Here is a 115,343-nt window from a genome sequence, read left to right as displayed (position 1 = left end):
GGAGCTGCCCGCGTGGAAGGCGCTCGGCCATCGCGCGGATCTTCGGGCTTCCTGGGCGATTCGTGGCGAGCGTCGTCGCCGGGGTCTTCATCGTTGGATTCACGCCGGCTGGCACGTGCCCGGCGGGGGACGAGCGCGTCGATGTCGGGCGGCAGGTCGAGAGCAGCGGAGATGTGCGGGTTGTCGTGCGCGTGGAGTCGCAGGGCTTATCGATGTCGGTGCCTTCGACAGGAACGCCAGCCAAACCGCCAGTGGTGATGCCGCGGAAGGCGCTCGCTCAACGTTCGGACGCGAACGCATCGGTATTCGAAGATGGGCGAGACCTATCGGTGCTTCTGCAGGCCAAGATGGCCTTGGAGCGAGGGGACGCCAGGGGCGCTATCGCCCTGCTGGATGAGCATGAGCGCAGGTACCCGATGTCGCCGAATGCGACGGAGAGAGGGCTTCTGCGCGCGGCGGCTGCGAGGGACTCGACCGGGAGCCGCTGAGCGACGGCAGATTCGGTTTGCCAGCATTCCAAGTTGCTGGTCACGGGAGCCGAGGGATCGGCCGGGTCGAGTTGCGCGATATCGAGCTGCGGAGGGCATTATGAGCGCTGGGCGTGGTGGGAAGCGTGCGAAAACGGGCCGCGGGCCGGTGGTGAAGCATGAGGAAAAGGGCGAGGAGGCTCCGGCGGAGCTGCCGACCGAGTTGGCGCTCGGAAGCGATGGGCGGCTCTACGTGAACGCAGAGGGGGTGGATCCCGAGAAGCTCCAGGGGCGGAAGATGTTCGTCGGGTTTGCGATGACCGAGGAGGAGGAGGCAGGAGTCGCGGTCGGGGAGATTCACCGGATTGCCTTCAACGTGACGGTGGCCGCGGTCCCGATGGGGAAGAGGCGGCTGGAAGGCTGACACGTACGAGAGCGGATCGCGATGGTGCGCAGGTGGGCCGAGAACCTCGACGGGTACTGCTCAAGTTTGAGCGCTTTCGGGGGCGATCCCGGCGAGACGCCGGGGGGGCGGGCGTGCGGCGGCGCACGATGGCGCACCCCGGGCGGGCGAGCGGGCGCCCACGGAGCGCTTCCCGCGCTTATATGGCGGGCGATCGGCGCCCACCTCCGGATCGCATCGCGGTCGCCTACATCAAAGCGAGCAAGACCGAGCAGGCCCTCTCCCCGGAGGCGCAGCGCGCCGCGGTCGAGGGCTGGGCCGCCCGCGAGGCTGTCAACGTCGTCTGGCACGTGGACCACGTCTCTCGGGCGGGAGCGATCTGGACGATCGCCCGGCCCTCGGCGCCGCGCTCGGAGAACTCCGCGTACGCGGCGCGGGCGTTCTGGTGGCCGCGCGGCCTGATCCGCTGGCGCGCCATCGCCATCGCGATCGAGCGGGCGGCGCGGGGGCGAGGGGCGCGAGCGCTGACGCCGTGGCGAACGGGGACTCCCCGGCCGACGACTTCCTCCGCCGCATCCTGGACGCCGCCGCGGAGTACGAACGCGCCCTCATCCGAGCGTGCGCCAAGCCGCCCCGACCGCCAAGCGCCGCGAACGGCAAGACGCTTGTGGAGAGAGCGAAGCGGAGCGCGCGGTGGTCAAGGACCGTGTGCGGGGTGGCGAGGGAGTACCCGAATGGGACCTCCCCGGCGCGCTCGCGCCGGGCGCAAGCAGCTTCATCCCTAAGCTTGCGGAGCTGGTCCCGTTCGGCATCTTCTCGCCCTTCCGGCGCGGCTTAGCGCGAGGATGACCCGGCTCATCTGGACGGACACGCAGGGGCCTGCTACTCCACGCTCGGCGACTGCGGGGACGCGTCCATGGAGCTGCTTGGAATCGAGAAGACACTGCAGACCTTCAAGAACGAGGGGGAACGGAACTTCTTCTCGACTTACAGCACGCTCAAGGAGCGGCTCTTCACCTACGAGTACACGCAGACGAGCGCGGAGTTCCCGGGGGGCAACGACCACGGACCGAATCACATCCGCCGCGTCCTGAAGCGGCTGGATGACATCTTGGGGCGCACGCCGCTCGAGCACGTGAACGTCTTCGAGCTGTGGCTTGCCATGATGGCGGTCCTTTACCACGACGTGGGCCTGCTCCAGACGAGGGACAAGCACCCGGAGGTCGGCGCCGACCTGATGCTGGGCGAGCAGAACCCGTACCTCTTCGACAAGCGTGAGCGCGAGCTCATCCACGCCGCGATCTTCACTCATGGCTCGAAGACCGACATCGACCAGAAGTGCAGGAAGTACCCGAAGCGGCACCAGGTGGGCGACTTCCCCGTCAACGTCAGGCTCGTCTGCGCCCTGGTCCGGCTGGCCGACGAACTCGACGAGGACTACCGCCGCGGCGACGAGGGGCTGTTCAAGAAGCGCGACATCGAAAAGCGGTACCCTGACTCGGTCCAGTACTGGCGGTTCAACCAGCGGATCCCGAGCGTCCAGATGGATTCGCCGGGATCCGAGCGGCGCGAGATCGAGATCCAGATCCAGTTCGAGGTGGAGGACGTCTCCTTCGACGCGAAGAACAAGAAGGGCGAGCCGGTGCCCTTCATTGAGTTTGCGATCGACAAGGTGCTCAAGATCAACGCCGAATGTCACTACTGTAACCGCTTCTTCCCGCCGACGCTCCGATTCTCGGACCTGCGGCTCACGGTGCTACCAGGGCAGTCCTCCACCCGGGAGACGTCGAAGGAGATTCTCATCAGCGAGCGGACCCAGCTCGCGGAGGTCATGGCGCAGCTCCCGGACGAGCTCAAGCGGCCGACGACTGCACACCGGAGCGGAAGTGCGGCGGGTCCCCGCGCCCCTTCTCTCCCCTCTACGAGCCTTCTGCCGCCGGAGGAGCCGCGGCTCGGGGCCGCGTCACCTCTGCCCGGCTGGACCTTGGTCGACGACGCGTTCCTCGCCGGCTATCGCCGTCCCCGCAGTAATGACGAGCTGCGCAAATATTTCGATGGGAGGATCCCCAACTGGGCCGACGCCACCACACCCCGCATCAGGCGCCTGCATTGGGTCGACGAGTCGACAAACCACCTGCGCGAGGCGCAGCGGGCCAACGCGGTACCGCAGATGTATCTGCTTCTCGGCGCGGGCGGCGAGGGCAAATCCACGATCGTCCGACAGGTCGCGGTCGACCTCGCCGCAGCCGACGAGAACCGGAACGTCCTCTGGCGCGAGACGGGAGCCACGCTCGACAGCGCTGCCCTTGAGGCACTCCCGCGTGGCGAGCGACGTTGGCTGCTCGTCGCCGACGACGCCGACGCCATCGTCCAGGACTTGGTGCGCGCCGTGCGCGTCCTCCAGGAGAGCGCCCGAGCCGACCTGGATCTGCTCCTCTGCGCGCGTGACACGGACTGGGAGGCGGCGGGCGGCTTTCGCCAGCAATGGGACTCGTATGTGGAGTACAAGCTCGTCCGCGTTCGCGGGTTGGCATTGAGCGACGCGAAGAGCATTGTCGAGGCGTGGACCGAGCTGGGTGATGTCGGCCTAGGCCGCCTCGCGGCCTACAGAGCGAAGGAGCGGGTCCCGCGACTGGTGGCTGCGGCCAAGGAAGAGTCGTCCCAGGAAGACGGCGTCTTCCTCGGAGCGATGCTGCGCACCCGGTACGGACAGACCGCCCGCGAGCACGTGAAGCTGGTTATGGAGCACCTGTCACGCTACTCGCTTAGCTCGGGCAAGAGCCTGTTGAACGCGTTCCTCCACGTCGCCGCGGCCCATGCGGCGAACCAGCTCTCGCTGGGCCCCGAGTTGCTCGCGGAGGCCATTGGGCTGCCCCCGGGGAACCTGTTCCGGGAGGTTATCGCCCCGCTTGGTGAAGAGGCCACGGCGGAGCATTTGGGTGAATTCCTGCGCGTCCGACACCGGGCCATCGCAGAGGCAGCCGTCGCTCAAGCCGCCGTCTTCCGGGAAGACCTGCCCCAGATTTATTCGGCGCTGATCGGGGCCGCCTCGGCGAGGAGAGAGAGACGCCTCTACGTCGCCGACTACGACAAGTTCATCTACGTCTCCATCCAGTTCGCGCGAGAGGTGGAGCGCCGCACGAAGGACCCGCGACAGCCTGGGACGTTCGGTTACCTCGACCTCGAGACGCTCGTCAAGCTCGCCCGGACCACGGCGCGTGCCGCCGTGCGCCCGGAGCCCAACGATCTCCCGGACAACCTGCGCCGGCTCATCAACCTGTGCAGCGTCCTGCGTGCGATCGGCCAGGGCGGCGAGAGCTTGCACATCCTCCGAGACGCCCTGCCCCGTATCATGTCCATGCGTGACTACCCCACGGCGGCTCGCGGCTTCTTCACCGAGTGGGCGATGGTTGCCGGTGACCACGGGGGAAGCGCCGAGCTGAGTCTCTGGCTCCTGGGGCTGGCGCTGTCCGACGACATCACCGCGCCCATCGAGGAGAAAGATGCTGCCCCCTTGCTCGCGTCCATGGGCGTGTTGCTGCAGCGGCTCCTGACCCACAGCCCCCAGCCGGCATACGCCGACGGCATGGGGGCCGTACTGGCGCTCGGACCTCGCGCCAGCCTGGGCGAATCTCATGAACGGGTCTTCAAGAACCACGAAGCGTTCGGCAAAAAGCACGGGGTCATGAAGCCCGGACCCCAAGAAGCCTTACCGAGGCTTCATAAGGCGATAGTCGCGGCGGCGAACGCGTCTTCCGGCGCGCAGGTGCCAACCTCCTTGCCGCCGGCGCCGAGCATCCGGTTCTCGCAGCTCGCGCGGCTGCTCGGCGTGAAACCCCCCCGCACCTAGCTCCCTCGCCGGGTCGAGGCTGGGGAGGTGCGGCGAGCGGCGGGGCGCGCCTCGGCTCACGTCGCCCGTTCCCTCCGAGCGGCGGGGCGCTACGCCACTCGCAAAGCTACGCGAGCGCGGCATCGTCGCGAGCATGCGCCGCCAAGTCATGACCCTCAAGGCCAAGTTTAGTCGGTGGCTACCTCGAGCGGTCTTCCCGAGGTGCAGAGCACGGCATCGGCTCGACGCTCGTACGGTCTGGCTCGAGCTCCGGTGCGAGGAAGGCGTCTGCTACTGCACGGTGCTCGATGGTGACGCGCCCGCGGGTCGAGCCAGGGCGGGGCCTGTTCGGCGTTCGGGGCCTTCGCGCTGAATCGCCGGCCGAGCACGTTGCGCGCGATCGGCATGGTGTGGTTCGAGTCCGTGGTCCACCGGAAACGGCGCTTCCTGCGCGCTTCGAGGCCCCGCTCGCGCATGAGCCGCTCGACGCGCTTGCGGCTCACGCAGAGGCCCCTAGCGCGCAGCTCCGCGTGCACCCGCGGTCTGCCGTAGGTGCCGCGGCTGCGATGGTGAACGCCGATGATCTCCGCGGCAAGCTGCGCATCAGACGCTTGCCGCTGCGGCGCGAGGCGCTTGGACCAGGCGTAGAAGCCGCTACGTGAAACGCCGAGAACCTCACAGAGCACGGTGGTCGGGCAGTGCTTCTCCACGGCGATGAACGCGAACTTCACTCGCTCTCCACGCGACGGCGCCGTGCCGGGGCCGAGGAGCGTGTCGAGCGAGCTCACCTGCGACGCTGGATTAACCCTTTCCTTCAGCTACCTCGCACAGAACGATTTTTTCTCGCCGCCAGATCCAGAGCTACTTTGCGCATTGCCGACCTCCCTTGAGTCCCGGTCGATGGCGTCGCTGAACGCGTGGGGGCCGGGAGCGGGAGCTGACGGCCGGAGGTCGGCCACTTCTTTCTTCATCGGAGGCGAAGACCGGCGCCCGGCGCGACGTGCGCTCTCGGGACGCGCCGCGATCGAGCCCGAGGCTGCGAACGGCGTGAAGGGTGCCGATGCAACGTCGTCTTGGAGGGCAGATCTGCTGGTCGCAGGCGCAGGGCGAAGTCAGCGTCAGCAGGTCGGGCCGACTCATTCCATCTCTTTTTTGTGTGACAAACCCAAAGGAGCGGAGATGCGTTAGGGGTTCTCGAGCCGCCGGCCTGACGCCCGGGTCGGGTCCTGCCTGGCTTAGTTGTCGGGCGTACTCTGAGTAATCCAACGAACGAACTTCTCTCACGTCCACGCGACCAGCTGCGCGTCGGCGCGCGGATGGACTGGACAGCCTCCAAAGGACGATCCACCTTCTACGCCTCGACGCCACACGTCGAGGAAACGCGTCGAGGCAACTCGTCGAGCTCCGCACGCTCAAGGAGGCTCGTATGCCGAACCCCAGCATGCACCCTGCGAAGTTCATCGGACCCGCGGTCCTAGCGGCTACGCTCAGCGTTCCCCGCCAACGGAAGAAGAACGGTCCGGCGTGGCAGTATCACTCGAGGAGTGATCACCACTCGAAGGTCATCTGTCTCCTAATGGCGATCGACCTCATGACTGCTTCCGACATTCTCCGGCGAGACATCCTGAACGGGAGGGTCGCGTGCGGGATCAATCACGTGATGAAGGATTACGAGAGCAAGCGCGAGAAGGCGTTCGATCTCGTGTTCCACCGGCCGGTGCACCACGAAACCGCACGGCCCGCGACCACCTTCAAGAACTTGTTGAAGGTCTACGGCGTGGTACTCACGCACGAGCAGCAGAAGGTCGTCGACGCCCTGCCGGATATCCCGGTGCGCGACGTGAAGGCACATGGCGTCTACATCGCCTTCGAGGCGAAGGCGGCGATGACGGAGTTCGGCAAGGCCAGGCCTCGCCTCTTCGATGAGCTCAACAGCAGCCACCCGACCATCCACGGCGATACGGACCGAGCCATCGCGGCGGGCTGCGTCATGATCAACGTGGCAGACACGTTCATCAGTCCGCTGCGCAACCCCGACGGGCCGCACGCGTCGACGCTAGAGATCTCGGCCCACAAGCAGCCGAAGTCGTTCGAGGACGTGGTCGACAAGATCCACGAGCTCCCGCTACGGTCGGTGCACGGCAAGCCGGGCTTCGATGCGCTCGGCATCATTGCGGTGGAATGTCGTAACGACGGAACCCCCGTTGTGTTGCGCGAGGCGCCGGACGTGCTCAAGGATTATGAATATGACGGGATGATCTCGCGAGTCGCCCACCTCTACGAATCGTACTTCTCGCACTAGCTCCCGGGCTGCACGCTGCCTATCCCGTCTTTCAGCGATCTGGCGCCGCGATCCTCCGCGTCGCGCTCCTGGCCGCTCTCGTCCGCGCTCGCGCATCAGGTACTTTGTCCGCCGGCCGTCTGCGGGCGGTCCTCGCGTCCAGTCGCCCCGGCTCCTCGAAGGCGAAGAGCGACGAGGTGCACGTTTCGTGTATCCTTGCCTCTGGACGTCGCGGACAGGAGGATTTGTGAAGGTCTACGAGGACGACGGCATGCTGCTCGATGCAACGTTCCATGTCGAGCATGACGCGGGGGCGCTCGCGCTGACGTTCGATTCGCGTGGAGGGACGAAGGGTTCGTCCAGCGCTCGAAATATTGACTATGCGCGGGGGCTTTTGCGATTACTTGAGCGGCTTCGGAAATCCGGAGCAAAGATCGCTGACGCACTGATCGACTCACGCGGTGCCCATGGCCGCCCCATCGAAGAGCGCCGTCTGCTCATTCCCGGTCGACCATACCCGCTCGAAATCGATGACCCTCAGAAGTTGCAGCGACTACTCGCCGAGGCCCAACGCAAGAGCGGGCGTCCTGGATGGGGAAACCCGACAAAGCGGATCCGTATCGTGCTGGCGTTTTCTGGCTCAGAACCATCTGTAGAAGACCTCGAACGGGACTTGGCACGACCGCCAGGCTACCGCGAGACGTTGAGCGTCGCCGCCCACGCGCTGGGCAGCGCGGTGCGCGGACAGGGCTACGAGTCCGATCCTGCAATTCGGCACGTCATCGAGCTGCACGCGATGGGTCTTGCAGAAGCGCACTACCAAAAGCTCGGCTTCGATGTGGAGAACACGGCGAGCATGCAGCCGTTCGACTTCCGATGCACACGCGATGGGCTCGAGGTGCGCGTGGAGGTGAAGGGAACACGGACCGGTGGCGAGACGGTCGACGTCACGGTTGCTGAAGTCGAGAACGCTCGCGGAACCGGCTGGCGCACCGACCTCTTCATCGTGCACCAGGTCGAGGTCGTGCGCGTCGACGGCGTGCCCGTTGCGAGTGGTGGGATGATCCGCATCATTGATGGCTGGAAGCCGCTGGACGCGCACCTCACGCCGACCCGCTTCCGGTGCGTGGTGCCGGCTGCGTGGCCTCCGACGTAGAGCGCTGGTGCCTCGGTCCGCACTGCTTCGATGACGCCCAATACCCCAAGCTCGTCAAGCGTCGGATGTCGGGCGAACCCTCGTGATGCTCGTCCGGCGTTGACGGTTGCGCCTACGTACGCCGCTTGCGGGCGCTCTTGAGCCCGGATGCGGGCGCGTCCCGCCCCGCCGTCGGAGCCTCGCCGAGCAACGCGTCGAGGGCGCTCATCGCCCAGCGCACGCCTTCCAAGTCCCAAACCGTAAGGGCAGCGTCGAGGGCCGCTTGATGACGAGCGCCGGGGCGCGCGCCACGGCGGCGGCCTCGCCCATCCCCAAGTGAGCTGCAGCGATGGAGAGCATACGGCCACGCGGCCCGCTGACGCGGCATCTGGGCATGTGTGGTACGAGAGGTCGTGCCGGTCGCGTTGCTCGATCCAGTCGTCGGCACCTCCCTCCCGACGTCTCCAGAACTGCGCCAAGCTCCTCGGGATGCGACCTTGAGGTGTGGCTCGCTGACGGTCGTTGTTCGGTTCTAGACAGACGTTGCCCATGTCTGGCATCGTCTCGTGCGATGGGTAGTACGACCCTCGGAGCGAAGCGGCAATCCGTACCGACGATCAACTCGCCGACCGCACCGTGTCTGTCTCTCTCGGCGGTGCGTGTGGCTCGTAGCGCTTAACCGGAGCCGCACCGCCATCCCCCGAAGCAGCCTCATGGATATCACCGTCATCGAGCACAGCCGGTCCTGGAGAAGCGCCTCGTACAGCACATGGAACGAGTGGCTGTTCGAGTACACGTTCAGCCGGCATCGGAGTTCAGAGCCGGTCGAATACATTCCTGCCTCGTTGGAAGACCTTTGCGTCATCGTCGGGGAGCGCCCTGCGCAAGCTCATAATGTGCTGAGCGCTTTCTCGAGCTCGATCGTCGAAGAGCTACAGAAAGAGAGCTCGAATTTCGCGACGTACTGCCTGAAGTACCGCCTGCGCAGTCGCCGATACGCAGAATACTGGAGTGTTAGCAGCTACGAAGACCCCTACTTCTTCGGCTGCCTCTGGCTCACATGCCTCGTTGCGTCCGGCTACCCCGTGCATGAGGGGAACTTCTCGGCCCGGATGGCCCTGGTTCTGGGAGTCCCTGTCAATCTGTCGAAATCCGAATCTGGCAGCTTGGATGATGTCTGGAAGGACCTGGCAGAGTGGACGCGGTACCATTGCACGAAGTATAGGGAGTTACGCCTCCCGCCTAGAGACGAGTATCGCACGAACATCGGACGGTCCTTCTATCTGGCGTTTCCCAATCTCCGCGACCGTCAACGGATGAGGGCGCTTCTCGCTCGGACGGACCTCCTGGGGAGCGAGCCCCCCATCAGCCTTGTCATCGAGGTCTTGCTTCGCGCGAAGTCGGACTTCGGTACGGACTTCCAGCAAGAGCTGAGCACGTTCGTCGACCAGTTCCTGAAGAATGGCCGCGATCCACGGGACAGCGCGTTCTGGCGCGCCGTCCGCCAAGAGGTCCTCTCACCGCGGCCGGAACCCGGGACCAAGCTGGAAGGGGTGGGCCGCGCGATACTCATGGCGGGCTTCGATCAAGACGAGTTGCTCGAGCCCTATGTTGCTTGCACCGAAGAGTACCCCACCAAGATCGGCTTTCGGCGCGAGCCTCTCGACTTCGCGGTGCCTCCGCTTCGTCACCGGCTCGAGCCCGAGTGCGCTGACTTTCGGCGGTCAGCATTCGAGTCGCTCTTGACCGGTGCGTCACGACGAGCCTACGGGCAGGGCGTGGTGCCACTCCTCGAGGTCGCGACGGGCGAATATCGTCTCGCGCAGGGGGAGGAGGTGGCGGGGTGCGTTCTGGCTCTCGTCCGTGAGGATCGGGTCGACGCATTCGTCCGGGCGTTCGGGGGGAAACCGCGCGAATCTGCGCTCGACGGCTGGAAGGAAGTTGCCCCGTGCCAGCTGCATCAGCTCGACACGCTCCCCGAAGGCCTGGAGGGGGTCACGTCGCTCCTCCCCACAACCGAGCCACAGAGACCTGTTTTGGTTGGGGGTCTCCGCACCTCGACGGGCGCGTTTTATCTGGTGCCGGGATACATGCCATGCATTCGCGCTCCGGAGGCCGAGAAGGTCGAGCTACGCGTCGGCGATACATGGGTAGCGTGCGTGCGCGCTGCCGTCGGTGAGGAGAGTGTCCGCGAGTGGCTCATACCGGAGAGTCAAGAGCTCGGGGCGCTGGACGAAATGCTCGTGGCCGCGACGTGGCGCATACGCATAGACAGCCACTCGCTCGAGCGGCGAGGCGAAACGATCGCCCCGCTCGCACGATGGAGCATCGGAATCGGTTATAGGGGGCTTCCGAGCGGGCACTTTTGGCTCGAGACGACCTCGCGTCGACTGCAAGAGATCCGGGGGCCGCTCGACGAGATTCCACTCGGCATCACGACCACGGAACGCTCCCGCGCCATGGACATGCTATTTTTCGATGCGTCGGCGCGCTGGCTGGGACCCGGTGTAGGGGAGATGTCGCTCGTGCCGCGCCAGGGTTTCCAATGGCTGGCGGTTGGCCCCAAGAAAGCTCCCAGCGCCGTCGTTTTCGTCGGTGACGTGACCCAGCCCGTGCTTCCGGACGGCGGCACTGCACCGACTTCCAAGGACCGACGCCACTGGAAACACGCCTTCTCCGGAGGGCGCGCTACGTTCGTACGCAAGGGAGTCGATTACGTGCCGCTCTCGGCAAGCCCTGAAGCGCAGGCGATCCACTCGGCCTATGTTCTCGCCGCCATACGAACGAAGGGGGCAGGAACAGGGCGCACGTGCGAGTCCACGAATTTGGACAGCGTCATCGATGACGATGAGCGCGAGGCAGGGAACTACTCGGAAACGAGCAGGGTCCTGGTGGACGCCCTGTCCGTGATCGCGCAGCACCGCAGCGGCGTGCCCCTGCGAGAAATTCATGAGCATCTGGCTAGGCTCACGGGAACGGGCGAGCAGCATTCGCTTCGGTTCCATTTGGTTCGGGCACTCGCGGAGGCGGGAGCCGTAGACCTACTGCTCCGCACGGATGGCCGGCAAACGCTGGTGGTGGTTCGCAAGCCACGGCTCGTCGTCTATCGGATCGGCCATCGCTACCGTGCAACCGTGATGGGATTACTTCCTCCCACGAACGCGGAACTGCTGGCCAGCGAAGCGAAGCGACTGCACGTGGAGGTTCGTTTCAGGAATCCGCCCAACTCCTTTCAGCCCCCCGTCCTTCAGCTCGAGGCGAGCGACGGTGGCCTGGAGCCGCTCGAAGCGGTCTCTGGTGCACAGGCATTCGCTCCACCCGAATTCTTGGACTGGCCCGACACCTCGCTCGACCCGGAACATTTCGCCATGCGTGATCGGCTCTCGGCATCCCCACCCCCGGAGATGTACGAGAGGGAAGCGACCTGGTGCTGGAAAGCAGGCGCATTCTTGCGGACCCCGGAGGACCCCGGAGACGTGAGCATCGAGCTACGCAAGCACGAAAGGCGAGCCCCGGTTTATGTCGTCGTGCAAGACGGGGCGGCGTGCGGCTGGAGCCACTCGCGCGCGTGGGCACTCCTCGATGCCGCGGAGAGGCGCGGACGCGCGCCGTTCGTTCTCGACGCGGAAGGAGTCCTTCGCACCCCCCCCAATTCGCTGATGCACCTCCCGTTACCCTTGGCCCGCCTCTGTACGGTCGTGGGCGGGGTCCCTGGCCCTCGGGTCGAGGGCGGCGGGAGCGATCTGCAGATCACCGCATATCAATATCCATTTGGAAAGAGACTCATCCCCCTCGTGGCACGAGCGGTGCCCGCGTCGTGGACCCGGAGGAAGGTGGACTGATGCAGGATCCCATTGGTAACTTCGAGCGCATCCGAGAGTTCTACATCAGCTACCTGGACACGGCGTTTCGAATTGGGGACGAGAGCGTGGCCGAGGAACGGCGCCAGTTGTTGCGTCGACCTGGTACGTTCTGCACCGAGCCGCTCATCGAGCCTGTGCCCCGGTACGAGCCGCGCCGTGTAGGAGGGGCAGAGCTGACGTTCGACGCGATTTATACGGATGGTTCGAACAACGGACCGCTGGCCGGCTTCGGCGAGCCTGCGCGCCGGGCCTTCGTCGATTTGGCCCTCTCAGGGCTCTTCCCTTCCAAACCGAGGAATGGTGGGGATCTGCCACTGAGGCGACGGGCGAAGTTTTCGCCTTACAGCCACCAGGTCGAGATGCTCGCCAAGGGCGTGCAGCCCGGAACACCTGGGATCGTAACCTCCGGCACGGGCTCGGGCAAGACCGAGTCATTCATGCTGCCGCTTCTCGCGCAGCTCGCCAGAGAGGCGGTCGGCTGGCCGGCGCCCCAGGACGGCTACCTGAAGCGCCACTGGTGGCATGATCCGAGTACGCGCCAGCCGTACTTCGAGGAGAAGAACGGGCGTCGATGCCTGAAGCTCCCAAAGGACAAGCGCCCGAATGCGAAGGCACCCTTGCAGACTGCTTTCGAGAGGCACCGCCAAGGAGAGCAACGCCCCGCTGCCGTGCGGGCTCTCGTGCTCTATCCGATGAACGCCCTGGTCGAGGATCAGCTCGTTCGGCTCCGGAAGGCCCTCGATTCCCGCGAAGCCCGCGAGGCAATGGGGATCCATTTCAACGACAACCGCATCTTCTTCGGTCGTTACATCGGAGCCACCGAAGTCACTGGACACCCGGGCTCCGAAGTCTCGCCGCGCGGCCTCGATGCCTTCCTGAGCGCGGGCAAAAAGGCAGCCGAGCAGCTGGGCACCATCCATGTTCCGGGTCACAAGCTGGCGGACGACAACGGCTACGTCGCCTACGCGGACGTATGGGATGATGAGAAGGAGCGCCGCGGGCGCCGCCTGGAGCAACTCTTCGAGCACATGGTGGGACTGGAGCGCGGGCAGATTCAGGCACGACTCCATTCGCTCGACAAGAAGGCCCAGGCCAGTCTCGAGGCCCTTCTGCGAAGTCACGAGGTCGAGCAGGGGGGCCCGCCCGACGCAGCGACTTTCCTCGATTATGCAGAGCGGCCCGAGGTGGGAAAGCGAGCGCTGCCCGGCCTCCTCGAGGACTACCGGAAGCGCTTCGGCGCTCCCGATCCTACGAGCCGCGAGCGGCTCGAGAAGCTCGAGCTGAAGGACAAGGACGCAACGGAGGCTCCATCTTCTACTGCGATGGACGACTCGCCGTTCATGTTCCCGTCGGTAGACGGTGGGGAGATGACGAATCGGTGGGACATGCAGCAAGACCCTCCGGACATTCTCATCACCAACGTCAGCATGTTGAGCGCCATGCTCAACCGAGAGGTCGAAGAGCCCATCTTCGAGAAGACGCGAACGTGGCTCCAGCGAGACGACGCGTACTTTTTTCTCGTGCTCGACGAGCTTCACCTGCAACGAGGGTCTGCTGGCACCGAGGTCGCCTTCCTCCTGCGCATGCTCCTCGAGCGGCTGGGACTGACGCAGAGCGCGAAGCAGCGAAGCAAGGTCCGTATTCTGGCGTCGAGTGCCTCGTTACCCGCGTCCCCCCTCGAGGAGGCCGAGAGGAGCGCCCAATATTTGTGGGACATGTTCGGTCCGTTCGGATTGCCTCCGGAGCCCCGAAGCGTGGAGGACTCGAAGAAGCTCTGGCTTCGAGCCATCGTGACCGGCGAGGAGAAGAAGGGCAAACACCATCCGACCACGACCCCCGAGACTGTACCACTCGACCCGGCGCCGTTTCGGAATCTGCTCCACGTGCACCGCGACCAGACGTGGCACGATCCCGATGTTCCGCTGGCGCAGCCCCTCTTCGCGAAGAAGCCCGAGGGGGTCGAGGTGCTCGAGGAGGCATGGTCACGCGTCGGCGCAGCGCTGGGCATCGTTGCAGGCCCGGACAGGCATTTATATCGTACCATTGGTGCGGCAATCGAGGAGGCAACGCATCTGCTGCTTTGGGCCTGCTGGGAGCGGGGAGAGAATCGCTCGCGTGCGCAACCGTTGAGCGACCTGGCCACAAAGCTTTTCGGCGCCAGCGATGCCGAGCACCTCGAGGCAATCCGTGGGCTTCTATTCATTCGCGGAACAGGGGACGGGCTGAGGTTGGCCGAATACATCGAGCCCCTCGATCTTCCATCCTTCCGCGTTCACACCTTCTTTCGGAGCATCGAAGGCCTTTACGCCCCGGCTCACGCGTCATTGGGCTCGCCAAAGACGACATCTTCGCGCGGCGCAGAGGTCGGTCGACTCACCATCGAACAGGCCCAGCGCATCACCATCGAGGGGCCTCAGGGCAACGAGGAACATCGGCTCTTCGAGCTCGTCTATTGCGAGTGCTGCGGCGAGCTGTTCTTCGGTGGAATGCGGGCCGACGTGCCTGCTCGCAGCAACTACCTGGCGGAACTCCTTCCCCAGGAACCGCAGCTCGAGGGACTGCCAGACGCGGCCGCGTCTCAGCGTTTCGAAGACCTGTCGTGGGAACAGTACGTGCTCTTCTGGCCGGGACCGTGGGCTCTGCAGGCCGAATCCCTCGTGGACGCCGACGAGAAGAAGGGCCAATGGCGGCACGGAGTTCTTGAGCGCGAGACTGGGGGAATTCTCAAGCCCGACAGGGTATCGGAGTTCGACGCCGCGCGGCACCTCAAAGGCTGGTATTACGACAAGACTGCCGGAGGCGCCGGTCATCATCGAACGTGGGACGCTCCGGGGACGAACGTCCCCTATGCTTGCCCGAGCTGCCACACGTCTTACTCCGGCCGACGCGACAAGCGCTTCCGCTTGTCCCCTCTGCGGAACTTCCGCGCAGGTTTCGCCAAGACGACGCAGCTGCTGGCGACGGAGCTGTTCGATGCGCAACGGATCTCGAACCCGGCGGAGCCGCCCAAGCTGGTGTCTTTTTCCGACAGCCGTCAGGACGCAGCAAGAGCGGCTCTCTTCGTTGAAAAGAATCACCACCAAGACATCCGCCGCGAGCTTCTTGTAACAACGTTGCGGCACCACATCGCGAGCGGCGTGGGCGAGATGCTCGCCCTCCAGAAGGAGTGCAGCGACCTCGAGCAGGCGCTGACCACGGCTCCGGCCACCGTCAAACCGGTGCTGCAGAAAGAGCTCGGCGCGAAGCGGAGCAGGCTTGCGAGCCTGAACGAACCGAGCGCGATGCTCTCCGAGGTCCTCGGCATCGTGGAGAGCGGCAGCCTGACGTCCGAATCGATTGTTCCCGCGCTGATCGGGGCGATGGCGCGCTGTGGAGTTCACCCGTACGATGACGTGGGCCTCGACCGTCCGGCTGGACAGGGAGGTGGTGCAGATCTCCTGCGCTTCCCGTGGAACCGGCTCCTGACCTTGGATGCAGCGACGGATGGACTCTCATGGGCGACGTCCGACGAGCCCGACGAAGAGATTGCGCTGGGCAACGCCCGCACCCATCTGGTCCGTGAAGTACACCGTGTGATGACGGATGTCATCTTCAGTAAAACGTACTTCTCGCTGGAGGAATCCGGCCTGGGGTACGTGACCGTACCTCACGCAAAGCTCCCGGGCACCGGAGAGCAGAGGCGTCGACGAGCGGAGGAGCTGAGTGCCCTCATTCGGGTCATGTCCGACGCCTATCGGTACTGGCCGAGCCCTTACGCGAGGAAGGACGAAGCCGGCAAGGATCAGATGCCGGACGGGTGGACGGAGGCCTCACAGGTAAACAAACGCGTGGAGGCGTTTGCCCGGGCGGTCTGGTCGGACGAATGGGAGGCCGAGCTGAAGGCGGCGCTGGAAGCGCTGGCCGATGCCGGGCATCGGGATGGGATCATTCGCATGGCAGCGGTCCGCATCCAGCTCGTTGCCGACGACGCCAAGTTCGTACGCTGCAAACAGTGCTCTCGCGTCCACCTCCATGAGGGGGCTCGCGTCTGTACGCGCTGCTTCTCGAAGCTCGACTGGACCGAGCTGCCGAAGGAGGACGTCCGTCGGCTACACGTACGTAGCTTCCTTGCGCGTCGAATCCATCGGGCAGAGGCCTCGGCCGAGGGGAAGGGTCACGGCGCCTTCCGTCTCCATTGCGAGGAGCTCACCGGTCAGACAGAGGCGCCCGCGGAGCGCCAGCGGAAGTTCCGAGGCATCTTCGTCCCCCGATTGGAAGAACTCAAGGGTGTACGCGCCGACGCGAACGATGCGGGTGACCTCGTGCTCGCGGAGCAGGATCTGCTCTTCGCACGCAAGAGCGAGATCGATCTACTCGCCGTGACGACGACGATGGAGGTGGGCATCGACATCGGTCCATTGCAGGTCGTCCTCCAGGCGAACATGCCTCCGCAGCGCTTCAACTATCAGCAGCGTGTCGGCCGTGCGGGACGTCGTGGTCAGGCTTTTTCGATGGCGCTGACGATATGCCGTACGAAGAGCCACGACGTTTTCTACTTCCGCGAGCCGAAAGCGATGACGGGCGACATCCCGCCGACACCCTTCCTCACGAAGCGCATGAACGACATCGGTCAGCGCTTGGTGCACAAGGGCTGGCTGTGCCGAGCCTTTCGGCGCCTGCGACAGGAGGAGCGAGTATCGGGGTTGCCCTTCCCGGCCGACCTCATGAGCCTACCCGACATTCATGGCGAGTACCTACCGACGGTTCTCTTCCAGCAGCCTGTCTGGCAGGATCGCACGCAGCGAGCCCTCACCGCGGAACTGAATTACGCGAACGACCTTGCTCGATTGATCTCGGAAGGCAGCGAGCTGTCCTTTTCGACGGACGTATCCAACCTCATGAACAAGATGAGGGATGCCGTCGAGCGGGTGCAACAGAGCGGGCTTGGACATGTGCTCGCCGAGTATGGCCTGCTGCCGATGTACGGTATGCCAACCCGCGTCCGCGAGCTCTACATGGGGCTGCGGCGCAGCGGCGGCCAGCGAGAGTGGAGTACCGTGGACCGTGATCTGGATCTCGCCATCTACGAGTTCGCTCCCGGCTCAACAGTCGTCATCGACAAGCGCGAGCACCTCGCGGTCGGCTTCACGCCCAACCTCGCTCCACCTCGTCCTCGCAAAGGGGGGGATGTCGTTCTGCCCCTGCAGAGGTCGGCATTCGGCCAGGAATTCGAACTGGTGCAATGCAAGGTGTGCCAGGCATGGACCGACCTCCAGAAGGGGCCCACCAAGTGTGAGTGTGGAGCCGCTCTAGACCTCAGCGCGACTCGGCCCTGCTGCGTCCCGAACGCGTTCCGAACCAACCTTCCCGCGTTTGCACGATCGACGGAAGAGGAGGGCGCGAGCGGCATCCGCCATCGGTCCATTCAAGCCGAAGCCGCCCGAATCCAATTCGAGAAGGCGCAGGGCTTTGGCCCCGGAGGCGGATGGCTCCTCGCATTCGGCCACGCGAATGGCCGCACGTTCCGGCTCAACCGCGGGTCGCCTCACGAATCCGCGGGGCGGTATTTCGCAGTGAGAGACGGCGTGGACACGACACCGGGACCCACCCTCGAGCACCAGGTCATTTGCACGGACGGGGGCCTGGATCAGAAAGTCAAGGGATTCGACGCGCAATCGGAGGAGCGAAAGATCTGGCTGGCCGCGCCGAAGACCACGGACTCACTATACCTAGCGTCACATGGCACACCGGATGGGATGGCACTCGGTAATCTGTACTCGCAGCTCGATGAAGGGGTCGCCCCCGATGAGGTGACGTACTGGTTGGGAGTGCGTGCTGCAGCAATATCGGCCAGCTTCATCCTGGCCAGCCGTGCCGCGTTCGAGCTGGACATCGACCCCGAGGAATTCGATGTCCTGGAGCCGCGCCGGTACATGAAAGAAGACCAGCGCCCACTCCTTCAGATTACGGATCATCTCGTCAACGGCGCAGGCTACTGCGACTGGCTCGTCCAGCAGGAAGGAGGTCACCCCCGCATCGCGAAACTCATCCGTTCGATTCTTGAGGACCCGAAGGAATATCCGTTGAAGCAGTTCCTCGATGCGCAGCACACGTGCGACTCATCCTGCTACCGTTGCCTCCGGCGCTACGGCAACCAGCCTTTCCACGGCCTCCTCGACTGGCAACTGGGATTGGCGTTCATCAGGTCCATGGTAGATCCGGATTACCGGGCAGGTTTGACGGGTGGCAAGTTCGACGCCTACGTGGAGTTGCAGCGGTGGCCGGCGCTTGCCGCGACGCTGGCCGAGCAGATGGCTAGCCGATTCGAGGGTGAGTCCCGAATCATCGAGAACGTGGCTGCGTTCCGGATGAGGATGGCGAAGGGGCGGCTCACTCCGTGGGTGCTCGTTCGACACCCACTCTGGGACTGGAGCCCGGAGAACGGTCCACCACAGGGAACCATCCTGGAGCAGGCTTACGAGAAGGCGAAGAAGGATGGGGGCCAACCACTTTGCTGGGACAGCTTCAATCTCTTGCGCCGCCAGGTGTTGGTCCGAGAGAAGATCCTCGCCGAGGCCAGGAAGCAATGACGCTGCCGCCTCGCCTCCCACCTCCGCTGGAGCGAGTGGTAATTCCCTCGTTTTTCTCGCCTTCTCGGTTCGGTGCGCTACTCAGGTGTAAGCTGTCGGTCCTTGGGGAGAGCAACGCGGCCGCTTTGTTGCCGCCAGTGCCGTTGGCTATCCTCGGAACAATCGTACACCATGTGCGGCGAGAACTCAGTGAGGGCCGCTGGGACGAGAAGCTGGAGAGGGAAGCGGCCGTAGATCTTCTTCTCCATGAGGCCACGCAGCAGGTCGATGCCCAACTCCTCCGAGACGTGAGGACTCGGGCGTTTGCACCGTTGCGACAGGCCATCGGCCGACGAGAATGGGACATTCGGGCGTCGCGGCTCCAGCGGTGGGCATCCCGGATGACGCTTCACGGCATGGGAAGGCCCTCGCTCCGGCTTGGAGGTCTTCTGGAACGTCCTGCCGATGGGGGGGCAGATGAACCCGGTCGTGTCGAGACCGGGGACGAAGCCTGGTTGGTTGCGCCATCGCTGCGACTTCGTGGACGCAGCGACCGCATTGAGGAGACGACCCCCGGTACTCTAGACATCGTGGACTTCAAATCCGGGAAACTACAAGACGATGACGGACAGCTGCTGCCCGACGCGACGCTGCAGGTTCGGCTCTACGCGATAGTCGTCGAGGAGATCGGTTCCAAGGCTGTACGCCTTTTCCTCGAAGGGGACGAGCGGCATCGAGTTCCCTGGAATGACACTGCCCGCCGTGAGACGCGCGTGCTGCTCGAGACTGTGACGGCGGCACTGCCGAGGGCCCAGTCCCTTCCGGCCCAGGGCCTTGCCGAGCCGGGGCGTCAGTGCCGTGAATGCCGGCTTCGGCCGTCATGTCCGCGCTATTCAGAATGGGCTCCCACGGCCTGGACGCGTCCTCAACCGCCGGGCGACGAACCACCACTTGACGTGTGGGGCTCGGTCGAGTCCGTCACTGATGGGCCCAACGGCCATAGGGTGGAACTGCGCGATGCGAGCGGCCGGCTCGCCATCGTCGATGGCTTGAGCGAATCGCGTGGCATGGCGGCAGTGACTCCGAGTGAAACCGTGCATTTTTTCGATTTGCAGCGAACGGAAGACCGAAAAGCTCACGGCCGGGTGACGCATCCGTTGAACTTCCACGAGCATCCGCCGGATGGTGGCAGGCGCCTGACTCGTGCTCGCGGGCTTCAAGTCTTTCGGGGGTGAATGCAAACTGAGGCTCATCCGCTTCCAAAGACACCCAGAAGGCGCGAAGCTGCGAGGAGGCCGATGCGAAGCGGTAGCGAAAGTCTTTCCGCGGCGCGGAAGGTTCGGAGGCCGGACGACTAGCTCGAACAGCCCGATCGACGTTCAACCTGAAGCATCCGCGGTCACCCTACACGGCACACGGCGCGGCGCTCATGAGCGAGCAGCGTCGCTCATGGCGGGCGAGTTAGGCGCGAAGATCGGGCATCGTGGCTCGCATCGTGCGCGCTCGGCAGGGGGCGCCTGGCCGGGGAAGGCGGTGTGTCGAACTGGGGTGACCGAGCCTGAGCTGCACCCACTCAAGCCGCCTCGACCACCAACGGCACCGGCATCCGAAACCCAGTCCCCCCAGCCCTTTCCCTGGTGGAGTACCGTCCGTGTCCCCCTGGGGACGCCGAGTTGCCAACCTTGATGCCGAAGGCCCGTCCGGTCGCGGCAACCCCATCCAGCAGCACGCCCCGACCGTCCGGCCGGGTCAGGGGCGTGGCGCGGATGCCTGTCGGGAAGAGCGCACGCATGAAGGCGCGGGCCTCGAAGGGCTCGCGTTCGATGATGGATCTGGCCTCGTCGAGGCGCTGGCGAGCATCTCTCTCCAGGCGCCGGAGCTCGAGGTCCATGGCAGCCGGGACGGTCTTGGCCGTCCGTAACCGGGTCTCCACGGCCGTGAGTTCCTTCTGCCGCTCCCCGACCTTGGCGAAGAAGACGGCGCGCGCATCCGCCGGAGCTTCGAGGGCGAGCTCGGCGAACTTGTCGACCTCGGCGCGGAGCTTCTTCGCGTGGCGCTCGAGCTGCTCGATCTCGTGCTCGTGGGTCGAGGCGCGCTCGGCTACGCGGCATCGGGCCTCCGCGATGATGGCTGCCACGTACTCCTCGGTGAGTACCATGCGGCGGACCCAGTCGCGCACCGCGCCATCTACTTCGCAGATCTCGTGTCGAAGCGTCGAAGGGCACACCGTGCCGCCACGGTCCCGACGCCGGCAACACGTGTACACCTTGATGGCGTCGTAGCTCTGCTTCCCGTTGATCACCGTCAGCGGCCCGCCGCACTCGCCGCAACGGAGCACCCCTGAGAGGAGGTACGTCGCCGGTCGCCCGCCCTTCTTCTCCGGCGCGTCCTGCGCACGCACGCGAGCTTGCACCGCCTGCCAGAGTTCATCCGAAACGATCCGCAGATGCGGCGCGTCCACCACGACGACCTCGTGCCCGTGCTTCGTCGTGCGCATCCGCGTGCCCGACTTGTAGGTCTTGTGGACGTGCCCCCACTCCATCCGCCCGATGTAGAGCGGTCTGCGGAGGATCGCGTGCAGCGCGCTCGGCACCCACGCGCCGATCCCGCGCTTCCCTGCCCTCGGCGACGCGATCCCGCGCTCCGTGAGCGCCTTCCCGATCGTCCGTAGCCCCTCGCCGGCCGCGTACCGCTCGAATACCTCGCGCACGACGGCAGCCTGTTTCTCGTCGATCTCGCGTACCCGCCCAGCCCCATCCGGGGCCGGCACGTTTCGATACCCGTACACGATGCCGCCCGCGACGAGCCCGCGGCGTGCCTTTCGCTCTGCGCTCTCCCGCGTGCGACTCGCGATCTTTCGGCGCTCGCTCTCCGACGCGAAACCACGCATCACGGCCATGAGTCGCGTGGTCTCGTTGTCGAGCACCATTTCCTCGCCGGTCGCGTAAAAGACGATCTTCACGCCGGCATCGGTCATTTCCTGCGCAAACGTCGCGACCCGCAGCATATCGCCGCCGAGCCGCGAATCGTCGCGCACGATGATGACGTCGAATTGCCCATCAATGGCTGCATCGCGGAGCGCGGCGAAACCGGGCCGCCGCCGTGGGGCGAACTCCGCTCGGCTCGCCGTGTCGGTGTACTCGTGCAGCGGGTCGAGCTTGAGGTGCTTGGAAAGGGCGAACCGCCGCCCGTTGTCGAGCTGAGTGTCGAGGCTCTCGACCTGGTGCTCGTCGGTCGAGCGGCGGGCGTAGAGGGCGGCTCGGAGCTTCATGGCTTGGACGGAGGGTAGCGCAGGAGATCCGCGACCACGAGGCGACGAGCGCCTCGAAGACGTCAGGGCCCCACAGGAGGCGGACATCGCGCTGGTTTTCGGCGGGGGCCGGCTGCCTGGCTTTCCGCATCGGGGCGCGCTTGCTGGCCGGTCCTCGGGCTCCACCACGCCAGGTTCGGGATGGCTGGGCCGGTCGCGATGTTGGAAGGCGACGCGACGACGGCGGCCTTGCCGAGTTCGATGGACGGGCCGAAGGACGGAGTCGGCCTGATGAGGAGAGCGGTCTGCTCGTGGGGGGCATCGATGGGGGGACGATCGACGTGCTCATGGAAAGACCTCCCCGGCGCTCCGCGGTGGCGGGGCGCCGCGTGCATGGGTCATCCGGTTGGCAGGAGGCGACCGCGCTCGCGTGGTCGCCGGGCCCTGCTTGGCCGTTCTGATGAATCTAGCAATGGGACACGGGCGCGCTAGCAGAATTTGCGAATGAAAACGATGGCTTGTGGGTGTTCTCGAAGTGCCGCGTTCGATGCGGGAACGTGCACGTCCCCCCTTGGTTGACTGCGGCCTCGATCCGCTCACAGCCGCTCATGGAACCGCTTTTCACCTGGTGGCGAGGTCGATGTCCACGAACCCCCTTGTTTCATCGCTCCTCGATCCGCTCACGCCCGCTCGCAGAACCGCTTTTTTGCTCGTCGTGACAAGTGGCGTGTTGAAAAGGCTGTTTCACGGCTCTGGACGCGTGTCTGAGCGGTGCACGAGCGGGAAATTGGCCGGGATTTGAAGGGCGCCGAGCAGCGCGCAGCCGCGACGCTGCGAACGTGAACGCGCCGTCCCTCAAATCGAGACGAAGCAGTGCGGATTTCCATCACGGCCCGAAGGGCGCTCAGGGCCCTGGCGGTGGCAGAAGCCATGCGGAAAGGGCTTGCTACGTAGAGGATCCCCAAACTCGACCCTTGAAAACTAGGGGGCAGGACCCGCTCATGCCCGCTCACGCAACCGCTTTTTCGTTCGCGTCCGACGTCGAGCACGCTCTTCGGAGCCCACCGGCGCGAGCTGGTTGTCCCGAACGCCCATCGAGGCACGTTTCACGGCGGTCCACTTCACCAAAGTTTGCCCGACGTGCGCCAGGGTGCCCCCGCTGTCGACGCGAAAGTGCCGAGCATGAGCGGAGAATCCGCGAGGTCACCTCTTGTTTCAAAGGGTCTCCGATGGAGATCGTCCGCAAATCGATCCGCTTTTCGCACGACGAGAGGGGGTGGCTTTCTTTGATCCACCCCAGCAACCCTGTCGAGCCCGCCTCGAGCGCCCTCCGAGCCTCCGCAAGGGGGCCTTCACCCACCGTCGAGCTCGTCGATCAGTACGACAAAGCACGAGCCGCTCCCGAGCCGGTGGCTCGAGCCGCTCGCGAGACCGGCGACCCGGTGGCTCGGAGCGGCTTGCGAGCGGCTCCGAGCGGCCTTATCCCGCAGATTTGGGTTTGTCCACCTGCAGCAATGCGCGGTTCAGCATGACTGCAACGGTGTCACGGCTTTGACCCCATCCGGATCATCCCCTTACAATGCGGACACTCTTGGCTGAGGTGTCCTCATGCAGCGATGGATCATGCAGCGGGCGAAGTGGCGGAAGGATGGGCGCCTCGTCGTCAAGATCTCCGCGTGGCTTGAAGCGGAGGTATACGAGCAGTTCCTCGGGGCTGTCCCCGAGGAGCGGATACGCAGCTTCGTGATCACCGAGGCGATCCGAAGGTTGCTCGCGGACCCGGCGTTGCTCGAGGAGGTGCTCGAGGCCGTGGCCACTCGACGAGCGCAACCTCCGAAGAACGAGCCGGCGACGAAGAAGAGCGGTGCGACGAAGAAGGGCGCCGCAACGAAGAGCAAGAGGGGCTCCACGGCGCCGAAGAGCGCCACCACGAAGGGCCCGCTATCGAAGAAGCAGGCTCCGGAGGCGAAGCCGTCATCAATCCGTCGCTCGCCGCCACCGCCCAAGGCTCCGTCGATTGCACCCCCGCCGAGCTCGCCGAAGTCCCGGAAGTCGACCTCCACGCCCACCGTCCCGCCCGGATCCATCCCGAGCACCCGACGCGGACCGCGATCGCGTCGCTGAGACAACTACACGGACTTTTGGGCGCAAGGCCTCAATCGCCAAGTCGCTGAATCTATGGCGTAATTCACTATCGCGTGGATGGATAGGCGCCCAGGCGCCTGGGCGATCCGAAAGGCGAACTGTCGATTTCTGCTTGCGCATTGGCCTCGGTGCTCTCATGCCTCAATGAGGCCCATGAAAAACAAAAACGAGCCCGGATGGCTCGAGCAGGATTCGTCTGCCGAGCAGGATCCAGGGGGACACCCTCTCTTTTCCCGTCCGGAGACCGAAACCGGTCCGGACCCTCGCCGTCTCGACATCGCCAAGGCATTCCGAGGATCCGACCTGCGGAGCTGGGAGCAGATCATCGAGCTGTTCGGCGGTGACTGCCCCTATCAGCTCGTCGCTTTCTGGGGGAAGACGTATCGGTTCCCGCCTTTCCGCACCGTAGCGATGAGCAAGACCGCAGCCAAGAGCCCGAAAAAGCAGTCCTCGAGGGCGAAGCCGTCATCAATCCGTCGCACGCCGCCACCGCCCAAGAAGTCGCCCTCCACGCCCACCGCCCCTCCCGGCTCCACCCCGAGCACCCGACGCAGATCGCGATCCCGTCGCTGAGATCATTCCACGAAGTCACAGCTCAATCGCTCTGCCGCGGCGCGATCTTGAAGGCGTCAGGGAGTTCCTGACTTTTGTGCAAGGTCATGGGCGCCAAGTGGCTAAATCCACGTTGTTATTCGCTGGTGCGTGAATCGATAGGCGCCCAGGCGCCTGGGCGACCGAAAAGCGAACGGTTGATTTCTGCTTGCGCATTGGCCTCGGCGATCTCATGACTCAATGAGGCCCATGAAAAACAAAAACGAGCCCGGAGAGCTCGAGCAGGATTCGTCTGCCGAGCAGGAGCCAGATCCAGGGGGTCACCCTCTCTTTCCTCGTCCGGAGACCGAGACCGGTCCGGACCCTCGCCGTTTCGAGATCATCCAGGTCACCCGCTGGTACGACGGGATCAAGGAGTGCTGCCCCAAGGCATTCCGAGGATCCGACCTGCGGAGCTGGGAGCAGGTCGTCGATATGTTCGGCGGTGAGTGCACCTATCAGCTCACCGCGTTCTGTGGGAAGACGCATCGGTTCCAGGCGTACTCCGAAAAGATGTACTTTGCGGGACCGGCGCGGAAGCCGTTCCACCACGAGGAACGCAAGCGACCCGCCACGGAACCGGCGCAGCAAGCGGGGCATGGCCCCATTCCGGGTGTTCCACCGGGACACCCTCCCCCCTATTACTACGCGCCGCCGCCTCCGCCCCCTCCGCCGCCTCCTCCTCCCCCGCCGCAACCGGCGCAGTCGCCTGTTTCTGATCCTGATGAAAAGCATGATCGAAAGCCAAGCGCAGGCGCAGGCGGCGAGTGCTGCGGCCGCGGCGAGCTTTCAGTCCTCGCTCCTCCAGCTCGCGGTCGATCGGCCGAAGAACGACTTCAGCATGGAGCTGTTTCGCGAGGTACTCAACGCGAAGAACAAGGGACCCGAGTATGATCGTGGTCTCGAACGTGGACTCGAGATCGCCAAGGAGATCCGCGTTGCGGGTGGGTCAGCGCCGGAGCGCGGGGATGCAGGCGAAGATGGCTTCGACATCATGGGGCTCGTCCAGAGCTTTCTGATGGCGAAGATGGCTACGCCGCCCGCGGCAGCAGCGACCGCGCCGCAGCCGCAGCCCGCTCCCCAAGCGCCGCCGCCTGAAACCCAGCCGGAGCCGGCCCCGGCGCCCCCGCCTTTCGTCCCCCCGATGCCGTATCCCTATCCGTATCCGATTCCCCCGGGCTGGGAGGCGTGGGCGTATGCGCAGGCGATGGCCATGCAGCCCCCGATGCCCGGATGGTCGCCGCCCCCGGTGGCCGCGCCGCAGGTCCCGTCGGTAGGCAATGGTTTCCCGCCTGCGCCGCCTCCCCCTGGATACCCGTATCCGTACCCGTTCCCCCATCCGCCCCCGGCTCCGGCGGCGGTGCCCGTCGCGCAGCCCGTGTATTCGCCGGCCCCGGTCGCCCAGGGCGCGCCGATCAACCCGCACCCTGTGCCCACTCCAGTGCAGCCCGTGCCGCAGCATGTCTCGCCGTTCTACGGCCACCCGAACGCGCAATCGCCCCCGTTCACGCCGTTCCCAGCTCCCGTTGCGAAGCCGCCGCAGCCCCCTTCCCCGGCTGCTTCGCTGGCCAACCCGGCGGATGATCCCGCGGGGTCCGTGATCTCGCCGTCCGAGCTAGTCCGCCTCATTGGGGAGGCTACCGAAAGCTCGTCTTCTACCGATGAGTTCATCGGCAAGCTGAAAAAGCTCGTTCCACAGTGATTAAAAATCAACCCCCAGCCGGGAGGTATGACGATGATGAACGGATCTGCCGGAATTCCCCACCCCATTGACCGACTGCTCTACGGGCAACTTCACCTCCAACCTGACCCCCTGGGTGCGTTCTTCTCATGCATCACGGACCTCGTCCACACCCCCGAAGCGAAAGAGAAGCCGCAGTTATTGCCACTCGCCATGGCCTATGCCAGCTCCCAGCTTCGCCGAGTCGGCCATCCAGACGCTGATCTTCTGTTTGGCGTTGCACTGGGGATCGCTGCCGCGATGACCGCGCGGAGCAACCCATCCACCCAGGAGCAACAGTCTACTTCGCCAACGCCTGCCGAGGGATCTATTCGGACGCCGCTGCCCAACGATCCTGCCGTCTGCGAGCCAAAACCACCACCGAAAACACGAGGAGCGTGGGTGGAGTTGTCGAACGGCGAGATGGTTCGCGTGCCGCCGGCGGAAGGCACGGAGCCGTTCCCGATGTACTTCTACGATCGATCCCGCAAGAACTGAGGACACGCTACCATGGCGGCGAACCCGACGAACGGCGCAGATTCCCCCGGACACCCGCTTTTCCCTCGAGCGGCGATCGGTACCGGACCGGATTGCCGACGCTTCGATTTTATCCTCATACAGCGCTGGCTGCCCGATGGCACGCTCGAGTGCTGTCCGCGCCTGTGGCTCGGCGCCGAGCTGCGAAGCTGGGAGCAGGTCCTCGCAATGTACGGAGGAGAGTGCATGTACCAACTCGTCGCGATGTGCGCGCAGACGGGATCGGTGCAGGCGTATTCGGAGCGAGTCGCGTTCGCGGCGCCCGCGAGGAAGTCATTTCATGCGAGCCCGACGAACGGGGGGGACACGGCCAGCCTCGTTCGGATGATCCTGGATCACGACCTCGCCATGCACGAGAAGCAGAAGGAGCTGCTCCTGCTTGCGTTCGAGTTGAATGAGCGCAGGGCGGAGAATGCGGCGAAGAGGGCGCGGCGGGGAGTGCGGGATGGGATGAAGCTCGGGCGGGCGATCTGGGGTGGCGAGGAGCAGCCTCGACCTGCAACGGCTCGACCTGCAGCGGAAGTCCAGGTCCCTGCCCCGCAGCCGGCGCCGGAGGAGCCTGCTATCCCCGTCACGCGGCCGGTCGAACCTCCCGCCATCGAGCCAGTGGCGACGCCGGCCACCGCGGCCGTGGTGCCGTCGTCGCCCCAGCTCCATCCCTACCATCGCCCGAGCACGCCCTGGCGTGGTGCCCCGAGGCGCGCCCGTACGGTGCGTTCACGTGTTCGGGCCTCGGCCTTCGAGACGCTTGGCCGCGCGTCGCACGGCCTCGGCGCGCGCCTCCATGCGCGGAGCGAGCGCGGCCCGGAGCTCGGCCGTGAGGGCGGGCTCGGCGACGCGCGGGGAGCCGGCGTTGAAGGGCGGATCGGGGTCGTACTCGATCATGAGCTGGATCCGCTCGGCGACGCGGGGCCCGGCGATCTCCGCGATGATACGCAGTGCCAAGTCGATCCCAGCCGTGACGCCTGCTCCCGTGATGACCGCGCCGTCCACGACCACCCGCTCCGCGACGGGCTCCGCGCCGAATGCGCGCAAGAACTCGAGCGACGCCCAGTGCGTGGTCGCCCGCTTGCCGCGCAAGAGCCCCGCAGCACCGAGCACCAGCGCGCCCGTGCAGACGGAGGTCACGTACCGGGCACGCGCTGCGATCCTGCGCAAGAACGCGAGCGTCTCTTCGTCGTCCAGCAATGCATTCACGCCGAACCCACCCGGCACGCAAACGAGATCGAGCGGCGGCGCGTCCGCGAATGTGGCGGTGGGAAGCATCGTCAAGCCGTGCTCGGTCTTCACCGGAGCCGCGCTCCTTGCGATGAGGTGGACCTCGGCGTCCGGTAGGCGTGCGAGCACCTCGTAAGGGGCCCGTGAGGTCGAGCTGCGTGAGGTGGGGGAAGAGAAGCAGACCGGCGTGGAAGGAGCATTGCCTCGTCATCTCGGTACCCATGCCAGGACCTGGTATTTGGCGTGGACCCCGAGCTGTTCGATGGTGAACACGGAGGAGCACCGGTAAGGTTCGCCAAGTTTCTCAGCGGCCTTTGCAGTTGTCGTTTGTAGGGACTCCTTGGTGATCCGAGCGTGGCAATAAGCCGGCGCTTCATGGACCGCATACGCGAACACGATAACAGCGCTTCGTTGTCGTCCCTGCAGTTTCACGAGGTCGCGCTGGATGCCAGTCACGCATTCGCGAGGTCCGAGTTGCCAGAGCAGCTTCCACTCGAACGCCCAGCGATTGTCGCTTCCAGCGGGGCAAACGACCATGTCGACGCGCGTCAGGCCGTCGCCAGTGGGCGCCTCGAGCCGGAGCTCGAGAGAGCCCGCGGGGGCCGCGCGCTGGAGCCCCAACGCCGCGGCGGCAACCACGGAGATCTCCGGTGCGACACGTGGCAGAAGCATGGCCAGCAGGGCTTCCTCCGCCCGCAGTCCGTTTGTGAAGGCCTCGAACCACGCGGCGGGACACGCTTCTTCCCGGACCGGGCGCGTGACTTGTCCTGCATCGCGTACAGTGGTCATGGGACGATGCTCGCGCGACTCGAGCGGCGCCACAAGATCCTTAGCTGGTCTCGGCCAAGGCGTCAGGGCTCGGTGCTCGCCCTGTTGAGCACGTCGCCATCCCTCCCGCACGGGCACGTGGAGTTCGCGGGTCGGCGCCTGGGGGCGGTAGTTTTGGAAAGGACACAACACGGGGCGGTGGGGTCAGGAGATCCGGGGTTCGTCCGAATCAGCGTCAAGCGCTAGGGGCTCCCACTATCCGTGCGATTCGAGTAGGGTTCCGAACCGATGCACACCAGGGAGCCTGATGATCTGTTGAGCAACCCCGACGAGCCGGGGGACCGGACCCGCACCGCGGACGTATCCAGGGGCAGCGCGGCGCCCCCGCCGATGCAGCAGGGCGTCTACCTGATGATCCCGCACGAAACCGGAGACAAGAACGAGCCCCTGTTGGCCGGCAAACCAGTGGTGGTAGGCCGGGACCTGCCCTCGGACGTGTGCATTCCTGATCCTGAGCTATCGCGCAGACACGCTCGGTTCACGCTTCTTGACAACAAGGTCCTCGTCGAGGACCTCGGCTCAAAGAACGGCACCTTCATTGGGGGCCGTCGGATCACCAGCGACACGATCGCTTTGAGTGGCGAAGTCATGCTGAACGCCAAGACCATCGCTCGGATCACGGCATTCGGCGTAGCCGTAGAGGCGGAAAAGCTCGCCTCCGCAGCGCACTGGTCCGGGATCATCCCCCCGGTAGACGACGATGCGCCATTCTTCGGCACAAGCCCGAAGATGCAGGCTCTGCTGCATGCCATCGACCGCATAGCCGATTCGCAGCTCACTGTGCTTCTCCATGGCGAAACTGGAACTGGCAAGGAGGAGTTTGCCAAGCTAATCCACGCCCGGGGACCGCGACACCGCAAACAACTTGTAACTGTCAACTGTGGCGGCATTCCCCCCTCTCTCATCCAGAGCACATTTTTCGGGCATGAAAGAGGCTCGTTTACCGGCGCAGAAAAGTCTCATCTCGGCTTCTTTCCAGCGGCTGATGGGGGGACTTTGTTCCTCGACGAGATCGGGGAGCTGTCGCATGAAGCGCAGGCGACACTCCTGCGGGTGCTCGAGACGCGAAGCTTCTCCCCCGTGGGCTCCCCTCGCGAGGTGACGGTCGATGTGCGGATCGTCGCAGCCACGAATCGCGACCTCGAAGCAATGGTCAGAGAAGGACGCTTCCGTGAAGATCTCCTGTCTCGCCTGGGTACACCCTTGGTTATCCCTCCTCTGCGCGAACGGAGGGACGAGATCTCGCCACTGTGCCAGCGCTTCCTTGCGCGCGCGAACAAGGACCACGGCAAGAACGTACAAGGCATCACCTCTGACGCCATGCTTCTCCTCCACGCCTATGATTGGCCAAGGAATGTACGCGAGCTGAGGCGCGCCATTGACGAGGTCGTGGTTTGGAAGGCCCCTACCCTGATCCGGCCGCAAGACCTCCCAACGCGCGTGCAGGCGGCGCTGCCTGACCCAAAGGGTGCCGACGTTGGCGGCCTCAAGGCGGAGCTAGAGCAGGTTGAGGCGCAGAAGATCGCGGATGCACTCCAGCAGGCCAACGGAAACCGAGACGATGCTGCGAAGGCGCTCCTGGTAAACCCGCGCACCCTCAGGCGCCGGATGAAGGAGCTCGGGATCGAGACCCCGAAGAAGAAGCGTTAGTCCTGGCCAGGTTTGGCCATGCGTCCAGCGGGGTCTGGCCAGGTTTGGCCAGGCCGCGCCCCATCCCTACGCTGCTCCCGCGCGTTTTTCCCTCGAAACACCGCCAAGCCAAACACTGGCACGCATCCTGCTGAACGTCGGAGCCATGGGCGCAGGCTCCGGATCCTCGACGCTGTCCCACGTGGCTCGCCAGGGGGCGAACGGCAAGGCACCTCGGTTTTTAGGGACACAATCTGTTCTACCGTCGCCCAGAGGTACGGTATCCTGCCATGCAACCATGAGCGGCACGCGGCGCGCAGACCCCCTTCCGGAAACCTTCGGCCCCTATCAAGTGCTCGAGAAGCTCGGTAGCGGCGGGATGGGGGTCGTGTACAGGGCCAGGCACCGTGAGACTGGAACCATCGTCGCCGTCAAAACGGTGAACCTGCCCCAAGCGTCCCCGGAACGCGACGCGTACCTTCTCGCCTCCATCCTCCGCGAGATCCGCGCCCTCCGCCGCGTGAAGCACCCCGGGATCGTCCCGATCGTCGATGACGGAGAGGTGCATGGCGTGCCCTGGATGGCAATGGAATTCTTGGAGGGGCGCACGCTAGCAGTGCATATCCGGGACCTGTGGCCGGCGTCTCCCCCGGTCGATCCCAGGATCGCGCACGCGACGACAAAGACGGCACCTCCGCTTGACCAGCCTTCGAACCGCATGGCTACGCCTGCGGCAAGCCCGCAGCCGAGACACGCGCTCGGCCCCATCCTTACCCTGATCCGCCGTCTCTGCGTGCCTCTTGCTCACCTGCACGGCGCGGGCCTGGTACACCGCGATCTCAAGCCCGAGAATATCGTTCTGTTGGAAGGGGATCGCCCGGTTCTCATCGATTTGGGCATCGCCGTGCCCTCTGGGGGCGCCACGGGGCGCGAAGAGCTCGACATCGAGTCGCCCTATGGCACCCCGCCCTACATGGCCCCCGAGCAACAATTAGGCAAACTGGTGGATGCGCGCGCCGATCTGTACGCGCTCGGCTGCATTCTCTATGAATGCGTGACCGGGCGGCGGCCGGTGAACGTCGGAGGCATCCCCCCCTCGGCGTTCGTCCCAGGCCTTCCTCCGGAGCTCACTGCGCTGATTCTGGGCCTGCTGGAGAGAAACCCGGAGGATCGCATCGGCTATGCTGCCGACGTGGCGCAAAGGCTCATCGCCATAGGTGCGGAGGATGAGCCGGATGAAGGCCCGCCAGCGCCACCGTACCTCTACCGTCCGAAGTTCGAGGGCCGCGCCCAGGTGCTGGCCGATCTGAGGCTGGCCGTCGCACGAACGGCGCACGAGCGGCGCGGTGGCATCCGCATCGTGCACGGCGAGAGCGGCGTGGGCAAGACGAGGCTCGCGAAAGAGATCGTCCAGGACACGATAAGACGCGGGAGTGAACTCGCGCCTCGGATCTGCGTCATCCCCGGCCAATGTATCGTCGCAAGTGAAAACAGAGCGATTGTCGCGGGCGCGCCCCCTCTCCACCCCCTGCGTCCGGTTCTCCGGGCCGCAGCCGCTCGCGCCTACTGCTCCCGCGAGGAGGCCGAGCGCCTCTTCGGCCACCGGGGCCGGATCCTGGAGCTTTACGAGCCCGCGCTGTGTAACCTGCCTGGGCGCGACACACAGCCGGCGCCCGCGCCCCTGCCACCGGGCAATGCACGGTCTCGTGTCATCGCTGCGATGCGCGACGTGTTATGGGCGCTCGCTGAAGAATCACCGCTCCTGCTGGTCCTCGATGACCTACAGTGGGCAGATGAACTCACGATGCGTTTGCTGGCAACCCTCGCCAGGGCACGGATGGAGGAACGGGGGGTGCTAGTCATAGGCACCTACCGCAGTGAGGAGAAAACTCTCGCGCTCGATTCCTTGGTCCATGAGGAGAGCGTCGAAACGCTCGGGCTCGGGCGGCTGGACGATCGGAGCGTCAAGGAGATCGTCGCGGGCATGCTCGCCCAGAAGACGCCCCCAGGCGCCGTTCTCGAGGTGCTCGCGCGCGTAGCCCAAGGCAATCCCTTCTTCGTCTCGCAGTACTTGCACGCCGCCCTGGAGGAAAAGATCCTGAAAAGGGACACGCGCAGCGGATTCTGCTTCGACGCGGATGGGGTCCTTGCTCTTACCTCCCTGCCCCTGCCGGATACACTGGTCGATCTCATTGGGCGTCGGCTCGACCGACTCGACGCCGCCGGCCAGGCGCTCGTGGCATGGGCAGCCGTACTGGGACAGGAACTCGACGACGAGTTCTTGTTGTCGCTCCCAGGCTCGACGCACGAAGAGGCCGGGGAAGCGCTGGAGGCGCTCCGGGTGCGGCGGATTTTGGAGGTGACGACAGACGGAGCACTTGCCTTCACCCACGACAAGCTGCGGGAGATCGCCTATGCGCGCATCGCCTCCTCGACGCGAGCGAGGCTGCATCTGAGGGCCAGCGAAGCACTCGAGGTGCAGTATGCAGCCATGCCGGAGAAGGCAGTGTTGATAGCGCAGCACCTTGCGGAGGCATCACGCAGGGACGAGGCAGGGAGATACTTCATTCAGGGCGGCGCGCAGCTCCGGGAGAAAGCGGGCAGGTACTTCCAAAAGGCTGCGGAGTACGCCCGGAAGGTGTACGCCAACAGCGAAGCCATCGGCTTCTACCAGGCGGCCATCGATGCCCTGCGGGGGACACGCATGGATATCGCCGGGCTTTACGAGGAAAAAGGGGATTTGCTTGCTCTCGCCGGGCGGTACGCAGATGCCCGGGAAGCGTACCGCGCCGCGCTTTCAGAAGTTCGCAGGATGTCGGTCCTGGACCGGGCTCGGCGGCTACGCAAGATAGGCAAGACCTGGGAAATGCATCACGCGCATGCGCAGGCGCTCGACCACTATGCGAAGGCGCAAGCGGCGCTCGGCAAGCCGCCCAGTAAGCCGCGGTCGAGCAGCGCCATGGCGGCGTGGTCACACGAGTGGATCCAAATACAGTTCGAACAAATTTCCGTATGTTATTGGCAAGCCGATATCGATAACATGTCGCGGCTGATCGAGAGGCTCGAGCCTGAGGTGAAGCGTCTGGGGACACCCCTCCACCAGGCACATTACCTCCACGCACTGACGCAGAGGAACATCCAGACCGAGCGTTTCGTGGCCTCTGCCGAAACGGTCGCCTGGGCTCGCGAATGCGTGGCCGCCTATGAGATCGCAGGCGAGCCGCGAACCGGACATCTAGCCCTCGGTGCGCGATGCAGCCTCGCCATTCTCCTCTGGCTGCACGGTGCCCTCGACGAGTCCGACATGGAATTGAATGCCGCGCTTCAGATCGCGGAGAAAACAGGCAACTTCGAGATTCAGGTGCGCTGCCTGAGTTACCTCGCGGTAGTCCATCGAGGGAGGCGGCTCATTGCGCAAGCCGAGGAGGTCGCAAAGCGGAGCCTGTCCTTGGCAGAAACAGAGCAGATTCGAGAATATGTGGGGGTAGCCCTGGGAAACCTGGCGTGGGTTGCGTTCTCCCGCGGCAACCTCGTGGAGACCGAACGGCTGGCAGGGGAGGCCATCGCCCGCTGGTCTCCCCCGCACGTCTTCCCGTTCCAGTGGCTTGCGAGGCTTCCCCTCTGCGCCGTGAAGTTCGCGCGTAAAGATCTCGCGGGCGCCATCAACGAGGCCCGGTCGGTCCTCGACAGCCGGCAGCAATGCCTGCCCGAGCCGATCGGGCCTCTCCTCCGAGAGGCAGTTGAAGCATACGACAAGAGGCAGAAAGTCCACGCCAGGGACACGCTATCGCGCGCCCTAGAGTCCGCAGTGCAGATCGGATACGCTTGAGTTAAAAAAGACTGAATGCCGAACAACCGACGGCGTGCAGAGGCACGACTGTGCGGCACCCGTCTGCGTGGCGCACCCGCGCAGGACGCATGAGTACCTCCGTCTGCAGCCAAACGAGACCATAAGGAGCAGCTGATGTCCGACCTGATGATCTGCATCGATGACAAGAGGGGTCTCCTCTTCACCATCAATGGTGAGTCGAATCCGGTGTATCAAGTGGAGTCGAAATCTTGGGCGCAGCCGGACAATCGCTGGAGCGAAAAGGACATTCCGCAAGCGATCCGTGACAAGATCGCCAGGCTCGAGGCGAGCGGTAAGCCCGGGGCGTTCGTGCGGTTCTTGCAAGGCGAGGACGGCGTCTATGTGATCTGTGAGAAGAACATCAAGAACCTGCCCGAGTCTGCCGACGAAGACGTCGTCCTGGATCCCCTTCAATTCTGCGGGGACGGGCGGACGCTCTCGACGTACGACCTCATCATCCACGCCAAGGGCGGCAAAGTCGAAGGGGACAACGGCGAGGCATTCGAGACCAAGGAGGGCGAGTACTACGTGATCCGTTGCCAGAGCTGGAGCCGTGTCGTCCTCGACCAGCCCATGCGCCCGCACTTCGTCGAGACTACCAAGGAATTTCTGCGCCTGCTCGAGGACTTGCACGGAAAAAACTACCTCTCGATGAGCCCCGACAAGCCTGAGGAGGTGCTCCCGCCGGACATTGCCGCGCCCACGTACGCCATCGAAGCCATCAATTGCTACGTGCTGAACCTCTCCCGATTCAGGCGCTGATCGATACGTGGACGAATCATGATTCCCCTGCTCCCCCAGGCCAGCGGCCCCCGGCCCCCGAATCAGCCAGCAGCGCCCAAGCGCTTCGTTGTCGGGACGCATCGGGTCGTCTCCCCCGAGGAGACATTGAACCAAGTGAAACCCCTCCTTCCTGTGATGGGTATCACCCGCATCGCCGACGTCACCGGCCTCGATACCATCGGCGTGCCCGTGGTCATGGTGATGCGTCCCAATTCCCGCTCCATCTCCGTCTCGCCGGGCAAAGGCCTGACATTGGCCGCTGCCCGCGCATCGGGGGTTATGGAGTCGATCGAACACTGGCACGCCGAGCGTGTCCAGCTTCCCCTCAAGCTGGGCACGGTGAACGAGCTGCGGTTCCGCCACCTGCTGGCCGATGTGCGACGTCTGCCGCGGCTCTCCGTGACAGCACTGCACGACCACCTGCGGCTATTCTGGGTGGCAGGGCTCGACCTGGCGCTCGGTGCACCGACCTGGGTTCCTTTCGAGGTAGTGCATACGGATTATTCTTTACCGCTGCTCGTCGGGAGTGGTGCGTTCGTCATGAGCTCGAACGGCCTCGCCTCGGGAAACCACCCGCTCGAGGCCATCAGCCATGCCATCTGCGAACTCGTCGAGCGCGACGCTGCCACGTTGTGGCACATCTCGGGTCCAGCCGAAAAGCGTCGCACACGGATTGACGCTGCCACGGTGGACGACCTCGACTGTCGCGCTGTGCTGGACCGCCTGGAAGCTGCCGGCGCGTTCGCCTGCCTCTGGGATATCACGTCCGACGTCGGGATCCCCGCGTTCTCTTGCACGGTCTGCGACCGTGAACCGAACCCGCAGAGGCCCATCGCGCCCATGGTCGGCTTCGGCTGCCACCCCGCCCGGGGCGTGGCGCTGCTCCGCGCGATGACCGAGGCGGTGCAGGCCCGGCTTACGGTGATCACCGGCGCGCGGGACGACGTGCGGGCGCGCGGCAACGGTCCAGAGGAGGATCTGCGCGCAGCCCAGCAATTCGTCCACGTGCACGCTGGCGAGCTCGCGGAGCGCAGCTTTCACGACGTGTCCGATCACCCAGGCCATACGCTTGACGACGACGTCGCCTGGGAGGTCGACCGGCTGCAGGCCACGGGGCTCCAGCAGATCATCGCCGTCGATCTTACCCGACCCGAGCTTCGGATCCCCGTAGTCCGCATGGTGGTCCCCGGGCTAGAGCCGCTGTGGGACATCCCTGGCTACATCCCTGGCGCTCGCGCGCAGCGGCGTCTCGCGGAGCGAAAGTCATGACGCTTTTCATTTTCACCGGCCCCACGCTCTCGATTCGGGAAGGAGAAAAGTTACTCGACGCCGTCTTCCTGCCTCCTGCGACGCAGGGGGATGTCTACCGCGCCGCTTCGCAAAAACCGGCGGCGATCGGGATCATCGACGGCTATTTCGAGCGCGTCCCGTCGGTCTCACACAAGGAGATCCTGTGGGCCATGGCCGAAGGCGTACACGTGCTCGGCGCGGCAAGCATGGGCGCCCTGCGCGCAGCGGAGCTCTCACGCTTCGGGATGCAGGGGGTGGGTGCAATCTACGAGGCGTATGCATCGGGCGAGCTCGAGGCCGATGACGAGGTGGCGGTGGCGCACGCAATGGCCGAGGAGGGGTATCGCCCGCTGAGCGAGGCGATGGTGAACATCCGGGCGACGCTCCGGGCCGCCGAGGAGGCAGGGGTGATACCAGGCGCGAGCTGCGTGCGCCTGGAAGAGATCGCCAAGCAGTTCTTCTATGCGGACCGGTGTTATCCGGTTCTGCTCCAGCGTGCGGCCCAGGAAGTGTCGTTGGTAGAGTACCTCGATCCCTTGCGGGCATTCCTGGTGTATGGCCGCGTCGATCAGAAACGTCTCGACGCGCTGGCGTTGCTGGAGACCATGAGCAAGCCGTGTTTCGCGTCCACCCCAATGAAGGTGCGTTACGCCTTCGAAAGGACGGACGCGTGGGAGCATATCCGCGAGCAGGCGGATCGACGTAGCAGAGAACCTAGCTTTAGCAGCATGGAGAAATAACTATGACAACCACGGAAAAGACGCCCCTGTCTCTCATGGCCACGTTCATCCTCGCCTGGCTCTGGAAGCACCCGGATGGGGGAACTCCGAACCAGATTATCCGTGAGTTTTCGATGGTCCCTCTAGCTCACTGGAGCGCAGCCGAACGGATCCGCACCTGCGGCGATGCCCTTGCGGTACTGGAACGAGCCGGCTGGATCGACCGGGCGAAGGGCGCGAAGAGAACGCTCACCCGAAGGACGCCTACAGAAGCAGGTAAACGCACCATCGCAGCGGATGCAAGGCTAGCGGCGTTTCCGCGCAAGGCGACGTGGAGAAGCATGAAGCCCCGCCTCATCATGATGTTTTTCATCGAGCAGATGAGCGCCGTGGCTAATCCGCCGTCCACCTTTCCCCTCATGCATGTGGACCTGCCTGAGCAGGATGATGCCTTCGCAAAGCAGGTGCTCGCGGCCGCGCGCGCGTCGAAGACGGGACGCTTCGGGAGTGGCAAGGTGTTCATCTCGCACGTGCTTCAGCAGCTCGAACACGATGGATTTCGCGTTGGTAACGAGGAGGCATTCAAGGCGCGCCTGGTCTCTGCCCACCGGCAGCAGCTCCTGTCACTCAGCCGCGCCGACCTCGTGGAGGCGATGGATCCAAAGGATGTCGACGCGTCCGAGACTGCTTACCTGAGCGCGACGTTTCATTTCGTACGCATCTGAGGACGGAATCCGAACCAGTATGGGAATTGGGTGAGTCATGACCAGGCCCGACGCCCGAGTCGAAGCGTTCCTGTCGAACAAGAAGCCAGATCTGTTTCACTCCGTGGAGCACCGCCATCAGATATGGCGGGAGGATCCTTACGACGTCGAATCCGTGCACGTAGAGGCGCGGGCGCTGTTCAAGCGCATGCTCGCGCAGGCGACGACGCCGCCGGGGCTCGAGGCGGGCCGGCTGCTGCTCCTCCTCGGTGACGCGGGGAGCGGCAAGACGCACCTTTTGCGCGCGTTCCGCAACCATGTCCACGTCAACGGACACGGCTTCGTGGGTTATTTGCAAATGATGACCGCGATCAGGAGCTACAGCCGCTATCTCGCCAGCAACCTGGTCGCTTCGCTGGACCAAGCGTACTATGAGCCGCTTGGGACTGAGTCTGGCCTGCTCAAGCTCTCCAGGGCCATCGCGGCCAAATGCGATGACAAGGAAGCTCTCCAGGCGCTTCGTGAGAATGAGAGCCTCGAACACGCAGCCGTCATCGAGCTAGTAGATCGTGCCGCGGAACGAATCATTACCCACCCCCATTGCGCGGAACTCGACCTCGATCTCCTCCGTGCTCTGCTGCTCCTGCAGCGGCAGGACCCCGTACTGAGGTCACGAACGGTGAAATATTTGCGCTGCGAGGAACTCCCGGAGCGCGACCGGCAGCTTCTAGGTGGGCTCTCGCGCAGAGACAGCGAGGAGGGCGCGCAGCGGCTCATCGAGCAGCTCGGGCGGCTGATGTGGGCTTGCCACAACCGGGTGCTTGTAATATGCGTCGATCAGTTCGAGGACGCACATTACGGCGGCGTAGATGCCGAGGCGTCGTTCCGGCGGGTCATGTCCACCCTCTGCGCCATCGCCGACCAGGTTCCCTCATCCATCGTTGTAATCGCTTGCCTGGACGAGTACTACGACCGCCTGCGCGGCAGGCTCACCCGCTCGACGCTGGACCGCATCGAAAGCGACCCTGCGTCCGTTCGCCTGGTTGCTGAGCGCAAGGCCGAGGAAGTCGAGCAGATCATCCAGCAGCGGCTCGGCTATCTCTATGAGATTTCGCGCATCACTCCGGACGAACAGGAGGATGACCCGGTCTATCCAGTGCCGCGGGACTTCGTGCAACGCCTGAGCGGGCTTCGAATCCGAGATGTGCTCGATGAATGCCGCAGTTTTCGCGAACGGTGCATGGCGGCTGGGCGCATCGTTGCCCCGTCCGGAGAGACTGCCCCGCCACCCAAAAAATCGAACCCGACCAAAGGCACCAAAGAGAAGCCGCGCAAAGCGACGATCGACCAGGCATGGAACGATTACCTTGCGCAATTCACCGACGACCCGCCCGACGCTGACGCGGCGATCGCCGAGCTTGTGGCATGGGCACTCGAGACCGCAGCCGACGAGCTGGAGAGCGGCCACCGTTTCGGCGTCGAGGTGAAGGGCTCGACCATCGAGGTCAGGATCATGGTGCCGACAGCGAGCGGTACCTATCGCGTTGGTGAGGAGATCCTCATCGTCGTCTGTAACAAGGGGCCAAGAGGTGGCGGCCTTCGCGGGCAGGCGGAGGCAGCCGTCAAACAGGCAGGGCATCGAATCCCGGTCCTGCTCCGCTGCGGCGAGTTTCCCAACAATCAGGGCACGGCTGTATCCAAGGTGCTCGCAAAGATTACGGAGAACGGCGGCCGCAAGGCCGTCCTCGAGAGCACCGACCTGCGCAAGCTCGCCGCGTTCCGACGTTTTTACGACGAGCATAGAACGCGTGAGCAATTCAAGGAGTGGCTGAAAGAGCAAACCCACCTCTCGAGCCTCCTCCCTCTGGTTCAGGCGCTGGACCTGGACCACCTCGAGCGTTTCGAGCAGGAGGGCGAGTCCCGGGCTGCTCCCCAACAGCCGCCTGCCGACGACCGGCCCTCGATGTTCGATGAGCTGCCTAAATCAGCGGGAGCGGACACACCGAAGACCGAGAGCACGCCGCCCGAGAACCCCGAAGGACCGTCCCTCGTGCGCACCGGCCCAGTGCTACTTGGGACCACCGGGGAGCTCGTCCCTGGCGACCTCACGATCGACGGTGAGACGCTGACGGCACACGCTGCTTACCTCGGGAGCACCGGCAGCGGCAAGACGACGTTGGCGCTCAACGTGATCGAGCAGCTCCTCCTGCAGAACGTCCCTGCAATTCTTGTCGATCGTAAAGGAGATCTTTGCGCGTATGCGCGGGAGGCACTCTTCCATGATCCGCACGAGGATCCCGCGCTGGATGCCAGGAGGCAGGCTCTCCGGGAGCGGATTGATGTTGCCGTGTTCACGCCAGGCCATCCGGAAGGTCGACAACTTGCGCTTTCGCTGCTGCCGCGCGGGTTCGCTGGGCTCGACGACCTCGAGCGCGATCAGGCGGCGGGCTATGCTGCCCATGCGTTGGGTGACATGCTCGGTTACAAGCATGCTCGGAAGGACAAGGCGCTCCGGGCAATACTGGTCCAGGCCTTCCGCCTCTTCGCCGTCCACGGCATTTCCGAAAAGTTCGACCTAGAGGCGCTGATCACGCTCATCGCGAATGAGGATCCAGCGCTCGTAGGAACGATCGGGCGGCTCGATACCAAGATATTCAAGGACCTGGTGCACGACCTCCAAGTGCTACAGCTGGGCACCGCCAATCTGCTGTTTTCGACTGGCGAGCAGCTCGACGCCAACTTGCTGCTCGGTCTTGGCCCTCATGCTCGCCCCGGTCGGACGAGGCTGAGCATCGTCAGCACGAAGTTCCTCGGGGACAACACGCAGATCCTGTTCTGGGTCTCGCAGCTCCTATTGACGCTCACGCGGTGGGTGACCAGGGCGCCGTCGCCGCACCTGCAGGCGGTGGTGCTCTTCGACGAAGCTGACGTCTATCTGCCCGCCGTAGGACAACCAGCCACGAAAGCGCCGATGGAGAACCTGCTCCGCCGCGCGCGCTCAGGGGGCTTGGGGCTCATGCTGGCGACGCAGAGTCCTGGGGACTTGGATTACAAATGCCGCGACAACATCCGGAGCTGGTTTCTGGGCCGGGTCACCCAGACGGTGGCGCTCGAGAAGATGAGGCCGCTGCTGAGCGAGGCGCGAGTCAACGTGACCGCGCGCATCCCGAACCAGGGTACGGGCGAATTCCACCTGCTGAAGGACGGAGCGGTCACGCCTTTCAAGGGCCATCTCTCGCTGCTCCGGACCGAGCAGGTCCCGGAAGCCGAAATCCTAAAGATCGCGGCGCGGCACAAGAAGGGCTGACTCCGTGCGCCGCGAGGTCATCGACTTCGAGGACGAGCTCGCACGACACGAGCGCCTCTTCGGGCGCGAGGATGTGCTCGAGGCACTCCTCCGCCGGCTGCAGGCGGTGCCTCGCGGGTGGGTGCTGCTTCTTGGGAGCCCCGGCGTTGGCAAGAGCGCTGTTCTCGCCCATATCCTGAACAAGCTGCCAGAGGCGACGCCGCATCATTTCATCCGACGCTGCATTGAAGGCTGGGACCGCCCCGAGGTGGTGGTGCAGAACCTCTGCGCTCAGATCGAGCGCCGCTACGGCGAGCAGATCGACCCCGATCTGCCAGAGGAAAGGCGACTTGGTGAGCTCCTCCAGCGGGTGTCGAAAAAGCACATCTTGACCGGCAAAGACCGACTGATCCTGGTGATCGACGGACTCGACGAGGCGGCTGTGGACGGCGCGGGGGAAAACCTACTGTTCCGCTTTTTCCCGCAGAGGCTGCCAGGCGGTGTGGTGGTTCTCTGCGCCTCCAGGCCGATGTACCGCCTTCCAGATTGGATGAAGCAAGGCTGCGTGGTGCCCATCGACCTCGATGATCAGCAGTGGCTAAGCTCCAACGAGTCTGCTGCCCGGGCGTTCTGGGAGTATCACGCTAGTCGGTTCGACCCGCCCCTGGATGATGCCTTCGTTGAAGAGGCGGTTCGACGTGGAGGCGGTAATTTGCTACATGCAATAAGGTGGCGCGACTGGCTGGAGGCTCAGCCGGCCTCACTGCGCACCGCGGAAAGCATCCCCGAGGGGCTTTCGGACCTCCTCGAACAAATCTGGGATCACATCGATCGGCTTCCAAGCGAGACCCGCGCGCTGGTCGTAAAGGGACTCGGGCTCTTGTGCGCCGCTCGCGAAGCACTACCGATTGCCCTGTTTCGCGAACTCTGCGGCGAGGGTGAAGCGTTCTTGCGGGCGGTTCGCCCCTTCTTGCGTTCTGAGCACGCTCACTGGGATAGGAACCAGCCTGCTTACCGGCTGTTCCACACGTCGTTTCGTGACTTCATTGTGGAGCGAATCGGCGACTTGCAGATCTGCGCACATCACGCTGGGCTCGCCGACTCGATTGCGGCCTGGCCACCGGACGAGCGGTACGAGACGCGACGCGCTTATGCCATCCGTCATGCGTTGGCGCACCGGCTCGCGGCTGGAGATCGCTTGGGTGCAAAGAGTCTTTGCTGCGACGTGAGTTATCTCGAGGCAAAATGCCGTGAGCTAGGCATTATTGCGGTCGAACGCGACATCCATGCGGTGCTTGAAGCCATTGGAAACGAGGCTGCCCTCGACCTGATACCAGTCCTTGCCGCGGTGCGCGCCGAGGTACTCCAACTCTGGCGCGGTGATCCGCCCGCGTCTCTGCCAGGGCTGCTGTACAACCGATTGCGTTGCACTGGCTGGTCGACCGCACGGATCGCGCGCACACTCCATTTCCCGAGAGGCCTGCCGCCGCTGCGCCTTTTACATGGAGTATGCTTGGGACCGACGCGGCTGCGAACGCTTCTGGGGCACGATAAGGCGATTGTCGCCTGCGTCGTGACCCCGGATGGAAACCACGTGCTCTCGGCATCCGTGGACCGCACGCTCCGCCTCTGGGCGTTGGGAACAGGCGAATGCATAGCGGAATTGAAGGGCCACGATGACGAACTCACCAGTTGTGCGATCACACCTGACGGGAAAGTGGCTATTTCTACGTCTACAGACGGAACTGCACGGCTCTGGGATCTCGAAGGTTGCCGCCCGATCGCTACGCTTGACAATGACGGACGATGGGCGACATCGTGTACGGTGAGCCCTGACGGCGAGCGGTTCGTGGTGGGATCCGACGACGGAACGATCACCATCTGGGATCGCGCCACGTGCGCGCGACGGGCCCAGCTTGCAGGGCACGAAGATTATGTAACTGCATGCGTTGTGACAGCCAGTGGTATGATCGTTTCTGCCTCGCGGGATTACACTGTACGGGTGTGGGATCCGGTCTCCTGGGAAAGTATTCACACGCTCCGGCATCCGGATGTCGGTCCGCGAAGGCAGCCTGGAGAGAAGGACGAGCGCTGGTGGCTCACCGCTCTGGTGCTATTGCCTGGGGGCCATCGAGTGCTCGCCGCGGCTGGGGACGGCTCCATCATGCTGTGGGATCTGGCTTCTGGCCGCTGCGAGCAGCACTTTGGCGCCGGATTGGGGCGCGTGGATGCATGTACCCTCGTCCATCAAGGTCAGCATTTGCTCTGCGGGATGGCGGACGGGACGATTGCGGTCTGGGATGTCGTGGCCGCGCGACGCGTCATGCGAATCGAGGCGCACGAGGGAGCCGTGGCCACGTGCACGGCAGCGCCAGATGGGCGCCGGCTGATCTCCGCCTCGAACGACCGGTCCATCAAGATCTGGGAGCTGGGGTTGCCAGAGAGCTTGGTTGCACGAAATGGTCACGAGGCACCGGTCACGGAGTGCGCGATCGCGCCGGACGGGCGAATCGCTGTGTCGGCCTCGGAAGATGGGACATTCAAGATCTGGGACATCGCCACCGGGGCGTGTTGCGCCACCCTGGAAGGTCATGCAGATCTGGTGACGGTGTGTGCCATTTCGCCCGACGGACACAGTGTGCGCTCGTTCACGAAGAATGAGCGAGTGCGGCAGTGGAATCTCCACCATGGGGCCCAATGGATCGAGTCCACAGCGATCGTTTCAATGGAAGACCTTGGGCGTTGGAGTAGCGTCTCACTTCGATCGAGGCAGGCGCTGTTCGAACGAACTCCGCGCTTCGGGAACGCGCTGACTCCAGATGGGCAGCACGTGGTGCTGGCTAGGCAGGATGGAAAGCTGGAGTTGCGCCATGCCCACAACCGAACGCTAATACGCGAGCTTCTGGGGCATTCGCAAAGGGTGCTCGACTGTACAGCGTCGGTGGACGGGACACGGGTGATCTCGGCGTCAGAGGACGCGACGGTGCGGGTGTTTGACCTGGAAACGGGCCAATGCCTGGGAGTGCTTCATGGGACGTCCTCGTTCCGTTGCGTAGCCGTGGCGAACGGGCATATTTGCGCCGGGGATCAGGAAGGAAACGTGTGGTTGATCGTTGACGAGACTCGTGCGCGTGAACTGCGAGCATCAGCTCGATCGCCTTCGACGGAGTCTGTCGTGCGCTTAGGTGAAAAGCTGGCCGGCATGTACCCGGACATGGAAGACGCTCGACTCCTCGCGACGAAGCACTTGGATATCTGCCGCGTCGAGCTCTCGGGAAGCCCTGCGCGCTTCTGGCCCAAGATGCTCCTCGAAGCATGCAACCAAGGACGCCTTGGCGCTGTCATGCGCGACGTACGCGCCAGATGTCCCGAAAATGATGAGTTAGCGACGCTCATCGATGAAGTCGATCGCGGCGCCGTCGCGTGGAGGTAGTGGACATGGTTCATCGTGACGCCCTACAATGCAACATTGAGCGCGCGGCATGGCTGGAGACATTGGCCCGCAAGTATCCAACGATAGAAGATGCACGCCTGTTCGTCGACAAGGTCGGCCTCAATCCGATCCGGATTGGCTTTCACGTCCGCGCCGACGTCACATGGTTCAACATCCTGGAGGAGGCCCGGAGACAAGGCGGGCGATGGCCGACCGCTGTGCTCGACCTCGCCGTCAAGGAGCATTCGCACGACGAAGCCCTGCTGCGACTGCTTGACGGCGCCGCCGTTCGTTACGCTGAAGGCCCAAATATCAACACGCTCGGCTGGCAAGGCCGTGGTGGCCAGACCCTCGAAAGAATCTGGGGTAAGCAGAGCGCGCTCGTGCCGGTGAGTTTCCTGGAAGTAGGGATGCGATGCGCGCGTGCGGTTGCGCGTATCAGGGTGGCCGATGGCTCGCTTGGGACGGGTTTCCTCGTCGAGGAAGACCTCCTGGTCACCAATCATCACGTGCTTCGAGATCGGGAGGCCGCCGCCGGCGCCATCCTCAACTTCAACCATCAAAAGACCGCCGACGGGCGTGATGCAGAGGTCGAAGAAGGGCGCCTCGATCCAGGCTCCTTCTTTGCGACCTCCGAGGAGGACGACTGCACGATCGTCGAGGTCCACGGCAACCCGACCGCACGGTGGGGCGCAATCGCGCTTCGGTCCGCTCCAATCAAGCGAGACGACCGTGTCAACATCATCCAGCATCCCGGCGGGGACCAGAAGCAGCTCTCGTTCTTCCACAACCTGGTCGAATATGTCGGTGCGGGGCGCGTGCAATATTTGACCGATACGCTTCCAGGCTCGTCAGGCTCACCGGTCTTCGACAAGGACTGGCAGCTAGTCGCGCTGCACCACAGCGGAGGCTGGATAACCGAGCCCGGCTCCAGAGATCGATTCTTTCGCAATGAAGGAATTCATGTGGATCGGATTCTCGATCTACTCAGAAGATCCCGCTGACGAGCTCCGCCACGTCGCCGCCCGACTGCGAGTTAGTCGCACCCGACCACGTCCTGGGGGGAACCAACGCCGCGTACATCTGCGACAACGAAGCGGTATAGCTCGCCGTCGTCGATCCACTGACAATGGGTGTCGGTCCAGTTGTTGATTGCGATTTTCAACTTTCGGCGACGGCCGCTTGCGTTCCGCAAGTAATACTCACTCTGAGACACTCCTGCGGGCCCTGGACGCTTGATCCAGCAGACGCGAAAACGCCCATCCCGGAATGTATAGTGTTTCCCGGTGTCGTTGCCAACTTCGCATTCGCCCGTCCGAATCTCGTCAGCTGTCTCGCTCGTGGATTCGTCATGTGTGATCTCGCCCGAATCCGCGTTCAAAGTCGGAGCCAGCAACACGGCGGGTCCCGTGATCAGGAGAACACTGGCGCTGCGTAAAACCTGGTGAATCCTTTGGAGCGGTCGGCTCATAGGGGCATCACGGGTGCGATACGCGTGCCGATTGGAGTGTGCGCGCCGTTGCCGCTTCTGCGCCCTAAGTCGTGGAGGCCGGCGCGCCCTAACAGCCCGTGGACCTATCCCGAAGGACGATCGACAGGGACGGGAGGGGATGGTAGGTTTGTCCGCGTCATGTCGATGGGTCGAAGACGGGAGAAGCAGGCGCCGCTTTGGGTGGCGGCGCCTTCGTTGCCGCGGTCGCCGGGGCACCGGTTCTACGAGAAGCTGAACGAGCTTCTGCGCGAGAACGGGTTTGACCGGGCCATGGAGGCGGCGTGCGTGAAGTATTTCGAGGCCGACGGGACGGCGGGCAGGCCGTCGATCCCGCCGGGGCTTTACTTCCGGATGCTGCTGGTCGGTTTTTTCGAGGGGATCGAGTCCGAGCGCGGGCTCGAATGGCGGTGCTCGGACTCGCTATCCCTGCGGGAGTTTCTCGGACTGTTGCCTGGCGAAACGGTGCCCGATCATTCGACGCTGTCCAAGATGCGCAAGCGCCTCGGCAGTGAGGTCTTCGAGACGATGTTCGCGTTCGTGCTCGGGGTGGTTAATCGCTCCGGGCTTCTCCAGGGCAAAGTCATGGGCGTAGACTCGACGTATCTCCGCGCGGATGCCTCGATGAAGGCGATCGTGCGGCGCGAGACGGGTGAGGTGTACGCGGGCTTCATCAAGCGGCTGGCGAAGGAGGAAGGCATCGAGAATCCGACCGTGGAGGATGCTCGGCGACTCGACCGCAAGCGCAAGGGAAAGAAGACGTCGAATACCGACTGGAAAAGCCCGACGGACGAAGATGCCCGCATCACGAAGCTCAAGGATGGCCGCACGCGATTGGCCTACAAGACCGAACATGTCGTCGACATGAGCAGCGGCGTCGTGGTCGCCGCAGAGGTCTATTCAGCGGACCAGGCCGACCCAGCGACGATGGCGCAAAGCCTGGAGCAGGCGCGCACGAATGTCGAGCAGGCGAAAAGCGACAAGGACCGCGATTCGGATGACGAGCCGCCCCCGGAGGGCGGCAGCAGCGACGCGCAGCCCGAGCGCACCGTGATCGAGGTCGTGGCGGACAAGGGATATCACAAGGCCGAGCTGCTCCTATCGTTGAAGGAGGCCGGCTACCGCACCTATGTCCCGGAGAGGAGCCAGCCCGTCCGCAAGTGGGAGGACAAGGGCTGGGACATGCAGCAAGCGTTTTACGGAAATCGATACCGCGTACGTCGTCCGAAGGGGCGCGCTCTCCAACGCAAACGAGGAGAGTTCATCGAGCGAACATTCGCCCATGCATGCGAGACGGGCGGAATGAGAAGGGTCCGAGTCAGGGGCCGAGAGAACGTGCGAAAACGCTACCTGGCCCATGTCGCTGCGCTCAACTTGGGGCTCGTGCTACGCCAAATTCTCGGCTCTGGGACTCCGCGGGGCCTGGCCGCGGCCCGGAAGGGCTTTGCCCTTGCGATCTTGGTGATATGGGCCGCCATGGTGGCTCTGGTACGGCGCATGCCGAGGCAATTGGCACGATTTTCCCGGGCTGCGTGGGACGGGATGCCGCCGGGCCATGGGCGGGATGTTGGGATCGCGATTGGGGTGGCGTAGATCCACGGGCTGTTAGCGCGAGATCCCAGATCCAATGCGTCTCCCCGTCCGCATCCTCGCGCAGGTAGAGGCGCCCGAGCCGGTCGTGGTGGAGGTGCACCTCGCGCCCGAGCGCGTCCTTAGACCATCGTACCTCGCCGAAGCCGTTGTAATGCGTCTCCGAGTCGCCGCGATCCGGGTCCTTCAGAAACCGCACCCGCCCGAGCCCGTCGCGCTCGAAGACCGTCTCGGCCTCGCCGGGATCGATCACCTTGCGCAGCCCTGTCGATCCGTACTCGTATTGCGTTCGCCCCTTCTCCTCGTCGACCACGAGCACCGGCCGCCCGAGGCTATCGAGCGTCGTCTCCGTGACGAACCCGCGAGCATTCTTGGTGATGACCTTCTCGCCATCGTACGTCGTCTCGGTCACCGCGCCCCAGGGCGACACCTCGCGCTTCACGCGGCCGATCGCATCGTACGAGCGCACCACATACGTCCGCGCCGCTGGCGGCACGGTCTCCGCATCAGGCACGAACTCCTTGGCCACCTGCTCGCCGAGGTCATCGTAGACCACCTCGCGTAGTACCCGCGGCGCGAGCTGCCCCGGCACCGACACACCCGACGACCAGGCCCGCACCGTGCGCCCGAGCTGGTCGAGCTCCGCCGTTTCCTCGCCCCACCCGGCCGAAGCGCTGGTGATCGCAAGATGCCGCGCGCCCGTCGCCGCATCCTGCGCGACCGCGCGCTTGACGATGGTCTCGATGCCATCCGGCCGAACCTCTCGCGTGACACGCCCAAACCCATCGATCGCCCACGCCGTCACGAGCGAATTTGGATCCACCTCGGCGAGCAGCGCGCCCGTCCCCGCGTCGTACCGCTCGTACGAGATGTGCCCGAGCGCGTTCTTCCGGGAGAACGGATAAATCCCTTGCTCGTCATACGAAACGCACGTGCCGCGGTGCCCCTCGAAGGCGTCCTTCGCGCCCGTCCTGATCACGTTGCCGAACGCATCGCGCGTGAGCCCGACGGTGAGCTTCGTCTCCGTATCTCCCTCGCTCTCGACCTCGATTTTGCGCAGTCGACCGAGCGAGTCGTATTCCTGGTGCGTCGTCGTGCACGCCGTCGCTCCGCCTGCCGTGCTGCATGCGGTCTCGTCCGAACGCTGCCCGATGATCCAACTCGACGCGTTGTTCTTGAAGACCCGCTCGATGTCGACGGCGAACTCCGACGTGTTCGCCGGCACGAACGCGAGCCCGTGATCTCGACCGATGTACGTGCTCTCCTCGAGCACGTTGCCGAACGCGTCCACGTTGCCGACGACATGGATCGTGTCGCGGATCCGCGTTGTCGGCGCCGCGCCTCGCATGGCATCCCGCGCGAAGCTCTCCGGCGTCTCGAACGGCGTCTCGTAGGCCCAGAACGAGCCCTGCGCGCGGATCTCACGTCGAACCATCGGCGCGATGAAATACGTTGCACCGCCGTTCGTCGCGGTATTCGCGAGGATTGACGATGACCACGAGACCTCGATCGTGTCGTCCTTCTCGGGCTCTCTCGAGGGGAACCAGCTCCACGAACTCTTCACGTGGTGCGCGAACGGAAACGCTTGCAGCCCCTCGTCCCACGTGGCCACATCGAACACCTCGGCGACGCCAGCCTCCGTGTCGAGGTCGTCGACGATCCGCATCCCGAACCCGAGGAAACCGCGCCCGAGGCGATGCCAACGTGCATCGCGGTAACGCACGCCGAACCGCCTCGGCTTCGCGGCGCCCGTGTCGAGCTCGTACCCCTTCACGACGCGACGCGGGCCGACCACGCAGCGGACCGGGTATTCGCATTCGTTCCCCTCGTCGTATCGCGAGACATAGGGGAACGCATCGTGGATGAACGATCCCGGTGGCGCGTTGATCCCGACGCTGCCATCGACGAGCGTGCCGTAGGAAATCGCCACGCTGGGCCGATGCCCCAGCTCTCCGGGCTGATGAGGACTCATTCCGTCCGTGATCCCGACCAGCACATCCGGGTGCTTCGCGCGGTTGCGGAACAGGTGGAACGCACCGGAGACAGGCAAGAGGATGTCGTGCGCGCCGTCTCCATCCGCGTCGAGAACGCGGGGACCGTGCGGATCCGCGAGCTTCACGCCTTCGTCCGTCAACGCCGCGTCGAAGGGGATTCCAGGGTTCTCCAGCGTGAACGTTCCGTCTCCGAGCGAGCGCATGATGCGCCATCGAGGCCCGCTCGAGGTTTCGATCGGGATTACAAGATCCTGCCGCCCGTCGCCCTCCCGATCGATCGAGGTCGCGAGATGTGCGTGTTTTTCCACGGGCACGATCGGATCAAAGAGCGCGAGGACGCCTTCGGAGAACCCATCCCCGGTGTTGAGGAACGTGCGGAACCCGTTGCCGAACCCCCATTGCACCGCATCCGGCAGGCGGTCGCCATTCACGTCGAGCAAACGCATCGCGCGCTCGCTGGGAGGTACGTCGAGATGAGCGTCGGAGAGGGTAACCGCACCAGCCGAATCGAACTTCGCGATGATGTAACGGGAAAGGTAAAGCGCTTGGAGCGAGGAAATCTTGGCCTCCCGCATCAGCAACTCGGTCGTCCCGTCGCCGTCGATGTCGACCGTGTACATCTCGGTGTCGCATGGCTGTGCCTCGAGCGCAGGCAATGGCTTTCCGGTTGTCTGGAAGCCTGCGGGCGTCCAGCGATGCAAGAACCACTCGACGGTTGCGCCAATCCATCGACACTGGAGGAGATCGACCATCCCGTCGCCGTCAACGTCTGCGAGGTGGCCCGAGGCGTCTTGTCGGTTGACGCCGGGCCCCACGTACTCGATCGACGGGAAATGACGCTCGATGCTCGTCTGCAACAAGGAAAACGATTGGTCCTTCTGCTGGATCAAGAGCTTCCAGATGGGACCGCGGCCATAGATATCGTGCAGCAGCAGATCCGTACGCCCATCGTGGTTGTAATCGAGTGGCGTGGCTGCCTCCGGCTCGGGGATCTTCATGGCCGCGAGGTCCTCTGCGTAGTGGACACGCTCCGCGCCGACCGTGAAGGGCTGGAAGAATGGCGACTGCGCGTCGGGGCCTCGGTTGATCGAGACCTTGACCTCGGTCCGCGGCGTCTGTCCTGCATTCGCGTTCCACGGGGGGAGATCCATCACCACGAGGTCGTCGAGCCCGTCGCCCGTCACGTCCATCGGCATGACGGACGCCCGCGGCGAGGTGGGCAGGAGCAGCGGCGTCGTCACGTCCTCGAAGCTTGGCGCGGGCGTGTTCCACGCGAAGAGCGTCGGCGGCTTGCAGACGCCGTCGGCGGCGCATTCCTCGAGCTTGTCGAGCAGCATGCGCCCCGTCGTCGTGCTCGCGCTCTGCGCGAATCGGTACTCCCGGACGAGCTGGCCCTCGGCGCGCGTACGAATGCGTAGGAGGCGCAGCGTGCTTCGGAGCGCCACGCCGTGGCTGAAGGAGACGTGCTGCGCGGGTTTGGGCCTCTTCTCGTAGTCGAACTCGATCTTCCGGGTCGGCGCTGCATCCGGATGCCCCGTGTATTCGATGAGGTCCGGGACGGTCTCGCCGGACTCGTTGCGGTAATGGTAAGCGACGAAGTTTCCGCTGCGATCCTCGGCTCGCGTGAGCCACCAGGCACGCGCAGCGCCCGAGGGTGTTGTCGGGCGGCCATCGGCCGTGCCGCCATACGTCAGGATCAGCCCGTCCTTCGTATAGGCCCGGAACTGCTGCGGCCCGTGCGCGGAGTTCCAGCCCATCGGGAGCTCGGCGACCACCTTGACGAAGGTATCGGGAAAGGTGCGGTACTCGCGGGAGCCCATGCCCCCGCCCACCTCGACGAGGCGGCGGCCGTCGAGGCAGAAGGCGTCGGCGTCATCGTATCGGACGCCTCGGAGCTCCCCGTCCTGCGCAATGTTCTTCGGGCAGCGAGTGACGACCGAGAAGCCCGCGACCGCGAATCCCATCCCGAGCGGCCCATCCCCGGCCGCGCTGTCGTACGTGACGGCGAGCTTTGGCTCGACCCCGGCCCGGCCCGGCGGCACGACGAGCGGCATCTCGTAGCGGGCCTCTCCGGTGTGCGTCGCGGAGAAGCGTCCCTCGATGCGGCCCGCGGGGGACGTCGTGCCCGCGGGAAGCTCCGCCGGGAAGGGGTTGGGGACCTCGTCGGGTGTGGGGCAGATCAGAATCTCGTAGGAGCCCAGGGGCGGACCTAGAAGGCAACCGCTGCCGAGGACAACCCCGAGCACCCAAAGAAGCAGCGTTCGCCGCGCCCAACCCCGAGAGCCCCCACACCTCGTGATCATGCTTCCCATGGCACGGGGAAGTGCCCGGCATGTCAACCGGGAGGAGCGAGTCACTGGCGATGGAGGCGTTCGAGATGCCTACATTATCCCACCTTTGTTGGTGTGATGTGTCGAATCCTCCGGACGAAGGGCCCTCTCAACACACTGAGCCCAGTGAGGGGGGATCTGCATCCAGCACAGGGCTGGGCAGGTCCTCCCGAGGCCCGATGGGGCCAGGTGGATGCCCATGCGCGAGCAGAAGACGTACTTCGCAACTCAGGAGCAAGCTCACACCAGAAGCAGGAGTCCGGGGCGGCCACGGTGGCCGGATGATGTGGACGAGTACGACGAGTACGAGGGGGGCCCGGGCATCATCGAGGTGCGTCCTGGAAGAGGTCTCAGTGTCGTGGTTCAGGTCCGACGCGAGGAACTCCAGCGGATCGCGCCCAGCTTTGCAAGGCGAGCTTCGAGATGGCGTCCGTGCCAGAAGTCTCCATCGCAGAACACCACGACGCGGTGCTTGGTGAAGACGATGTCCGGACGCCCCGGCAGCCCTGGAAGGTGGAGACGATAGCGAAGGCCGCGACGCCAGAGCTCCCGTCGAAGGGCAAGCTCGCAGCGCGTGTTCCTCTTGGCGCTGGCGGCTCGGGCTGCCGTGGACGCGTTCTCCGAGGCCGGATGCAGACACGCGAATGAGGGCGTAGTTTGCTGCTGCGACTTCATCGGCGCGGCACTTTACATGCGGCGGGAGCAGGCGCCACGAGCGTCGGTCTGCTCAAGGGGATCCGGCCAGGCTTGCGACCGCGGGACGGACGAACCGCGGGAACTAGGAGAGTGACAACGCGCATGGAATCCGTGGAGCCTCGGACGCACACCCGGTATCGTCGCGATCCGCAACGGTTGCGAGACAGGCGCTCCCCACGGCACTGCACAGAGTCCTGTCTTTCCCGCCACGACGATCATATTGGCGCCGGCCGCCCCGGGTTCCCGTTCCTGGTACCTGGTATGAGCCTGCTCCTGGGTTGCGAAGTAGGTCTTCTGCTCGCGCATGTTCATCCACCTGGCCCCATCGGGCCTCGGAGGACCGGCCCAGCCCTGTGCTGGATGCAGATCCCCCCTCACTGGGCTCAATGTGTTGAGGATGCCTTTCGTCCGGAGGGAATCGACGCGTCACGCGAACAAAGGTGGGACACTGTAGGCTACCCATCCCTGGCGCTTCCCTGTGCCATGGAAGCATGATCACGGGGGGGCCGCCTGGTGGGTATCCTGGGAACCGTTCAAGCCCAGATGGCGATCGGGAGGTCAAACGCATCGCACTCCGGTGGATCGGGAAAGGGGCGCGCGAGGCCACGGTGGAGGCGAGAAGCGATCACGAGGGCATGGGGAGCCGCATACCACGGCTCAGGTGTCACGCCCCCCGCATCTCGTGCCCCACCATCCGCCGCCCGAGCACCTGCCCACCCCTGTCGACCACCTGCACCTGCCAGCGCAAGTGCACGGTCTCGCAGCAGGAGAGCAGCGCCCCCCAGATCACGTGCTTTCGGACCACCCGCGGATCAGCTCGGACTCGGAACGCTCGGTCCGCTTTCTTGTTCGGTCTGAGCTGGACTGAGCCGCTCGCGAGGATCTCGTTATCGGCGTCGACGAGGTCGAAGTGGCAGGCTGGGCAGTGCTCCGTTTCTGGGAGACAGACGTACTGCGCAATCCTCAGGAGACCGCCGAGCGCGTCGCCACCGCCCTTGCCACGCGCCAACGTCTACAAGATGATGTCACGAAGGGCCTCGATGGTGAGCGGCGGCCGCTGGCGATGAAGCATCGCATGGCAGTTCGGACACACAGGGCGTAGGTCTGTGATTGGGTTCAGCCTGTAGTCTGGACCCAGGTCGGACAGCGGAATGACGTGGTGCACATGGATGAACCCCGCACCTAGCGCGCCATACCGCTCCTCGAACCGGAGGTCGCATACGGCGCATTCCAGCCCGTAGTGGGCGATGCACGCTTGGCGGGCGGCACGGTCTCGCTCGTACGCGTTCACAAGTATCTTGCGCATCGCGCCCTCACGATACTCGCCGGTAACCTGTTCTGGGCTATGAACCAGCAGCTCGGTAACGTCGTAGCTTTCGAACGACCAGAGGATCTCAACAGGGGACGTGTCGACAACCTCGACTGCGATGGCCATGCCGGCGTACTCGAATGACCTCTTGTTTGAGGTGCGCCAGAAGACGTGGACGCGGCGGCCACTCTCCAGGAGCTTCTGCACGCTCCGCCATGCGAGATGAGAACCGGCCTTGTGGTACCAGCGCAGGCAATTCCTCTCCCACCGGTTCCCGTAGTTGTGACCTGTGCGCCCCTCTGTGCCAACATTGGCGAAAATTAAAAATTCGTTCGCGTGCTCCACGATCCCAGTGTCCCAGTTTCCGCCCTTCGCATCTCGCGACAGGCCTACGCGCTCCTTGACATCCGGGCGCGTGTACTTGCCTTCGCGTTCGAAGCTCAGCATGAGACGTCCTCAAGGATTCGGCTTTCCACTAGATGCGAAAAAATCTTCCTTGCTTCAGCTGCCGGGGCACCGCTTAGTCGGATCCCGATCTCAATATTCCCGTGCAGACCGTGGAACGTGAAATTGGCGGAGGTCACGAGGAGGTCATTGCTGTCAACGAGCAGACACTTCGCGTGCATCGAAGCGTACGGGACACCGTCTTGTCGCTCTCGATCGTGGAAGACCCTCGGAGGGCGCGTGCCCGACGGCCACGCATCGAGCACCCGAGCTGCAGTCCCGCGACCGCGGTCACAGATCATGATCACGTTGATGCCGCGGGCAGCTGACGCAGCAAGCAGGTGCACCAAATCCCTATCGGTGAGCTCGTAGCCAAGGAGAATGATCTCCGTAACAGCGCGTTCGATCATCTCGCGAACAACTCGCTCAGTCGGGCGTGCAATTCCGGGCGTCTCAGGAGGTAGCGTCGCGACCAACTCCGCGTCGAGCAGTTTGGGACGCAGCTCCTCGTGCTGGATCCGGAGCGCCTGCAGGCAGAGGCGCATGGCTGCCAATGAGTCCGTACTCCGCATGCGGGCGGCCACGGCGGCGCACTCGGGTGTTGCGAGCAGCCCGCCACGATCGATTGGTGCAAAGAGGTCGACGTCTGCCCGCTCGCGAATGCGAGCCTCGAGCTCGACCAGATCGCGCGCGAGTCCCATGTCTTCAGCTGCTCCGAAGCTCGCGAAGATATTCCTCGAAGAAGCCGAGCTCAGGCTGCGCTGGCGTTCCAACCAGGAGAGCCCGGTCGAGGAACGCGTTAAACTCCTCGCAGGAAGTCTCGGCGGCGAGCAGGCATGCATGGCACGCTGCCCCGTTCGCTGGCTCGGAGCGCGCATGCACCCCTTCGATGCAAAGAGGATCGGACGAGCACCATGTCATAGACGTGAGCGCATCCTCGAAGACTCGCACGATGTTCGCGCTTTCGCCTTGCCGCGCGAGCCCCCCAAGGGTGCCGTCAGCATCAGGCGATGACGTGAAGACGAGTAGTCCAGCCATGTCCCAGGCCGAGGAAACATCAATGTAGAGACGCTCGCGAAGCGACGCACTGCTGTAACCGCAGCTAAGCGACAGCTGCCGGATGAGCGCGTGCGCGAGGCTATGAATGAGCAGTAGCCTAGGCGTGACCGTCTTCGGCGGGGCGCCCGGACGGCCGCGCTCTTGCCATGCCCTCTCGTAAGCCTTGCGGACCGCCGCTACGTGGTCGATGACAATTGGCTTCTTTTCCCAACGTTTAACTTGATCGAGCCGGAGCTGGATGAAGATTCCCTCGCCGCGGTTCTCAACAGCGGGCAGCCACGGCGGTCGGTTGAGCGAGATCTTCGCGACGCGAGCGTCATCGCCTGCGCTCGGCGGGAACACGCGGGTGAACCCACGCAGAGCCCTGACCTCGCGCAGGCGAGTCGCACGGGTAACGGACTGCAGCCAGCTGGCGAGCTCGGGAGGTGCCGGGGCCGGTCGGATCTCGAACTCAGTGTTCTCGCCGAATGGTTGCGTGTGCTGAACGAACTGCTGGTACTCCTCCCATCGAAGGTTGCGGTCCGGCGACCTAAGGCGTGCGATCCGTTCTTCGATGGCGGCAGCGAGATCGTTCTCGGGCTTGCCGGTGATCTCGGCAAGCCGCATCGCCTGAATGAGGAGTTTTCGCGATACCTGATCGGGCGCTTGCTCAAGCATCGACCATCGCAGGCCGATCTTCTTCTGAAGCTCATCGGACCAGGGCGGGATGTCAAGCGCCGACTCCACGACGGAGAAGTACAGGTTGGAGGCCCCGCGCTGAACGACACGCGCGTCAGTCGTGCATTGCTCGTCGGCATCCGTACCGAGCCATGGTCGACGCCCCTGACACTGGCCCGGGATGGCATCGGGCCCAAAGCACCCCTCCATGGAGCGTGAGGCACCGCAGCCAAGGCACGAGAGGATCAAGCCCGCCAAGCCTGCCGTGGCGCTACCCTCGAGCTTGAGCTCTTTCCGGCGTCCGGGAAGGGGGCACTTTTCGTCGTGCCTCACCCACCAGTCCCAAGGGAACTCGTCAAGGTGCCCATGTTCGCAGATGACGATGAAGCGAACGGGCACGACGTGGATGCGATTACGCCCACCCGCCTTCTCAGAGCACTCCGCGCAATAGAGCGCGGGGTCGCCGGCATCCTCTGTCCAAAACCGCGACTGGCGGATAAGGTGGCAGTGCGGACACTGGAGCCAACGCGGGAAGCGAACACCAACAAGCTTCCCCGCGTTGCTCCGATACACGCCAGGAGCCACCTGAGGCGCAACCGGTGGCAGCCGGAACCCGTCGACGCCAAGTTGCTTCTGAAGGCGCGGCTCGTAGACGGTTTGCGGATTGCCCAACCCGGGAGGTGGAGCCCAGCGATCCCATTCCTCGAGGCCAGCGGCCACGACCGAGATACCCGCACCGCCGTATCCTCCAGCTCGGAAATCCACGATTGACCCCGGCCCGTGAGTCGTGATGATTTGGCTACGGCGGACATCACCCAGCTCGTTGCGCATTTCAATTTCCTTCCGTCTTCAGGACATGGCGGAGCACGAATGGTGCGCCCGGTTCCACTTCCCGCATCGAGTTCGGAGTTGGCCAGAGCGCCCGCCGAGCTCCCTCCGCATCGAGATCGGAATCGACATCCGCCTTGGCCGCGAACTGTTCCGCCGACATGAGCAGACTGGTCCGACGGTTGTAGTCGTCCCAGTAGGTCTGCAAATCGGGCCGACTTGCCCACTGATCGATCAACCGCTGCAACTTCTGCGAGACAATGGTGCGCTCGGCTGGATCGACTCGCGCAACGCGCGCTTCGATAGTCGACGCGATCCGCTCGGCATCTGCTCGTTTGATGTCGTTCAGAATTGGGCGGCGGTCCATTCCAGGTACGAGGTGGCGCACCAATGCAACAAGGACCGCATGAAGCGCCTTGTCCTGAGCGCGCGACGCGAAGGGCGTGACGCTGGTCGCCTCGACGTCACGGTACAAGCAGCGGTGCCAGGTCTCGAACGTCTCGAAATGCGAGCGGTCGCGTGCGCGCATGCTGTTATACATCGTGATAACGATGCCAGGAACGTCTCCTCGACCGACGCGGCTCGTTGCCTGGATGTACTCCGAAAGGGTTTTCGGCTGCGCATTGACGACCATGAGCCCGAGCCGGGGAATATCCATCCCGACGGAGATCATGTTCGAAGCGACCAGGAGGTCGACCGCTTCTGGGTCCGTGGCAGGCTTGTTCAAGCGGTTGAGCATGTCGCGAATCTCGTAGGAGCGAACACGGCTCGTGAGCTCAGCGGGAGCCTCGATGCGGCGCTGCTGCTCTCCGCGTCGCGCGGCGAATTGCCGAATCGAGACAGGAACGTCGTCCTGCATCAGCACCAGCGCGCGCCCAAGTTCCCGTAGTGAGTTGAAGTAGGCGACGAGCGTCCAGTAGTGATCCTTGTCTTGCAGCGAAGCGCCGGGCGCCGTAGCCGCCTGCAGCATGGACGCGACGAGCGCCTGTAACATGTACGTCGCCGAACGCCCCGCCGTGGTGAGACCAACATAGAGCCGGCCCGGACTGTTGGGATCGGTCACCGCGAACCCGGAGTTGCCAGCGTCCAGTCCCGGTGCTGGAAACTGGTACGTGCCGCGGTCGAAGAGGGAGCGGATTTGTTCTTCGGCGCGACGTATCGTCGCGGTCGAGCCGATCACCTTCGGGCGAACTGAATCTGAGCGACACAGCTCGTCGATCGCAACCTCATACAGACCAGCCATCGAGCCGAGGGGCCCGGAGATGAGATGTAGCTCGTCTTGGATGATCAGGTCCGGCGGAGCATGCGCCGTCCCGCGCCCGAAGATTACTCCCGTGTCGAGCTTCCGGACGATTTGCGCAAACTTGTCGACCGTGCCGATCAGCAGCGACGGCGCATGACGATAAATTTCTTCGTCGATCGTCCACACCGGCAACCGTGGGCCGCTCTGCGCCAGCTCGCAGGTCGTCGGCTCCGAAGCGCACTCGACAATAGATTCTTTCGGCGTGAGCTTCCAGCTCAGCGTGGAGCCGCAGCATGGACACGTCGTGAGCTGCTCGGGCGTGCTGGGATCGCCGGGCGAGCGATTGAGCGCTTCTTGAAGGGTGAGTGGCGTGGCGGCGGCACCAACCCAGAGGCCGATGCCGATCGGGACCGTGCCCAGGTCAGGAAGCCCATCCGCTCTGGCAGCCCCTCGTCTCCGAAGTAGCTCGCAGGCGAAGATCATCGCGGCGGCGCGCTGGAACTGCTGCACTGTCAGGAGACGAAGCGTGTATCGCATCAGTGCAGCGACGCCTGCTCCGTCATCTTTCTTCGTAGCGCGAAGCCGCCGCAGGGTGATGATGAATGCCGTAAGGGCCAAGTACGCTTCGGTCTTACCGCCACCAGTGGGAAACCACAGGAGGTCCATCGTGTCGCGATCGTCGTGCGTTCTCTGCGCGAGCGACGGGAGCACGAGTAGCTGGAAGGCGAGCTGGAACGGTCGCCACTTGAGCGCGGCGCCACCATGGGACCAGCCGAACTGAGTCGCCATCGCTGATTGGGCCAATTGAAATGCCGTTCGCACGTTCTTGTCCGTGCGAATTGCCGCGATGCCGTCCGCCATTCGCTCGGCGCCGCGTTGACACCGGTCGATGTGCTTTCGCGCCTGCGCATGAAGTTCGGTGGGTAGTTGCGGAACACGCGCAGCCTCGCGTGCGATCCATTGCCGGTACGCAGACACGACCTGCTCGAGGCTGCCGATGAGGTCCGCTGAAGATGCCGCCGCGAGCCACCTGGCTTCAAGGGGACGCTGGCCATCACTTGGTTGGTGCAGGGCGCCGAAGACGAGATCCCCGTGATCACTCACCCGCGGCACGATGACTGCCGGTACCCACTCAGTCTTGAGCTTGGCAACTCCTCCGCCGTCCAAGACTGCACGTGCGGAGCACGTGTGCCCAACGACGTACTCTTTCACGTCGCGGTAGATAAGCGCAGCTGTCCGACTATCCTCGTCGGTCTGCGCCCGACGTGACGGCCGTGGGGCAAATCGACCGTTCGCGACCATGGTTACGCTGAGCTCAACCTGAAAGAAGTGCTGCTCCTCGTCGAATGCCGACGAATCTCCACGGGAGCGCTTACTTGCAACAGCAAGTGTGACGGTCTCAACGCCGGCGTGCGGTGTCATAAGGGCGTAAAGCTCCAACCCCTCGATTCCGTAGTATGCCAGGTCCCTCCTGGTGCTACCGGCACGGAGCTCGATCTCCACCTCCGCGCTCCGAGGCACGTGTTGCCACCGCTCGTGCGCCCGGTCCGGAGGGGCCCCCTCGATCTGGTTACCGGCGTCGTCCACGGCGAATCTCTTGTAGACGGCGCACTCGACTTGCACGCGGATAGTTGGAGGGCTTTCCCTGCCACTGCTCTCCACCGCGAACGAGAGACCGGCAGTGGCCGGCTTCAAGGCGGCATGAAGCGACACGCCTGCTTCCTCTGGCTCAGATGCCGCGTCCTCGGCGATGTTGACCGCGATCCCTCCGTCTTCGTCTTCTTGAGGCTCGATCCGCGCATCACGCGGGTAAAGAATACCGGTGCTATACCGCTGCGTGGGCCGGTCGGAGAGGATCTCGTTCGGTGAAAGGGGACCTACGAGGTCTTTCACGAGACGATCCAGAATTCGATCTCGAAAAAGCGGTGTGTTCATCGCGAAAACCTGCCCGTCTTTCGGAACAAGAAGTGAATCATCGGGAAGCCTTTGATCACGGGCGCGAGCGCCATCGCACTCTGACTGAAGGGAGCTTTCACTGCGCTCCGCTCGTTTTCCGCCAGTCCTACCGTCGCTACTGCGACGAGATAGAGGTGCGGAATGCTTTCGCCAGGCTTGAGGTTACCTTCCGAATCGATCCGGCCCCATAGCCTCTTGAGGTCACTTTGGAACGACCTGCTGAGCTGTCCGACCTCAATCGCCCGAGTCACGCCGTCGGCCTCCTTCTGCTCGAGTATGAGTCGAAGCGCGTAGTCCTCTTCGGCCACCGCCCATGCTCTTAGCGGAACTGTACGCCCCGTGTGGATAGCCAAAGTGCGCTGCACCCTCGAAGCGTTCGACCACGCCAGGTGCGCGAGCTTGTCGACATCACCGTCCCGACCGACCTCCAACTGGGCCTTTCTTTCGCCGCAGATTCGGTAAATGCGCTTGGAATCGAGATAGCCCACGCGAGCCACAGATTTTCCGGCGGTCGTCAACATCTTGCGCGCTCGGGTCGCACCAACATAGTAAACGCGGCCTTCTTCAAAGACTGCGGCGTTGTCCCCATCCAACCCTCCTTCAGCGTGGTCCTGGTGCGGCGGCATGACAAGGACAACTGTGTCGGCTTCTCGCCCCTTGGAAGCGTGGATGGTTCCGAGAATCGGTCCCCTGGAGCCAAGTTCCGAGTAACAGAGCTCGATCGGCGGGCGAGACCGAGCGACGATGTTGCGCAGGTGAACGAGGTCCAGCGTCTTTGGTCGCGATCCTGCTGCCAAGCGATGCAGCAACGTCCAGCAGGTATCGCGCTCCTCTCCGAGGAACGGCGCAGAACAAAGCGATGCGCGAGACTCCCAAAGCTTGTCGAACTCCTCCTGGTTGAGAATCGCCTGCACCGTTTCCCCGAGCAACCAGCCCAGCCAAGGCCGTACGACAATGGGTACGTCGGACATGCGCAAACGATGCTCAACCCCGGCCTGCGAACAGTACGAGGAAGCGAAAAGCACGTCAGCCCGCCGTCGAAATAGCACAAGCATCGAACCGTCGGTGGTTTTAGCCAGGAAGTCGGCAATGTTCTCATACGACGTAACGCCGACGTCATTGCCACAGGTCTCTCGAATCGCCTCCTGCACGCGCGCAAGGTGACCATGAGCGTTTTCAGCGAACTCGATCTCTTTACGGGTGCGGAGGAACAAGTCGATCAGCGCATTGTCCTTCACGCGATGGATATTCTTCAACGCTCGATCAAGAAGTGGACGCGGGCACTCCATGGGGAGGCGTTCAAGAAGCGACGGCTCTGGTTTGTTGTCGTCGGTGCCATCAGTTGTGAACCCATAGATTGCCTGTGCCGGATCTGCGAGAATCGTAACCCCGCAGGTTGGCGCGAGGCTCTTCAGCATCTCCAATACGAGGTCTGCACGAAGTCCCATGACGTCCTGCGCCTCGTCAATGATGATGTGCTCGAGACGCGCCATGAAGTCCATCAAATCTGGGTTTTTGTTCCTGAAGAGCTCTATAGTTCGTTGGATGCCCAGATCGTACGATCCATCCCCGAGCGATTTGGGGAGGGGCCCATCGTCGAACCCTGTGCGCAGGCTCCAGGCATGCGAATCGATCGTTGAGATGCGAACGCTGCGAGCGCGATCACCAGCAACTGCATAGGACACGATGCGATCACGGAGCTCGGCGACGGCGGTTCGGGTAAAGCTTACCAGGAGGATCCGTGACGGTGGAACGGCCTCGTCAACGAGGTATGCTACGCGCTGGCAGGCGACGGCTGATTTTCCGGCACCAGGACCAGCGATGACTAGCTGCCAGCTCGCGGGCGCCTCAAGAATTACCTTGAGCTGCTCAAAGTCCCAATCAGGCGCGCGCGCCTGATCATTGGGGGACGTCATGGCAACGTCTCCCATTCGGCATGCCTACATACACAATGTAGGCTGGTGCAGGCAGAGGAGGTACAGGCATTTCTTGTCGAACGCACGCCCATGACGATTTAGCCCACCAAGTCGTGTTCTCGCTCACGGCGAAGGGCTCCTGGTCCGAGCCCCGTTCCTGGATGCGGGCGGTGCTTGCCTCGGAGCGCAAGATACTCCTTAGGCACCCTCCCTCTGCGCTGCGGTGGCGGACAGGACGCGCGGCGTGCTGGAAGCAACTGCAGCTCCATCCTCACATCTGCACTCCCAAGAATCTGCCGCTGGATCTCGAGCCCCAGAAGCTCGGCCAAAGCACAGGGAACGGCGTTGCCGAGCTGCCGCTGAGCGGAGCGCCGGTCGCCCTCAATGACGTAATCGTCCGGGAATGTCTGAAGTCGGCAGAGCTCGCGCACGGACAGTAGCCGACTTCGCCAGTGGAAGGGGCCAGTCGCTGGCCCGGGCTCGGCCTGAATCGTCCATGACGGCCGGTCCTTCGCGAGCTTGAGCAGGAACGACCAAAAGCGCGTGCGCCATCCGAACAGAGGCTCGCCGCCGCCGCCTGGCGTGTGCCAGAGATAGTTCTGCCCCTCCGGGATACTGGGAAGCAGCTTGGCCCACTTGCCCGTCGGCGCCAGCTCGTCTGGCCAATTGGCTACGTCGAGATCACCGATCGCGTCCCACGCGGTGCGGTACGGCTCAAACCCTTCGCTGTCGCCGTGCGTGGCTGCGGGCATCTCGAAAATCGTCCCCGCTCGGCTCGCAATGATGAAAACGCGATCCCGAAGCTGCGGCACACCGTAGCACGCGGCGTTTAAGTGAAGCACCGTCACTTGATAATTGGTCTTTTTCCGGCGATTGATACGCTCGAGGCCTTGTTCGAGAAGACGAAAGCCTTCGTCCTTTCCGTCGAATGTTAGGCCACGCACGTTCTCCAGGAGCATTGCCCGCGGAAGCGCGGCCTCGACTACGCGCAGGTAGGCATCAAGCGTTGCGGCACGAGGATCGCCTAGGCGCTTCGAGTCACCAGCCAACCAATACCCCGATTTGGAGAATGGCTGGCACGGTGGCCCTCCGGCGAGCAGATCTAGTTCACCTTCGTCGAGACCGGAGAGGGCAAGGAGATCACCCGGGGCATGTTGGTGAATGTCGCCAGGTGTCGCGAGCTTCCACTCGGGCCTGTTGCGCCGAATGGTCGCCCGTGCCTCATCGTCGATCTCCACGCAGAGCCGCGTCTCGAACCCGGCCGTCTCAAGTCCGAGATCAAGCCCACCCGCCCCCGTGAACAGCGACAACACGGTCGGGCGTTTGGCCGTGCATCTCATCAATGCCCTCTCCTTGCTGCCTTGCGCGCGTCCTTGAGGTCAACCGCGCTGCCGCGCTGAACCAAGGTCGTCGACTTCAGGTAGACGGGGTTTGCCACGTCGAGATGACGCTCAACCTCGCCGGCTCCGACCCAAGGCTCAGACATCGCTTGCCGACCTGAACATGCGGCGCCATCATCGCAGCAAACCTCGTCCAGGACAAGTGTCGGTCGAGTGCGAGTCAGATCAGTCATCGCCTCCCTGCTCCGCCCACGAGTCCCGCAGGCTGGCTTCACGCTTCGCAGTTTCCGCTCACTGGTCGGCTCCACCCCGTTCGACGCTGCCCCGAAACCCCCGGCTTTGCCGGGGGATCGTTAGTGACTTGTTCTTGCTTGGTGATCCCGTGGCCCAGCCCGCGCTATTCTGGCCGGGTCGTCCTACACTACGATGGCCAAGTCTCGGTCGCGCCCACCCACGCCGGAGACGCGTCTTCTCGACGGGCGGGGCGAACGCTCGGCGCGGTGCTCCGCGAGGCGCGGACGGTCCGCTGGGCACGGCCCTGCCCAGCACGGCCACGACACGTCACGCAAGCGGACACGTAGATGCTGCGAGCGCGGCGCGGCCAAGGGGTTCGCTGGAGGATGCGAGCGCGCCGAGGATGGCCTGGTCCAGGTCGGATGCGCCTCGACCCACAGGGACCCTCCGCGCGCTGTTCGAGGGGCGCGGGACAGGGGGCTGCTCCGCGGAGTACCCCTTCGAGCATGCGAAAGAGCGCTTTTGCCGCTCCATCGGGCGCCGAGTTTCGCGTGTTCCGAAACACTCCGGTCTGGGGTTGTGACGTGGCTTGGCGTAGTTCAGAGGTTAGGTAGGCCCATCTCGTACAGGAAACGTGATGGGTTCCTGGCACGCCCGCCGTAGGTCTGCGAGCAAGTTAGGGTCAGCGATTTAAGGGCGCGAGTGATGGCGACGAAGCAGATGCGCCGCTCCTCGGACATTATCTCCGACCGCCGCTCGCCCAGGCTGCTGGCAACGAACGAAGGGAGCTCCCCCTCGGCGAGTCCGAGCACGTAGACGTGGTCAAAGAACATGCCCTTCGCCGCGTGGATACTTAGTAGACGCACGCCCGACGGCTCCTGCTCTGGGCGTGGGCGGATTTCGCGCAAGAAGGCCTCAAGGGGTGCTCCGGAGCCGAGCGTTGGCTCGATCTGTGATACCCACGCGCGCTCATCGTCGGCGTATCCAGGAAAAGTATCTGCATGCCACACGCTCGACGAGGTCAACTGCATAAACGCCGATCGTGCAGAGTAGACGAACTCCGTGTAATCCGCTTTTCGCACGAGAAACTCCAGGACATACTCGGCCATCCGTTTCGCTAAATTCGCCTGCTCGTGGTCGACGATGATCTCAGCCCACTTCCGGAGGAAGTCTTGGTGCGTTGATTCCGCTTCAGCAATCACATCGTCGGGGACGAGGCGCACACCAGTCATCTCGCCGAACGCTGAACAAAGGACCTCCAATTGCCGCAGGTCACGTCGACGATTCGCAAGCTCAAGACATGCGCTCAGCCATGCGAACGGCGCGCTCGAAAAGCCCCCCCTTGGCTGCGCCGGTGCTGAAGGAATCTGCAACATATCGAGGTTGTCTCGAACAAGCTGCAGGAGACCGCGGGCGCGAGCTAGGACGGCGAAGGTCCCTGCCCCGGCTTCGTACCGCCGTGCGATGTCGTTGGCGACTACCTGTGCCTCTTCATGCTCCGAGGACAATCGGCCCACACGCACGGATGCATCGGTGCCGAGTCCACCGGCTGTGACGGGTTGGGTTGGCGATTCTGGTGTAGACTTGGAGCGAACATGGCTTAGAAGGTTCTTTGCAATGAATGCCAGATCGATATTGACGTGTGTGCTCGACGGGAGTTTCATGATGTCGGCTGCGAAGTCGCCAATGAATCGCTCGATCGTCAGAGGACCACCGCCGTTCCAGGCGTAGATGCTCTGCTCCGGATCTGCCGCGGCGACGACATCGTTGAATCCTTGTCGCGCCATAGCACGAAGAAGAGCGTACTGCGCACTGTTGGCGTTTTCGAGTTCGTCAATGCACCAGTATGGGTAAACGGTCCGATAGCGCTTGCCGAGAGCAGGGTAGCGCTGGAACAACCTAACGGCATGATAGAGGACGCCATCGATATCGAGAGCATTCGCACGCTCCAGGCAGTGCTCATACGCGCCGTAGATACTGGCGATGCGCTGGCGAAGGTGCACATCCAGCACGTATGAGGGTGCATTAGATGGATCGATCAGCGCCATCCGCAACCTGTGAAGGACAGGCAGAAGCCGCGCATCATCTTCGTCGATCTCGCCGCCCTGCAAGCGAACCTCGTTCAGGGCTTCCCGCAGGATGCCCTCGAGGTCGCTGGTGGAGGCGTAAATCCGAAAATTGGGCTGGAGACCAACATGGCTGCCGTGCAGTCGCAGGACCTCTGCTGCGAAACGATGGAATGTTCCTATGAACAGACGTGACTCGCGCCCAGGTGCCCAGATTTCGATGCGGTCCTTGATTGCATCCGCAGCGCGTTTCGTGTACGTGAAGACCAGGATGCGAAATTTCTCACTCGGGGACTCCAAGAGGAGGTGTGCCACGCGTCGCGCTAGGGCTTCAGTCTTGCCGGAGCCTGGTCCCCCCAGAAGGAGCAGCGGTCCCTGCCCCCATTCCACGACACTCCGCTGCACACTTGAGAGCCCCTCGAACAGATCAGGTGAGTGTGCGGTGGGTTCACGCACGGGCGACCTCTACGCATCGCTGGAGAATCTCGCGGAAGAATGCGGGGACCCTGTCGGGGTCGGCATTTGCTAGCTTGAGCGCTAGCAATCTGGCGTAATCCGGTTTGCACTCACCAAGAACGTCAACTAGCGGCGCGGTGAAGCCCGGTTTCAACACGGAGGCAATCTCAAGCAGTTCAGGTGCAAAGAACTGTACCAGATAGCCCTCGAGATGGATTCCGGGAAGCTTCCGTGTATGGAACGCCATCTCCCCAGGTGTAAAGCCGGATTTTTCGATGTTTCCCATGTGGTCCTTGCCGCCATCATCATCGTCACAGAACATGAACCAGGGGATACCGAGTGCACGGGCGAGAGCGGCAAAGGCTCCGGGCGAACCGTCGTTTTGGTAGTCGATGAGCGAGATTCCGTTCGCATCGAGTGATATATTCAGCATGTCGGCGAAGCGTGGCAGGATGGCTATCTCGCTCTGGCCTTCGCACAGGAGCCAGCAACGGGCAAAGAAGATTTCACCACGCGTGCGGCGGGAGCAGGCTTCGATCTTACGAAGCTGGTGGTCGGTCAGGAGCGCTGCCGCTCTCCGCTCCAGGGCGTCGAGCCTGGCGTGAAGGCCGTCGTTGATGGACAGCTCGTGGGCCAGCCTCTTCTGGAGTTGCCTGTACTCGTCATCCTCAAGCTTGCGCTTGATGACGAGCGTCCCAGTCGATGGCTTCTCCACCGATCGGCGAAATTCGTAAATACTGCTTTTGCTGATGTAATCGTCAAGTTTTTCTGACCACGGCACGTCCGGCTCTTCGGCGACGGCTGGTAGCCAGTGTACCGTGGTGCAAGCCCCTCGTTTCCGGAGGATTCGCAGACTCCGGATGGGTACATGCTGCGCAAAGTACGGTGAGTGCGTCGTGATGATCTTCTGCCCCGGCAACTGCTCTACCTGCGCCCACAAAGCGCGCGCGGCATGCGGATGGAGGTGGGCCTCGGGCTCTTCGAGCATTAGGAGAGGCGTGCTTTCTTTCTCATATAGGAGCTCAAGGGCATGCTTGCAGAACGCCTCGAACAGGAAGAGCACTGAGAGGCTCTGCGCGCCTTGACCATGGCGCGACAGCGGAAAGAAGGCGGTGTTCCCCCTTCCACGGAGTACGACCTCCGCACGCGAGAGTAGCTCCCATAGCTTGAGCGGGAGTGCGCGCACGTCGATCCGCTCGCCGGTCCCAGTGGCCACGACGTCGCCGGTCTTCCCCAACGTGGTCCGGATGTCGCGGATCCGCGGCTCCGCCTTCATGAGGTCCTCGTTCAGGCGGTCCATCTGCTCTTGCGCCCCCCTTCGCTCGGCTTCCGGAAGATCGAGCGAGCGAAGGATGCGCCCCCAAAGCGGGGAACGACCAGAAAACGCGTCCTCCGCGTCCCGGAGGGCCGAAAGGTAGAAGGCGGGGACGTAGCGCTGCAAGGCGGAAACTTGATCTTCCGCATTCCGGTCGAGTGGCTGTCCGCTGGACGCGAGGAATTCGGTCTTGGTCATGTAAGCCCTGCGCGCCTCCGTGTAGCGGCAGTTGAGGCGCAGTTGAACGGTCCCGATACCCGTGATGGGGTCCTCCTGGATTACCCCGCTCAGACCCTGCGACACCGCCGCAGGCCACTCGCCAGCGCTCGACTCCGCGAAGGTAGCGTCCAGCGTAAATCCCTCGCTCGCCCTAGGTGCAGCGGTCTCGTCGGGCAGGTGCACGTCATACTCGTGCACCTCGTGCACGACCCCGCTCAGCCTGGACTCGTTCGCCAAAAAAAACTTTATTGCGTCCAGCACGGCCGTCTTGCCAACATTGTTCTCACCGAGCAGCACGGTTGTGTCTTCGAGCGGAAGGGTTACATCGACCAAGGACCGGAAGTTCCGGATGCGGATCTGCTTGAGCTTCATGTTGCGCTGGGCATGCCTCCACCGGCCAAGCTAGCCTGTCTTGGCTCTCGGAGGGAAGGCGGAGTAGAGCAGGAGTGGGACGTGGTGGACGAGGGACCTCGCTGGCGCTACCGGTCGACGTCCGATGCTACATGGTCAAGCGCGAGCCTACGAGCACGCGACGATCAGCATGCCGTGTCGTCGCAGGGCGTTCAGAATCTCCTTGACTTCGTGCTTCGGACTTGAACAGTGCGCACTTACTTGACGGAGGTCGGGTCCGGTTCCGTTCACCGGTGCGGCTCATGCTCGACGATGCCGCGCTCCCGCAGCACCTCGCGGTAGCGCCGGTGTGCGAGGGCTTCGAGCGCGAGGCCCCGGTCGTTCTACACGCTCGTCGCGAAGCCGACGCCCCCTCGCGATACCCCTCCGGCGCCGCCAGCACCTCTTTCGGCAACGCCGTCGTGCCGATGTTGCGGTTCCGACGTGTGGCGTTCCAGCCCGGCGTGCGCTGCATCGTCTCATGAAACGCGGAACGCCGAGGCCATCCAATTCGGTATCCGCATAGGCCGTACTCGCGGGAGCATCCAGCGGGACGGGACCCCCAAAGCTAGCCCAGGGCGCTTGCGGGCCGCCCGTGATTCGCGCATCGTTGGGGGCGTGAGTCCGCTCCTGGTGCACCCCGAGCAAGGCATCGAAACCGAGGCGCATGGACTCGAGCTGCTCAGCCCCGCGGAGATGGAGGCGTTGCTCAAGACCGCTCGTACCATCGCCGTTCTTGGGATAAAACCCGAGTCGCGGGCCCACCTCGACGCGCACCAGATCCCGCTCTACCTGCAGAAGGTCGGCTACCGGATCCTCCCCGTTCCAACCCGGTATCCGGAGGTCACCCACATCCTCGGCGTCCCCGCCCGCCGCCGCCTGACCGAGCTGCCTCCGCCCGTCGACGTGCTCAACGTGTTCTGCAAGCCGGCCGATTTCTTGACGCACCTCGACGGCGCGCTCACGCTGCGGCCTTCGGTCGTGTGGTTCCAATTCGGCCTGATCGAGCCATCCGCCGCACGCCGGTTGCTCGGAGCGGGGATCCCCGTCGCGGAAGACTGCATCGGCTGCCGACGAGCATCGATGTGGCCGTCCGTGGAGCCATTCGATGCACAACGAGGCTCGGGGGCGTGACGTTCGCCCGGATCGTTTCGGGCTGTCCGAGCGATCATCAAGCCCCCACCCCTCTCCCCGCCCAAACCTCGATCCGCACCGGAACCCCTGCAAAATCCCACTCCGGCAACGTTCCCGTTCCCGCTGGGGACGCTCAGTTCGTTAATTCACATCAACGGTCCCTCGGCCAACCGCAAGGGTCCTGTGAGCAACGTCTCCAGGACCCTTCGTGCTTCATCGGCTGGCGGTCGAAGAAGGCGCGGAGGTTGTCCCGGGCGCGCAGATGAGGAGCCGGAGCCGGTCGACCTCGGCGAGGAGGCGGCTGTGCTCTTTGGTCTGCGTGGGCAGCCTGTGGCGCGGGCGATCCGTGCATCCCGGGAGGGAGTGCACGGGGGGCGGCATGGACGGGCGGCTCGCCGGCGAGGAGCCAGGGACATGCGTGACCGGCTATGCTCCCCACCCGCATGACCCCTCCCCCGCCCGCGACTTCGCCTGCGCCCTCGCTCCGCCCCTACCAGCGCGAAGCCGTGAATGCTGTCCTCTCCGCCCGGCGCGCGGGCGTTCGCCGCATGGTCGTCTGCCTCCCGACCGGCGCCGGCAAGACGGTCATCTTCGCCGAACTTTCCCGCCTCGCGCGCCGCGGCGTCCTCGTGCTCGCGCATCGGGAGGAGCTCGTCGAGCAGGCTCGCGACAAGATCCACCGCGCCCTCGCTGGCGTTGCCATCGTCGCCGTGGAGCAAGCCGCGCGCCGCGCGCCGCGCGATGCCAAGGTCATCGTCGCCTCGATCCGCTCGCTCCACGAGGCGCGCCTGGAAGATCTCCTCGTGGGCCGCGACATCGGGCTCGTCATCTACGATGAATGCCATCATGCCGCCGCTGACGACAACCTCCGCGTCCTCCGTCGCCTCGGAGCCTTCGATTCCGGCTGGAATGGCACCTTGCTCGGCTTCACGGCCACCACCACCCGTGGCGACGGAAAGGGCCTCGACGCGGTCTTCGAGCGCATCGTCTATACGAAGAGCTTGCCGGAGCTCATCGAGCAAGGTTATCTCGCTCGGCTCTCCGGCTATCGTATTGCCACCACCGCCGATCTCTCGCGCCTCTCGAGCGAGGGCCTCGACTTCGCCGAGGACGAGCTCGCGCTCGCCGTGGACATCGAGGAGCGCAACGCCCTCGTGGCCCGCGCGATCCAGGAGCTCGCGCGCGACAGGCGCACCATCGCCTTCTGCGTGACCGTGAGCCACGCGCGAAATCTCTGCTTCGCGCTCAACGCCCTCGGCGTCCCCGCCGGCATCGTCCACGGCACCATGAAGCCCGAAGACCGCGCGAGAGCCCTCGAGGATTTCCGAAGAGGCCGTACGATCGTGCTCACCAATGTCGGCGTCTTGACCGAGGGCTTCGACGATCCCGGCGTGAGCTGCGTCGCGATGGCCCGCCCCACGCGGAACGAGGGGCTCTACGCGCAATGCGTGGGGCGCGGGACGCGTCTATTTCCTGGAAAAACCGATTGCTTGATCCTCGATTTCGTGGATCTTTCCGCCCTGGATCTCTGCACGCTCCCGTCTCTCTTCGGTATGCCGCGGGATCTGGACCTCGAGGGCCGCGACGCCTCCGCGGCGAGGCGCACGTGGGAGCGGATCGCCTTCGATCATCCTGGATTCGAGCTCGAGGCGGGCGCGATCACGCTGGGCGAGATCCAGGACCGCGCCGCGCGCTTCGATCCGCTGGGGCTCGGGCTCTCCGGCGATGTCCGAGCGATCTCCGGCAATGCGTGGTCGTCTCTCGGCAAATACGGGCTCGTGCTGCATTTCGAGCGAAGGCCGGGACAGCTCGCGGAGGCGCTCGTCGTGAGCCGCGGCGCGCGTGGCAAGCGCTGGGAGGTGCTCGTCGACGGCGAGAGCATGGCCCGATTCAGCCGGATCGAGGAGGCGGTGGAGGCGGTCGATTACGAGGTGCAGCGGATGGGCCGCGCGGCAGAGGCCTCGGCGCTCGCGAGCGCGCACTGGCGGAGCGAGCCCGCACCCGCGGGATCGAGGGCGGAGACACGGGCGGACGCGCTGCGACTCGAGGTATTTGGGCGGGTCGTACGAGGCTAGCTCGCGGCGATCTCCGGCCTCGCGTGCCAGAGTGTCGGACGCAAGGCGGAAGGACTCGGCCCGGGTCGAACCCGTAGCCGCGTGACGGCGCTTGCAATCGCATGACTCGAGCCCGTAGAACGATGGTCGCGTGCGCATGCACCCGGAAGGCCCTGGTCTCGCCCCCCATACCTCTGTTATCGTCCGAACAAGCACCATGAGCCTGTCGGCAACCTTCGGCGTCGAAGGCGGCGCCTCGCGCCCGGGCGAGGCGCCCTTCCAGGTCCTCGTTTTTTGGCACGGTTCCCATGTCGGGCGGCGTGTCGTTCGATGGTCGTGTCGGGCGCGTGCCCACGCATGCGCCCGCAGCCTTGATGGCCGAGATTTACCAGGTTCACTACGACACATTCGTGCGCGCCTGGGGATATGATGCCTCCGCGCGTCGCCTCCGCAGCCAGGCGAGCGCTCAGGCCCACGCGACCTGCAGCGCCGCCGCCCCCCGGTGCACGAGGTTCGGCGAATACGAGAGCGGCGCATCGGTCGCGAGCCGCGCATTCGGCAAACGCCGCGTGAGCGCCTCGAGCGCGGTGGAGGCGTCAAGCTTCCGCAGTGCACCGCCCGCTCGGGGCCGCCGTCGAGCGCAGCGCCGTGCACCTCGATGCTATCGAGCGAGTGCGTCGCGACGCACCGCCCCCTCACCCCGCCCGACAAATGATCCGCTCGAGCGCGGTCGGGGCGTCTCGACCTCGGGGAAGATTTCCGCCGAGGGCCGCCCGGCCTCGCCGTCGCCCGCGACCTCGGCGGGATCGCGTGCGAGGCTCACCGCGAGAGCACATGAAACGCATCGTGCCGCGCCTTCATAAGTGCCAGATCGAACCCCAGGCGGTTGCAGGGCCATCGCCAGGAGATCGCCGCCACTCCCGCCATTGGCAGGGCGTGCGCAAGCTCGCGCCCTCAGAGCCACCCATCGCCGGGCGGGGCTGTCACGCGTGCATGACAGTGACCGTTGCGGCGCCGTGACGAGTGTCATGGACGGGCGACAACCACGGACCCGCGAGATCGAAGGGCGCACGGAGTTTCGCGCGAAATCGAGCTTCTCCGCGCCCTGGCATGCCGCGTGCTCGAGGGGTCGGCATCCCCCTGCCGGAGAAAACATCATGAAGAAGAGCACCGTCTCCCTCGGCTTTGCACTGATCCTCGCGGTCGGCTCCGTTTTCGCGCAGGTGGCGCCGCCCTCGCTGAGCGCTCGCCTCTCCGCCGTGGGTCAATATTATGGTGACGCGAACGGCAAGATCCCCCTCCACCTGACCGGCGGCGGAGTCCTGTACGTCGCCACCGCCAACGGAACAAGCCCATTCTCGATTTACACGGTCAACGACACGGTGGCCAGCGGCGCGACGGTCGGCGCCTGCGCCTTGGACGCGGCAGGCGCGCCCGTCGGATGTGATCCTGCGTATGGCGAGCTGATGCTTTATGCGCTCGCGGATCTGCAGAGCTCCGAGCCCGATCCGAGCGAGTTGACGATCAGTTGCCGCTATACATCCTACCCCGACCTCGGCCGCTGCGCGGTCACGTGGGGCCCTGGGGACACCACGTGCTACAAGTACGACAGCGGAACTTACTCGGTTACCGAGTGCCTATAGAACGGCAAGCGGGGTCATCCGTCGCGGTCGCGAAAGCGGTCGCGAACGCTTGCCTCTCGGCGGTTCACGTTGCTACGCCGATACTCGCATGACGCCCCACAGGTCCTCCATGCGCCCTCCTTCGGACGGCTTCCTTCGAGCCATCACGCTCCTCCGCCACCGCGTCGAGGACCCGAACGCCTATCCCTACACCATCCCGCCATTCGTTTGCTCGACACCCTCGAATTTCATCCTCGGGTGACGTTCTTCGTCGGGGAGAGCGTCTCGGGCAAGTCCACGATCCCGCACCCAAACAGCCCGACGGCGCCGAGGTGCGTAGCGTCAAACCTCGCGGCGCGCCTGGTGTGGAGCGAGCCCCGGCGTCGAGCTCGTCGAGCGCCCCTCGACGCCTCTTGCCACTTTGACCCCCCGGATGTGGGGGCGGCGGAAATACGACGTCGAGCGCGGTCGGGACGCCTCGACCTCGGGGAGATTTCCGACGAGGGCCGGCCGACCCGCCGAGGGGCCCCGGGCCCCTTACGCGCGCCGAGCTCGTGCCCCTCGATGCCGCCCGGCCTCGCCGCCCGGCCTCGCCGTCGCCCTCGACCTCGCCGCGATCACCCGCCTCGACGCCGGCCCCCGCGGCAACGTGCGACTCCGCCGAACCCCTCGGCGAGGCCCTCGCCCTGGTTGTGGAACGCGGACGACACAAGGGTACACATCCATTACACCGAGTGTAACGACGGCGTTACTGCGCTCGTGAAGGTATCTTCACGCCGCCCCCCTTCGCGGCGTGAACTTCGGCCAACTGGCTCGATGGTCGCTCTCCGGCGTGAGCAGGAGTGTTGGCAAGCTGCTGCGATCCGATGGCAGTTGTGGCATGGCCTTTGCGATACCTGGCAGCGCTGCCGGTGGATTCATTCTCCCTCCGGAACACCCGAGCCGTGCGCGTGGGCGCCTGGAGCGGCCCGCTCCTCGTCGCTGTCCTCCTCGCGGACAGGCTCGCCAATTCACCAAAGGATAGCCATGCTCACGAACTTGCTCTACCGCTTCGGGCTCGCACCGCTCGGCTTTGCGCTCGCCGTCGGGCTCTCCGGCTGCTCGTGCACGCCTGCGAATACTTGTACTTACTCGCCACTGAATGGTGGCACCTGCAACGACCCGGACGCGGGGGGCAACAACTACCTGTGTTATGCCGGAAACACCCTGATCACGACCGTCTGCGCGCCCGAGCTGCCGACGAAGGCCTCGGTCTCGTGGTGCATTGAGCGGTGCGAGGCCGATGGCCTGACCGATTGTAATTTGATCGACCGCGCGGACAACGACTGCGACTGCGTCAAGTGCGACCCGTCCGCCTCCCCGCTTCCCACTCCGTCGGGCCTCATCGAGTATCAGTGCCAATGGGACGACCCCGAAAACAACCCGCCGACCTACAACGTCATGACCGGGTCGGATGGCAATGGCGAGCCAATATGGTCCCCGGGGACGCTGACCGAATTTTACAAGATCTGCGTCGTCGATGAGCTCAAGTTCAGGGCAACGGAGCTGTGCATCGAAAGCTTCCAGAACGGCGTCGCACAGGGGGGCGGTTATGTCGGGACGGGGGACGCCAATGAGCCGTACTCGGACAAACTGCCCGACGGGACCATGATCGAGGCGGTGGAGCTCGGCCCGTGCCCGAACGCCTTCGTCCCGTACACGCCGGTGGCCTCGGACGTCCTCGCGACCCTGGTGCTGAGGCAGGAGCGGACCTCCACGTCGGTGCAGGTCGCGGGGCAGATGGTGTACGGCATCTTGAGCTTCGTGAGCGGGGCTTCCTACGCAATCGTCGAAGACCTCCAGCTCTCCACGCCGGGCCCGTACCTGGTCGACGGCGAGGAAATCTCGAACGTCACGATCAAGCTCCTCACGCGGGTCGCCGGTCCTCTCGGTGGTGCGTCACCCTCCATCACGATCCCAACAGGGAGCGCGGAACTCCTACTGGAGGCCGACGCAGTCGCGGCGGATGGCTCCGACAAGCGCTACATCGCCCGGGTCATCTCCCCCGACGACGTGACGCTGACGGTGGACGCTGTCGGCAATGCCTCGATGAGCGCGTTCTTCCGTGTCGGCCCGGACGAGACGCTGACGGTGATCCTTAGCGGCGTGCCTCAAAGCCCGTGATCGAAGGCGCCTGGGGCGCGTGAGGCTCAGCCGCGGGCCCCCCGAGCCCATGCGCGCGTCGACCTCGCCGCCCTCGACCCGGCCCCGGTCACCTTGGCGCCTTCGACCTTGGCGGGATCGCCCGCCTCGATCTCGACCCCCGCGACAACGTGCTGCTCAGCCGAACCCCTCCGCCCTCCACGAGGCCCTCGCGTCGAGCCTCGCGACGCTCGCCGAGGAGTGTTGCTCGATGCGCTCGCGGCTGGCGTCAAGGCGGCCGGCGTCGAAGTCCGGCACCGCGCTGATCTTCCCCCGAGCTCGCCATGCATCGACCACGGCGCGGGCCCATCATGACCGTGGCGGATCCCACGGAAACGGACGACAAATGCTCGCTCCTCCGGCCTGCTTGTCACCGCTAGCCGCACACCATACCCACCGCGAGGAAAACGGCGCTCCCGGCCCCGACGAAGACGCACGCCTCGTAGGCGCAGCAGTAAGCGTCCTCGAGCATCGGCGAGCTCAAAGCAAGCACCTCCCACTGCGAAGGCGGTCCGAGGTCACGGGCGAGGGCGGAGGTCGCTTCACGAACGAGCGCGTCGTTGGCGTCGGCGCCGAGACGCCCGTCCTGCACGAATAGGCGCAGGTATGCCACCGGATCGACGCTTGTTCCCGTGATCGTGAAGCGCGAGACCTCGTTCCACGGCGCGACAAGATTGCTCGGCACGACGACGAACGGGTTCCTCTCCGGCGCGCGGAGGAGCAAGCCGTCCGCGTCGCGCGCGACGATCTCGACCCTCCGTGCGTCGCGGACGGCGCCGACGAGCCTCTCGGTTGCCCGCGCCGCGAAGAGGAGCACTCGGTCGAGCCCCGAGAACGCCGAGAGTTCCGGGGCGCGAAACGTGGCGAGGGCCTCACCAAGAGCCCCTTCGGAGCGGAGGAGCGCGAGCGCCTCCGCGATCGCACCCGCTTCGATCGCCACGGAGTGCAGAGTACCTTCGCGCCTCGGGCGAACAACCCGTTTCTCTCGATGCCGCGCCCCCACGGCGCTCCTCCAGGATCCGGAGGCCGAGGTGGCAGAAATGAAGGAGGCGGAAACCCGGTTTCGAGCGCGGTCAGGGCGCGTCGACCCCGGGGAAGATTTCGCCGAGGGCCGGCCCGCCCGCCGAGGGGCCCCGGGCCCCTTACGCGCGCCGAGCTCGCGCCCCTCGACGCCGCCCGGCCTCGCCGTCGCCCTCGACCACGCCGCGATCACCCGCCTCGACGCCGGCCCCGCAGCAACGTGCGACTCCGCCGAACCCCTCGGCGAGGCCCTCGCGTCGAGCCTCGCGACGCTCGCCGAGCAGCACGCCGCAACGTGTTTCCGCCGCCTTGGTTTCCGCCACTCTGACCCCCCGGATGCGGGGGCGGCGGAAATACGATGTCGAGCGCGGTCAGGGCGAGCGCAGCGTGGGGAAGATTTCGCTGGACGGCGATGCCTTCCACGATGTCGAGCACAACCTCGGCGAGGCGCACGACCAGTTTTTTAAATTGTTCAACCCCGCATGGGTGAGTCGAGCGAGGCGTCCGTCGTGGATGTCGGGAGGACGATCGCCTTGCTTGTATCTACTCAACGACGCGCCGTGGGTGCTGCGCCCTTCAGCCGGGCCTCCAGTACGTCGAGGATTCCCGCCAGCCCGCAGTCGTAGAACTCGAAGTAGTTGCTGTCACGCCGATTCCGCCCCGCCTGCTGATCCTCCTGGGCAACCTCGGCCAGCAACGCCTTGAGCGCGTCGCAGAGGTTCTGGTCGGACCAGCCTGATGAGCGGGCCAGGATGGCGGCAGCCGACGGGAACCTGTCCCACTGTTCGTAGCGGATGGAGCTATGCACCTCCTGGGCGAGATCGTCCGGGGACATTCTCGATCGACGATCGTGCTCTCTTCGCGAGAGTCTCTTGGACTTCCAGCCGATTGAGCCCGGCAGCTCGAATTTCTCCCAGACGAATAGCCAGAGTATCAAGGCTCCTGCCAACGCGGCGAGGATGAGCAGACCAAGCGACATACCAGGGTCTTAGCGATGAAGCTGTCGAAGATCCAGATAGAAGTGCGCGTCGAGCTCGCCGCCCTCGACCCCTTACGCGCGCCGAGCTCGCGCCCCTCGACGCCGCCCGGCCTCGCCGTCGCCCTCGACCACGCCGCGATCACCCGCCTCGACGCCGGCCCCCGTGGCAACGTGCGACTCCGCCGAACCCCTCGGCGAGGCCCTCGCGTCGAGCCTCGCGACGCTCGCCGAGCAGCACGCTACGACGTGTTTCCGCCGCCTTGGTTTCCGCCACTCTGACCCCCCCGGATGCGGGGGTGGCGGAAATACGACGTCGAGCGCGGTCGGGGCGCCTCGACCCCGGGGAAGATTCTTGCCGAGGCCCGGCCGGCTCGTCGAGGACCTCTCGACCCCTTGCGCGCGCCGAGCTCGCCGAGCTCGAGGCCCTCGACACGCCCCCGGCCTCCCCGATCGCCCTCGACCTCGGCGGGATCGCCCGCCTCGACCTCGCCCCCTCGAGCTCTTCCACTCCCAGTACGCGGGCGCCGGGGCGCAGATCGCCGAGAGGTCGAAGCCTGGGTTCATTGAAATGCGGGAATAGGAGCCCTTCCACGGGCGTATCGAACACCCGATCAGGTCACACAGTCCCGCCAAGTAAACCGGCAAGCGACACGGATCGGGAGCACCATGGATCGCGCGCCTGACCACAGTTGAAGATCACACGCGGATGCCGGGCGTGCTATACTTAGATCTCATGCCACCGATGGGTTGGAGTCGTGTCTTCTAGATCGGTACGAGGACGTCGGGCCGTCATGTGCGCGCAGCTCAGGTGGCTCGCCATGCTTATCCTCCTCGCCGCGTGCGGCACCAATGCCGGAGGTATCAACGTCGACTCGAAAGACGCGGGTGCACGCGTCCAGCCCGTAGGGCCGCCTCACGAAGCTGCAGCTCCAACGGCTGTGGCATCCGTCGCGTCACCCGTGCCGGCCCCGTCGGTCTCGGCGTTGGACTCCGCCCACCCGGAGCGCCAAACTAAGGTATGGATCATCGCCGAGGATGTGCGGCTCTCGGAGACACAAGCTCGACCTCACGGGCCGCCTCCTGCGAAAGGCGCTTGCTTCGACATATCGAAGGCTAAGCCTCGCATCGCACCCGCTTGGCAGATCGACCGCTGCTCCACCGTGCGCGGCTACTGGGGCATCGGTGCTGTGCTCGTCCCTGAGACACAGGCGGGGGTCGCTGGATATCGAGTCCTACGGCCGTTCCGATTCGTTCGCGAGCGCAACCCATCACTTGGATGGCCTTCGTGGTACGCGCTCGATGCAATCATCGTCGACAACGGCTGGATCGAAGCGAAGTCGCTCGACTCGCTCTCCCTGCCGACGGAACGGAAGGATCCTCTCTTCGAAGATCCCGTGACGATCAAGGGCACTCTCCGAAAACCGCCCTCGAACATCAGTCGTCTGTGGGAGCATTTTGACAATGTACGAGAGTTGTTGGATTTGGCGCCATACGGGCAGGACAGCCTTCCGATCCTCATAGAGGTGAATGGGCCGTGACGAGAGCCGTGACGTTGAGCTGCCCGACTATACGGCGATAACGAAGCGCATAGAGGGACGGACCATCTCCTAGACATCAACCTCGACTCTCCTTTGCCCGCAGCGCGGTCGGGGCCTCGACCTCGGCGAAGATCTCCGCCGAGGCCCGGCCGGCCCGCCGAGGGGCCCCGGGCCCCTTACGCGCGCCGAGCTCGGGCCCCTTGACGCCGCCCCGCCTCGCCGTCGCCCTCGACCTCGCCGCGATCACCCGCCTCGACGCCGGCCCCGCGGCAACGTGCGACTCCGCCGAACCCCTCGCCGAGGCCCTCGCGTCGAGCCTCGCGATGCTCGCCGAGCAGCACGCCGCGACGTGTTTCCGCCGCCTTGGTTTCCGCCACTCTGACCCCCCGGATGCGGGGGCGGCGGAAATGCGATGTCGAGCGCGGTCGGGGCGCCTCGACCTCGGGGAAGATTTTCGCCGAGGGCCAGCCGGCCCGCCGAGGGGCCCCGGGCCCCTTGCGCGCGCCGAGCTCGGGCCCCTTGACGCCGCCCCGCCTCGCCGTCGCCCTCGACCTCGCCGCGATCACCCGCCTCGACGCCGGCCCCCGCGGCAACGTGCGACTCCGCCGAACCCCTCGGCGAGGCCCTCGCGTCAAACCTCGCGACGCTCGCCGAGCAGCACGCCGCGACGTGTTTCCGCCGCCTTGGTTTCCGCCACTCTGACCCCCCCGGATGCGGGGGCGGCGGAAATACGATGTCGAGCGCGGTCGGGGCGCCTCGACCTCGGGGAAGATTTTCGCCGAGGGCGGGCCGGCCCGCCGAGGGGCCCTCGACCCCTTGCGCGCGCCGAGCTCGCGCCCCTCGACGCCGCCCGGCCTCGCCGTCGCCCTCGACCTCGCCGCGATCACCCGCCTCGACGCCGGCCCCCGCGGAACGTGCGACTCCGCCGAACCCCACGGCGAGCCCCTCGCGTCGAGCCTCGCGACGCTCGCCGAGCAGCACGCCGCGACGTGTTTCCGCCGCCTTGGTTTCCGCCACTCTGACCCCCCCGGATGCGGGGGCGGCGGAAATACGATGTCGAGCGCGGTCGGGGCGCCTCGACCTCGGGGAAGATTTCGCCGAGGGCCAGCCGGCCCGCCGAGGGGCCCTCGACCTGTTCCACGCGTTGAGTTCGCCAAGCTTGAGGCCCTCGGAAGGGGCCCCGGTCACCCCATCGACCTCGACCCTCGCGGCAACGTGGACTCCGCCGAACCCGCCCCCCAGGCTCTCGGGCGTCGAGCTCGGCCCCCTCGGGCAGTACGTCGACACCTCGACTGCCCTCATCGTCGCCGCCACCCTCAGGATGCCCCAATGGGGAGTGCCGTCGGGCTGACAACGTGTGGGTTTGGCGAACCCCTCCCCGCCGAGCGGCGCGTCCCAGTTGCAAATCGACCGCTTAAGTGCCAGTATCGTACCCCACGTTCGGGTATGCTTCGTCGTGTGGTGACAGTGACGGTGGTGGAGCATTGATGATGGACGACCAGCAGCCTATCGATAACCTCATTGTGGATCGCTATCGAACGATCGTTGGTTCTGTCTTCCCGGGTGTAGCGCCGTGGCCTGTTGTTAGTGGATGGAACGTTGTTAACGCTAGGTACGGTTCGGCGCTTATCCTCCTGCTGAAGCATACCGGTTTTGCTGGGCTGAAGCAGACCTCTCAGCTTACGGTCTTGCATCGTGCGCAGGTTGGGGTTGACGCAATAACACGAGGCAATCGTCACCTTGTTAAAGAACAGCTAGAGCCCTTGCTCAGGCCTGGCCCGTACGACTTGTTGCTTGTATTGGAAGATGCGATCGTGTCTCAAGAGGGGGATCGGGTTGAATACCGAATCCCTGGGGACGTGATTGATGAGCAGTTGGTTGAGGCTGCGGTAAAGCACGCATTCGCGCAAGGATTGCTACCGATGAGAGTGTTTCTCAGTCACAAGAATGCTGATAAGCCGAAGGTGCGCGAGTATTACGAAACGCTGAAGCTTCTTGGCTTTGACCCATGGCTTGACGAGCACGCCATGGCAGCCGGAGCAAACCTCGAGCGTGCACTGCTCGAGGGCATGAATCAATCATGTGCGGCGATCTTTTTTGTCACTCCTAACTACCAAGACGAGCGGTTCTTGGCGACCGAGGTTGATTACGCGATTCAGCAGAAGAGAAAAAAGGGTGACCTGTTCTCCATTGTTACGCTCGTGTTCGATCAAGGTGACAAGAAGGGTGTTGTTCCCGATCTGTTGCGAACATTTGTATGGAAGGAGCCCACGAGTGACCTGGAGGCCCTTCGTGAAATCCTGAAGGCGCTACCATTGAAGGTGGGGCCGGTTCGTCCTGGACGGTGAACACGTTCCCTCGTTAGGTCGCGTCCCTTGTCAATTTGGTCTTGACGTCTCCGGTCAAGGCTCGACGCGCATCGAACTCGGACCCCCAGGGTGGCTATCGAGGTCCGGGGGCCACGCGTCGGCGCTTGTTCGGGATCGTCCGGCGCACCTTGCACCTCGATTCGGATCGTGAGAACCCAGTGCCCGGCATCCCCAACATAAACCGCCCCGCGATCCGCCATGTCCCTCCGCTTCCGCAAGAGCATCAAGATCCCCGGAGGCCTCCGCGTCAACCTGAGCTCACGCGGTATCGGCGCATCGTGGGGCGTCCCCGGCTTCCGCGTCAGCGCCGGCCCCTCCGGCTCACGCGCCCACTTCGGCATCCCCTGCACCGGCCTCCAGCGGAGCCAAAACCTTGGTGCCGGCCAGCGCGTCGGCTCCTCGGCCGGCGCGCAGTACCAGCAGATGCTCGCGGTCCAGCACGACCCGAGCCGCGCCCCCTATTTCGACCCGAACCGACACGAGGTCGAGCTCCACGAGCAGCACATCCGCGCCCTGACCACGCTCCACCACGAAGGGTGGTCCCCCTGGGACTGGCGCCAGATCGCCGCCTCGCCCCCGCCCCCCCAGCCGCCTCGACAGAACCACCGCGAAGCCGCCGCCCTCCAGGCCCTACAGGCGCACCGCCCCGGCGTCCTCGGAAAGCTCACCGGAGCCGATCGCCGCCTCGAAGAGCTCCAGCAAGCCGTCCACGTCGCCCGCGGCCAGGATGAGCAGCAGTACGGCGCCCATTACGCCGCGTACATGAACGAGGTCGAGCGCTGGAAATGGTTTCAGCGCGCCGCGCAAGGCGTCCTTTCCGGCGATCCGGAAGCCTGCCAGGCCGTGCTCGACTTCCTCGGCCCCTTCCAAGCCTTCCAGCAGCTCGGATCCTCGCTGAACGTGTGCATCACCCGCCCGTGGTGCGTCGAGGCATGGCTCACCGCGAACAACCAGAGCGTCCTCCCCGCGGAGTCGCTGTCTTTGACGTCGACGGGCAAGGTGTCTCGAAAATCGATGCCCACCCAGCGCTATTGGTCGATCTATCAAGACCACGTGTGTAGCGCAGCCCTTCGCATCGCCCGCGAGGTCTTCGCCCTGCTCCCGATCCCCGCCGCCCTCGTCCACGTCGCCTACCCCTCGACGAACACCCAGACAGGCCAGCCCGACCGCTACCCGATTCTGTCCGTCGCCTTCGACCGGGAGACGCTCTTCGCCCTGAAACTCGACAGCATCGACCCGTCGGATTCCATGGCGAACTTCGAGCACCGCATGACGTACAAGAAAAACTCGGGCTTCGATCCCATCGAGCCCCTCACCCCCGGCGACATCGAGCAGAACCAGGCTTGATCCCCCTAACACCCCCCGTGCAGGGGGTGGCGGAAGCGTGGCTTCCTTCTTGTGCCGTCATGGAAGGCTCAAGCCTCGCGGCTCCGGGTCTGGCGCCCTCCTGCAGAAGGCAGCGTCGGCACCGCTTGGCTGGGTTGACAGGTACACATGATGATCGTAATATGATGGTCGTAATATCTGGCAACCTGGCGCGGGCGCCGACCCCCCCGCATCGTGCTGCCAAAAGTAAGAAACGCAACCATCACCCGGAGCTAACCATGAACATCCAGAACGCGACCGTCTTCATCACCGGCGCCAACCGCGGTATCGGCTTGGCCTTCGCCAAGGCCGTCCTCGAGCGCGGGGCGCGCAAGGTCTACGCCGCCGCGCGTAACCCCTCGAGCATCGAGCTCGCAGGCGTGACGCCCGTGAAGCTCGACGTGACCTCGCCCGAGGACGTGAGCGCCGCGGCTGCGGTTGCGACCGACACCACGCTCGTCATCAACAACGCCGGCATCGCCACGTTCGGCAGCTTCAACACCCCCGAGGCCGAGACCGTGCTGCGCCGCCACCTGGAGACCAACCTCTTCGGTGTGCTCCGCGTCAGTCAGGCGTTCGCGCCCGTGCTTTCGCGCAACGGCGGCGGCGCCTTGCTCAACGTGGCCTCCGTCGCAAGCTGGCTCTCTGCCCCGACCCTGGCCAACTACGCCGTGTCGAAAGCCGCACTGTGGAGCTTGAGCAACGCGCTACGCAACGACCTGCGCCCGCAAGGCACCCAGGTGCTGACGCTGCACATGGGCTTCGTCGACACGGACCTGACCCACGGCATCAGCGCGCCCAAGGCCACTCCCGAGGACATCGTCGCCCGCGCCCTCGATGCGCTGGAAGCTGGCGAAAGCGAGGTGCTGGCCGATGAACGCACCCGCGAGGTCAAGCGCAACCTGAGCGCAGAGCCCGCGATCTACCTGATCCCGCGGTGATTCCCATGGTCGCCACCGCCCCCACCACCACCGCCCCCACCACAGGCGCTGCCCCCGACGCCCCCTGGCGCGTATTCTGGATTGCTAGCGTCGCCGCATTCCTCGTGTCGCTCGACACGACGATGCTGTTCTCCGCGTTCGACGCGCTACGCCACAGCTTCGGCCACACCACGGCGGCGGAGCTGTCATGGGTGCTCAATGCGTACACCGTCGTGTACGCCGCAATGCTCATTCCTGCGGGAGGGCTCGCAGATACGCACGGGCGCAAGCGCGTGTTTTTAATCGGCGTCGCGTTGTTCCTCGCTGCGTCGGCGGCGTGCGGGTTGGCTTCCAGCGTCTCGCTCCTGGTGGCCGCCCGCGTCGCCCAAGCCGTCGGCGCGGCGCTGCTGACGCCGGCTTCCCTCTCGATCGTCATCGCAGCCTTTCCCTCCGAACGGCGTGCGATCGTCGTGAGCCTCTGGGGCGCCGTGGGTGGTGTCGCCGCGGCCGTCGGGCCCAGCCTCGGCAGCTTCATCACCGACGTGGCGGGTTGGCCGTGGGCTTTCTACATCAATCTCCCGCTGGGCGCGCTGGCGCTCTGGCGCGGCGCCGCGCACCTCGACGAGTCCGTCCCGAGCCTCTCGCGAAGGCGCGTGGATGGCGTGGGTATGGCGCTGTTGATGTTATGCGTAGGCGCGCTCGCGCTGGCCATCGTCGAGACCGAGTCGCCATCACGCACGCGCGGAGAGCTCGCGGTCATCGCCGTCACGGGCGTCGCGGCCGGCGCGGCCTTCATCGCGTGGTCGCGGTATAGCCGTGCGCCGCTCGTGGATCTCGCGCTCTTCGAGAATCGGACCTACCGCCACGTGAACGCAGCGACGTTCGTCTTCGGCGCTGCGTTTTCGATGATGTTCCTCGGCTTCTTTTTCTACATGCGCGGCATCTGGGGCTACTCGTTGCCGCTGGCCGGCGTGGCCGTGACGCCGGGACCACTTTTGGTCGTCCCGACGGCCATCATTAGTGGTCGTCAGGCTGCACGCCTCGGCCACCGCCGGTTCCTCGTCGGCGGCTCGTTGCTGTACGCCGCGAGCAGCCTGTGGTTCATGCTCGTGCCGGGGCCGCAGCCGAACTACGTACTCCATTGGCTGCCAGGATTGTTGATGAGCGGCGCGGCCGTAGGCCTGGTGTTGCCGTCCCTCTCGGCCTCGGCCGTCAGTCGATTGCCACCGGCGCGCTACGCGGTGGGAAGCGCGGTAAACCAAGCGACGCGGCAAATGGGCTCGGTGCTCGGCGTCGCGATCACAGTCGCGCTGCTGGGTCACGCAGCGCTCGCGCGGGCGGACTTCAACCGACTTTACGGTCTGCACATCGTGCTCGCGCTGCTCACCGGGCTTTTGTGCTTGGGTGTGGATACCCGGCCAGCCACGCGAGGGGACGTGCCCCTTACGGAGTAAGCACGATCATCGTGGTGGCGGAGACAGCCGCGCGTTCAGCATCGTCACGCCCTCGATGAGCAGACGCGCGGCAATGGTGAACATGACGAGGGCGATGAGGCTATCGAGGATGCGCCAGGCGAGCGGCCGCCGGAAGATGGGAGCCAAGAGGCGCGCGCCATACCCGAGTGCGGCAAACCAGACGAGGGACGCCAGCATGGCGCCGCACGCGAAGAAGACGCGCGTCTCCAGGGGATAACGGCCGGAGATGCCGCCGAGAAGGACCACCGTGTCGAGGTAGACATGCGGGTTCAGCCACGTGAGCGCCAGGACCGTCATGACCGCCTGGCGCAAGGAGCCTCCTGCTTCGTTGTCCGTTTGGAGGCTCGACGGCGCGAGCGCTCGGCGCATCGCCGAGATCCCATACCATGTGAGGAAGGCTGCTCCGCCGAGGGCGAGCACCGTGAAGACGCCCGACGAGGCGTTGACGAGCGAGCCGACGCCCGCCGCGCCGACCAGGATCAGCCCCGCGTCGCTGAGGGCGCAGATGGCGACGATAGGGCCGATATGCCGCCGCACGAGCCCCTGGCGCAACACGAAGGCGTTTTGGGGGCCAATGGCGATGATGAGGCTGGCGCCGAGCGCCAGACCCTCCAGCAACGCGACGACGGCTTTGGATGCCACGTATCTCTCTCTCCCGGCGAAGGTGCGTGTTAGCTGGTCGCAGCGTGTTCGGCAACCGGCCGCTCCGGTGTTGCGAGACGACCGCGGAGCAGCGCGGCGTAAAAGTCCCGGTAGCCCGTGTGGCAGAACACGATGTCCTTGCGGATTGCGCGGTGGAGGTCGTGGAGCCGATCGATCGGCAGGCTGGGCATCAGGTGGTGCTCCACGTGGTAGTTGTTGCCGTTCGTGTACCAGCACATGAGCACGTTGGTCTCGATCGTCCGCGTATTGCGGAAGACGTCCGTGCTCGACACGTCACACCGGTAGTGCTCCGGCATCTCGATCAGCGCGTGCACGGGCGTCGCGACCAGGACGAGCGGCAGCACCCAAACCTCGAGGATCAGCGAAGCATGCGTCGCCGCGGACGCCGCGCCGAGGGCGAGGATCGCGAGCAGCATCACGAGGTGGTCACGGCGCATCCGCGCCGAGACTTCGGGGCGCTCCGAGGAAAAACCTCCCACGTGGAGGGATCGCCACAGGTTTTTCATCACGGCCAGGTAATGGCTCGGCATCATGAGGCGATTGAACCAGAGCCATAGCCACGTCCCCCGAGAGCCGCCACGAGAATCTCCATAATCGAAGAACTCCGCGTTCGCGGGGGTGCCCAGGTACTTGTGATGACGCAGATGGGCCGCCTGGTAGCCTGCGAACGAGACGAGCATGGGCAAGCCCAGGAGGATTCCGGCAATCTCGTTGAGCTTCCCGTTCCTGAACCCTTGCTTGTGCAGCGCTTGATGTTGCAGCTCGACGCCGTGCGCGAACATCAGCCCGAGGACGACGACCCCGATGATCTTCAGCACGAGCGGGCCCGAGGTCGCGAGCCGAATGCCGTACGCGACGAGGACGAGGTAGAGCGAGAACTTCAGCAGAAATGTCACTTCGCTCGGACGGCTCTCGATATCGGCGAGTGATACGCCGCGCCTCGTCATGAACACCCTGGGCGACGATTGGGCCTCTGGCTTCACCATGGTCGGTCCTGCGAATCGATTGTGTTTGTCCGGAGGTCGGTCGCGCCGAGCTCGCTTTCGCGGCTGGACACCGGCGAGCTTGGCCGCGTGGGCTCGCGGCCAGGGGCCTCCGTCGTCACGCGCCCCGCAGCATGGGTCGTGCCACGCAGTAGCAGCAGCAGCGGCGCCGCCCGGCCATCACCGGCAAGCAACGGTTTGCGTATCCAGGCAAGGCTCTGCGCGTCGGCAGGCGCGCGTTCGGGACCGAGCCCGGCTCGCCTCGCTCGATGTGATCGGGGATCGACACGTCCGAGACAACATTCCGAAAACTCCGGCTCGCAGAGGCCCTCTTGTGGAATCGATATCGCCCTCCCACGATCCTGACAGCACCGCGGATCCAGCGACCCAGGAACGCCCCGTCAACGCTCGGTGACATCATGCGTACGGTGATCGTGACCATTGTCTGCGTGGGGCTCGCCGCGTGCGGTGAGCCCTCGGCGAGGAGCTCGGCCCCGGGGCATTTCAAGGCGACGGTGTGGCGAACGGGCTCCGGGGTCCCGCACGTCAAGGCGGATGATCTAGGGAGCCTCGGCTTTGGCCTGGGCTTTGCCAATGCCGAGGATCGCGCGTGTGTCATCGCCGATCAGATCCTCAAGGTGCGGAGCGAGCGCGCGCGTGTCTTCGGCGCGGGCGTCGGCGACGCGAACGTCGACAGCGATCTGGTCTACCTCGCCCTTCGCATCCACGCGCAGGCCGAAGCCGAGTTTCCCAGGCTGCCGGAGGACGTCCGCGCTCTTTTGCAAGGGTACGCCGAGGGGTACAACCATTTCCTCGGATCGGTGGGGCCTGCCGGTCTCCCCGTGCCATGCACGGGCGCCACATGGGTCGAGCCCATTTCGGCCACCGACCTGCTCGCCTATAGCCTCGATCTGGCCCAGCGTCAGGGCGCCATTGCCCTCCTGCCCTTCATCGCCCGGGCAGAGCCGCCTGGCACAGCGCCCTCCGAGGAGAGCTCCGCGCCCGCGCCCGTCGAACGCGCGGAGATCGGGAGCAACGGATGGGCGATCGGTCGTGATCGAGCAGCGGGCGGGCAAGGGATGCTCCTTGCGAATCCGCATTTCCCCTGGGAAGGCGAGCTCGCCTTGTACGAGGCTCATCTGATCGTGCCCGGCATGATGAACGTCTACGGCGCGATGCTGCCAGGAATGCCGGCCATCCTCATTGGCTTCAACGAGGACGTCGCCTGGACGCATACCGTCACGCCCGCGCGCCACGCCGCGGTCTACAAGCTACGCCTCGTCCCGGGTGAACCGACGCATTACTGGTTCGACGGCGAGATACGGACCATGACGAGCGAAGAATACGCCGTCCCGGTGAAGGCGTCGGACGGCTCGACGAGGACCGTGTCGCGCAGGTTTTACCGCAGCCATCATGGTCCGATGCTCGGCGGCAAAAGCTTCCCGTGGACCGAACAGGTGGCCTTCTCGCTCCGTGATGCCAATGCGGGCAACGTCCGCGTCGTCGAGCAATGGCTCCGGATGGGCATGGCATCGAGCCTCGATGCGCTCGAAGCCATTCAAACGGAGGTCCACGCCTCGCCGTGGGTGTTTACGCTCGCCGTGAGCCGCGACGGCGAGGCTTCGATCGTCGACGCCTCGCGGGTTTTGGCCTTGAGCCACGAGGCCGAATCCGCCTATCAGAAGACCCTCGCCGAGGACGCCACGGCGAAGCGGCTCGCCGAGCAAGGGTTCGTCCTCCTCGACGGCAGCAGCGCGCGTGACGAATGGGTCGGCGCCTCGGAGCACGGGGCGCTCGGGCTGATCCCCGTCCGCGAAGCGCCCCACCTCCGGCGCACGGACTTCGTGATGAACGCCAACGAGCCACCTTGGCTCGCCAATCCGGCCGAGCCCCTGGTGAACTATCCCATGCTTTATGGACCGCCCTACCAGCCGCTCCCGCCGCGGACGCAGATGAACCTTCACCTGCTCACCGCGCAGGGGCCGGGCGCGGCGTCGGGCGCCGATGGCAAGTTTTCCCTGAACGAGCTTCAGGCCGCGGTTCTGGACAATCGAGGCCTGCTCGCCGAGCGCCTGTACGCGCAGGTCGTGGACCGCTGCGAGGCGGCCGAGGGGCATCCATCGGCGGACGTGCGCGAGGCTTGTGATGCCCTGCGTGCATGGGATCGGCGCCTCGACCTGAATAGCACCGGCGCGCTCGTCTGGCGCGAGTTTCTCGGAACCTTCCCGGCCGAGGCCCTGCTCGACGCGGGGGAGCTCTTCCGCGTGCCATTCGATCCGGACAACCCCCTCACCACGCCTCATACGCTCGCCTCGGCCCCTCGTAATGCCCCCGATCCGATCCTCGGCCGCCTGGGCGAGGCCGTCGCGCACCTGAGACAGGCCGGCTTCGACGCGTGGACGAAGCTCGGAGACGCGCAGTTCACGAAGATGGGCGACTCGATCATCCCCATTCACGGCGGCGGTCCGCGGGAAGGCGTGCTCAACGTCGTCGCGTACGATGCCGGGTCCAATACGACGCTTCTCCCCAGGATGGAGCGGATGGACGTGCTCCGCGAATCCACCGGTCTGACCCGGGAGGGCTACCTCGTCAATTTCGGGACCAGTTTCTTGATGGCGCTCGAATATACGGAATCCGGGCCGCAGGCGGCCGTACTGCACAGCCATGGGGGATCGAACGACCCGGCGTCTCCGCACTATCTCGAGGAGACGTGGCGTTTTTCGAAGAAGGCGTGGCGCCGCGCCCTGTTCCACGAGGACGAGATCGGCGCCGATCCCGCGCTGCGGGTGAAGGAAATTTCGGACGACCGCTGACGGCCGCGCGCGCCCTCCCGCGATTCCCGCGCGGCGCGCTCGCCCGTCCCGCAAATCGTTGCCTGATAGCGCAATGAGCACCTGCCTGATGGGGGCTCGCTCGGTCCCTCCGAGCGTCTGCCGGAGCGCCTCGAACGACGCGAGAAGCGGCGTCTAAAAGCCGGTTTGCATCGCGGCGCCGAGGAGGAGGCGCTGTGGCATGCCGGTTGCGGAGTGCCCGTGCCGACGGCGGGGGGCATCACCGCCCGCGAGGATGTTCGGCGCGAGATTTCGACGCCGCATCCGCCGCGGCACACGAGCGCCCTCGAAGCGGTGGCGGGCAGCCACGCCCAAGGCAGGACGATGATGCACAGGATCGCGCTCTCGACATTGCTCCACGAGCGGGGCAAGTTCGCCGGCTCCGTGGCGGGCGTCGCATTCGCCTCGACGCTCGCGCTCGTCGAAGCCGGCCTGTACCAAGGTTTTACCCGCGCAGCATCGAGCGTGATCACGGCGGCCGGAGGGGACCTCTGGGTCATGGAGCGCGGGACGAAGGTCCTCGACGATGGCCCGATATTGCCTGGCTCCACGCGGGCGCTGCTTTCGTCTCACCCGTGCGTGAGCCGCGTGCGCGCCCTCGGTTTCCGCTACGTAGCGGCGCGGCCTTCGGACGGCTCGGAGGCGCCCGTCATCCTGGTCGGCTTCGAGCCGGATACCACGCATCTCTTGCCGTGGAACATCCAGCGAGGCCTCCCCGATGACCTGCACGGTCCTCTCCGCGTGAGCGTCGACGTATCCGACCTCCCTCGCCTCTCGCTGCCGGCGAATCCCATCGGCGCGACGCTCCGGCTCGGCGGCCACGCGTCGACGATCGCCGTGGTCACCCATCGCATCCGCTCGTTCTCGCTCGCGCCGTACGTGTTCGGCGAAATGGATACGTTCCGGCGGCTCACCAAGGCCGGTCCGGACGAGGCCAATTACTGGCTCGCAGATCTCACGACCCCACAATGCACCTCCGACGTCGTGGCCTTCGTGCAGCGGCACCCGCGCCTCAAGGCGCTCCGCCGCCAGGCATTCGCAGGGATGACGGAGCATTACTGGGTATGGGGCTCGGGGGCGGGGCCGATCCTCCTCTTCAGCATGCTGCTCGGGATCGTCGTCGGCGCGCTCATCGTGGCGCAGACGCTGCGTTCGCTCGCCCGCGACCATTTCAAAGAGCTCGCGACGATGCGCGCGCTCGGGGCGACGAAACGCGAGGTGCTCTCGTTCGTGGGATGGCAAATGGCCCTCCTCGGCGGCCTCGGCATGGCGCTCGGCGGGCTCCTCGCCCTCGGCCTCGGGCACCTCGCGGGCGCGCTCGGGCTCGCGGTCGTCCTGTCGCCGCCCGTCCTCGCGCTCGGCGCGGCGGCGGTGCTCGGTATCTGCCTGCTCTCCAGCCTGGGCAGCTTTCGCGCCGTCGCGCGAATCGAGCCCGCGGAGGTCTTCCGATGACCCCCCTCGTCGAGGCGCACGCCGTGAGCCGGGCTTATGGCCCGAAGGGCGGCGAGATCTTCGCGGTCCGCGACGTCACCTGCAGCATTCACGCCGGGCAGCTCGTGCTGCTCATGGGGCCTTCGGGGTCGGGCAAGACGACGCTCGTGTCCTTGCTCGCGGGCCTCACGCGCCCCTCGTCCGGCGCGGTGTATCTCGACGGACGGCCGATCTCGCAGAGGTCGGACGTCGAGGTGCAGCGTATTCGCCGCTCGTTCCTCGGCTTCGTTTTCCAGACGCCGAACCTGTTCCCCGCCCTGACGGCGCTCGACAACGTCGCCGAGATGCTCTGCATGCGCGGGCTCCGCCGCCCGGAGGCGCTTTCGTGCGCGCGGATCGCCCTCGAATCCGTCGGTCTCGGCGGCCGCCTGCACCACCGCCCGTCCGAGCTCTCGGGAGGGCAAAAACAACGGGTCGCGATTGCGCGCGCCATCGCCGGGGCTCCGCCGCTGCTCATCGGTGACGAGATCACCTCGGCGCTCGACACGGCGTCGGCTCGCGCGGTGATGGAGATACTCGCCGGCTATGTCGGGCCGAAGACCGCGGTCCTCGTGGTCACGCACGACGCCCGACTGGAGCATTACGCCGATCGGATCCTCGATATGGAGGACGGGCGGCTCGTGCGCGAGCGGGCATTGCAACGGGCAGCCCGGCCCGCCGTGTCGGGAGGTGGCGCATGAAACGGTGGGTGTTCGGCTGTGCCGCGGTCTTCGCCGGCGCGACCGCCGTCGTCGCCTCGTCGGCGAGCGCGCGGGATACCGAGACGGTCGCGCCCCGCGTGATCGACCGTTTCCTCCGCGCGCGGGGCGTCGTGGAGCCGGTCTCCGGGGTCGCGGAGGTCCGCGCCAACGTCGACGGGACCGTACGGCGGGTGCTCGTGCGAGAGGGAGACGTCGTCGAGGCGGGCGCGTTGCTCGTCGAAATGGACTCGCCCCGCCTGGAGCTCGAAAAGAAGCGACGCGCCGCCGAGGCGCTCGCTGCGCGCGCCAAGGCCGAGCTCGCGCGGAGCGGGCCGACCACCGACGAGCGGACCGAGCTCGACGCGCTGGAGACGGAGGCGCGCGCGGCCTTCGCGCAGGCCGATGACGAGGCGAAGCGCGCCGACAAGCTCGCGCAGGCAGGCGTGCTCAGCGAGGCAGCTCGTAATGAGGCGGCCACGCGGCAAGCCGAGGCGGACGCGCGTCTGCGGGCCGTCACCGCGCGCCGCGCCCAGCGCCTCCGGGGCGAGGCGCCCGAGGTGGTCCGCGAGGCGTCGAGGCGCGCGGAAGCGGCCGCGCTGACGAGCGCGCTCGCGGAGCTCGAGGCGAGCTTCGCCGAGGTGCGCGCGCCGCGCGCCGGCGTCGTGACGAAGGTCCATATCCACGAGGGCGATACCGTGTCCAGGAGCGTCGAATCCGCCCGTGTGCTCGTGGAGATTGCCGATCCCTCGGAGGTGCTCGTTCGGGTGGAGGTCGGCGAGGTGGACGCGCTCGAGCCTCGCCCGGGGCAAACCGTCACGATTTCGCTCCAAGGCGGCACGGCGGTGATCGCGCGCGGGACCGTGGCGCGTGTCTCGCCGCGCCTCGAGCCCTCGAAGCTCGACGTCTCCGAGGGGATCCCGAGCCAGGTGCGCCCGATTTGGTTGCAGGTCGCGGCGGAAGGGAATGCGCCGCCGCTGCTGCTCGACCAGAAAGTCGATGTGAAGATCGCGCTCGAGCCGATCCGCGTCGCTGCGGCGGTCCGGCGCGCCGCGGTCCGTGTCTCCGAGGGCGCGGCGACGGTCGCCGTGCGGCGGGGGCCATTCCAGCAAAACGTGCCCGTCCGGCTCGGCGTCGGCGACGCCGAATGGATTCAAGTCGAAGGCCTCGCCGTGGGGACGCCGGTCTGCGTACCCCGCCCATGACGATACGAGAGGAAAGACGAAGAGGCGACCGAGATGAACACTCCCCCGAACCTGGTCGAAAAGCTCGTCGCGCTGTCGAGGAAACACGCGCGTGATCCCTACACGTACATCGATTGGCCGGAAGAGCTCGATCCCGATGCCTGGTATACCTCCCCCGAGCTCTCGTCCCTATGGGGGACGGAGGCCTGGGAGCGGATGACGGAGGCGCAGCGGAAGCGGCTCGCTTTCCTGGAGAGCGTCAACTTCTTCAGCCTCAACATCCACGGCGAGAAGGCGCTCATGGAGGGGCTCGCCGCGCGCCTCTACGCCTCGCAGGATGCGCGCGTCACGGCGTATCTGCACCATTTCCTCGACGAGGAGAACAAGCACAGCGTCATCTTCGGCGAGTTCTGCATGCGGTACGCCGGCAAGCTCTATCCCGATCGGAAGATCGCGCTGCCGCAACGCGGGGACGCACTCGAGCGAGACCTCCTGTTCTTCGCGAAGGTGCTCGTTTTCGAGGAACTGGCGGACGCGCACAACCAGGCGATGGCGCTGGACGAGCGGCTCCACGGCGTCGCCCGCGTCATCAACGCGCACCACCATTACGAAGAGGCGCGGCACCTCGCCTTCGGCCGCCACGTCGTGCGTGACCTCGCGCGGCGGAGTGCGCAGCACTGGCCGGACACGAAGCGGCGGGAGCTGAGTGATTACATGACCGCATACCTCGACGCCACGTGGCGCGAGTACTATCAAATCGACGTCTACCGCGACCTCGGCCTGGAAGATCCATGGGGCACGCTGGAGGCCGCCTGGGACGCGGAGGCGCAGCGCGAGCGCCGGAGGAGGATGTCGCGCAAATCGGTGCAGTGCCTGCAGCAGAATGGCATTTTGCTCGAGGAGTCGAGATCGTGAAGAATGAAATGGAAATTCGAGAGAGCCTTCGCCGCTGGGTGCGGAGCCGCCGCGGGCGCGTCGCCTCGGCGGACGGGTTCACGGACGCGGCGCTCCTGCTCGAAGAGCGCCTCGTCACGTCGCTCGACATCGCCGAATTCGTCGTCTTCATCGAGAGCCTGCGCGGCGAGCCGCTCGATATGCAGGCTCTCACGCCCGCGGATCTCGCGTCGATCGACGCGATCGTCGAACGCCTGTTCTCCATGCGGCCCCCGGAGGTGACCCATGCACGTTGATCCCGCGCTGGAGGCCATTGGCCTGACGTGGCTGCGCACCGGTCAAAGCGCGCTGAGCGGGCCGCTCCTCGATCTCGCCGAGCGCCTCGACCGGAGTTTTTTGCAGATCGCAGAGGCCTTTCAGGCCAAAGAGCACCGCTTCCCGCCGATGATCGAGGCCGCCGAGCTGCACCGGCTCGATTATTTTCGTTCGTTCCCGCAGCTCGCGACGTTCCCCGTCTCGCTCGACGACGCCGAGGAGAACCTCCGCCGCTTCGTCGAAGGCGATGTCCTCCGGCCGGACGGGGGGCTCGCGCTCACGGCGTCCGCGACCATCGATGCGGTGCTCACTCCGGCTGCGTGTTATCCGATCTACATCCACGCGCAGGCCACAAATTCGGACAGGGCGCGGTATTTCACCGTGCGGGCGACGTGTTATCGCCGGGAGGACCATTTCGAGCCGCTCGTGCGGCAGCGCGCATTCACGATGCGCGAGATCGTGTGCATCGGGACGGCGGACGAGGTCCGCCAGTTCCTCGCGCAGACGCGCGCCTGGGTCGCGCGGTGGCAAGAGGCGATCGGCCTTCCCATTGCGTGGTTGACGGCGACCGATCCGTTCTTCATGCCCTCGCGGAGCTCGAAGCATCTCATGCAGCGCCTGCTCCCGACGAAGGTCGAGATGACCTACGAGGGGCGCGTGGCCATCGGCTCGGTCAACCTGCACCAGGACCATTTCGGCGCGACGTTCGTGATCGAGCGTGATGGGCGTCCGGCGCAGAGCGGCTGCGTGGCGTTCGGAATCGAGCGGTGGATCCACGCGATCACGAAACATTTCGGAAAAGACCCCGATCGGTGGCCGAGGCTCGAAGAGGCCCTGGCCGCGTCGCGCGACGGGTGATTCTCGGCTCGGCACGAAGGAGGAAAAAGACGTGGCTGCACACAAATGGTATGACAACGTAGCACCGACCATGGACGGCGAGATCGATTTCGAGATCTCTCGTCTGCACAGCGTGGCGTTCGCCGGGTGGGACCGGGAAGCGCGCGCTCTCCGCTCCTTCGGGCTCGAGGACGGGATGCACGTCCTCGAAGTGGGTAGCGGCCCCGGTTTCATGACGGAGCTCCTCGGCGAGCTCGTGCCGAACGGGCGCATCACCGCGGTCGAGCCATTCGAGCCCCTGCGCAAGTACGCGGAGGCCTACCTCGCAGATCGAATCTCGACGCCCCATCGCATCCTCGACGGGACGGCGACAAAGCTGCCCGTGGAATCGGGCTCGTGCGATTTCGCCATCGCGCGCCTCGTGTTCCAGCACCTCGAGGATCCGGTGGCGGGAGCGACCGAGATCATGCGCGTGCTGCGCCCCGGCGGCCGAGCGCTCATCCTGGACATCGACTGGGACCTCGCGACGCTGAGTGATCCGATGATCCCACGATATCGAACGATCCGCGAGCGCTCCAGCGCAGCGAACGCGGCGATGGGCTCCGACGTCTACATCGGACGCAAGCTCTGGCGCGTGCTCCGGTGCGCCGGCTTCGCGGACATCGAGGTCGAGATCCTGGTTCAACACAGCGGCGGGAAGGGCATTCGCCCGTTCGCAGCGCAGCTCGATCCGAACCTCGCGCTGCCGCTTTTGAACCTCGGCCTGATCACGGCCGAGGAGATGCAATCGCTCCGAGAGGAGGTCGCCGCCTTTCTGAGCGCGGAGGAGCCGTTTTTCTTGCGGCCCCTCGTGATGGTGTGTGGGCAGAAGCCACGCTGAGGCGCCCCGCGAGGCCCGGCGCACGGGCGACCTTGCGCCGGTCTCGCGGATGAGGAGGGAAAGCTCATGCGGACGATGGTCGATCTCATTCAGGAACAGGGAGAGCGGTACGAGGACGAGATCGCATATCGCTTCCTCCCGGACGGCGCGGAGGACGAGGAGGTGTGGACCCATGCGGATCTCCTCACCCGCGCGGGGGGCGTCGCGGCGCGGCTCGGGGAGACGCTACGGCCTAACGACCGCGTGCTCCTCTTCCTGGCCCCCGGCCTCGATTACCTCGCGGCCTTTTATGGATGCATCCTCGCCGGGGTCATCGCCGTGCCGGCATATCCCCCGGATCCGTCGCGCCTCGATCGCACGCTGCCGCGCCTCTCGGCCATCGCGCGGGACGCGGACGTGCACGCGGTGCTGACCACGACCGAGATCGCCTCGTTCAAGAGCCTCATGGGAAGCGTGGCGCCCGAGCTGCACGGTTTGTCATGGATCACCGTCGATGACGCTCCGGGATGCGCGGACGCCGCGTTTCGAGCGCCGCGCCGCCGGCCGGAGGACATCGCATTTTTGCAATATTCCTCCGGCTCGACCGGCGTTCCGAAAGGCGTGATGCTCACGCACGCGAACCTGCTCGCGAACCTCGAGAGCATCCGGCGGACGTTCCGCACGAGCAACGCGACCCACGTGGTGAGCTGGCTGCCGCCTTATCACGATATGGGGCTCATCGGCGGGATTCTGCAGCCTCTGTTCTGCGGGGGGACGGCGACGCTGCTGTCGCCACGCGCATTCCTGCGCAGCCCGCTGCGATGGCTCTCCGCGATCAGCAGATTCGGCGGCACGTTGAGCGGCGGGCCGAACTTCGCGTTCGACCTGTGCGTGCGCAAGATCGGGGAGGAAGACCGCGATCGGCTCGATCTCGGTTCCTGGGAGATCGCGTTCAACGGCGCCGAACCCGTGCGACGCACCACGCTCGATCGCTTCGCATCCCATTTCGAGCGCTCCGGGTTCCGGCGCCAGGCGCTTTTCCCATGTTATGGCCTCGCCGAGGCGACCCTGCTCGTCTCGGGCGGCTTCTTCGCGCCGGAGCCTGCGGAGCCCGCCTTTCGCTTCGCGCCCGTGGACTGCGGCCCGCCGGCGGACGGGACCGAGGTGCGTATCGTCGAGCCGGAGCGCCGCGTCGCGCTCGAAGAGGGGGACGTCGGGGAGATCTGGGTTCGAAGCAAGAGCGTCGGCGCGGGCTACTGGGGCAAGCCGGCGCTCTCGGAGGAGACCTTCCGCGCGAGGCTCGCCGCGAGCCCGGACGGCGCGACGTACCTGCGCACCGGTGACCTCGGCGTGCTGCGCGGCGGCCATCTGCACGTGGCGGGGCGCCGGAAGGATCTGCTCGTCGTCCGCGGCAGGAACGTCCACCCGCAGGACGTCGAGCTGAGCGCGGTCGCCGCGCACCCGTCGCTGCGCCCTGGGGGCGCCGCCGCGTTCGCCCTGGACGACGGCGACGCCGAGCGGGTCGCGCTGGTCCTGGAGACCGACACACGCGCGGGATCGTTCGACGTCGAGGCGCTTGCGTCCGTCGTGCGCGAGGCGGTCGCGAACGATCACGACGTGCACGTCGACACCGTGGCCTTCGTGCCCGCGGGCTCGGTCCCGAAGACTTCGAGCGGCAAGGTTCAGCGGTTCCTGGCCCGCGAGCAGCTCCTCGCCGGCGCGCTTCCGCTCCTCGGCCGGGACGAGCAGGCGCCCCGTGACCTCGCCGCCCCTCCGGCAGCGCTCGACCGGGCCGCCTATGCCGCGCTCCCGCCCGCCGAGCGCGCGGCGTCGTTGCGCCGGCTCGTCACGGGCCTGGTCGCGTCGCTCGCGGGCCTGCCGACCGAGGCGATCGACCCCGACGAACCGCTCGCGCGTTACGGCCTGGACTCGATGGCCACGGCCGAGCTCGCGGCGGCGCTCGATGCGCTCACAGCGGACATGCGGGCCTGCGAGGAGCTGGATCACGCGACCACCGTCGACGCAATCACGCGTGCCCTCGAGACGAGCCTCGCGAGCGCGGAGCCTGCGCGCGTGGCCTCGCCGGCGCCCGGACGGTCGGGGGAGCTTTCCTTCGGGCAGAAGGCGCTCGTCTTTCTGCACCAATGCGCGCCCGAGGATACGACCTACAACGTCGCGGTGGCGGTCCGCGTGCCCGCCTCGATCCCTCCGGACGCGTGGCGCCGCGCGTTCGACACGGTGAGCGCACGGCACGACGCGCTCCATACACGCGTCGAGGTGGACGCGGCCGGTGAGGCCCGGCGGGTCGTCGACGCGACGTTTTCTGCGCCCCTGTGTGTCGTGGCGTCCGCCGGCTCGGGCGACGGGGAGGTGCGCGCGTCGCTCCAGCGCGAGGCCGCCCGGCCGTTCGAGGTCGTCGGCGGTGCGCTCGTCCGCGCGGCCCTGTACGAGCGCGCCGAGGGCGAGCATGTCCTCTTCCTCGCCGCCCACCACATGCTCTGCGATCTGTGGTCGCTCGGCGTGATCCTCGACGAGGTGGTCCGCACGGCGACCGGCGCGGAGCCCCGCTCGACGCCGCGCTCCTACGACGAGTTCGTCGCCTGGCAGCGCGCCTGGATCGAGAGCCCGCGGGGCGAGCAAGCGCTCGACTTCTGGGAGCGTTCGCTCGCGTCCTTCGAGGAGCCCGTCGGCTTCCCGCAAGACACCACGACGGAGGCGCCGCCGCAGTCGGTTGTCGAGACCTACGCCTTCGGAATCGACGGAGCCCTCGGCGCATCTCTCCGCGCCGCGGCCGCCCGGGCGAAGCTCACGCCGTTCGCGCTCCTGCTCAGCGCCTATCAGGTGCTCCTCGCGCGCAGCGCGGACGCGACCGACGTGACCGTCGCGACGCCGGCGCACGGCCGCCCGACGCGCGGTTTTTCGGCCACCGTCGGCTTCTTCGTGAACACGCTCGTCCTGCGGGCCGATCTTTCCGACAACCCTCCCCTCGCCGTCTTCGTGCGCCGGAACGGCGCGACCCTCCGGGATTCTCTGGAGCACGCGCATGCGCCGCTGTCGCTCGTCTTCGAGCGGCTCCGGCGCCGCGGCGGCGACCACGCCCGGGCGCTCGCGTCGACCCTGTTCGTGCTCGAAAAGACGCCGCAAATGGAGGGGCTCGGCGCGGTCGCGCTCGGCGTGCCGGACGCGCAGGTGTCGATTCATGGCCACGTACTGCGGAGCTACGGCCCGCTGCACGCGACGGCCGAGTACGAAGTGGTGCTGAGCGTGGCCGAGCAGGGCGACGCGTATGCCGCCACCTTCCATTTCGACGCCACCCGCTTCGAACGGGCGAGCGTGGCCCGGTGGACCGAGCTCTACCTGCGCATTCTCCGCGCGATCGTGTCCCACGACACGACGCCCGTCTTCGAGGTTTCGCTCGTCGACGGCGTCGCGCCGCCCGCCGGTGGCGAGGGTCGGCCTGCGGCCTATGTCCCGATGCTCCGACGTATCCACGAGGTCGCCCGGAAAAACCCGTCGGCCGTCGCCGGTATCGACGCGCGCTCGCAGCTCACCTACGGCGAGCTCTGCGCGTGGAGCGCCCGCATCGCGGACGACCTGCAGAGCATCGGCCTCGGGCGCGGGGACAGGGTCGTCATCTGCCTTTCCCGCGACGTGGCGTGGCTCGCGGCCTTCTGCGGCATCTGGCGAGCCGGCGGGGTCCCGGTCCCCCTCTCGCTGGAAGACCCGATCGAACGCCTGCGCATGGTCGTCGGGGACGCCGGAGCCCGGGCCGCGGTCGTGGACGCGAAAGGGAACGCCTTCGTGGCCTCGCTTGGCCTGCCGGCGTCGCGCGCCGACGTGCTCCGCGACGGCGAAACGAAGGAGCCGGCCGCGCCCGTGTCGCATCACGAAGGAGAAGCGGCCTACCTGATTTACACGTCCGGCACGACGGGGACGCCCAAGGGCGTCGTCGTCTCGCACGGCGCCCTCGCGGGCCACATCGATGCCATCGCGCGTGCCTGGGCCCTCGAGCCCGAGGACCACATCCTCCAGTTCGGCGCGCCGAGCTTCGACGCGTCGCTCGAGCAGATCTTCGGCGCGCTCGCGACCGGCGCGACGGTCGTGCTGCGGGGCGACGAGCTCTGGGAGCCCGCGGCTTTCCTCGACGCGTGCGCGTCGCACCGGATCACGGTCGCGGACATCCCGACGGCGTACTTTCACCTGCTGACCGAACTCTCGGGCCTCGATTTCACGGCCGCGCCGTCCTTGCGGCTCGTCATCGTCGGCGGGGAGGCGCTCAGCCGGCGAGCGCTCGAACGATGGCAGCGCGCGCGCAGGCCGCCGCGCCTCGTGAACGCGTACGGACCAACCGAGGCGACGATCACGGCCACGTTCCACGATTGCGGCGGCGCGTTTTCCCCGGGCCCGAACGTGCCCATCGGCCGCGCCTTGCCGGGCAAGCCGGTCTGGGTGGTGAATCACCGCGGATCGCCGTGCCCGCCGGGCGTCGTCGGCGAGCTCTGCATCGGCGGCGAGCTCCTGGCCACGGGTTACTGGGGCAAGCCCGCGCTCACCGCGGAGCGATTCGGCCCCCTGCCCGCGCTCGCGGCCTTCACCGAGCGCGTCTATCGGACCGGGGATCGCGCTCGGGTGCGGAACGATGGGCTGATCGAGCTGCGCGGCCGCACCGACGCGCAGGTGAAGATCCGGGGGCACCGCGTCGAGCTCTCCGAGGTCGAGCGGACGATCGAGCAGCATCCGTGGGTCGTACAGGCCGCCGTGACGCTGGAAGACGGGCCCTCGGGTCCGGCGCTCGTCGGGTTCGTGGTCCTCGGCGCGGGCGCCGCGGACGCGCGCGAGGACGCGTCGGAGGCGCTGCGATCGTTCGTGAGCGCGCGCCTCCCGTCCGCGATGGTGCCCGGGGCGTTCGTGCGCCTGGAGGCCATCCCGCGGAACAGCTCGGGCAAACTCGATCGGGGCCGCCTCGCGCGCCTCCCCGTTCGACGAGAGGCGCGCGTCGAGCGGGATCTCGACGTCATCGAGCAGATCGTGGCGTCGCTCTGGGCGCCCTCGCTGACGACGCCGAACCTCGACCGCGGGTCGGATTTTTTCGCGCTCGGCGGGCACTCGCTCCTCGCGGCCCGGCTCGCCGCGCGACTCTCGCGCATCTTCCGCGTGGAGGTGCGGCTCTCCCGGCTGCTCGCGGCGCCGACGCTCTCCGGCTGGGCCGAGGCCGTGCGGAGCGCGAACCCGAGCCCGGAACGCCTCGAAGCGGTCGCCGCCACGCTGCGGCACGTCGCCGCGAAGACCGCGGCCGAGGACCCCCCGAACGCAGGACGGAGGTAAGCAGTCATGTCGAGCGCAAAGTTACTCGCGCAGGAAGACGTCGAGCTCCTGGAGCGCCTCCTCGACGAGGCCGATCCGGAAGCCGATCCGCCGCGCACGATGCGGCGTCCGCAAGCGAATCGCGGCGCGTTGTCGCCGGCCCAGGAGCGGATTCTGTTCCTCGAACAGCTCTCGCCGGGCACCGCCACGTTCCACGTGACGGACGTGCGTGTCGTCCGAGGGCACCTCGACGTGCCCTTGTTCCAGGAGGCCGTCCGGCGGGTCGCCGACCGCCACGAGGTGCTCCGGACCGCGTTCCTGGAGGTCGACGGACGCGCGGCGGCCAGGGTCCTGCCCACGTTCCGCGGGAGCTTCGTCGAGGTCGAGCTGCCCCGGTCCGGGAGCGACCTGCACGGCGAGGCCGCGCGGGCGTTCGTTCGAGCAGCGCTTCGGAAGCCGCTCGTGATCGCCGAGGGGGAGACCACGCGGATCTCCTTCGCGCGGGCGGGTGACGACGCGTGGATCGTCGCGGTCGTGATGCACCACCTGGTGAGCGACGGCGCCTCGATCCCCATCTTCTGGCGCGACGCGCTCACCCTCTACGACGGTCTGCGGCGCGGCGTATCGCCCGCGCTCGCGCCGCTCCCGATGCAATACGCGGACTACACGACCGATGTCCTCGAGGAGGCGCGGTCCGAGGACAGGGCGATGGACGAGGCGTACTGGCGACAAACGCTGGCGGCGCCGCTCCCGACGCTCGTCTGGCCGGGATCGAAAGCTCGCGCGTCCACGCCCACGCGCGCCGGGCGCACCCTCGACGTCACGCTGGGAGGCGAGCTCTGGCAAGCCGTCAAAGCCGCGGCGGCGCGGGAGCGGGTGACGCCTTTCGTCTTCCTGCTCGCGAGTTTCGTGGCCACCCTCGGGCGCCACTGCCGCGCGGACGACGTCATCGTCAGCACGCCGTCGTCGAGCCGGTCGCACCCCGATCTCTTCGATCTGATCGGCTGCTTCGTGAACACGCTCGTGCTCCGGGTGCGCGCGGGGCGGGCCGGATCGCTCCGCGCCCTCGTCGACGAAGCGCGCCGCGTGGTCGTCGACGCGTTCGAGCACGGCCGCGTCCCCTTCGAGCGTATCGTCGAGATCGTCCGTCCGGAGCGCGACCTGAGCCGCCCGATCCTGCGCCAGGTCGCCTTCGCGATGCAGGACGGCGGCGAGCTCGAAGCGAGCTCGGGCGAGCTATCGATCCGCCCGTGGCTCGGCGAGGCGGACACGGGCGCGGCGCGCCTCGACCTCGCCGTGTTCGCGATCGAGCTCGACGGAGAGCTGCGCACGTTCTGGGAGCTCGATACCGGCGTGCTCGACGAGGCCCTGGTCCAGCGGCTCGCGCGGGACTTCGTCCGGACCCTCGAGCGCGCGTGTGTCGAGCCGGAGGCGCCCTGGCGCGCGGCGCCCGAGGTGGCCGGAGACGGCCTCACCGAGGCGCAACGGCTCTTCTGGTTCGCGCACGAGCTGCGTGAGGGAGCCGAGCGTTATTTCGAGCGCGTCTCCGCCACGGTCGAGATCGACGGCCGCGTCGCTCCCGAGCGGCTGGCCCTGGCCTTCGAGCGCGCCGTCGCGGAGAGCGACGCGCTTCGGAGCGTCATCGAGCGGAGCGAACACGCTCCACACCGGCGCGTGCTCCCGCCCGGGGCCGTCGAGGTTCCCATCGTCGATTGCGCGTCGGAGCCCGATCCGGTCGAGGCTGCGCAGCGCTTCCTCGCGCGGGCCCGCAAGGAGCCCCACGACCTCGGGCGCGCGGCGTTCCGTACCGCCCTTCTCGCGATCGGCGAGGCGCGGTGGATCTGGTACGTCGACATCCACCACATCTTCGCGGATCTCTGGTCGCTGCGGGCGCTCGTCGCGCGGGTGGAGCAGCTCTACACGGCGCCCGGATCGCCGCCGCCTGCGAGCTACGCGCGCCCGTTCGCCGACCGGATCGAGGTCGAGCGTGCCTACCAGGCGTCCGACGATCATGCGCGCGACGAGCGTTACTGGTCCGACAAGCTCGCCCGCGAGGTCGTCCTGCCCCGCTTTTACCGGCAGAGCAGCGCGCCCACGACGACGCGCACGCGACGCACACGTGTACACCTCGGACGCGAGCGCTCCGAGCGCGTTCGGCGCGCGACCTCGGAGATGGGGCTGTTCTCGCCCGCCATCACGATCAAGACCGCGCTCTTCGCCTACCTCTACCGGGCCACCGGCGAGCGCCGGCTCCGCGTGGGCGAACCCTTCAGCGACCGCCCCGAGGGCTTCGAGCAGACCGTCGGCCTCTTCACCCACGTGTGTCCGCTCGAAGTGGAGGTCTTCGATCACGACACCTTCGCCGACCTCGCCACGAAGGTGCGCGCCGAGACGCTGGAGGTCCTGCGCCACCGCCGATTCCCCGTGCGGAGGTCGGGCGCGGCGCCGGCCTACGACGTGTACTTCAACTACCAGAACGCCACGTTCCCACGCTTCGCCGGGCACCCGGCGCGCGTCGAGGTGCACCACAACGGGCACGCGAACGAGGCGCTCACGGTCCAGTTGCAGGACTTCGTCGGGACCGGGGACCTCGTGCTCGACATCGACGCCGCCGTCGATGCGTTCGACGACGCGCAGCGCGAGCGGACGGCGCAGCATTTGATCCACCTGCTCGACGCGATGCTCGCCACGCCGGGGGCGCGCGTCGCGCAGGCGCCCATGCTCTCTCGCGACGAGGTCGATCTCGTGCTCCGGCGCTGGAACGCGACGGACACGGACCTCGGTCCGGAGACCACGCTCGCGTCTCTGATTCACGAACAGGTGATGCAGTCGCCGGACGCGATTGCGCTGCAGTTCGAGGACGTGACGCTCACCTACGCAGAGCTGTGGAATCGCGCCGCGCGGCTCGCGTGCCGGCTCCGACGCGAGGGCGTCGGGCGGGACGCCGTGGTGGGCGTCTTCCTGGAGCGATCGATGGAGCTCGTGCTCGCGCTCGTCGGCATCCTGGCCGCGGGAGGCGCGTACCTGCCGCTCGAACCGAGTTACCCGCCGACGCGCATCCAGCACATGGTGGAGGACGCAGGGGCCCGCGTCATCGTCACGCAGGCCGCACTCTGCTCGCGTATCCCACGCACCGATGCGCGGGTCGTCGTCGTCGACGCCGACGCGCCCGCGACGCCCGAACACGCGGTCGACACGCCCGCGCTCGACGCGGATCCGTCGAGCCTCGCGTACGTCATCTTCACGTCGGGCTCCACGGGGCGCCCGAAGGGCGTCGCCGTCGAGCACCGCGGCATCGTGAATCGGCTGCGCTGGATGCAGCAGGCGTATCACCTGGAGCCCTCGGATCGGGTCGCGCAAAAGACGCCGTTCAGCTTCGATGTCTCGGTCTGGGAGCTGTTCTGGCCGCTGATGACGGGCGCCCGGATGGTCGTGGCGCGCCCGGAAGGACACCGCGACCCGGCGTACCTCGCCGAGCTCTTCCGCACCGCAGGCGTCACGACGGCGCACTTCGTTCCCTCGATGCTCGAGGCCTTCCTCGACGTGGGCTCCTCGACGGCTTGTCCTCGGCTGCGGCACGTGTTCGCGAGCGGCGAGGCGCTCGGCGCCGAGCTCGTTCGGCGCTTCTTCCAGCGATTCTCGTGCCCGCTCCACAACCTGTACGGGCCCACGGAGGCGTCCGTCGACGTGACCGCGTGGCCCTGCGCCCCTGAAGACGCGGCGAACGTCGTGCCCATCGGGCACCCCATCGCGAACATGCGCGTGTACGTGCTCGACCGAAACCACGAGCCCGTCGCGCCCGGCCTCGTGGGCGAGCTGTACCTCGCCGGCGTGGGGCTCGCCCGCGGCTACCTCGGCCGCCCGGAGCTCACGGCCGAGCGCTTCCTCGAGCATCGTTTCGCCGAGGGGACGGTCGAGCGGATCTATCGAACCTCCGACCTCGGCCGCCATCGCCCCGACGGGAGCATCGAGTATCTCGGTCGAACCGATGGCCAGGTGAAGCTCCGTGGCTACCGGATCGAGCTCGGCGAGATCGAGGCCAGGCTCGCAGCACAACCCGGCGTCCACGCGGCGTCCGTGCTGCTCCGCGAAGATCGCCCGGGGGATCGCAGGCTCGTCGCCTACGTCGCCGTCGAAGAAGGCGCGCGCCTCGAAGCGGACGCGCTGCGCGAGGCCCTCCACGCCGAGCTGCCGGACTACATGGTCCCGGCCGCGTGGGTCTTCTTGCGCGCGTTGCCCGTGACGTCGAACGGGAAGCTCGACAGGGCGGCGCTTCCGCCGCCGGACGCGGGCGCGACGCTCGCCGCGCTGGTCGAGCCGCGCACCGAGCTCGAGCGGCTCGTCGCGCGGATCTGGGGCGAGGTGCTCGGCGTCGAGCGCGTGGGCGTCCATCACAGCTTCTTCGACCTGGGAGGGCACTCGCTCCTCGCAACGCGCGTCGTCGCGAGGCTGGAGAAGGAGCTGCCGGTGCGTGTGCCGCTCGCGCTGATCTTCCAGGTGCCCACGCTCGAGGCGTTCGCGTCGGCGCTCGCCGAGCACCTCGACGCCGTGCCCGGCGACGGAGACCTGGAGCGGCTGCTCGAGGCGATCGAGCAGCTCGACGACGATGCAGTGAGCGCGCTGAGGGAGGATGACCATGAATGACAAGCTCCTCGAACGAATCTCGGCCCTCGACCCGGCGCGCCGCAGGGCGCTGCTCGGGCTCCTGAGAGGCCGTTCGGACGTGGCCTCTCCGCAAGAGAGGCCACAGGCACGTGGTGCGCGGCGCGCGCCCGTGTCCTTCGCGCAAGGGCGGCTGCTCTTCGCGAACGAGCTCGAACCGCGCTCGCCCCGCTACAACGTGCCCGAGTGCCTGCGCGTGCGCGGGGCGCTCGACGTCGAGGCGTTGCGACGCGCGCTCGACGTGATCGTCGGGCGACACGAGATCCTTCGCACGCGGTTCGTCCGTGACGCCGAGGGCTTCGTGCAGTGCATCGAGCCTCCCTTCCGGGTCGCCGTCACGCTCGAGGATTTCTCCTCGGTCGCGCCCGAAGGCCGCGAGCAGGCCGTCCGGCAGTGGCTCGAAGAGCAGTCCGCGCAGGCCTCGACGCTGGACGAGCTACCGCTCTTCCGCGTGCTCCTCGCACGGATCGCGCGGGACGATCACGTGCTCCTCCTGCTCTTCCACCACGTCGTCTACGACGGATGGTCCCGAGGCATCCTTCTCCGCGAGCTGATCGAGGCCTACGAGGAAACGCGCCGGGGCGGCACGCCGGTGGACACGCCGCACGCGGCGCAGTACGCGGATTACGCGATCGGGCAGCGCAGCCCCGGTGTTGCGGCGGCGTACGAGGCGCTGCTCGAGCGGTGGGTCGCTGCGCTCGAAGGATGCCCTCTCACGTCGTCGCTCCCGGTCGCCTCGACCTCGCGCGCCCACCAGCGCACCTGGCGGGCCGCGGAGACGAGCATCAAGCTCGCGCCCGACACGTCGCGCAGGCTCGCGAAGCTCCTCGGAGCCGAGCAGTGTACCCCGTTCATGGGCGCGCTCGCGCTCACCGCGGCCGGCCTCGCGCGTTTCCTCCGGCAGGACGACCTGGTGCTCGGCGCTCCTTTCGCGAACCGCGAGCGCTCCGATCTCCAGGGGGTGATCGGCTTCTTCGTGAACGTCCTGCCCGTCCGGCTCACGGTCGACGGCGACGGCACGTTCCGCGACCTCTTGCGCCGAACACGCGCGCGTATCCTCGAAGCCTCCGCGATGGCGGAGGTGCCTTTCGAGGCCATCGTCGAGCGGGTGCGCCCGCCGCGCCTCCCCGGATGCAACCCGATCTTCCAGGTCTCCGTGAGCGCGGGCGACGATCTCGACGACCTGCCGAGGCTCGGCGACGCGACGCTCGAGCCCTTCGAGTGCGCGTGGCCCAACGCGATCTTCGATCTGAGCGTCTTTCTCGAACGCAAAGGCGGCGACCTCGGCGCCCGGTTCGTCTACGCGCGTGATCGGATCGGCGAGCGGCTCGCCCTCGCGTTCGCGTCGGCGTGGGCGTGCCTGGCGAGCGGCGCATGCATGCAACCCGACGTGCCGCTCTCGCGCCTCTCCACCGTCGGGCCGGAGGAGCGTGCAGAGCTCGTCGCGCGTGGCAGGGGCAGCCCCGTCATCCTCGACGAACGGCCGCTCACGCGCGTCATCGAGGACATCGCGGCTGCCACCCCGGAGCGCGTGGCGCTCACGGACGGCGACATCCAGATGACCTACGGCGAGCTCGTGGCGCGCGCCTCCGCTCTCGGGGGCGAGCTCGCGGCCCAGGGCGTCGGCCGCGGCGATCACGTCGGCGTTTGTGTGCCCCGATCGGCCGCCCTGGTCATCGGGATGCTTGGGGCCTGGTACGCAGGGGCCGCCTACGTTCCGCTCGATCCGGCGCACCCCGACGAGCGGATCGGCTTCGTGCTCCGTGATGCCGGCGTGCGCGTGGTCGTCACGAGCGAGGAGCTGTCCTCGCGCTTCGCCCCCTTCGGCGTGCGGCCCGTCGTGGGCTCCGGCTCCACGGAGCGCGGCGCCATCCCGAAAGGCCTCTCCAGTCGCGATCGCGCGTACGTCATCTACACGTCCGGCACCACGGGAAACCCGAAGGGCGTCGCGATCAGCCACGGCAACGTGCAGGCGCTGTATGCGGGCGCGCGGCAGAGCTTCGACTTCCGCGAAGACGATGTCTGGACGCTCTTCCACTCGCACGCGTTCGACTTCTCGGTCTGGGAGATGTGCGGCGCGCTGCTCCACGGCGGGCGCCTGGTCATCGTCCCGGAGGCCACGGCACGCTCGGCGGGGGCCTACCTCGAGCTCATCGCGTCCGAGCGTGTGACCGTCGTGAACCAGACGCCCACGGCGTTTCGGGCGCTCGTCGACGCGGATCTGCGCCGGCCGGAGAGCGGGCTCTCGTCCGTGCGGTGCATCATGCTCGGCGGCGAGGCTATCGACCTGCGCGTGCTCCGGGCATGGTCGTCGGCTCGGCCGAACGCGCGGACGCGGTTCATGACCCTCTACGGCCCGACGGAGGCCACCGTGCTCGTCACGATGGGCGAGATCGAGCACGAGCGTGATTCCGAGGGCGGCGCGCCGCTCGGGCGCCCGATCGGAGGGGCCGGCGTCCATCTGCTGGATGCGTACGGCGAGCCGGTCCCCGACGGGGCCGTGGGCGAGATCTGCCTCGGCGGACCCGGCGTCGCGAGCGGATATCTCCACCGCCCCGACCTCGACGCCGCCCGATTCTCGTACGCGCGGCTGGGCGGCGCGGCGCCCGAGCGCCTCTATCGCACGGGAGATCTCGCGCGCTTCGATGATCGGGGCGAGCTCGAGTACCTCGGCCGCCTCGACGATCAGGTGAAGATCCGCGGCTACCGCATCGAGCTCGGTGAGGTCGAGGCCGCGATGGAGTCGCTGCCGTTCGTCCGGCAGGCGTGTGTCGTCGTCGATCGCCGGAGCGCCGGCGGCGCCCGCCTCGTCGCGTTCGTCTGCGTCGCGGGCGCGGCCGATCTCGGCGCGCCCGAGGACGTGGGGGCTCGCTTCATGGCCGAGCTTCGACAGCGGCTCCCATCGGCGATGGTGCCTGCGGCCTTCGCGCTCGTGGACGAGCTGCCGCGGAATACGAGCGGCAAGGTCGACCGCAGCGCGCTCCAGGCGCGCGCGCCGACGGTCCGCGCCTCGGGGCGGGATTGCACCGGGCCGCGCACGGAGACGGAGCGCCGGATGCTCGCCATCTGGAGAGGGGTGCTCGGCGTCGACTCGCTCGGCGTCCGTGATGACTTTTTCGATCTGGGCGGGCATTCCCTGCTCGCCGTGACGTTGATGCACCGCCTGCGGGAGGAGCTCGGCGTGACGCTGCCGGTGAGCGCCCTGTTCGAGGCCCCGTGCATCGAAGCGCTGGCGCTCCGCGTGGAGTGCGCAGGCCACGAGCCGAGCCAGGGCGGCCCGCTCGTCCTGCTTCATCGCGGGAGCGCGACACCGCAGCTCTTCCTGCTGCACCCTTCGGGCGGGCGCGCCGCGGCCTACGCGGAGCTCGTCCGCGAGGCGCGGCCGGCGATGAGGGTCTACGGCGTCGAGTCGCGGGCATGCACCACCGGCGAGCGGGAGCTCGAGGCGATGCAAGACATGGCGCGGGCCTACGCGGCGGCCATCACCGCGCGCGCGGCGGGCGGCGGGCCGATCCTCCTCGGGGGGTGGTCCTTCGGCGGCGTGCTGTCGACCCTCGTGGCGGACGAGCTCGGGCGGGCCGCCGTTCCGGTGCGACATCTCTTCCTCTTCGATGCCCTCACGCTGCCGGCCGGCGTGACCTACACGCCGAGCGCCCTGGACGAGCTCGCTTCGCTCTGCGGAGCGTCCCTCACGCACGACCTCCTCGAACACGCGCCTCGCCTGGAGCGCGACCTCGCGGAGGCGCTGCGAGGTGTGCCCGCGCCCGAGCGGCGGGCGCGGATGCTCGGCTGGGCGCGGGCCCGCCGGCTGCTCGTGACCTCGCTGCCCGACGACGTGCTTCTGCGCGAGATGGACCTCGTCGACCACCACGCGCGGCTCCTCGTCGGCGTCAGCCCGCCGCGCATCGACGTGCCGATCACCGTGTTCTGGGCGGGCGAACGGCGCCCAGGCGCCGTGCCGCGGACGGCGTGGAGCGAGGTGACGACCGGTCCGGTCGAGGAGGTCGTCGTCGCCGGCAACCACTTCTCGATGCTGCGCGAGCCTCACGTCGGGCCCCTCGCGCGTGAACTCGCGCGGCGCCTGGACGCCGCGACCTCCCCTGCCCTCGCCTCCAGATTGTGAGATCCATCATGGAACGGACCGCCTCCGCCTCCGTACGTGTCTCCTCGTCGCGCTCCTTCTGGCTCCTCTGGAGCGGACAGTGCGCCTCGCTCATCGGCTCCGGGCTCACGACGTTCAGCGTCGGCGTGCACATCTTCCAGGCGACCCGCTCGATCACGCGGTTCGCGCTCGTCGCGCTCGCGGGCGCGCTCCCCGGTGTGCTCGCCTCGCCGCTGCTCGGCGTCCTCGTCGACCGACACAACCGGCGCAGCACGATGATGCTCGCGGACGCGCTGGGGGGCGCCGCGACCGCGGTCCTCTTCGTGGGCGCCGCCACCGGGCGGCTCACGCCTTCGTTCGCGTACACGTGCACCGCGATTCTGTCCGTCTGCGCGAGCTTGCAGTGGGCGGCGTATGGCGCGGCCGTGACCCAGCTCATCCCGCAGGACCGGCTCTCGCGCGCGAACGGCGCGGTCCAGGCCGGCGAGGCGATCGCGCAGATCGTCGCGCCGGTGCTCGCCGGCGCCCTCCTGCCGCTGGCCGGGCTGCGCGTGATCCTCCTCGTCGATCTGGTCTCGTACATGCTCGCCATTGCGACGGCGGCGGCGGCCTGGGTGCCGGATCTTCCCTTGGCGTCGCGAAGTCGCGGCGCGAGCGACGTACGGCGGGAGGTCGCCTCCGCCCTGCGTTACCTCCGGGTTCGACCGGGGCTCCTTTCGCTCATGGCCCTGCTCGCGGCGAACAACTTCGTGCTCGGCGTGCTCCAGCCCTTGCTCACGCCGCTCGTCCTCGGCTTCGCCTCGCCGCGCGCGCTCGGGACGACGCTCACGCTCTCGGCGCTCGGCATGCTGGCCGGTGGGATCGCCGTCGCGGCCTGGGGTGGCTCCCGCCGCCCGATCGACGGCATTCTCCTTTTCACCGCGATCGGCGGCGTGGGTATCTTTGCGGGCGCGCTCCGGCCCGCCGTGGCCTGGATCGCGATGGGCGGGTTCGTCCTGATGTTCTCGGCGGCCATCGTCGTGGCTTCGAGCCAGACGGTGTGGCAGCGTCAGGTTTCGCCCGCGATGCAGGGGCGCGTCTTTGCGCTCCGGCGGGCCATCGCGTTGCTCTCCTGGCCGCTCGGCGCCCTGTTCGCCGGGCCTGTCGCCGAATTCCTGTTCGAGCCGTGGCTCCAGCCGGGCGGCGCGCTGGCGGGCTCGCTCGGGCGCGTGATCTCGGTCGGGCCGGGGCGCGGGGTCGCCGCGCTTTACCTCCTGCTCGGCTGCGTCCTCGTGCTCATTGCGGTGGTGGGTTCTCTCTCCCGCCCGCTACGCCGCCTCGACGGCGAGGCGCCGGCGGAGCCGCCCGATCTCACGAGCGGAGCGTGATCCCTTCGCGCGCGAACACGCGCTGGACCGTGTCGCGCGCGAGCATGCGCTCGGCATGCGCCGACCAGGCGGGGTAACGCTCCATCGGCAAACCGATGCGGTTTCCCCATCGATAAAAGACGAGCGTGTACGGGTCGCACAGGGAGAACGCGTCGCCGAGCACGTATTCGGTCTTCGCCAGCCGGGCCTCGATCATCTCGAAAAACGTCTCGACTGCCGCGCGCCCGGCCTTCTCGACGCTGGGGTGGGCGCTCGTGTCCTGCGTGAACCGCGCGGGCCGCCAGATCTGCGCGAATGCGATGTGCACGCTGCTGGCCAGGAAAGAGCACCACGCATACGATTGCCCGCGCGCCCAGCTCCCGACCTCCGGGGCGAGGCGCCGCTCGGGGAACGCGTCGGCGAGCCAATGGAGGATCGCGCCGACCTCCGTGAGAATGGCATCACCGACGGCGAGCGCCGGGACCCGCTGGAGCGGGTGAATCGCGCGGTATTCGGGCCGCAGATTTTCCCCGTCGCGAACCGAGACGCAAACGAGCTCGAACGGAGCGCCGATCTCTTCGAGCACGACATGCGCAGCGAGCGAGCACGCCCCGGGGGAATAGTAGAGCTTGAGCGAGGAGGGTGCCATGAAGCGCGAGCGTAGCACTCCGGCCTCCGGTGGGCCGCGCGGCGCCCTCCTGTGTTCGTCCGGGCCGCTCCACGCGCGCCCACGGCGGCACATATTGTGGTTCCCAGCGTCCGTCCTAGCTTTGGACAACACACGCTTGGCGAGGGCGCCGGGCCGAGTCGGCGATTCCAGGGGGGCGGTCGAGATGGGCGGCACGCACGGACGGCAGACCGCGGTCAACGCGGCGCTCGCAGGGCGTTACGAGCTCCTCGAGGTGCTGGGCGAGGGCGCATTCTCCACGGTCTACAAGGCGCGGCAATTGACCACCAACCAGGCGGTCGCCGTCAAGGTGCTGCGAATCGCCGACGACCGTGGCGCGAAGTCCCTGAACGACAAGAGAATCGCGCGCTTCCACCGCGAAGTGCAGATCTGCGCGCAGATGCACCACCCCAACATCGTGCATCTGCTCGATTCGGGACGGGCCAGCGGAGGGATCGTGTACTCGGTCTTCGAGCTCGTGCCCGGGAAGGACCTCGCGAAGGTGCTCGCGGAGGAGGGCCGCCTGAACCCGCTCGAAGCGCAGCACTTCATGCTCCAGGTCCTCGACGCCCTCGCATGCGCGCACGCGAGCGGCGTGGTGCACCGGGACCTCAAGCCCGCGAACCTCCTCGTGACCACCACCGGCGCGCGGCGAAACGTGCTCGTGCTCGACTTCGGCGTCGGGGCGCTCGTGGAGGAGGCGTGCCGAGGCCGGAGCCGGATCACGGTGACCCACGAGTCGCTCGGGACACCCGCCTATGCGGCGCCCGAGCAGCTCCGTGGGCTGCCCTTGACCCGCCGATCGGATCTGTACGCGTGGGGGCTCATCTTCCTCGAGTGCCTCACCGGCGAGCGGGCGGTCGACGGCGCGACCGCCGCCGAGGTGATGGCCGCGCAGCTCTCGCCCGAGCCCGTTCCCATCCCCGCGAGGCTCGCCGACCACCCCCTCGGGCGCATGCTGCGACGCGTGACCCAGAAAGATCCCGCCGCGCGTGCAGTCACGGCGGAGAAGCTCCTGCGCGAGCTCGAGGCCCTCGACCTCGGCGATCTCGCACCGAGCACCTGGACGGCGCGACCCGTGCCGGCGACCCTGGAAGGGGCCCCGCGCCTCGGCGGCGACGGCCTGCAGAGCTGCGGTGCGGGGCTCACACGGCTGATCGAGGGCGAACGGCGGCAGATCACGGCCGTGTGTTGCTCGCTCACGGTCGTGAGCTTGAAGCCCGGCGCCGTGGAGCTCGAGGAGCTCGACCAGATCCTCGGCGCCCAGCAGGAGGCGTGCGTCAAGATCACGCGGGAACACGGCGGGCACGTCGCGGGCGCGCTCGGGGGGGCGGTGCTCTTCTATTTCGGCTACCCGGCCGCGCGGGAGGATGACGCCCAGCGAGCCGCGCAGGCGGCCCTCGCCGCGATGGCCGAAGTTCGCCGGAAGAGCACGGCGCTCGAGGCGAGACGCGGGGTGCGAGCCGAGCTCCGGGTCGGCATGCACACGGGCATCGTCGTCGCGCGCGAGCTGCGCGAGCCGGCGAGCACGGGCCCTGGGTATGTCATCGGGGCGACGCCCAAGCTCGCGTGTCGCCTCAGCGCGCTGGCGCAATCCGGGACCATCGCCGTGAGTAGCGATACGTATCGACTGCTCCGCGGCCACTTTGCCTTCGACGAGGGCGGGGAGCACCGCCTCGACGACGCCAGGGTCCCTGTCGAGCTTTACCTCCTCCGGCAGGGGCAGCCGCAGGGCACGTGGGAGGCTCCCCTCGTCGGCCGCACCCGGGAGATCGAGACCCTGCTGGAGCGCTGGAACCGCGTGCGCGACGGCGCGGGGCAGGCCGTCGTCGTGAGCGGTGAGGCGGGCATCGGGAAATCCCGGCTGGTCCACGAGCTCCGGGAGCGTATCCGCGGCGAGGCACATGCATGGCTCGAGTGCCGTTGCACGCCGCACACCACGAACAGCCCCTTTTTCCCGATCATCGACACCTTGATGCGCCTTCTCTGGCCGGGGCGAGACGCGGCAGCCGACGGCGGCGCGGAGCGGCTCGAGGCGCTGCTCGCGAGATATGGCTTCGATCTCGCCGAGGCCATGCCCCTTTTCGCCTCGCTCCTTTCGATTCCGCTGCCCGAGCGGTGGGCGCCGCTCGACGTCTCGCCGCAGAAGTTGCGAGAGCTGACGGGCAACGCCGTCCTTTCGCTGCTGTTCGAGATGGCCGAGCGCGATCCGCTCGTGCTCCTCGTGGAGGACCTGCACTGGGCGGACCCGAGCACGCTCGATCTGCTCGGCCAGCTCACAGGCGAGCTCGCCTCGGCCCGCGTGTACGCCCTCTTTTGCGCGCGCCCCGAGCTCGTGACGCGCTGGTCGCCCTCCGGGGTGCATCATGTCCAGCTCGAGCGTCTCGGTCGACCCGGGGTCGAGCAAATGGCCACGGTGGCGTCCGGGGGGCGTTCGCTGCCGCCCGAGGTGCTCGATCGCATCGCTGCCCGCACCGACGGGGTGCCGCTGTTCGTCGAGGAGCTCGTCCGTATGATGATCGAGTCGGGCACCCTCGTGGAGAAGGCGGGCCGCTACGAGCTCGCCGGCCGGCTCTCGGATCTCAGCATTCCGAGCACGCTGCGAGATCTGCTCACCGCGCGCCTCGACCGGCTCGGCCGGGCCAAGGCGACGGCCCAGGTGGCCGCGGCGATCGGTCGAGAATTCACGCTCGACCTCCTCAGCGCGGTCGACCCCCTCGAGCCGGACGAGCTACGCGAGCACCTCGACCAGCTCGTGGCCTCCGAGCTCATCTCCTGCAAGCGGCGGCTGAAAAACCCCGTTTACCTGTTTAAACACGCGCTGGTCCGGGACGCGGCTTACGAGTCGATGCTGAGGCGATCACGACGGGAGGTGCACGCGCGTATCGCGACGGTGCTGGAGGAAAAGTTCCCCGACATCCCCGAAGCGCGGCCCGAGCTCTTCGCGTATCACCTCGCTGCTGCGGAGCAGAAAACGCGGGCCATTGGATATGCCCAGAGGGCCGTGACGGCGGCGCTGCAGCGATCGGCCAACCGGGAGGCGATCGAGCTCGCCACGGAGGCGCTGGGCTGGCTCCCTGCCATCGAGGACGCACGGGAGCGGGCCGTCGCCGAGCTCGAGCTGAATGGGAGCCTGATGCCTGCGCTGATGGCCGCACGCGGCCACGCGGCCCCGGAGCCCGCATCGGTCGCGCGGCGCTCCCAGGAGATCCTGGACCAGATGGGAGACCATCCGCTCGCGTTCCTCAGCTCGTGGACGCTCTTGCTTTATTACCACAATCTAGGGTACCGCGATCAGCCCATATGGATGGCGCAGCAGCTCCTCGCGGCTGCGGAGCGCAAAAAAGAGCCAGCGCAACAGGCGGCCGCCTTGATCGTGCTCGGGGAATGTCTCTTCCTCGCCGGACGATTGGAGGAGGCTCGAGCCAGCCTGGAGCGCGCCCTGATGCTGTACGACCCCGCGGAGCATCACTCGTATGCCGTGATGCTCGGAACCGACCCCAAGGTCCATGCCCAATCGGTCCTCTGCCTGCTTCTCTGGATGATGGGTTATCCGGAGCGAGCGCTCGCGCAGGGCATGGCCGCCCTCGCGCGGGCTCGGGAGTTGAAACACGCCAATAGCCTCGGCTTCGCGCTGGTGTACGTGGCTGGGCTCCGGCATTATCGACGCGAGCCCGAGCACGTCCGAGAGCTCTCCAGCGAGCTCATCGATGTGGGCGAACGAATGGGCCTCGACCCCTGGAGGATCGTTGGCATCACCCTGGTCGCGTGGGCCGAGCGCGACGTCGAAGCGGCGTCACGCAGCGTCTCGATGTACCACTCCTTCGCGGG

63 protein-coding genes and 2 pseudogenes (2 of these 65 cut by a window edge) are annotated in these 115,343 nt (G+C 66.1%); 45 read left to right on the top strand and 20 right to left on the bottom strand.

Going from position 1 to position 115,343, the window contains the following annotated elements; all coding sequences use genetic code 11:
• From QHF84_RS27590 to QHF84_RS27580, 3 genes are all read left to right on the top strand, one after another.
• Window positions 1–488, top strand: partial view of a sigma-70 family RNA polymerase sigma factor gene (locus QHF84_RS27590; RefSeq protein WP_281316426.1) — the final stretch only. The gene continues 595 nt to the left of window position 1, outside the view; only the last 488 of its 1,083 coding nucleotides appear in the window; its start codon lies off the left edge, out of view; the stop codon is at window positions 486–488.
• A 148-nt stretch (window positions 489–636) separates the two neighbouring features.
• Window positions 637–891: a hypothetical protein gene (locus tag QHF84_RS27585; RefSeq protein WP_281316425.1), complete on the top strand. Its 255-nt coding sequence runs from the start codon at window positions 637–639 to the stop codon at window positions 889–891.
• An 895-nt stretch (window positions 892–1,786) separates the two neighbouring features.
• Complete coding sequence (locus QHF84_RS27580) at window positions 1,787–4,720, top strand: HD domain-containing protein (RefSeq protein ID WP_281316424.1); 2,934 nt, start codon at window positions 1,787–1,789, stop codon at window positions 4,718–4,720.
• 332 nt (window positions 4,721–5,052) lie between these two features.
• Here QHF84_RS27580 and QHF84_RS27575 read toward each other — a convergent pair.
• A pseudogene (locus QHF84_RS27575) lies at window positions 5,053–5,430 on the bottom strand (IS3 family transposase); the annotation flags it as partial.
• Window positions 5,431–6,275: 845 nt separating this feature from the next.
• Here QHF84_RS27575 and QHF84_RS27570 point away from each other — a divergent pair.
• From QHF84_RS27570 to QHF84_RS27550, 5 genes are all read left to right on the top strand, one after another.
• On the top strand, window positions 6,276–7,001 hold the full coding sequence (locus QHF84_RS27570) for a hypothetical protein (RefSeq protein ID WP_281316423.1): 726 nt from the start codon (window positions 6,276–6,278) through the stop codon (window positions 6,999–7,001).
• A gap of 226 nt (window positions 7,002–7,227) precedes the next feature.
• Window positions 7,228–8,136, top strand: coding sequence for a DUF3883 domain-containing protein (locus QHF84_RS27565; RefSeq protein ID WP_281316422.1), 909 nt, complete (start codon window positions 7,228–7,230; stop codon window positions 8,134–8,136).
• Between the two features lie 692 nt (window positions 8,137–8,828).
• Complete coding sequence (locus QHF84_RS27560) at window positions 8,829–11,957, top strand: hypothetical protein (RefSeq protein ID WP_281316421.1); 3,129 nt, start codon at window positions 8,829–8,831, stop codon at window positions 11,955–11,957.
• Window positions 11,957–18,547 (top strand): DEAD/DEAH box helicase, encoded by a 6,591-nt coding sequence (locus QHF84_RS27555; protein WP_281316420.1) that lies wholly within the window; start codon window positions 11,957–11,959, stop codon window positions 18,545–18,547. The genes QHF84_RS27560 and QHF84_RS27555 overlap by 1 nt, the downstream gene beginning before the upstream one ends.
• Complete coding sequence (locus tag QHF84_RS27550; protein WP_281316419.1) at window positions 18,544–19,761, top strand: PD-(D/E)XK nuclease family protein; 1,218 nt, start codon at window positions 18,544–18,546, stop codon at window positions 19,759–19,761. The genes QHF84_RS27555 and QHF84_RS27550 overlap by 4 nt, the downstream gene beginning before the upstream one ends.
• 338 nt (window positions 19,762–20,099) lie before the next feature.
• On the opposite strand, the gene QHF84_RS27545 is transcribed toward QHF84_RS27550, so the two are convergent.
• Window positions 20,100–21,797, bottom strand: coding sequence for a recombinase family protein (locus tag QHF84_RS27545; protein WP_281316418.1), 1,698 nt, complete (start codon window positions 21,795–21,797; stop codon window positions 20,100–20,102).
• Between the two features lie 1,587 nt (window positions 21,798–23,384).
• On the opposite strand from QHF84_RS27545, the gene QHF84_RS27540 reads away from it, so the two are divergent.
• The 3 genes from QHF84_RS27540 to QHF84_RS27530 all read left to right on the top strand — a co-directional run bounded on the left by QHF84_RS27540 (window position 23,385) and on the right by QHF84_RS27530 (window position 26,730).
• Window positions 23,385–23,900: a hypothetical protein gene (locus QHF84_RS27540; RefSeq protein ID WP_281316417.1), complete on the top strand. Its 516-nt coding sequence runs from the start codon at window positions 23,385–23,387 to the stop codon at window positions 23,898–23,900.
• Between the two features lie 1,345 nt (window positions 23,901–25,245).
• The gene (locus QHF84_RS27535) at window positions 25,246–26,214 is read left to right on the top strand and encodes a hypothetical protein (protein ID WP_281316416.1); all 969 of its coding nucleotides are present in this window, start codon (window positions 25,246–25,248) and stop codon (window positions 26,212–26,214) included.
• A gap of 33 nt (window positions 26,215–26,247) precedes the next feature.
• The gene (locus tag QHF84_RS27530; protein ID WP_281316415.1) at window positions 26,248–26,730 is read left to right on the top strand and encodes a hypothetical protein; all 483 of its coding nucleotides are present in this window, start codon (window positions 26,248–26,250) and stop codon (window positions 26,728–26,730) included.
• Window positions 26,731–27,486: 756 nt separating this feature from the next.
• On the opposite strand, the gene QHF84_RS27525 is transcribed toward QHF84_RS27530, so the two are convergent.
• Both QHF84_RS27525 and QHF84_RS27520 read right to left on the bottom strand, forming a co-directional pair.
• Window positions 27,487–28,116, bottom strand: coding sequence for a DJ-1/PfpI family protein (locus QHF84_RS27525; protein WP_281316414.1), 630 nt, complete (start codon window positions 28,114–28,116; stop codon window positions 27,487–27,489).
• Window positions 28,117–28,194: 78 nt separating this feature from the next.
• The gene (locus QHF84_RS27520) at window positions 28,195–28,776 is read right to left on the bottom strand and encodes a hypothetical protein (protein ID WP_281316413.1); all 582 of its coding nucleotides are present in this window, start codon (window positions 28,774–28,776) and stop codon (window positions 28,195–28,197) included.
• Between the two features lie 267 nt (window positions 28,777–29,043).
• On the opposite strand from QHF84_RS27520, the gene QHF84_RS27515 reads away from it, so the two are divergent.
• The 10 genes from QHF84_RS27515 to QHF84_RS27470 all read left to right on the top strand — a co-directional run bounded on the left by QHF84_RS27515 (window position 29,044) and on the right by QHF84_RS27470 (window position 47,591).
• Complete coding sequence (locus tag QHF84_RS27515; RefSeq protein ID WP_281316412.1) at window positions 29,044–30,465, top strand: sigma 54-dependent Fis family transcriptional regulator; 1,422 nt, start codon at window positions 29,044–29,046, stop codon at window positions 30,463–30,465.
• Window positions 30,466–30,742: 277 nt separating this feature from the next.
• Entirely contained in the window at window positions 30,743–34,273 is a 3,531-nt protein-coding gene (locus QHF84_RS27510) for a serine/threonine-protein kinase (protein WP_281316411.1), read from the top strand.
• A gap of 135 nt (window positions 34,274–34,408) precedes the next feature.
• Complete coding sequence (locus QHF84_RS27505) at window positions 34,409–35,056, top strand: hypothetical protein (protein ID WP_281316410.1); 648 nt, start codon at window positions 34,409–34,411, stop codon at window positions 35,054–35,056.
• An 18-nt stretch (window positions 35,057–35,074) separates the two neighbouring features.
• Entirely contained in the window at window positions 35,075–36,346 is a 1,272-nt protein-coding gene (locus QHF84_RS27500) for a YcaO-like family protein (RefSeq protein WP_281316409.1), read from the top strand.
• A complete protein-coding gene (locus tag QHF84_RS27495; RefSeq protein WP_281316408.1) occupies window positions 36,343–37,107 on the top strand; it encodes a TfuA-like protein in 765 nt (254 codons plus the stop codon). The genes QHF84_RS27500 and QHF84_RS27495 overlap by 4 nt, the downstream gene beginning before the upstream one ends.
• Before the next feature lie 35 nt (window positions 37,108–37,142).
• Window positions 37,143–37,811 (top strand): hypothetical protein, encoded by a 669-nt coding sequence (locus QHF84_RS27490; RefSeq protein ID WP_281316407.1) that lies wholly within the window; start codon window positions 37,143–37,145, stop codon window positions 37,809–37,811.
• A 37-nt stretch (window positions 37,812–37,848) separates the two neighbouring features.
• Window positions 37,849–41,097 (top strand): DUF87 domain-containing protein, encoded by a 3,249-nt coding sequence (locus tag QHF84_RS27485; RefSeq protein ID WP_281316406.1) that lies wholly within the window; start codon window positions 37,849–37,851, stop codon window positions 41,095–41,097.
• Window positions 41,098–41,101: 4 nt separating this feature from the next.
• Window positions 41,102–44,509 carry an AAA family ATPase gene (locus QHF84_RS27480; protein ID WP_281316405.1) on the top strand — a complete coding sequence of 1,136 codons (3,408 nt, stop codon included), beginning with the start codon at window positions 41,102–41,104 and terminating at the stop codon, window positions 44,507–44,509.
• 5 nt (window positions 44,510–44,514) lie between these two features.
• Window positions 44,515–45,513, top strand: a complete 999-nt coding sequence (locus QHF84_RS27475) for a trypsin-like peptidase domain-containing protein (protein WP_281316404.1) — start codon at window positions 44,515–44,517, stop codon at window positions 45,511–45,513.
• Between the two features lie 626 nt (window positions 45,514–46,139).
• Window positions 46,140–47,591 carry a transposase gene (locus QHF84_RS27470; protein WP_281316403.1) on the top strand — a complete coding sequence of 484 codons (1,452 nt, stop codon included), beginning with the start codon at window positions 46,140–46,142 and terminating at the stop codon, window positions 47,589–47,591.
• A gap of 3,553 nt (window positions 47,592–51,144) precedes the next feature.
• Here QHF84_RS27470 and QHF84_RS27465 read toward each other — a convergent pair.
• From QHF84_RS27465 to QHF84_RS27420, 11 genes and pseudogenes are all read right to left on the bottom strand, one after another.
• Window positions 51,145–51,885 (bottom strand): annotated as a pseudogene (locus tag QHF84_RS27465) (SpvB/TcaC N-terminal domain-containing protein); the annotation flags it as partial.
• A gap of 390 nt (window positions 51,886–52,275) precedes the next feature.
• Complete coding sequence (locus QHF84_RS50275) at window positions 52,276–52,587, bottom strand: hypothetical protein (RefSeq protein ID WP_348652882.1); 312 nt, start codon at window positions 52,585–52,587, stop codon at window positions 52,276–52,278.
• Between the two features lie 685 nt (window positions 52,588–53,272).
• Window positions 53,273–53,413 (bottom strand): hypothetical protein, encoded by a 141-nt coding sequence (locus tag QHF84_RS27460; protein WP_281316402.1) that lies wholly within the window; start codon window positions 53,411–53,413, stop codon window positions 53,273–53,275.
• 207 nt (window positions 53,414–53,620) lie between these two features.
• Window positions 53,621–54,364, bottom strand: a complete 744-nt coding sequence (locus tag QHF84_RS27455) for an HNH endonuclease (RefSeq protein WP_281316401.1) — start codon at window positions 54,362–54,364, stop codon at window positions 53,621–53,623.
• Window positions 54,358–55,062 (bottom strand): phospholipase D-like domain-containing protein, encoded by a 705-nt coding sequence (locus QHF84_RS27450; RefSeq protein ID WP_281316400.1) that lies wholly within the window; start codon window positions 55,060–55,062, stop codon window positions 54,358–54,360. The genes QHF84_RS27455 and QHF84_RS27450 overlap by 7 nt, the downstream gene beginning before the upstream one ends.
• Window positions 55,063–55,066: 4 nt before the next feature.
• The gene (locus QHF84_RS27445) at window positions 55,067–56,908 is read right to left on the bottom strand and encodes a DUF1998 domain-containing protein (protein WP_281316399.1); all 1,842 of its coding nucleotides are present in this window, start codon (window positions 56,906–56,908) and stop codon (window positions 55,067–55,069) included.
• 1 nt (window position 56,909) lies between these two features.
• Window positions 56,910–60,083 carry a helicase-related protein gene (locus tag QHF84_RS27440; protein ID WP_281316398.1) on the bottom strand — a complete coding sequence of 1,058 codons (3,174 nt, stop codon included), beginning with the start codon at window positions 60,081–60,083 and terminating at the stop codon, window positions 56,910–56,912.
• Complete coding sequence (locus QHF84_RS27435; RefSeq protein ID WP_281316397.1) at window positions 60,080–62,020, bottom strand: UvrD-helicase domain-containing protein; 1,941 nt, start codon at window positions 62,018–62,020, stop codon at window positions 60,080–60,082. The genes QHF84_RS27440 and QHF84_RS27435 overlap by 4 nt, the downstream gene beginning before the upstream one ends.
• A 98-nt stretch (window positions 62,021–62,118) precedes the next feature.
• On the bottom strand, window positions 62,119–63,360 hold the full coding sequence (locus QHF84_RS27430; RefSeq protein WP_281316396.1) for a DNA cytosine methyltransferase: 1,242 nt from the start codon (window positions 63,358–63,360) through the stop codon (window positions 62,119–62,121).
• 833 nt (window positions 63,361–64,193) lie between these two features.
• Window positions 64,194–66,116: an ATP-dependent helicase gene (locus QHF84_RS27425; RefSeq protein WP_281316395.1), complete on the bottom strand. Its 1,923-nt coding sequence runs from the start codon at window positions 66,114–66,116 to the stop codon at window positions 64,194–64,196.
• Window positions 66,109–68,022: a DUF2813 domain-containing protein gene (locus tag QHF84_RS27420; protein WP_281316394.1), complete on the bottom strand. Its 1,914-nt coding sequence runs from the start codon at window positions 68,020–68,022 to the stop codon at window positions 66,109–66,111. Before QHF84_RS27420 ends, QHF84_RS27425 begins: the two co-directional genes overlap by 8 nt.
• 281 nt (window positions 68,023–68,303) lie before the next feature.
• Between QHF84_RS27420 and QHF84_RS27415 the strand changes: the two genes are divergently transcribed.
• The 6 genes from QHF84_RS27415 to QHF84_RS27390 all read left to right on the top strand — a co-directional run bounded on the left by QHF84_RS27415 (window position 68,304) and on the right by QHF84_RS27390 (window position 75,013).
• The gene (locus tag QHF84_RS27415; protein WP_281316393.1) at window positions 68,304–68,525 is read left to right on the top strand and encodes a hypothetical protein; all 222 of its coding nucleotides are present in this window, start codon (window positions 68,304–68,306) and stop codon (window positions 68,523–68,525) included.
• Between the two features lie 133 nt (window positions 68,526–68,658).
• A complete protein-coding gene (locus QHF84_RS27410) occupies window positions 68,659–69,174 on the top strand; it encodes a CoA-binding protein (RefSeq protein ID WP_281316392.1) in 516 nt (171 codons plus the stop codon).
• Between the two features lie 443 nt (window positions 69,175–69,617).
• Window positions 69,618–71,249, top strand: coding sequence for a DEAD/DEAH box helicase (locus QHF84_RS27405; protein WP_281316391.1), 1,632 nt, complete (start codon window positions 69,618–69,620; stop codon window positions 71,247–71,249).
• 1,136 nt (window positions 71,250–72,385) lie between these two features.
• The gene (locus QHF84_RS27400) at window positions 72,386–72,871 is read left to right on the top strand and encodes a hypothetical protein (RefSeq protein ID WP_281316390.1); all 486 of its coding nucleotides are present in this window, start codon (window positions 72,386–72,388) and stop codon (window positions 72,869–72,871) included.
• A 109-nt stretch (window positions 72,872–72,980) separates the two neighbouring features.
• The gene (locus QHF84_RS27395; RefSeq protein ID WP_281316389.1) at window positions 72,981–73,112 is read left to right on the top strand and encodes a hypothetical protein; all 132 of its coding nucleotides are present in this window, start codon (window positions 72,981–72,983) and stop codon (window positions 73,110–73,112) included.
• A 764-nt stretch (window positions 73,113–73,876) separates the two neighbouring features.
• Window positions 73,877–75,013 carry a hypothetical protein gene (locus tag QHF84_RS27390; protein WP_281316388.1) on the top strand — a complete coding sequence of 379 codons (1,137 nt, stop codon included), beginning with the start codon at window positions 73,877–73,879 and terminating at the stop codon, window positions 75,011–75,013.
• A gap of 394 nt (window positions 75,014–75,407) precedes the next feature.
• Here QHF84_RS27390 and QHF84_RS27385 read toward each other — a convergent pair whose 3' ends face one another.
• Complete coding sequence (locus tag QHF84_RS27385; protein WP_281316387.1) at window positions 75,408–75,971, bottom strand: hypothetical protein; 564 nt, start codon at window positions 75,969–75,971, stop codon at window positions 75,408–75,410.
• A 627-nt stretch (window positions 75,972–76,598) separates the two neighbouring features.
• Complete coding sequence (locus tag QHF84_RS27380; RefSeq protein WP_281316386.1) at window positions 76,599–77,030, bottom strand: hypothetical protein; 432 nt, start codon at window positions 77,028–77,030, stop codon at window positions 76,599–76,601.
• Between the two features lie 818 nt (window positions 77,031–77,848).
• On the opposite strand from QHF84_RS27380, the gene QHF84_RS27375 reads away from it, so the two are divergent.
• The 5 genes from QHF84_RS27375 to QHF84_RS27355 all read left to right on the top strand — a co-directional run bounded on the left by QHF84_RS27375 (window position 77,849) and on the right by QHF84_RS27355 (window position 84,676).
• Window positions 77,849–78,568, top strand: coding sequence for an SURF1 family cytochrome oxidase biogenesis protein (locus QHF84_RS27375; RefSeq protein ID WP_281316385.1), 720 nt, complete (start codon window positions 77,849–77,851; stop codon window positions 78,566–78,568).
• Between the two features lie 1,487 nt (window positions 78,569–80,055).
• The gene (locus QHF84_RS27370) at window positions 80,056–80,916 is read left to right on the top strand and encodes a toll/interleukin-1 receptor domain-containing protein (protein WP_281316384.1); all 861 of its coding nucleotides are present in this window, start codon (window positions 80,056–80,058) and stop codon (window positions 80,914–80,916) included.
• Window positions 80,917–81,135: 219 nt separating this feature from the next.
• Window positions 81,136–82,284 (top strand): DUF4236 domain-containing protein, encoded by a 1,149-nt coding sequence (locus tag QHF84_RS27365; protein WP_281316383.1) that lies wholly within the window; start codon window positions 81,136–81,138, stop codon window positions 82,282–82,284.
• Window positions 82,285–82,541: 257 nt separating this feature from the next.
• Window positions 82,542–83,243: an SDR family oxidoreductase gene (locus QHF84_RS27360; protein WP_281316382.1), complete on the top strand. Its 702-nt coding sequence runs from the start codon at window positions 82,542–82,544 to the stop codon at window positions 83,241–83,243.
• A gap of 5 nt (window positions 83,244–83,248) precedes the next feature.
• Window positions 83,249–84,676 carry an MFS transporter gene (locus tag QHF84_RS27355; protein ID WP_281316381.1) on the top strand — a complete coding sequence of 476 codons (1,428 nt, stop codon included), beginning with the start codon at window positions 83,249–83,251 and terminating at the stop codon, window positions 84,674–84,676.
• A gap of 6 nt (window positions 84,677–84,682) precedes the next feature.
• Here QHF84_RS27355 and QHF84_RS27350 read toward each other — a convergent pair whose 3' ends face one another.
• Together QHF84_RS27350 and QHF84_RS27345 are read right to left on the bottom strand one after the other, a co-directional pair.
• Window positions 84,683–85,339: a LysE/ArgO family amino acid transporter gene (locus QHF84_RS27350; RefSeq protein WP_281316380.1), complete on the bottom strand. Its 657-nt coding sequence runs from the start codon at window positions 85,337–85,339 to the stop codon at window positions 84,683–84,685.
• A gap of 29 nt (window positions 85,340–85,368) precedes the next feature.
• Complete coding sequence (locus tag QHF84_RS27345; RefSeq protein ID WP_281316379.1) at window positions 85,369–86,307, bottom strand: fatty acid desaturase; 939 nt, start codon at window positions 86,305–86,307, stop codon at window positions 85,369–85,371.
• A gap of 455 nt (window positions 86,308–86,762) precedes the next feature.
• Here QHF84_RS27345 and QHF84_RS27340 point away from each other — a divergent pair, with 455 nt between their 5' ends.
• The 12 genes from QHF84_RS27340 (at window position 86,763) to QHF84_RS27285 (ending at window position 110,866) form a co-directional block, all read left to right on the top strand.
• Window positions 86,763–89,156: a penicillin acylase family protein gene (locus tag QHF84_RS27340; RefSeq protein ID WP_281316378.1), complete on the top strand. Its 2,394-nt coding sequence runs from the start codon at window positions 86,763–86,765 to the stop codon at window positions 89,154–89,156.
• Window positions 89,157–89,498: 342 nt separating this feature from the next.
• The gene (locus QHF84_RS27335; protein ID WP_281316377.1) at window positions 89,499–90,626 is read left to right on the top strand and encodes an ABC transporter permease; all 1,128 of its coding nucleotides are present in this window, start codon (window positions 89,499–89,501) and stop codon (window positions 90,624–90,626) included.
• A complete protein-coding gene (locus QHF84_RS27330; RefSeq protein WP_281316376.1) occupies window positions 90,623–91,345 on the top strand; it encodes an ABC transporter ATP-binding protein in 723 nt (240 codons plus the stop codon). Before QHF84_RS27335 ends, QHF84_RS27330 begins: the two co-directional genes overlap by 4 nt.
• Window positions 91,342–92,547 carry an HlyD family efflux transporter periplasmic adaptor subunit gene (locus QHF84_RS27325; RefSeq protein ID WP_281316375.1) on the top strand — a complete coding sequence of 402 codons (1,206 nt, stop codon included), beginning with the start codon at window positions 91,342–91,344 and terminating at the stop codon, window positions 92,545–92,547. The genes QHF84_RS27330 and QHF84_RS27325 overlap by 4 nt, the downstream gene beginning before the upstream one ends.
• A gap of 33 nt (window positions 92,548–92,580) precedes the next feature.
• On the top strand, window positions 92,581–93,441 hold the full coding sequence (locus tag QHF84_RS27320; protein WP_281316374.1) for a diiron oxygenase: 861 nt from the start codon (window positions 92,581–92,583) through the stop codon (window positions 93,439–93,441).
• 8 nt (window positions 93,442–93,449) lie between these two features.
• Entirely contained in the window at window positions 93,450–93,716 is a 267-nt protein-coding gene (locus QHF84_RS27315) for a hypothetical protein (RefSeq protein ID WP_281316373.1), read from the top strand.
• Window positions 93,706–94,593: an aminoacyl--tRNA ligase-related protein gene (locus QHF84_RS27310; RefSeq protein WP_281316372.1), complete on the top strand. Its 888-nt coding sequence runs from the start codon at window positions 93,706–93,708 to the stop codon at window positions 94,591–94,593. The genes QHF84_RS27315 and QHF84_RS27310 overlap by 11 nt, the downstream gene beginning before the upstream one ends.
• A 31-nt stretch (window positions 94,594–94,624) precedes the next feature.
• Entirely contained in the window at window positions 94,625–95,452 is an 828-nt protein-coding gene (locus tag QHF84_RS27305; protein ID WP_281316371.1) for a methyltransferase domain-containing protein, read from the top strand.
• A gap of 66 nt (window positions 95,453–95,518) precedes the next feature.
• Window positions 95,519–100,756, top strand: coding sequence for a non-ribosomal peptide synthetase (locus tag QHF84_RS27300; RefSeq protein ID WP_281316370.1), 5,238 nt, complete (start codon window positions 95,519–95,521; stop codon window positions 100,754–100,756).
• A 6-nt stretch (window positions 100,757–100,762) separates the two neighbouring features.
• Entirely contained in the window at window positions 100,763–105,379 is a 4,617-nt protein-coding gene (locus QHF84_RS27295) for a non-ribosomal peptide synthetase (RefSeq protein ID WP_281316369.1), read from the top strand.
• The gene (locus QHF84_RS27290; RefSeq protein ID WP_281316368.1) at window positions 105,372–109,520 is read left to right on the top strand and encodes an amino acid adenylation domain-containing protein; all 4,149 of its coding nucleotides are present in this window, start codon (window positions 105,372–105,374) and stop codon (window positions 109,518–109,520) included. Before QHF84_RS27295 ends, QHF84_RS27290 begins: the two co-directional genes overlap by 8 nt.
• An 8-nt stretch (window positions 109,521–109,528) precedes the next feature.
• Window positions 109,529–110,866, top strand: coding sequence for an MFS transporter (locus tag QHF84_RS27285; RefSeq protein ID WP_281316367.1), 1,338 nt, complete (start codon window positions 109,529–109,531; stop codon window positions 110,864–110,866).
• On the opposite strand, the gene QHF84_RS27280 is transcribed toward QHF84_RS27285, so the two are convergent.
• Complete coding sequence (locus QHF84_RS27280) at window positions 110,850–111,494, bottom strand: glutathione S-transferase N-terminal domain-containing protein (RefSeq protein ID WP_281316366.1); 645 nt, start codon at window positions 111,492–111,494, stop codon at window positions 110,850–110,852. The genes QHF84_RS27285 and QHF84_RS27280 overlap by 17 nt on opposite strands.
• A gap of 184 nt (window positions 111,495–111,678) precedes the next feature.
• Here QHF84_RS27280 and QHF84_RS27275 point away from each other — a divergent pair, with 184 nt between their 5' ends.
• Window positions 111,679–115,343 carry the 5' portion of a TOMM system kinase/cyclase fusion protein gene (locus QHF84_RS27275; RefSeq protein WP_281316365.1) on the top strand. Its footprint extends 439 nt past the window's final position, so only the first 3,665 of its 4,104 coding nucleotides appear in the window; the start codon lies at window positions 111,679–111,681; its stop codon lies beyond the right edge, outside the window.

The organism is Polyangium sp. y55x31 (assembly GCF_029946505.1).
In the GTDB taxonomy this organism is placed as follows: domain Bacteria; phylum Myxococcota_A; class Polyangia; order Polyangiales; family Polyangiaceae; genus Polyangium.
Note: the sequence above shows the minus strand (reverse complement) of the source record. Positions and strands in the feature narration are given on the sequence as shown.

What these genes read in the sequence shown, in the direction of transcription:
- QHF84_RS27315 (WP_281316373.1), top strand. Translation starts at nt 93,450, where the DNA reads ATGGAAATTCGAGAGAGCCTTCGCCGCTGGGTGCGGAGCCGCCGCGGG.
- QHF84_RS27330 (WP_281316376.1), top strand. Translation starts at nt 90,623, where the DNA reads ATGACCCCCCTCGTCGAGGCGCACGCCGTGAGCCGGGCTTATGGCCCG.
- QHF84_RS27500 (WP_281316409.1), top strand. Translation starts at nt 35,075, where the DNA reads ATGATTCCCCTGCTCCCCCAGGCCAGCGGCCCCCGGCCCCCGAATCAG.
- QHF84_RS27435 (WP_281316397.1), bottom strand. Translation starts at nt 62,020, where the DNA reads ATGACGTCCCCCAATGATCAGGCGCGCGCGCCTGATTGGGACTTTGAG.
- QHF84_RS27430 (WP_281316396.1), bottom strand. Translation starts at nt 63,360, where the DNA reads ATGAGATGCACGGCCAAACGCCCGACCGTGTTGTCGCTGTTCACGGGG.
- QHF84_RS27355 (WP_281316381.1), top strand. Translation starts at nt 83,249, where the DNA reads ATGGTCGCCACCGCCCCCACCACCACCGCCCCCACCACAGGCGCTGCC.
- QHF84_RS27555 (WP_281316420.1), top strand. Translation starts at nt 11,957, where the DNA reads ATGCAGGATCCCATTGGTAACTTCGAGCGCATCCGAGAGTTCTACATC.
- QHF84_RS27395 (WP_281316389.1), top strand. Translation starts at nt 72,981, where the DNA reads ATGCGCCCTCCTTCGGACGGCTTCCTTCGAGCCATCACGCTCCTCCGC.
- QHF84_RS27490 (WP_281316407.1), top strand. Translation starts at nt 37,143, where the DNA reads ATGGCCACGTTCATCCTCGCCTGGCTCTGGAAGCACCCGGATGGGGGA.
- QHF84_RS27520 (WP_281316413.1), bottom strand. Translation starts at nt 28,776, where the DNA reads ATGACCACTGTACGCGATGCAGGACAAGTCACGCGCCCGGTCCGGGAA.
- QHF84_RS27440 (WP_281316398.1), bottom strand. Translation starts at nt 60,083, where the DNA reads ATGAACACACCGCTTTTTCGAGATCGAATTCTGGATCGTCTCGTGAAA.
- QHF84_RS27550 (WP_281316419.1), top strand. Translation starts at nt 18,544, where the DNA reads ATGACGCTGCCGCCTCGCCTCCCACCTCCGCTGGAGCGAGTGGTAATT.
- QHF84_RS27560 (WP_281316421.1), top strand. Translation starts at nt 8,829, where the DNA reads ATGGATATCACCGTCATCGAGCACAGCCGGTCCTGGAGAAGCGCCTCG.
- QHF84_RS27335 (WP_281316377.1), top strand. Translation starts at nt 89,499, where the DNA reads ATGATGCACAGGATCGCGCTCTCGACATTGCTCCACGAGCGGGGCAAG.
- QHF84_RS27475 (WP_281316404.1), top strand. Translation starts at nt 44,515, where the DNA reads ATGGTTCATCGTGACGCCCTACAATGCAACATTGAGCGCGCGGCATGG.
- QHF84_RS27515 (WP_281316412.1), top strand. Translation starts at nt 29,044, where the DNA reads ATGCACACCAGGGAGCCTGATGATCTGTTGAGCAACCCCGACGAGCCG.
- QHF84_RS27570 (WP_281316423.1), top strand. Translation starts at nt 6,276, where the DNA reads ATGGCGATCGACCTCATGACTGCTTCCGACATTCTCCGGCGAGACATC.
- QHF84_RS27285 (WP_281316367.1), top strand. Translation starts at nt 109,529, where the DNA reads ATGGAACGGACCGCCTCCGCCTCCGTACGTGTCTCCTCGTCGCGCTCC.
- QHF84_RS27415 (WP_281316393.1), top strand. Translation starts at nt 68,304, where the DNA reads ATGCTCGACGATGCCGCGCTCCCGCAGCACCTCGCGGTAGCGCCGGTG.
- QHF84_RS27370 (WP_281316384.1), top strand. Translation starts at nt 80,056, where the DNA reads ATGATGGACGACCAGCAGCCTATCGATAACCTCATTGTGGATCGCTAT.
- QHF84_RS27320 (WP_281316374.1), top strand. Translation starts at nt 92,581, where the DNA reads ATGAACACTCCCCCGAACCTGGTCGAAAAGCTCGTCGCGCTGTCGAGG.
- QHF84_RS27400 (WP_281316390.1), top strand. Translation starts at nt 72,386, where the DNA reads ATGAAGAAGAGCACCGTCTCCCTCGGCTTTGCACTGATCCTCGCGGTC.
- QHF84_RS27280 (WP_281316366.1), bottom strand. Translation starts at nt 111,494, where the DNA reads ATGGCACCCTCCTCGCTCAAGCTCTACTATTCCCCCGGGGCGTGCTCG.
- QHF84_RS27530 (WP_281316415.1), top strand. Translation starts at nt 26,248, where the DNA reads ATGATGAACGGATCTGCCGGAATTCCCCACCCCATTGACCGACTGCTC.
- QHF84_RS27445 (WP_281316399.1), bottom strand. Translation starts at nt 56,908, where the DNA reads ATGCGCAACGAGCTGGGTGATGTCCGCCGTAGCCAAATCATCACGACT.
- QHF84_RS27325 (WP_281316375.1), top strand. Translation starts at nt 91,342, where the DNA reads ATGAAACGGTGGGTGTTCGGCTGTGCCGCGGTCTTCGCCGGCGCGACC.
- QHF84_RS27540 (WP_281316417.1), top strand. Translation starts at nt 23,385, where the DNA reads ATGCAGCGATGGATCATGCAGCGGGCGAAGTGGCGGAAGGATGGGCGC.
- QHF84_RS27450 (WP_281316400.1), bottom strand. Translation starts at nt 55,062, where the DNA reads ATGGGACTCGCGCGCGATCTGGTCGAGCTCGAGGCTCGCATTCGCGAG.
- QHF84_RS27405 (WP_281316391.1), top strand. Translation starts at nt 69,618, where the DNA reads ATGACCCCTCCCCCGCCCGCGACTTCGCCTGCGCCCTCGCTCCGCCCC.
- QHF84_RS27510 (WP_281316411.1), top strand. Translation starts at nt 30,743, where the DNA reads ATGAGCGGCACGCGGCGCGCAGACCCCCTTCCGGAAACCTTCGGCCCC.
- QHF84_RS27360 (WP_281316382.1), top strand. Translation starts at nt 82,542, where the DNA reads ATGAACATCCAGAACGCGACCGTCTTCATCACCGGCGCCAACCGCGGT.
- QHF84_RS27390 (WP_281316388.1), top strand. Translation starts at nt 73,877, where the DNA reads ATGCTCACGAACTTGCTCTACCGCTTCGGGCTCGCACCGCTCGGCTTT.
- QHF84_RS27345 (WP_281316379.1), bottom strand. Translation starts at nt 86,307, where the DNA reads ATGACGAGGCGCGGCGTATCACTCGCCGATATCGAGAGCCGTCCGAGC.
- QHF84_RS27580 (WP_281316424.1), top strand. Translation starts at nt 1,787, where the DNA reads ATGGAGCTGCTTGGAATCGAGAAGACACTGCAGACCTTCAAGAACGAG.
- QHF84_RS27535 (WP_281316416.1), top strand. Translation starts at nt 25,246, where the DNA reads ATGATCGAAAGCCAAGCGCAGGCGCAGGCGGCGAGTGCTGCGGCCGCG.
- QHF84_RS27310 (WP_281316372.1), top strand. Translation starts at nt 93,706, where the DNA reads ATGCACGTTGATCCCGCGCTGGAGGCCATTGGCCTGACGTGGCTGCGC.
- QHF84_RS27365 (WP_281316383.1), top strand. Translation starts at nt 81,136, where the DNA reads ATGTCCCTCCGCTTCCGCAAGAGCATCAAGATCCCCGGAGGCCTCCGC.
- QHF84_RS27485 (WP_281316406.1), top strand. Translation starts at nt 37,849, where the DNA reads ATGACCAGGCCCGACGCCCGAGTCGAAGCGTTCCTGTCGAACAAGAAG.
- QHF84_RS27375 (WP_281316385.1), top strand. Translation starts at nt 77,849, where the DNA reads ATGCTTATCCTCCTCGCCGCGTGCGGCACCAATGCCGGAGGTATCAAC.
- QHF84_RS27340 (WP_281316378.1), top strand. Translation starts at nt 86,763, where the DNA reads ATGCGTACGGTGATCGTGACCATTGTCTGCGTGGGGCTCGCCGCGTGC.
- QHF84_RS50275 (WP_348652882.1), bottom strand. Translation starts at nt 52,587, where the DNA reads ATGAAGTCGCAGCAGCAAACTACGCCCTCATTCGCGTGTCTGCATCCG.
- QHF84_RS27545 (WP_281316418.1), bottom strand. Translation starts at nt 21,797, where the DNA reads ATGAAGCTCCGAGCCGCCCTCTACGCCCGCCGCTCGACCGACGAGCAC.
- QHF84_RS27295 (WP_281316369.1), top strand. Translation starts at nt 100,763, where the DNA reads ATGTCGAGCGCAAAGTTACTCGCGCAGGAAGACGTCGAGCTCCTGGAG.
- QHF84_RS27495 (WP_281316408.1), top strand. Translation starts at nt 36,343, where the DNA reads ATGACGCTTTTCATTTTCACCGGCCCCACGCTCTCGATTCGGGAAGGA.
- QHF84_RS27420 (WP_281316394.1), bottom strand. Translation starts at nt 68,022, where the DNA reads ATGAAGCTCAAGCAGATCCGCATCCGGAACTTCCGGTCCTTGGTCGAT.
- QHF84_RS27380 (WP_281316386.1), bottom strand. Translation starts at nt 77,030, where the DNA reads ATGTCGCTTGGTCTGCTCATCCTCGCCGCGTTGGCAGGAGCCTTGATA.
- QHF84_RS27290 (WP_281316368.1), top strand. Translation starts at nt 105,372, where the DNA reads ATGAATGACAAGCTCCTCGAACGAATCTCGGCCCTCGACCCGGCGCGC.
- QHF84_RS27455 (WP_281316401.1), bottom strand. Translation starts at nt 54,364, where the DNA reads ATGCTGAGCTTCGAACGCGAAGGCAAGTACACGCGCCCGGATGTCAAG.
- QHF84_RS27505 (WP_281316410.1), top strand. Translation starts at nt 34,409, where the DNA reads ATGTCCGACCTGATGATCTGCATCGATGACAAGAGGGGTCTCCTCTTC.
- QHF84_RS27470 (WP_281316403.1), top strand. Translation starts at nt 46,140, where the DNA reads ATGTCGATGGGTCGAAGACGGGAGAAGCAGGCGCCGCTTTGGGTGGCG.
- QHF84_RS27300 (WP_281316370.1), top strand. Translation starts at nt 95,519, where the DNA reads ATGCGGACGATGGTCGATCTCATTCAGGAACAGGGAGAGCGGTACGAG.